The 115,343-nt window shown below is 39.8% G+C and carries 90 protein-coding genes, 2 tRNA genes, 1 rRNA gene and 3 pseudogenes; 52 read left to right on the top strand and 44 right to left on the bottom strand.

The window, feature by feature from the left end:
- Positions 1-188: 188 nt before the first annotated feature.
- Positions 189-2,192 carry a signal recognition particle-docking protein FtsY gene (gene ftsY, locus MXE38_RS00480; protein WP_246909897.1) on the top strand — a complete coding sequence of 668 codons (2,004 nt, stop codon included), beginning with the start codon at positions 189-191 and terminating at the stop codon, positions 2,190-2,192.
- Between the two features lie 453 nt (positions 2,193-2,645).
- Complete coding sequence (locus MXE38_RS00475; RefSeq protein WP_246909892.1) at positions 2,646-4,721, top strand: TonB-dependent receptor; 2,076 nt, start codon at positions 2,646-2,648, stop codon at positions 4,719-4,721.
- 59 nt (positions 4,722-4,780) lie between these two features.
- Here the strand turns inward: MXE38_RS00475 and MXE38_RS00470 are convergent, their stop codons facing one another.
- The 3 genes from MXE38_RS00470 to MXE38_RS00460 are packed head-to-tail and all read right to left on the bottom strand — an operon-like array spanning position 4,781 to position 6,659.
- On the bottom strand, positions 4,781-5,677 hold the full coding sequence (locus MXE38_RS00470) for an energy transducer TonB (protein ID WP_246909889.1): 897 nt from the start codon (positions 5,675-5,677) through the stop codon (positions 4,781-4,783).
- Positions 5,677-6,138 (bottom strand): biopolymer transporter ExbD, encoded by a 462-nt coding sequence (locus MXE38_RS00465; protein WP_246909885.1) that lies wholly within the window; start codon positions 6,136-6,138, stop codon positions 5,677-5,679. Before MXE38_RS00465 ends, MXE38_RS00470 begins: the two co-directional genes overlap by 1 nt.
- Positions 6,139-6,179: 41 nt before the next feature.
- A complete protein-coding gene (locus MXE38_RS00460) occupies positions 6,180-6,659 on the bottom strand; it encodes a MotA/TolQ/ExbB proton channel family protein (RefSeq protein ID WP_246909882.1) in 480 nt (159 codons plus the stop codon).
- Between the two features lie 788 nt (positions 6,660-7,447).
- On the opposite strand from MXE38_RS00460, the gene MXE38_RS00455 reads away from it, so the two are divergent.
- From MXE38_RS00455 to rpoH, 5 genes and pseudogenes are all read left to right on the top strand, one after another.
- Positions 7,448-9,238: a cytochrome ubiquinol oxidase subunit I gene (locus MXE38_RS00455; RefSeq protein ID WP_246909880.1), complete on the top strand. Its 1,791-nt coding sequence runs from the start codon at positions 7,448-7,450 to the stop codon at positions 9,236-9,238.
- Entirely contained in the window at positions 9,228-10,370 is a 1,143-nt protein-coding gene (gene cydB / locus MXE38_RS00450; RefSeq protein ID WP_246909878.1) for a cytochrome d ubiquinol oxidase subunit II, read from the top strand. Before MXE38_RS00455 ends, cydB begins: the two co-directional genes overlap by 11 nt.
- Positions 10,371-10,563: 193 nt before the next feature.
- Complete coding sequence (gene cydD, locus MXE38_RS00445) at positions 10,564-12,354, top strand: thiol reductant ABC exporter subunit CydD (RefSeq protein WP_348647345.1); 1,791 nt, start codon at positions 10,564-10,566, stop codon at positions 12,352-12,354.
- Complete coding sequence (locus MXE38_RS00440; RefSeq protein WP_246909874.1) at positions 12,354-14,162, top strand: ATP-binding cassette domain-containing protein; 1,809 nt, start codon at positions 12,354-12,356, stop codon at positions 14,160-14,162. Before cydD ends, MXE38_RS00440 begins: the two co-directional genes overlap by 1 nt.
- A 189-nt stretch (positions 14,163-14,351) precedes the next feature.
- Positions 14,352-15,944, top strand: a pseudogene (gene rpoH / locus MXE38_RS12500) (RNA polymerase sigma factor RpoH); the annotation flags it as partial.
- Positions 15,945-16,348: 404 nt separating this feature from the next.
- Here the strand turns inward: rpoH and MXE38_RS00430 are convergent.
- Together MXE38_RS00430 and MXE38_RS00425 are read right to left on the bottom strand one after the other, a co-directional pair.
- Positions 16,349-17,560, bottom strand: a complete 1,212-nt coding sequence (locus tag MXE38_RS00430; protein ID WP_246909872.1) for a hypothetical protein — start codon at positions 17,558-17,560, stop codon at positions 16,349-16,351.
- Positions 17,561-17,580: 20 nt separating this feature from the next.
- Complete coding sequence (locus tag MXE38_RS00425; protein ID WP_246909870.1) at positions 17,581-18,603, bottom strand: hypothetical protein; 1,023 nt, start codon at positions 18,601-18,603, stop codon at positions 17,581-17,583.
- 226 nt (positions 18,604-18,829) lie between these two features.
- Here MXE38_RS00425 and MXE38_RS00420 point away from each other — a divergent pair, with 226 nt between their 5' ends.
- From MXE38_RS00420 to MXE38_RS00405, 4 genes are all read left to right on the top strand, one after another.
- Positions 18,830-19,390: a PTS sugar transporter subunit IIA gene (locus MXE38_RS00420; protein WP_246909868.1), complete on the top strand. Its 561-nt coding sequence runs from the start codon at positions 18,830-18,832 to the stop codon at positions 19,388-19,390.
- 78 nt (positions 19,391-19,468) lie between these two features.
- On the top strand, positions 19,469-20,368 hold the full coding sequence (gene rapZ / locus MXE38_RS00415; RefSeq protein ID WP_246909864.1) for an RNase adapter RapZ: 900 nt from the start codon (positions 19,469-19,471) through the stop codon (positions 20,366-20,368).
- 120 nt (positions 20,369-20,488) lie between these two features.
- Positions 20,489-20,564 (top strand) — tRNA-Asn (locus MXE38_RS00410).
- Positions 20,565-20,594: 30 nt separating this feature from the next.
- A tRNA-Asn gene (locus MXE38_RS00405) sits at positions 20,595-20,670 on the top strand.
- Positions 20,671-21,127: 457 nt separating this feature from the next.
- Here the strand turns inward: MXE38_RS00405 and MXE38_RS00400 are convergent.
- The 9 genes from MXE38_RS00400 to MXE38_RS00360 all read right to left on the bottom strand — a co-directional run bounded on the left by MXE38_RS00400 (position 21,128) and on the right by MXE38_RS00360 (position 30,555).
- On the bottom strand, positions 21,128-22,330 hold the full coding sequence (locus MXE38_RS00400) for an MFS transporter (protein WP_246909861.1): 1,203 nt from the start codon (positions 22,328-22,330) through the stop codon (positions 21,128-21,130).
- 293 nt (positions 22,331-22,623) lie between these two features.
- A complete protein-coding gene (locus MXE38_RS00395; RefSeq protein WP_246909858.1) occupies positions 22,624-23,790 on the bottom strand; it encodes an MFS transporter in 1,167 nt (388 codons plus the stop codon).
- A gap of 482 nt (positions 23,791-24,272) precedes the next feature.
- The gene (gene raiA / locus MXE38_RS00390) at positions 24,273-24,554 is read right to left on the bottom strand and encodes a ribosome-associated translation inhibitor RaiA (RefSeq protein ID WP_246909855.1); all 282 of its coding nucleotides are present in this window, start codon (positions 24,552-24,554) and stop codon (positions 24,273-24,275) included.
- 531 nt (positions 24,555-25,085) lie between these two features.
- Positions 25,086-26,849, bottom strand: a complete 1,764-nt coding sequence (rpoN, locus tag MXE38_RS00385) for an RNA polymerase factor sigma-54 (RefSeq protein WP_348647346.1) — start codon at positions 26,847-26,849, stop codon at positions 25,086-25,088.
- Between the two features lie 19 nt (positions 26,850-26,868).
- Positions 26,869-27,594, bottom strand: a complete 726-nt coding sequence (gene lptB, locus MXE38_RS00380) for an LPS export ABC transporter ATP-binding protein (RefSeq protein ID WP_246909852.1) — start codon at positions 27,592-27,594, stop codon at positions 26,869-26,871.
- A gap of 30 nt (positions 27,595-27,624) precedes the next feature.
- Positions 27,625-28,149, bottom strand: a complete 525-nt coding sequence (lptA, locus tag MXE38_RS00375) for a lipopolysaccharide transport periplasmic protein LptA (RefSeq protein WP_246909850.1) — start codon at positions 28,147-28,149, stop codon at positions 27,625-27,627.
- A complete protein-coding gene (gene lptC, locus MXE38_RS00370) occupies positions 28,130-28,696 on the bottom strand; it encodes an LPS export ABC transporter periplasmic protein LptC (protein WP_246909846.1) in 567 nt (188 codons plus the stop codon). Before lptC ends, lptA begins: the two co-directional genes overlap by 20 nt.
- A gap of 279 nt (positions 28,697-28,975) precedes the next feature.
- Positions 28,976-29,575 (bottom strand): HAD hydrolase family protein, encoded by a 600-nt coding sequence (locus MXE38_RS00365; protein WP_246909844.1) that lies wholly within the window; start codon positions 29,573-29,575, stop codon positions 28,976-28,978.
- An 11-nt stretch (positions 29,576-29,586) separates the two neighbouring features.
- Positions 29,587-30,555 carry a KpsF/GutQ family sugar-phosphate isomerase gene (locus MXE38_RS00360; RefSeq protein ID WP_246909841.1) on the bottom strand — a complete coding sequence of 323 codons (969 nt, stop codon included), beginning with the start codon at positions 30,553-30,555 and terminating at the stop codon, positions 29,587-29,589.
- Between the two features lie 285 nt (positions 30,556-30,840).
- Between MXE38_RS00360 and MXE38_RS00355 the strand changes: the two genes are divergently transcribed.
- The 6 genes from MXE38_RS00355 (at position 30,841) to MXE38_RS00330 (ending at position 35,534) form a co-directional block, all read left to right on the top strand.
- On the top strand, positions 30,841-31,668 hold the full coding sequence (locus tag MXE38_RS00355; protein WP_246909839.1) for an ATP-binding cassette domain-containing protein: 828 nt from the start codon (positions 30,841-30,843) through the stop codon (positions 31,666-31,668).
- Positions 31,668-32,441, top strand: coding sequence for a lipid asymmetry maintenance ABC transporter permease subunit MlaE (mlaE, locus tag MXE38_RS00350; protein WP_246909837.1), 774 nt, complete (start codon positions 31,668-31,670; stop codon positions 32,439-32,441). The genes MXE38_RS00355 and mlaE overlap by 1 nt, the downstream gene beginning before the upstream one ends.
- 17 nt (positions 32,442-32,458) lie before the next feature.
- Positions 32,459-32,959 (top strand): outer membrane lipid asymmetry maintenance protein MlaD, encoded by a 501-nt coding sequence (gene mlaD / locus MXE38_RS00345; RefSeq protein WP_246909835.1) that lies wholly within the window; start codon positions 32,459-32,461, stop codon positions 32,957-32,959.
- 74 nt (positions 32,960-33,033) lie between these two features.
- The gene (locus tag MXE38_RS00340; RefSeq protein WP_246909833.1) at positions 33,034-33,675 is read left to right on the top strand and encodes an ABC transporter substrate-binding protein; all 642 of its coding nucleotides are present in this window, start codon (positions 33,034-33,036) and stop codon (positions 33,673-33,675) included.
- 371 nt (positions 33,676-34,046) lie between these two features.
- Positions 34,047-34,298 carry a hypothetical protein gene (locus MXE38_RS00335; RefSeq protein ID WP_246909831.1) on the top strand — a complete coding sequence of 84 codons (252 nt, stop codon included), beginning with the start codon at positions 34,047-34,049 and terminating at the stop codon, positions 34,296-34,298.
- 204 nt (positions 34,299-34,502) lie between these two features.
- Complete coding sequence (locus tag MXE38_RS00330; RefSeq protein WP_246909828.1) at positions 34,503-35,534, top strand: hypothetical protein; 1,032 nt, start codon at positions 34,503-34,505, stop codon at positions 35,532-35,534.
- A gap of 57 nt (positions 35,535-35,591) precedes the next feature.
- Here MXE38_RS00330 and MXE38_RS00325 read toward each other — a convergent pair whose 3' ends face one another.
- Both MXE38_RS00325 and uvrA read right to left on the bottom strand, forming a co-directional pair.
- The gene (locus tag MXE38_RS00325) at positions 35,592-36,077 is read right to left on the bottom strand and encodes a DUF2750 domain-containing protein (protein ID WP_246909827.1); all 486 of its coding nucleotides are present in this window, start codon (positions 36,075-36,077) and stop codon (positions 35,592-35,594) included.
- Between the two features lie 315 nt (positions 36,078-36,392).
- Positions 36,393-39,374, bottom strand: coding sequence for an excinuclease ABC subunit UvrA (gene uvrA / locus MXE38_RS00320; RefSeq protein ID WP_246909824.1), 2,982 nt, complete (start codon positions 39,372-39,374; stop codon positions 36,393-36,395).
- 664 nt (positions 39,375-40,038) lie between these two features.
- Here uvrA and MXE38_RS00315 point away from each other — a divergent pair.
- From MXE38_RS00315 to MXE38_RS00280, 8 genes are all read left to right on the top strand, one after another.
- Positions 40,039-40,908 (top strand): single-stranded DNA-binding protein, encoded by an 870-nt coding sequence (locus tag MXE38_RS00315; RefSeq protein WP_246909822.1) that lies wholly within the window; start codon positions 40,039-40,041, stop codon positions 40,906-40,908.
- 1,806 nt (positions 40,909-42,714) lie between these two features.
- The gene (locus MXE38_RS00310) at positions 42,715-43,764 is read left to right on the top strand and encodes a rod shape-determining protein (protein WP_246909820.1); all 1,050 of its coding nucleotides are present in this window, start codon (positions 42,715-42,717) and stop codon (positions 43,762-43,764) included.
- Positions 43,765-43,914: 150 nt separating this feature from the next.
- Complete coding sequence (gene mreC, locus MXE38_RS00305) at positions 43,915-44,934, top strand: rod shape-determining protein MreC (RefSeq protein WP_246909817.1); 1,020 nt, start codon at positions 43,915-43,917, stop codon at positions 44,932-44,934.
- Positions 44,927-45,460 (top strand): rod shape-determining protein MreD, encoded by a 534-nt coding sequence (gene mreD / locus MXE38_RS00300; protein WP_246909815.1) that lies wholly within the window; start codon positions 44,927-44,929, stop codon positions 45,458-45,460. The genes mreC and mreD overlap by 8 nt, the downstream gene beginning before the upstream one ends.
- A gap of 18 nt (positions 45,461-45,478) precedes the next feature.
- Positions 45,479-46,069, top strand: a complete 591-nt coding sequence (locus tag MXE38_RS00295) for a Maf family protein (protein ID WP_246909813.1) — start codon at positions 45,479-45,481, stop codon at positions 46,067-46,069.
- A gap of 118 nt (positions 46,070-46,187) precedes the next feature.
- Entirely contained in the window at positions 46,188-47,633 is a 1,446-nt protein-coding gene (tldD, locus tag MXE38_RS00290) for a metalloprotease TldD (protein ID WP_246909811.1), read from the top strand.
- Positions 47,634-47,690: 57 nt separating this feature from the next.
- The gene (gene yjgA / locus MXE38_RS00285; RefSeq protein WP_246909809.1) at positions 47,691-48,272 is read left to right on the top strand and encodes a ribosome biogenesis factor YjgA; all 582 of its coding nucleotides are present in this window, start codon (positions 47,691-47,693) and stop codon (positions 48,270-48,272) included.
- Positions 48,273-48,308: 36 nt separating this feature from the next.
- Positions 48,309-49,688, top strand: a complete 1,380-nt coding sequence (locus MXE38_RS00280) for a metallopeptidase TldD-related protein (RefSeq protein WP_246909972.1) — start codon at positions 48,309-48,311, stop codon at positions 49,686-49,688.
- 224 nt (positions 49,689-49,912) lie between these two features.
- Here MXE38_RS00280 and gpmM read toward each other — a convergent pair whose 3' ends face one another.
- On the bottom strand, positions 49,913-51,445 hold the full coding sequence (gene gpmM / locus MXE38_RS00275; RefSeq protein WP_246909807.1) for a 2,3-bisphosphoglycerate-independent phosphoglycerate mutase: 1,533 nt from the start codon (positions 51,443-51,445) through the stop codon (positions 49,913-49,915).
- 625 nt (positions 51,446-52,070) lie between these two features.
- Here gpmM and MXE38_RS00270 point away from each other — a divergent pair.
- The 3 genes from MXE38_RS00270 (at position 52,071) to MXE38_RS00260 (ending at position 53,935) form a co-directional block, all read left to right on the top strand.
- Positions 52,071-52,532, top strand: a complete 462-nt coding sequence (locus tag MXE38_RS00270) for a rhodanese-like domain-containing protein (RefSeq protein WP_246909805.1) — start codon at positions 52,071-52,073, stop codon at positions 52,530-52,532.
- 42 nt (positions 52,533-52,574) lie between these two features.
- The gene (gene secB / locus MXE38_RS00265; protein WP_246909803.1) at positions 52,575-53,072 is read left to right on the top strand and encodes a protein-export chaperone SecB; all 498 of its coding nucleotides are present in this window, start codon (positions 52,575-52,577) and stop codon (positions 53,070-53,072) included.
- A 206-nt stretch (positions 53,073-53,278) separates the two neighbouring features.
- Positions 53,279-53,935 (top strand): NifU family protein, encoded by a 657-nt coding sequence (locus tag MXE38_RS00260; protein ID WP_246909801.1) that lies wholly within the window; start codon positions 53,279-53,281, stop codon positions 53,933-53,935.
- A gap of 189 nt (positions 53,936-54,124) precedes the next feature.
- Here MXE38_RS00260 and MXE38_RS00255 read toward each other — a convergent pair whose 3' ends face one another.
- Positions 54,125-55,135 (bottom strand): NAD(P)H-dependent glycerol-3-phosphate dehydrogenase, encoded by a 1,011-nt coding sequence (locus MXE38_RS00255; protein WP_246909799.1) that lies wholly within the window; start codon positions 55,133-55,135, stop codon positions 54,125-54,127.
- Between the two features lie 596 nt (positions 55,136-55,731).
- On the opposite strand from MXE38_RS00255, the gene pckA reads away from it, so the two are divergent.
- Together pckA and greB are read left to right on the top strand one after the other, a co-directional pair.
- Entirely contained in the window at positions 55,732-57,330 is a 1,599-nt protein-coding gene (gene pckA, locus MXE38_RS00250) for a phosphoenolpyruvate carboxykinase (ATP) (RefSeq protein ID WP_246909797.1), read from the top strand.
- Between the two features lie 151 nt (positions 57,331-57,481).
- Positions 57,482-57,952, top strand: a pseudogene (gene greB / locus MXE38_RS00245) (transcription elongation factor GreB); the annotation flags it as partial.
- A 185-nt stretch (positions 57,953-58,137) separates the two neighbouring features.
- Here greB and MXE38_RS00240 read toward each other — a convergent pair.
- The 7 genes from MXE38_RS00240 to hslR all read right to left on the bottom strand — a co-directional run bounded on the left by MXE38_RS00240 (position 58,138) and on the right by hslR (position 64,669).
- Positions 58,138-58,773: a hypothetical protein gene (locus MXE38_RS00240; protein ID WP_246909792.1), complete on the bottom strand. Its 636-nt coding sequence runs from the start codon at positions 58,771-58,773 to the stop codon at positions 58,138-58,140.
- Between the two features lie 122 nt (positions 58,774-58,895).
- On the bottom strand, positions 58,896-59,942 hold the full coding sequence (locus MXE38_RS00235; RefSeq protein ID WP_246909790.1) for an alpha/beta fold hydrolase: 1,047 nt from the start codon (positions 59,940-59,942) through the stop codon (positions 58,896-58,898).
- 178 nt (positions 59,943-60,120) lie between these two features.
- Entirely contained in the window at positions 60,121-60,768 is a 648-nt protein-coding gene (ribB, locus tag MXE38_RS00230) for a 3,4-dihydroxy-2-butanone-4-phosphate synthase (protein WP_246909787.1), read from the bottom strand.
- Between the two features lie 370 nt (positions 60,769-61,138).
- Positions 61,139-61,888: a pyridoxine 5'-phosphate synthase gene (pdxJ, locus tag MXE38_RS00225; protein ID WP_246909784.1), complete on the bottom strand. Its 750-nt coding sequence runs from the start codon at positions 61,886-61,888 to the stop codon at positions 61,139-61,141.
- Positions 61,889-62,011: 123 nt separating this feature from the next.
- Positions 62,012-63,241 carry an MFS transporter gene (locus MXE38_RS00220; protein ID WP_246909782.1) on the bottom strand — a complete coding sequence of 410 codons (1,230 nt, stop codon included), beginning with the start codon at positions 63,239-63,241 and terminating at the stop codon, positions 62,012-62,014.
- 80 nt (positions 63,242-63,321) lie between these two features.
- Entirely contained in the window at positions 63,322-64,269 is a 948-nt protein-coding gene (locus MXE38_RS00215) for an Hsp33 family molecular chaperone HslO (protein WP_246909779.1), read from the bottom strand.
- A 19-nt stretch (positions 64,270-64,288) separates the two neighbouring features.
- Positions 64,289-64,669 carry a ribosome-associated heat shock protein Hsp15 gene (hslR, locus tag MXE38_RS00210; RefSeq protein ID WP_246909777.1) on the bottom strand — a complete coding sequence of 127 codons (381 nt, stop codon included), beginning with the start codon at positions 64,667-64,669 and terminating at the stop codon, positions 64,289-64,291.
- Between the two features lie 215 nt (positions 64,670-64,884).
- On the opposite strand from hslR, the gene nudE reads away from it, so the two are divergent.
- The 4 genes from nudE (at position 64,885) to argH (ending at position 69,491) form a co-directional block, all read left to right on the top strand.
- Positions 64,885-65,493: an ADP compounds hydrolase NudE gene (gene nudE, locus MXE38_RS00205; RefSeq protein ID WP_246909776.1), complete on the top strand. Its 609-nt coding sequence runs from the start codon at positions 64,885-64,887 to the stop codon at positions 65,491-65,493.
- 289 nt (positions 65,494-65,782) lie between these two features.
- A complete protein-coding gene (locus tag MXE38_RS00200; RefSeq protein WP_246909774.1) occupies positions 65,783-66,691 on the top strand; it encodes an ornithine carbamoyltransferase in 909 nt (302 codons plus the stop codon).
- Positions 66,692-66,703: 12 nt separating this feature from the next.
- A complete protein-coding gene (locus MXE38_RS00195) occupies positions 66,704-67,939 on the top strand; it encodes an argininosuccinate synthase (RefSeq protein WP_246909771.1) in 1,236 nt (411 codons plus the stop codon).
- A 175-nt stretch (positions 67,940-68,114) separates the two neighbouring features.
- On the top strand, positions 68,115-69,491 hold the full coding sequence (argH, locus tag MXE38_RS00190; protein ID WP_246909768.1) for an argininosuccinate lyase: 1,377 nt from the start codon (positions 68,115-68,117) through the stop codon (positions 69,489-69,491).
- Positions 69,492-69,603: 112 nt separating this feature from the next.
- On the opposite strand, the gene dut is transcribed toward argH, so the two are convergent.
- The 4 genes from dut to MXE38_RS00170 all read right to left on the bottom strand — a co-directional run bounded on the left by dut (position 69,604) and on the right by MXE38_RS00170 (position 73,373).
- Positions 69,604-70,074: a dUTP diphosphatase gene (dut, locus tag MXE38_RS00185; protein ID WP_246909766.1), complete on the bottom strand. Its 471-nt coding sequence runs from the start codon at positions 70,072-70,074 to the stop codon at positions 69,604-69,606.
- An 89-nt stretch (positions 70,075-70,163) separates the two neighbouring features.
- The gene (gene coaBC, locus MXE38_RS00180) at positions 70,164-71,504 is read right to left on the bottom strand and encodes a bifunctional phosphopantothenoylcysteine decarboxylase/phosphopantothenate--cysteine ligase CoaBC (RefSeq protein WP_246909764.1); all 1,341 of its coding nucleotides are present in this window, start codon (positions 71,502-71,504) and stop codon (positions 70,164-70,166) included.
- A gap of 415 nt (positions 71,505-71,919) precedes the next feature.
- On the bottom strand, positions 71,920-72,741 hold the full coding sequence (locus tag MXE38_RS00175; protein WP_246909762.1) for a CrcB family protein: 822 nt from the start codon (positions 72,739-72,741) through the stop codon (positions 71,920-71,922).
- Positions 72,742-72,752: 11 nt separating this feature from the next.
- Positions 72,753-73,373 carry a CrcB family protein gene (locus MXE38_RS00170; protein ID WP_246909759.1) on the bottom strand — a complete coding sequence of 207 codons (621 nt, stop codon included), beginning with the start codon at positions 73,371-73,373 and terminating at the stop codon, positions 72,753-72,755.
- Positions 73,374-74,333: 960 nt separating this feature from the next.
- On the opposite strand from MXE38_RS00170, the gene rpmB reads away from it, so the two are divergent.
- The 3 genes from rpmB (at position 74,334) to mutM (ending at position 75,788) form a co-directional block, all read left to right on the top strand.
- A complete protein-coding gene (gene rpmB, locus MXE38_RS00165) occupies positions 74,334-74,570 on the top strand; it encodes a 50S ribosomal protein L28 (RefSeq protein ID WP_027939686.1) in 237 nt (78 codons plus the stop codon).
- 11 nt (positions 74,571-74,581) lie between these two features.
- Positions 74,582-74,752: a 50S ribosomal protein L33 gene (gene rpmG, locus MXE38_RS00160; protein ID WP_027939687.1), complete on the top strand. Its 171-nt coding sequence runs from the start codon at positions 74,582-74,584 to the stop codon at positions 74,750-74,752.
- A 217-nt stretch (positions 74,753-74,969) separates the two neighbouring features.
- Positions 74,970-75,788, top strand: coding sequence for a bifunctional DNA-formamidopyrimidine glycosylase/DNA-(apurinic or apyrimidinic site) lyase (gene mutM / locus MXE38_RS00155; protein WP_246909756.1), 819 nt, complete (start codon positions 74,970-74,972; stop codon positions 75,786-75,788).
- 111 nt (positions 75,789-75,899) lie between these two features.
- Here mutM and coaD read toward each other — a convergent pair whose 3' ends face one another.
- Together coaD and MXE38_RS00145 are read right to left on the bottom strand one after the other, a co-directional pair.
- On the bottom strand, positions 75,900-76,385 hold the full coding sequence (gene coaD / locus MXE38_RS00150) for a pantetheine-phosphate adenylyltransferase (protein ID WP_246909969.1): 486 nt from the start codon (positions 76,383-76,385) through the stop codon (positions 75,900-75,902).
- A 192-nt stretch (positions 76,386-76,577) separates the two neighbouring features.
- A complete protein-coding gene (locus tag MXE38_RS00145) occupies positions 76,578-77,618 on the bottom strand; it encodes a glycosyltransferase family 9 protein (protein ID WP_246909754.1) in 1,041 nt (346 codons plus the stop codon).
- Between the two features lie 293 nt (positions 77,619-77,911).
- On the opposite strand from MXE38_RS00145, the gene MXE38_RS00140 reads away from it, so the two are divergent.
- The 4 genes from MXE38_RS00140 (at position 77,912) to MXE38_RS00125 (ending at position 83,652) form a co-directional block, all read left to right on the top strand.
- Positions 77,912-79,741: a sulfatase-like hydrolase/transferase gene (locus MXE38_RS00140; protein WP_246909752.1), complete on the top strand. Its 1,830-nt coding sequence runs from the start codon at positions 77,912-77,914 to the stop codon at positions 79,739-79,741.
- A 351-nt stretch (positions 79,742-80,092) separates the two neighbouring features.
- Entirely contained in the window at positions 80,093-81,871 is a 1,779-nt protein-coding gene (locus MXE38_RS00135) for a hypothetical protein (RefSeq protein ID WP_246909750.1), read from the top strand.
- Positions 81,872-81,881: 10 nt separating this feature from the next.
- Entirely contained in the window at positions 81,882-82,772 is an 891-nt protein-coding gene (locus tag MXE38_RS00130) for a 3-deoxy-D-manno-octulosonic acid kinase (RefSeq protein ID WP_246909748.1), read from the top strand.
- 328 nt (positions 82,773-83,100) lie between these two features.
- On the top strand, positions 83,101-83,652 hold the full coding sequence (locus tag MXE38_RS00125; RefSeq protein WP_246909746.1) for an NAD(P)H-dependent oxidoreductase: 552 nt from the start codon (positions 83,101-83,103) through the stop codon (positions 83,650-83,652).
- Positions 83,653-83,731: 79 nt separating this feature from the next.
- Here MXE38_RS00125 and MXE38_RS00120 read toward each other — a convergent pair whose 3' ends face one another.
- Together MXE38_RS00120 and waaF are read right to left on the bottom strand one after the other, a co-directional pair.
- Positions 83,732-85,021 (bottom strand): 3-deoxy-D-manno-octulosonic acid transferase, encoded by a 1,290-nt coding sequence (locus MXE38_RS00120; protein WP_246909744.1) that lies wholly within the window; start codon positions 85,019-85,021, stop codon positions 83,732-83,734.
- 16 nt (positions 85,022-85,037) lie between these two features.
- Entirely contained in the window at positions 85,038-86,078 is a 1,041-nt protein-coding gene (gene waaF / locus MXE38_RS00115; RefSeq protein ID WP_246909741.1) for a lipopolysaccharide heptosyltransferase II, read from the bottom strand.
- Positions 86,079-86,359: 281 nt separating this feature from the next.
- On the opposite strand from waaF, the gene rfaD reads away from it, so the two are divergent.
- Positions 86,360-87,325, top strand: coding sequence for an ADP-glyceromanno-heptose 6-epimerase (rfaD, locus tag MXE38_RS00110; RefSeq protein WP_246909738.1), 966 nt, complete (start codon positions 86,360-86,362; stop codon positions 87,323-87,325).
- Complete coding sequence (locus MXE38_RS00105) at positions 87,304-88,191, top strand: rhomboid family intramembrane serine protease (protein ID WP_246909736.1); 888 nt, start codon at positions 87,304-87,306, stop codon at positions 88,189-88,191. The genes rfaD and MXE38_RS00105 overlap by 22 nt, the downstream gene beginning before the upstream one ends.
- Before the next feature lie 59 nt (positions 88,192-88,250).
- On the opposite strand, the gene MXE38_RS00100 is transcribed toward MXE38_RS00105, so the two are convergent.
- Together MXE38_RS00100 and plsB are read right to left on the bottom strand one after the other, a co-directional pair.
- Positions 88,251-88,721 carry a flagellar basal body-associated FliL family protein gene (locus tag MXE38_RS00100; RefSeq protein WP_246909734.1) on the bottom strand — a complete coding sequence of 157 codons (471 nt, stop codon included), beginning with the start codon at positions 88,719-88,721 and terminating at the stop codon, positions 88,251-88,253.
- A gap of 349 nt (positions 88,722-89,070) precedes the next feature.
- Positions 89,071-91,785: a glycerol-3-phosphate 1-O-acyltransferase PlsB gene (gene plsB, locus MXE38_RS00095; RefSeq protein ID WP_246909732.1), complete on the bottom strand. Its 2,715-nt coding sequence runs from the start codon at positions 91,783-91,785 to the stop codon at positions 89,071-89,073.
- 338 nt (positions 91,786-92,123) lie between these two features.
- Between plsB and MXE38_RS00090 the strand changes: the two genes are divergently transcribed.
- Together MXE38_RS00090 and MXE38_RS00085 are read left to right on the top strand one after the other, a co-directional pair.
- On the top strand, positions 92,124-93,386 hold the full coding sequence (locus tag MXE38_RS00090; protein WP_246909730.1) for a cation diffusion facilitator family transporter: 1,263 nt from the start codon (positions 92,124-92,126) through the stop codon (positions 93,384-93,386).
- Between the two features lie 82 nt (positions 93,387-93,468).
- Positions 93,469-95,544 (top strand): fructose-specific PTS transporter subunit EIIC, encoded by a 2,076-nt coding sequence (locus MXE38_RS00085; RefSeq protein WP_246909728.1) that lies wholly within the window; start codon positions 93,469-93,471, stop codon positions 95,542-95,544.
- 45 nt (positions 95,545-95,589) lie between these two features.
- On the opposite strand, the gene MXE38_RS00080 is transcribed toward MXE38_RS00085, so the two are convergent.
- Together MXE38_RS00080 and MXE38_RS00075 are read right to left on the bottom strand one after the other, a co-directional pair.
- Positions 95,590-97,053, bottom strand: coding sequence for a flavodoxin (locus MXE38_RS00080; protein WP_246909727.1), 1,464 nt, complete (start codon positions 97,051-97,053; stop codon positions 95,590-95,592).
- Between the two features lie 384 nt (positions 97,054-97,437).
- The gene (locus MXE38_RS00075) at positions 97,438-98,613 is read right to left on the bottom strand and encodes a flavodoxin (RefSeq protein ID WP_246909724.1); all 1,176 of its coding nucleotides are present in this window, start codon (positions 98,611-98,613) and stop codon (positions 97,438-97,440) included.
- A 95-nt stretch (positions 98,614-98,708) separates the two neighbouring features.
- Between MXE38_RS00075 and MXE38_RS00070 the strand changes: the two genes are divergently transcribed.
- Positions 98,709-99,617, top strand: coding sequence for an AraC family transcriptional regulator (locus MXE38_RS00070; RefSeq protein WP_246909721.1), 909 nt, complete (start codon positions 98,709-98,711; stop codon positions 99,615-99,617).
- A 47-nt stretch (positions 99,618-99,664) separates the two neighbouring features.
- Here MXE38_RS00070 and MXE38_RS00065 read toward each other — a convergent pair whose 3' ends face one another.
- The 5 genes and pseudogenes from MXE38_RS00065 to argS all read right to left on the bottom strand — a co-directional run bounded on the left by MXE38_RS00065 (position 99,665) and on the right by argS (position 104,858).
- Positions 99,665-99,916, bottom strand: a complete 252-nt coding sequence (locus tag MXE38_RS00065; RefSeq protein WP_246909719.1) for a hypothetical protein — start codon at positions 99,914-99,916, stop codon at positions 99,665-99,667.
- A 150-nt stretch (positions 99,917-100,066) separates the two neighbouring features.
- Positions 100,067-101,398: an ATP-dependent protease ATPase subunit HslU gene (gene hslU, locus MXE38_RS00060; RefSeq protein WP_246909716.1), complete on the bottom strand. Its 1,332-nt coding sequence runs from the start codon at positions 101,396-101,398 to the stop codon at positions 100,067-100,069.
- An 87-nt stretch (positions 101,399-101,485) separates the two neighbouring features.
- Positions 101,486-102,019: pseudogene (hslV, locus tag MXE38_RS00055) on the bottom strand (ATP-dependent protease subunit HslV); the annotation flags it as partial.
- A 221-nt stretch (positions 102,020-102,240) separates the two neighbouring features.
- Entirely contained in the window at positions 102,241-102,948 is a 708-nt protein-coding gene (locus MXE38_RS12495; RefSeq protein ID WP_246909713.1) for an SPOR domain-containing protein, read from the bottom strand.
- A 173-nt stretch (positions 102,949-103,121) separates the two neighbouring features.
- Positions 103,122-104,858, bottom strand: a complete 1,737-nt coding sequence (gene argS, locus MXE38_RS00045) for an arginine--tRNA ligase (protein ID WP_246909711.1) — start codon at positions 104,856-104,858, stop codon at positions 103,122-103,124.
- A 253-nt stretch (positions 104,859-105,111) separates the two neighbouring features.
- Between argS and MXE38_RS00040 the strand changes: the two genes are divergently transcribed.
- Positions 105,112-106,218, top strand: a complete 1,107-nt coding sequence (locus tag MXE38_RS00040; RefSeq protein ID WP_246909709.1) for a hypothetical protein — start codon at positions 105,112-105,114, stop codon at positions 106,216-106,218.
- 13 nt (positions 106,219-106,231) lie between these two features.
- The gene (locus tag MXE38_RS00035; RefSeq protein WP_246909707.1) at positions 106,232-107,095 is read left to right on the top strand and encodes a glycosyltransferase family 2 protein; all 864 of its coding nucleotides are present in this window, start codon (positions 106,232-106,234) and stop codon (positions 107,093-107,095) included.
- Positions 107,096-107,136: 41 nt separating this feature from the next.
- Here the strand turns inward: MXE38_RS00035 and priA are convergent, their stop codons facing one another.
- Positions 107,137-109,824: a primosomal protein N' gene (gene priA / locus MXE38_RS00030; RefSeq protein WP_246909705.1), complete on the bottom strand. Its 2,688-nt coding sequence runs from the start codon at positions 109,822-109,824 to the stop codon at positions 107,137-107,139.
- A 368-nt stretch (positions 109,825-110,192) separates the two neighbouring features.
- Between priA and rpmE the strand changes: the two genes are divergently transcribed.
- Both rpmE and MXE38_RS00020 read left to right on the top strand, forming a co-directional pair.
- Positions 110,193-110,414: a 50S ribosomal protein L31 gene (gene rpmE, locus MXE38_RS00025; RefSeq protein ID WP_246909703.1), complete on the top strand. Its 222-nt coding sequence runs from the start codon at positions 110,193-110,195 to the stop codon at positions 110,412-110,414.
- Between the two features lie 631 nt (positions 110,415-111,045).
- On the top strand, positions 111,046-112,299 hold the full coding sequence (locus MXE38_RS00020; RefSeq protein WP_246909698.1) for a malic enzyme-like NAD(P)-binding protein: 1,254 nt from the start codon (positions 111,046-111,048) through the stop codon (positions 112,297-112,299).
- Between the two features lie 87 nt (positions 112,300-112,386).
- Here the strand turns inward: MXE38_RS00020 and trmA are convergent, their stop codons facing one another.
- Complete coding sequence (trmA, locus tag MXE38_RS00015; RefSeq protein ID WP_246909696.1) at positions 112,387-113,586, bottom strand: tRNA (uridine(54)-C5)-methyltransferase TrmA; 1,200 nt, start codon at positions 113,584-113,586, stop codon at positions 112,387-112,389.
- Positions 113,587-113,734: 148 nt separating this feature from the next.
- Here trmA and murI point away from each other — a divergent pair, with 148 nt between their 5' ends.
- Positions 113,735-114,787, top strand: a complete 1,053-nt coding sequence (gene murI / locus MXE38_RS00010; protein WP_246909693.1) for a glutamate racemase — start codon at positions 113,735-113,737, stop codon at positions 114,785-114,787.
- Between the two features lie 338 nt (positions 114,788-115,125).
- A 16S ribosomal RNA gene (locus MXE38_RS00005) occupies positions 115,126-115,343 on the top strand; the annotation flags it as partial.

Here is a 115,343-nt window from a genome sequence, read left to right as displayed (position 1 = left end):
TTTAAGGCTTTTTCTTTTTAGATTTTTCATTTTGCTATAATTGTTAGGTCGAGGCTAGTAGCTTTTATTAAAAGCTCACACTTAATAAGTCAGTATTTTTCTATACAGATTACACACTAAAAGGTTTTAAACCTTAGCAAAATCAATTAAATATTTTTTTATATTTTTAGATTGGGAAGTTAGTTAGCATGGGATTTTTTGCAAAACTCTTTGGCATAAATAAGAAAAAGGATGAGGCTAACAATGCTGAGTCTCAAGTAGACGAGAAAAATGTTGCTCAAGATTTGGACGATCAGCCTATAGCTGATGCTGTGGAATCCCAAGAACAACTTGCTCAAGACAAAGAAGGTAAAGATAGCGAGTCCATCTTTGCTAACGATGAAGCCAGTGAGTCTATTGCTGAGCAGGTAGAGGAAGCCGAAAAAAAAGAGCCATCTTGCGACAGCTCCAAGAACACCAAGACTGATGAGTCTTCCCATCAGCCTCACGCAGATCAAGACCCAACCCTAACTGAGTCCCCATCTGCCCCTGTCGCAAGCACCAAAGCAGAAGACACCACTTTAGCCGAGCAAGCTCAGCAAGCTCAGCTTGCTGTGCAAGCCGAGCAAGAGCGCTTAGAGGCAGAACGCCTTGAGGCTGAGCGTATCGCTGCTGAAAAAGCAGAGCAAGAGCGCTTAGAGGCCGAGCGCCGTGAAGCTGAACGCATTGCTGCTGAAAAGGCAGAGCAAGAGCGCTTAGAGGCCGAGCGCCGTGAAGCCGAGCGCATTGCTGCTGAAAAAGCAGAACAAGAGCGCTTAGAGGCAGAACGCCGTGAAGCTGAGCGCATTGCTGCTGAAAAGGCAGAACAAGAGCGCTTAGAGGCAGAACGCAGAGAGGCTGAGCGTATTGCCGCCGAAAAGGCAGAGCAAGAGCGCTTAGAGGCAGAACGCCGTGAGGCCGAGCGTCTTGCCGCAGAAAAGGCAGAGCAAGAGCGCTTAGAGGCAGAACGCCGTGAAGCTGAGCGCATTGCCGCAGAAAAGGCAGAGCAAGAGCGCTTAGAGGCAGAACGCCGTGAGGCCGAACGTCTTGAGGCTGAGCGTATTGCCGCAGAAAAGGCAGAACAAGAACGCTTAGAGGCAGAACGCCTTGAGGCTGAGCGTATCGCTGCTGAAAAGGCAGAGCAAGAGCGCTTAGAGGCAGAGGCTGCAGCAGCAGAGGCTGCTGAAGCTGCTGAGGCAGAAAAGGCAAATGAAGAGGCCCAGGCTCAAGAGAGTGCCAAAGAGGCCATGCAAGAAGAGCGTAAGTCTTTCTTCTCACGCTTAAAGAAAACTAGAGATAATCTGGCCTTTGGCGTTAGCTCTTTAATCTTCGGTCGTAAGATTGATGAGGACTTGTATGAGGATTTAGAGACTGCTTTATTAACCGCTGACTTAGGAGTGGAAACCACTCAAAAGGTTATTGAGCGCTTGCGTGATGAGTCTCGTGTCCGTGATTTACGTGATGCTGGTGCCTTACGTAATAACTTAAAGAAGATACTTTCAGAAATCTTATATCCATGTGAAAAGCCTTTGATTGTTTATGACCATACTCCATTTGTTATTTTAATGGTAGGTGTAAACGGCGCAGGTAAGACTACTACTATTGGTAAGCTGGCACGTAAGTATCAAGATATGGGCTTAAAGGTAATGCTAGCAGCTGGTGATACCTTTAGAGCTGCCGCTGTAGAACAGTTAAAAGAGTGGGGTGAAAGAGCTAATGTTCCTGTGATTGCACAGGCTACTGGTTCTGATAGTGCCTCTGTGCTTTATGATGCTGTTAGTGCCGCTAAAGCACGTGGTATTGATGTGCTCTTATGTGATACCGCAGGTCGCTTACAAAATAAAGATCACTTAATGGACGAGTTACGCAAGATTGTCCGTGTAATGCAGAAAATTGATCCAAAATTACCTCATGAGACTATGTTGGTATTGGATGCTGCTACAGGTCAAAATGCTGTATCTCAAACCAAGGTCTTTACTGAGGCGGTTAATGTAACTGGTCTTACTTTGACCAAGTTAGATGGCTCAGCTAAAGGTGGTGTGGTCTTTTCTTTAGCTAATCTCTACGAAATACCAATTCGTTATGTTGGTATTGGTGAAAAGGCTGAAGATCTACGTGAGTTTAAGATTGATCCATTTGTTGATGCTTTAGTAGAAGACGAAGAACATAAATAGCGTTTATCTATAAGATTAACTTATTAAAAAAGCAGCATTTTGCATAAGATCAAAGTGCTGCTTTTTTTTATTATGGATTGTTTCTAACGTGTCAAAAGTGTTCTAATTTTGAGCAAAGTTTTAACAAAATTGCGCTAATGATCGCTTTTCTAATAAGTATTAGAGCATTGTTGAGAAAAAATTATCAATAGATAAACATGTAATACAAATTAGTGTAATACTAGGCACTTTAAAAAAATAAAAGCTGACCAACGATCCAATAATTTTTTATAAATATGCTTTATAAATTATATTGACGTAAGGGCCAACATTAGGGTTATACCTAATTTGTCTTGTACTAAATTCTTTGTTAATAAAGTGCAGTTTGTTAGCAATAATTAAATAAGACCTAAATTAGGGTATTAATATTTCGCGCTTAGTTATGCTAAGCGATTGTTGTGAGTTTTCTTTCCCATGAGTTCTTCACAAAAGCTCAACAAGAGCCTTTTAGCTGCTGCTGTTTCCGTATTATTTACTCCTGTAGCTTTTGCTGCTGATAACCAGACTAGTGGTCTTGAGCGCATTAAGAGTGACACTGTGGTTATTACCGCCTCTCGTACTAGTCAAGAGTTATTAGACACCAATTCTTCTATTTCTGTAGTTGATACTAAAGAGCTCAAGAATTTTGCTAACGACTCTGTTCCTGAGTTATTACGCTCAGAAACTGGCGTGCGCTTAACATCTGATGGTACCCCTGGCACTAAGCGTGTAACTATTCGTGGTGAAAGTGCGCTACGTACTTTACTCATGGTTGATGGTCAGCGTATTGATGAGCAAAAGACTAAGTCTGGTGCTCCAATGTTAATTAACCCTTACTTTATTGATCGTATTGAAGTAGTAAAGGGTCCAGCCTCAGTATTGTATGGTTCTGATGCTATGGGTGGTATTGTTAACGTCATTACCAAGCAAGCAAGTGAGGAGCCATTCAAGTTTGAAGGTGGTGCCAACTTCCTAAGCTCTAATAATAGCTTTAGCGAGTATGTAAATTTAACTGGTACTTTAGACCGCTTTAAGTATGCTATCGGTGCCTTTAATACTAATGCAGGTGACATAGTACTTTCCGATCGCGAGCATTTAGACAACACCTCTTATGATGCTCATGGCTTCAATGGTGACTTTAGCTACGATATTTTAGACAATCTTACTTTAGGCTATCGTGGCGAGTATTATGACTCCAATGCTGAGACTTCTACTACTGTAGGTGGTACTTATGCTGCATTTAGAGGTGAAATTCCTAAGTGGGATCGCCAAAAGCATTCTTTATACTTAAAGGCAACAGATATTAATGATGTCATTGCTGCTTTTGATGCTAGTGTTTACTATCAAAAGACTACCAAAGACTTTATCTCAACCCCTATTCCAATCATTTTAGTAGATGTTGCTAATGAACAAGAGAGCGTAGGTGGTAACTTACAACTTGAGCTTAGCTTATCTGATACTTTCTATTTAGTCACTGGTTATGATGGCCGTTTAGAGAAGATGAGTAGCTACTCTGATACAGATCATCCTCATGGCTATACTATTACCGATGATCAGGGATATAAGCAAGAAAGTCATGCCCTTTATGCTATGCTATCTACTTATTTAACTGATGAGCTGACATTAAATACAGGTGTACGTTATAACTATATTGATAACAAAGCTGGTTCTTCATTAACCACAGATTATATTGTTATCCCAGGTAAACCAATAGTGGTAAGGCAAAATCCTGCATCTAATCATGCTGATGAGAGTCATAGTAAATTAGTTGGTAGTGTTGGTTTGGTTTATCGTCCATTTGACAATGGTGCTTTCCGTATTAATTGGTCACAAGGCTTTAGAGCTCCAACTCTTCAAGAGCTTTATTTAGTAACCAATACTGGTGAGCCTCAATATGGCAATCCTAATTTAAAGCCAGAGGAGTCTAACAATTTTGAAGTTGGCTTTAGATGGGATGATGGTCAGTTATTTGCTGATTACGCCATGTTCTATACCTTAACTGATAACTATATTGAGACTAAGAGAAAAACGAATGGAGGCATGGGAGGCCGCCCTACATATACTTATCAGAACATTGCAGAGGCTAAGAGCTATGGTGCTGAGCTGAGCTTATCTTACTTAATTGATAATACTTACGAGCCTTACCTTAACTTAACCCAAATGATTCGTGAGTATGAAATTGAGGGTAAGAGCACTAAGAATACTGGTACTCCACGCTTCTTTGGTAATGCTGGTTTACGCTTCCATGGCGATATGTTTGAGCTCGATGGCTACATTAACTTTGCTACTCAAACCAAGGATGATGACTTAAATGGTAGCAACTACTTCGGTGACGTGAATTATGATGGCTATGTAACAGCTAACTTATCCGTATCTACCAAGGTAGGCCCTGAGGATCAATTTACCCTCTATGGCAGCATCGAGAACATCTTTGATGAGCAATATCAAACCAATCAGCTCATTGAGGAGCCAGGCCGCTTTATCTCTATTGGCTTTAAGGCTGACATCTAAAAAATTTAGTTAAAGCTTTAGAAAAAAGGCAGAAATCTTATGATTTCTGCCTTTTTTTCTTAGAGCAATTCATACTTGATTGGAATCAGCACTCTATTGCTCATAGCATCTAAGCGAGTATTAAATTTGACCAGGCTCTTGGCAAGCTTGCTAGCAGCCTCATCGAGAATTTTATGGCCAGAGCTCTTTTCTATTTTGTAACTGGTGACTACACCATTTTGAATGACAAACTCTACCATAACCGTACCCTCTAACTTGCGTCTTACGGCATTGCGAGGATAGCGCAGTTTACTTCTAATCTCTTTTACCAATAAAGATGCCAGCTGAGCATTAAGCTTGCGAGCTGAGGCCTCTAATAAGCTCTTTTCTTGGGCAGCTGCCTGAGCAGCGGCCTGGGCCTGAGCAGCTGCTTGGGCTTGGGCTTTAGCCTGGGCAGCGGCCTTAGCTTTGGCAAGCTCTTGGGCTTTGTTTGGCTGCTGTGGCTGTGGCTTAGGCTGAGGCTTGGGCTCGCTTTTGGCCTGGGGCTTTACGGATGGCTTTTCCTTAATTTTTTCGGCCTTTTTAGGCTCTGGTGGCTTGATTGGGTTTGCAACTACCTTAGGCTCTTCTTTAAGAGGAGGTGGCTCATCTACCTTTACCACTTTTGTTGGGTTATCTTTGATAACAGGAGGTGGCTCAACTTTAGGCTGTTCTACTACAGGAGGCTCTTTTAGAGCTTCTTGCGGTTTTGTTATAGGTGTTTCCTCAATGGCTGGCTCATTAGTAGGCTCTGGAGTTTGTTTGTTTTCCTCTTGAGTACTAGGTTTGTTGGGAGCTACATTGATGCTAAGCAAAACTGATTCAAAGTTTTGCGAGGGAGTAACAATAAACTTGGGGGTATCTAATACTCCAACAAAAACTAGTGCTCCTAATACTCCTATAGAGCCACAAGTTCGGGCAATAAGATCAGGATGCATTAGTTTACCTTGTCTGATTCCTTGATGGTTTGTGCTGCGGCTGTAGGGTCAAAATTATTGTCTACTTTTTCTGACACTACAATGAGTCTACCTTGAGTATAGGCTCTAGCTAAGTCAGCAATATTGATGAGATATTGGGTTGGACTTTGGCTATCAATCACTAGCTCTAAAGTTAAATCCTCATGGTCTTGCTGGCAAGTTACCATACGTTCTTTAACCAAATCATTTAGCTCATCTAAGGTACGCTCTTGTTCATCAACAATGTAATTACCGTTAATATCAACGCTAATGCGCATAGTACGGCCTTGTTGCTCTGCTTGCGCTGTGCTCGATTGTGGTAAATCAAAGTCTATGACAGGCAGAGTAAAGCTCATAGTCATAATAAAGAAGATCACTAGCATGAAGATCACGTCGATTAAAGGCGTGAGGTCGACGTTTAAATCATCATCAAGATCAGACATGGATTACTCCTACCAAGCAAAACTACAATATGGGGGCTCAATTATTTTGGGATATGAATGTTACTAATAGCCAAGTTAATTTGATTGCGCAGACCTCTTAAGCTCATTAATAAGTAGTAGTGAACAATCAAGGCTGGAATGGCTAAAGTAAGGCCCATAACGGTGGTTAATAAAGCCTCCCAAATGCCACCTGCGAGCATACTTGGATCAGGCATAGAGCGCTCAGATAAGGTTGAGAACACATCTACCATACCTAAAACAGTACCTAATAATCCTAACAGCGGACCGACAGCGGCACACAATTTTAAAAAGTACATTGAAGAGTAAATACCCTTAAGTTGTACTTGCATAAGAGTATTAATGATTAACTCACGGCTAGGGCAGGTATCAGAACCTGGAGCATTTTGCTCTACCTTTTGCTCATTACTCTTTACTGTATTGATAATGTCTTGAGTAATGCTTTGTTCTGAACGGCTTTGTCTTTTTACTAAGATCACTAACACAGTGCCTCTAATAGCCATAAATAGGCCTATCATGCCTAAAAATAAAATGGCTAATCCACTGTAGCCGACTTGATAGAAGAAATTGATCATTGTCCTAACCGCAACAATATTCTGTAATAGGGCTGATTAATAAGACATGTTAAAAGACTATGTCCTTTAAGAAGTCTATCTTGATGCATAAAAATGTCAGATCGACAATTCTACTAGTAACTTAAAGCTTGTGCCATATTTTAACTTTGCTAATCTGACATAGGCCACTTTTCTTAAAGATAAGTTCTGTGATTGCAGCTATCTTTGTAGATAGCTATATAGATAGTTATGGAATGTCTGATTTTGGAGCAAAATTTTGCTTTTATGGTTAAAACTATAAAAAAGTACTTTTTGTAACTTATATAAAGTTAGTTTATTAATTTAATTAATAAATATAAAGCTAGTAAGTATTTAGCTTTGTAACAAGTTATGAAAATATTTTGGGAATTTTTGGAAAAGAATTACAAAATGAAGTGATATTTTTTTGCGATAATTGCCGTTCTTTAAAGAGAAAAATACCTCAAAAATGGCTTTAAATCGGCATGTTTAAAGGGTTTTGCTATTTTTGAGGGAAAGTTCATATAGATATGCTGAAGTTCTCATTGTTCGATGATAATCACAAAGATAGTGACCTGAATAGCATATAATGCGGCCTCAACTTAACAAGCGAGGTGCATCGGGGTACTATTTATACAATTGTGCTTATTGTTTTTTTTCATGTGAGAACAAACAGTAGGTTGTCAGTATTCTCGTGGGTACTTTCATAGGGGTCTTCCATGGTAAACGAACTAATGGTGGAATTATCACGTTGGCAATTTGCAGCCACGTCTTTATACCACTTTCTCTTCGTTCCGCTTACTCTTGGTATCTCATGGCTAGTCTTCATTATGGAGTTAGTCTATGTGGCCACAGGACGTGTCATCTACCGTGACATGGCAAAGTTCTGGGGTAAGCTTTTCGGTATTAACTTTGCGATCGGTGTAGCTACTGGTATTACTCTTGAGTTTGAGTTCGGTACTAACTGGTCTAATTACTCTCACTACGTTGGTGATATTTTTGGTGCTCCATTAGCCTTAGAAGGCTTAATGGCATTCTTCTTAGAGTCCACCTTCATCGGCTTGATGTTCACTGGTTGGAATCGTTTCAGCAAGAAGACTCACCTTCTTATTACCTTCTTAACCGCTTTGGGTTCAAACTTGTCCGCCATGTGGATTTTAATTGCCAATGGTTGGATGCAGTACCCAGAGTTCAGCCAGTTCTCTCCAGAGCGTATGCGTATGGAAATGACTGACTTCTGGGGCTTAATCTTCTCAGAAGTTGCTCAGGCTAAGTTCCTCCATACCGTAACTGCTGGTTATACCACTGCAGGTATCTTTGTAGTTGGTGTAAGTGCATACTTAATGCTCCAGAGAAAGTCATTCCAATTTGCCAAGCGCTCAATGACCATTGGTCTTTTATTCGCTCTTTGTGCAATGGGTGGCTCAGGCTTGTCTGGTGACATCAGTGCTTTATTAGTTACTAAGCACCAGCCAGCTAAGCTTGCTGCAATGGAAGCTGAGTTCCACACTCAAGAGCCTCCAGCAGCTTGGTCATTATTTGCTATTCCTAATGAGGATGAGATGGATAACTATGTTTCCATTAAGATTCCTGCTTTATTAGGTTTAATTGCAACTCACTCCATCGATACTCCAGTTAAGGGCTTGCGTGACATTGTTGCTGAGAATGAGCAACGTGTACGTAGCGGCTTAATTGCAAATCGTACCTTGACCGCTATGCGTAAAGGCGACGTTACCGATGAGAATATGGAGCTTTTCAAGGCTCACCAGAAGGATTTAGGTTACGGCTTACTCTTAGTTGAGCACGCTGCTGATCCATTAAATCCTACTGAGCAAGAAATTAAGACTGCTGCTCGTAACAGTGTTCCTTCTGTTACCCTAAATTACTTTGCATTTAGAGTAATGTTAGGCATTGTTTCAGTATTAGGCTTATTATGCGTTGCTGCTGGTTACTTCTTAATTTACAAGAATGACTTACAAGCACGTCCAAAGGTATTAAAGGTATTAGTATTATCTATTCCTCTACCTTTCATTTGCTGTGAAGCTGGTTGGATCTTAGCCGAGTTTGGTCGTCAGCCATGGGCTATTCAAGACGTATTACCAACCTACTTAGCAACTTCCAGCCTATCTCCTGTTGATGTGGGCATTTCCTTACTCTGCTTCATCGGTATTTACACCGTATTACTCATTATTGAGATGAAGTTGATGGTTAAGGCTATCAAGAAGGGCCCAGAAATCACTGAGCCAGAAGAGGATGGTAAGGGTTATCCACCACTTCCACCTCAAGGTCCTCAAGGCTGCGATGCCAAGGAGACTCAAGAGACTCAGGAGGCTGTTGCTGTAGCTGATGCATCTGTTCAGGCTGCTAGCGAAGCTGCACCTGCTCAAGAAAGCGAAGCTGCCCCAGCTGCCGAGGCTCAAGCCGTCTCTGCTCAAGCTGATGACAAAGAGAAGACTGAGGCTCAGGGTAAGGACGACTCTGCTAAGGGAGGTGCCTTAAATGCTGTTTGATTATGATACCCTACAAGTAATGTGGTGGATTTTAGTAGGCGTGCTATTAATTGGCTTTGCGCTTACTAACGGCATGGATATGGCCGTTTCTGCCTTGCTCTTTAAAGTTGCTAAAAACTCAAAAGAGCGTGGTGCCATTATCAGCACCATTTCCCCTCACTGGGATGGTAACCAAGTATGGTTAATTACTGCTGGTGGTGCTATTTTCGCTGCTTGGCCTGAGGTTTATGCTGCTTCATTCTCTGGTCTTTACTGGGGTATGCTCTTAGTCTTATTTGCTATTTGGTTACGTCCATTAGCATTTGACTATCGCAATCACAGCAACGACGAGACTTGGCTCAAGCGTTGGGACATTGCTTTAACTGTAGGTTCTTTAGTTCCTATGTTAATTTTCGGCGTAGCATTCGGTAACCTCTTACAGGGTTTACCTTTCTGGGCCGATGAGAATGTTCGCTGGCACTATGATGGCGTATTCTTAACTGCTTTAATTCCACTATTAGATCCATTCTCCTTACTCTGTGGTTTAGTAAGTGTTGCTATGCTTTTAACCCAGGGCTGCTTATGGATTCAATTACGCACTGTAGATGATATTTCTAACCGTGTACGTGGTTTAACCTTAAAGCTTGCTTTATTAACCTTAGTTCTTTATGCACTTGCTGGTTTATGGGCTTACACTTTCGACGGCTATCGCTTAGTTTCCTTAGCCCCAGAGGGTTCTTTCCATTCAATTACTGGCAAGACTGTAGAAGTTGTAGAGCACGGTTTATTTGAGAACTACAAGTCCGTATGGATTTTATGGTTAGTTCCAATTGCTGCCATGTTCTGCATCCTTAAGGCTGGTATCGCTGGTGGTAAGGGTGATGCTATTAAAGGCATTATCTATAACTCTCTAGCCATTGCCTTAGTGATTGGTACCGCAGCTATTGCCATGTTCCCATTCGTCATGCCATCTAGCTACGATCCAGCTTCTTCTTTGACCATTTGGGACGCTTCTTCTTCACACTTCACCTTACAAGTCATGTTATATGCTGTAATCGTGTTTGTGCCAATTTCTCTTTCCTATACCGTTTGGGCATACAAGAGAATGTGGAACCGTGTATCAGAAGAAGACGGCAACACTGGTCACTACTAATTAGACCAAAAGCATTACCCCTTTACCCATGACTTTAGGTAGTCATACCGCTTTAAAGCTAGGCCTAGGTTCAGCCTAGGCCTGTTTTAGAGTAAGTCAGGGGACAAGGTTAAAGGAGTAAAGATGATTTATCTTGCTTGGATTTTAGGATTATTAGGCGTATGCGGCTTAATCTTAGCTGTATGCTATTTATTTGATCTTTGGGATTGGTTCTAAAATCGCTACTTCAGTTCAATTAAAAGCCTCCTCAGCTCAGCTTAAGAGCTGGGGTCGCAAAGCCAAAGGCTTATTGCATCTGCTGATGTTACTAACCTTAGTGGATGCAATTTTTTTGTGTGCCTTTTACGCAGTCATTTGTTATGTGTTTGCTCCTTTTGCGCTGGAGCAGAACACTGCCTACCTACACTTAGCGCCTTATGCGCTTATTCCTATAGCTGGACGCTTTGTAATGCGTCTTATCATAGCTAAGGTTATTGCTAAGATTTCTTACACTGTAGAAGGTGCTGTCCGTGAAGAGTTGGTCAATAAGCTCTTACGTGTTGGTCCATTATCTTTTGCAGTCAAGTCATCATTAAGCACCTTATTCGTAGATGCTTTAGATGACATCATGCCTTATTTCAGCTCTTTCTTAGTGACCTTGCGTTATGCCATGGTAATTCCAGTGATCTGTGTGATTGCTGTTGCTTTAATGTCACCATGGTCAGCAGGCATTTTGATTGCTATGGCTCCTTTAATTCCTTTCTTTATGATTATTATTGGAAAGGGTGCTGAGCGCTTAAATCAGCGTCAGTGGAAACAAATTACCCGTCTTGCGGTTCGTTTCCAAGAGGCCTTAGATAAGCTGTCTTTAATTAAATTATTCAATATCGAAAGTAGTGAAATTGAAAAGATCGCCCGTTTAACAAAGCGTTGGCGTGTTGAGACTATGCAGGTATTAAGAATTGCTTTCTTATCTGCTTTAGTCTTAGAGTTCTTTGCTACTTGTGGTATTGCTCTTTGTGCTATTACTTTAGGCTTTGCCGTATATGAGCATGGTTTTGATTACACTAAAGCTCTTTTTGTCTTGTTATTAGCACCAGAGTTTTTCTTACCTTTACGTCAATTAGGCTTTACCTATCACTCTCGTATGAGAGCTTTAGGTGCTATGAGTGGTCTGATGGAATTGCTCTCAGAGAAAGATATTTTCCCTGAGATTAAGCATATTGATGGCCTCAAGCATCAAAAAGAAGGGGATAGCAACGTTACTACTTTAGATAGCACCTTAGATGATAGTTGGATGCAGGCTCCTTTTGCCATTGAGTTTGCCAATGTTAGTGCCACCTATCCTAATGGACGTGTAGGTTTATCTGATTTTTCATGTAAGTTTGAGCCTGGACACGTTAGTGCTTTAGTAGGCCCATCAGGTGCTGGTAAAAGTACTATTTTGCAGTCTATTGCTGGCTTTACTAATGTTAGCACTGGTCAGATTATTATTAATGGTCATGAGTGTTCACGTAATGATTTAATCAACCTTATGTCCAAGGTTTCATACATTCCTCAATTACCAAATCTTTTCTATGGCACCTTACGTGATAACTTAAAACTAGGTGCGCCTGAGGCTAGTGATGAACAGCTACTCAAGGCTTTAGATATGGTAGGAGCTAGTGAACTCATTACCCGCTTTGCAGACGGTCTTGATCATCACGTAGGAGATCAAAATCGCGGTATTTCAGGCGGTGAGACTCGTTTAATTGCTCTGGCACGTGCCATGTTACATGATAGTGCTATTTTATTATTAGATGAGCCAACAGCTTCTTTAGATAGAGACAGTGAAAATCGTTTCTTAGAGGCTTTAAAAACTTTGGGTAAGGATAAAACAGTAATTATTGTTGCTCATCGTAAGGAGCTCATTGATTATGCTACTTATGTAATTGAGGTTAATCCTAAGAAAAAGCTCAATGATCAAGCTAATGTAGCGGCTAGTGATTCTAAGGGAGCTCAATAATGGGACAATATTGGCACTTTTTAGGACTAGTAAGAAAAGAGCTTTATGGAGCTTTATTTGGTGTGTTTATGTCCTTTATTGCGACATTCTCATCCATTGCTCTTATGGGTACAGCTACCTGGTTTTTAACCGCCATGGCTGTTCATGGTGTGCTTGATATTGCTCTTAATATCTTTATCCCATCTGCTTTAATTAGACTTTTAGCGCTCTCAAGAACCTTACTGCGTTATGGTGAACGTTATTACACCCATGATGCTACTTTTAGACTAATTGCTTATTTGCGTGTGTTCTTATTTGAACGAGCTTTAGATTTAAAGATTGAAGATGCCTTAAAGCTTAAAAGCTCTGACTTACAGCGTCGTATGCAATCTGATTTAGAACGTTTAGAGATGATCTATGTTCGTCAGTTTGTACCTTTTGCCTGTGCCTTTTTATTAGGCCTAGTATTAGGTGGCGTGTTATTAGCTTTTTCACCTTTAATGGCCTTTACTGCCTTAAGTTTAATGGTAGTTTCTGGCGTGATCTTGCCTTATGTATTAACCAGATTTGCCCGCTTATACTCAGAACAACAAAGCTCTTTAGCTATTCATCTTAATGATGATATGTCTGACTTTATTCATGGCTTTTTTGATTTAGTACTTCTTGGCAAGCATTATGAGCGTGCGCAACGCTTTTTACAGACTGCTCAAACTCTTGCTAAAGCCAGAGCTAAGATTATTTACTATGATCAGCTCTCGCAAGTCTTTTTAATGACTTTTTCTGAGTTAACTTTATTCTTATTGTTAATTCAATGCGTGCCTTTAGTAGTAGCAGGTGAGATTTCATCTCCTCAAATGATGATGCTCTCTGTAGTGGCTATGGTCAGTTATGAGGTGTTAACCCCATTAAGTGCTGCTTTCTTGAATTTACCTTATGTAATTCACTCAGCTAATAGAGTAAGTTCATTGCTGCATATTACTAAGGACAATGCTGATTTAAATCCTAACTCTGAGGCCTTAGTTAAAAAAGAAGAGCACTTTGCTCGCTCTAGCTCTAGTGCCTCTATGGCAGCCTCTGGTGGCGTATTATCTCGTTTTAGCTCTCTTACTAACAACTCACACCAAGAGCAAGCTGTACAAAACACAGCGGCTAATAGTGTGGTCAATAAAATTGACATCAAAGATGTTTACTTTAGTTATGAGCTTAATGATGGCCAAACCCTAGAGGTTTTAGATAATTTCTCTTGTACTTTTAGTAGTGATCAAAACTATGTTATCAAGGCTCCATCAGGCCATGGTAAGAGTACTTTAGTTTTACTATTAACCTCTTTGCTTTATCCTAAGCAAGGTGAGTTGTATTTAAATGGTCATGCCTATTCTTCGCTTTCAGCAAAGCAAATTAGATCGACCTTTGCTGTAGCATTGCAGGATATTTCTTTATTCTCAGGCTCAATCTTAGAGACCTTTAAACAAATTCAACCTAAGGTTACCAAAGAGGAAGTGCTACAAGCTCTTTCTATAGTGGAGCTTACCGATCTTATTGATGAGCTACCTAATGGCCTTGATGAATGGCTAGGCAGTACTGGTCTTACTATTTCTGGCGGACAGGCTAGACGCTTATGTTTAGCACGTGCTTTAGTAGCGGTTGGTGCTGTGGGAGATAAGGGTGATAATGGCAAGTTCTTAGTTTTAGATGAGCCTGGTGAAGGTCTTGATGAGGCTCAAGAGTTGCGTATTATTGAGCGTATTCAAAAGATGCGTAAAGGTGTAATTATTATTACCCATAAGCAAGCAGGAATTGCCTTGGCCGATCACTTGCTCACTCTCTAATTCTCACCTTATTATGATGTGTTATTATATTTATTGATTTAATGACACCTGTGGTTTTATTAAATGCTATCTGCCTTAGTAAGGTAGGTAGCTTTTTATTTTTTTTGCTTCATTGCAAACATCAAACCACACTTCATTCCTCTTTAAACTCTCATATAGGCTAGGGTTTTGCTCTGGCAATAAGTAATCATGGACGATTCAAAACTTAGCAATTTTCAAGATCAACAAGCTCAAGCCATTAAGGTAAATGAAGAGCATAGTATTCACAGCAAAGTGCCTACTAAAGTTATTGATGCCCATGTGGTCGATGCTGACATTCTTGAAGATAGCAATGCCAATGATATCAATCCTAATATTTTTGAAAGCTCTCATGAGGCTAAACCTCACAAAGCAATAGAGTTAGATAATTATGGTCGCTCTATTGAGTTGGATGAAGCAGAAAGAATTAAGGATCGTCTTAATGAAAGCTTTACCGAGCAATTTGGTACTGCTTCTTACTCGCCTGAGCTTAAACAACACTATGCTCACCAAGCTGATGTTGCAAAGCAACAGCCGCTTGCTAAAGGTACCTCTTTAGTACCTGTAGCTAAGGTTCCTCAAGCTTCACATTCTGTACAGGCCTCTAATGATAGTGATTTAAGTGCTGAGGAGAGGCAGCAAAGAGATTTAGCCCATCAACATATTAAGCAATTATTTGATGGGGTAGATGTAGAAAATCTGGCTAAAGGCTTAGATGTTTTAAAGCAAGTTAAAGACATCAATGAACAAAGGCGTAATAGTGAGTCTCAAGAGCAAGATGAAATAGAGGATGACTATTTTTCAGATAATCTTGATGATGAAGATAGCTCTTTACAGGGTATGCACTTTGTTGCAGAAGATGAGCAAGATAATTTAGAGGATAATTTAGACTTTTCAGGCCCTCAGGTAGAGCATGGGGCTGGCTCGCCTTCAAGCTCCCGTGCTATAGCTCGTTCGGCAGGTAATATTGGTGCCTTTATTAGGGCTGCCAATATGGTTCCTATGCTCACAGAAGAGCAAGAGCGTGATTTAGCCAAAAGATTACGTGAGTTTGGTGATGTGGATGCTGCCCGTCAGCTAGTTACCTCTCATTTGCGTTTTGTAGTTAGTGTAGCCCGTAAGTTTACAGGCTATGGCCTGCCTTTGGCTGATTTGATTCAAGAGGGCAACATAGGCTTAATGAAGGCTGTTAAAAACTATGATCCTGACGTGGGCCATGGTTTAGCAGCATTTGCCTCTAGTTGGATTAAAGCTGAGATGTTCGACTACGTCATTCGTAATTGGCGTATGGTAAAAGTAGCTACTACTAAGGCGCAAAGAAAGTTATTTTTTAACTTACGTAAGAGTAAAAAGCGTCTAGGTTGGATGTCTGAAAGTGAGAGATCAGAACTGGCTAATGATTTAGGTGTTTCTGTTAGTGATGTTACCGAAATGGAGGCCCGTTTAGCAGGTTCTGATGTAGGATTTGATTTGGGTGAGGACGATAGCTCAGATAAATCAGTAGCTGTTACTGTTTCTCCTTCTTCTTATTTGGAAGATGAAAATTCTAATTTTGCGCTTAATTATGAAAACAGCAACTATTCTGCCTGGGAGATTAAAAAGCTACATGAAGCTTTATCTACTTTAGATAGTCGCTCTAATCATATTATTAAACGTCGTTGGTTAGATGAGCATAAGGCCACTTTACAAGAGCTCTCAAAAGAGTTGGGCGTTTCTATTGAGCGTGTTAGACAGCTTGAAAATAACGCTATGAACAAGGTTAAAGGGATCTTGTTAAATGATGGCTTTAATGACAATGAGCCAGTGTTGGCTTTAGAGCACCATGAAAGCGGGACAAATAAAGCTAAAAAGAGTGTCGCCTCTAGTAGAACTAAAGCTAGTGCTACCAAGAGAGCCTCTGGTAAAGGGGCACGAGAGCGCCTTAAGTCTTTGCCTTTAAAGACTAGCCACCAGCTAGCCTATAAAGAAAAGGATGAGGAAAAGAAAGGTCGCAAAGCTACAGCCAAAAAGACTAGTACTAAAAAAACTAGCAAGAGCAAAGATTTGGTAGAAAGCGCAACTCTTAATGGCGATAGCAATCAAACATTAAACCAAGAATAATGTAAAAAACAACCCTAAAGAATTGTTTCTTTAGGGTTGTTTGGTAATGAGGGGATCAATAATAACTCTTATGACTTGAATAAGTAGTTAATATTGAAGGCAACGCCTAAGCGTAAATCAAAATCATTAGTAAGTAAGAAATTACCATTGTAAAGATCTGGTCTAACTTCTTGGCAGAAGAATCTATCTTTAAAGACCTTAAAGCGCACAGCTAAGCAAGGTACATTAGCAGCTAGTTTATTAGCAAGCTCTAACATTTGCTCATAGCACTTAGGCTTCTCTACTTGCTCTAAAGCAGGGCGAGCGCCTTGGGAGTCATTGGCTAAACTGCAACCTAATAAGTTAAAGTCACGGTCATAAAGATTTAATGCACGGTTAGCACCAGAAACTAAGATAGTTGAGGCTTGGCCGTTGGTGCATAAGACATTGAACTCAAGGCTTGGCTCTTGATCTGCTTTGGTTAAAGCAAAACAGCCAATCACAAATTTAGCTTGAGCCTGGGCAGTTAAACGCTCAGAGAGATTGCTCTGACACTGCTTTTGTACATTCTCAAGTACAGTATGAACTTCACTAAGTTTGACCTTACGCTTATCGCTAACGCTAATAGTAGTAGCAGTTAGGCCATTAAATAAGAAGTAAAAAGCGTTTGGTAGCTTATCCCATTGCTCTTGAGTTAACTCAGATGCACTATCAAACAAAGCTACTGGAGTTGGGGCCTGCTCTTGAGAAAAACCATAGTTGTTTTGTAAGGTTGAGCTTAAAGTTCTTAAATCAAATAAAGGAGTGTGCTTGTCCCATAGATTTAAATGGAAAGCACGCAAGAAATAAAACTTTTCGGACAAAGTAGCAGGGGTAGCTGCTAAATCTAAGTCTTTGTTAGTAGTAGTCTTATAGCCACCTTCAAGTAATAAAGCTTTTTGGCTATTAGTAAGGTTGCCACCTTCATTTAATTTCACTAACAAGCCTTGCTCTAAATTATGAGCACGGTAGTCACCAGGACAGCCTTGGGCAATGTAGTGTAATAAAGGATTGATGTCCTTTAAATTATGATATTGGCTGTATTTGTTGCCATCAAAAAGCACGCTTGGCAAACGTTGCTCTTTATAGCCATAGTTAGCATAGTGATAGGCAGCATCAGGATTACCATCTTCATGGTATTCAATTTCTGGATATTGCTCTAAATACCACTGCTCATCAAAATAAGGGCTGGTTCTTACGATTTGGGCTAAAGCTTGAGCATCAAGACTATTGTTCTCAAGCATTGAAAGATTAAGATTCATAGTAAAAAAATAAATAATATTTAACAAAAGATAAGAGCAAGCTCATTTGGCCTATGGGAGTCAAACTGCACTACAGGCTTAAATTGAGGATTATGTTGAGCCATGCTCTTGATGAGAGTAACCATGCTTGTACAAGGTTTAAATAGCTCATCCACGCTAAAATTAGAAAGATTAAAGTGATCTGTAAAAGGTTCATTAATTAAGATCAAGAGCTCTTTAGTATGCTTTTTAATGGCCTTATGGGTTGTAGTTAACAACAGTTGTTGTGAGCTTAAATCGTTAAGGTTAAGCTTTAGTAACTCACATTTGTATTTGTTAATGGCATCGGCTAAGGTCAGAGTGCTATAGCCTGCATTGTGGCTTAGGTAGTGTGGTCTTTGGTTAACCAACCTGTTGCCTTGAGCATCATAGAAAATCTTGCAGTTAGATTTTAAAAAGAGCACACCTTTTTGCAGCTTAACTTGTTTAAAGCTGCGCTCTAGCTGCTTATAGCTTGATTGAGGTTGTTCTTTGCTAGGCTCGTCCACCAAAGCGATAAACTTGTTAATGGAGCATTTTTGTAACATGCTAAAACTAAGGGTATTAACCTCAAGATCTAAAGCGCTATGATAGCTTTTTTGAGAGAGGCAAATAGTGCCTGTAAGTTTTAAGGTAGCTAAAGCAATGATATTGTTAAGAACTTTGCTACTTTCAAAGCCATCTAACACCAGATCGTTTGGTGCGGTTAGATTAAGCTTATCTTTCCATGAACCAAGGAGCTCTTGAGCTGACACCTTAGCCAATAAAGCATCTGCCAAGACGGGGCCTACAATGTAGTATAGTATTCTCAAAGAGATAAAGTGCTGTAAGTTTTGTTGGCTCTTATCAGAGTCTAATGCTTCAAAACAACACACTAAGTCGTCACTACTACTACTATGCAGCTCTTGAGGCCATTGGGGATCATTAAGATAATTATCAATTAAATGATTAAGATCTTTAAGGCTAGTTAAGCTGCCTAGAACTTTGTCAGAACAATATTTTTCATAGAGCTTAGATAAAGACATATTTTTGCCAAACCCAAGGTAATAACTTGTGGTTTGCTCCTCTGATCTTGATATGAAACCTTGGCCAAAATATATTGCAGGTATTAAGAAGACCCCATCTTGCATTTTCCAGAGCTTATAATAAAGCTCTTAAGAGATCTTTAGGGTTTTTTATAGTATCAGAAAATAGCTTTTTTTACTGGAAAGCTTAAGATTAAAAGTAAATAGATATTTTAAGTAGTTCATTATGGCTCAGTTTAAGATTCTTCCTCAGACTTATCTATTATCTCCTTTAACATGTTTTAGCAAGAAAAGACTGTTTGAGGAAATTTGTACCTTGGTATCAGCTATTACTGATATCAAAGAGGAAGTATTACTACAAGCGCTTAATGAACGTGAGTCTATGGGCTCTACCGTTTGTGCTAAAGGTATTGGTATTCCTCATGCTTTAGTGCCAGGTCTTGAGCAGTCTTTAGCTGTTTTAACTATTATCAATAAGGAAGTGCCTTATAACACTGTAGATACTGACTATATGGGAGTTGATGTGGCTTTGGCCTTTTTCATTTCCCCTAAAGATGACTACGACTATGTGGAGCAAATGCTGCGTTTTGTTAGTAAAGAGTTAGACAATACTGAGCTGGCTAACTCTATACGTCGTGTGTGGCAGGATAATAGTAAGTTAATCTTAATTTTGCAAAAGCTTGATGCCTTATTAAGCCAAGAGTTTAAGAGCTCACCTGTTAAAAGTAGTGCCTCTCCTGCTACTAATAGCATTATGCAGTTCATTAACGATGCAATTAATAGTTAAAAGTCAATGCTTAATACAAACAGAGTAAGATTGTTTTATACTTAATATCCAACAGTTTTAGTAAAGGTAGCTTGTTCTATGGATAAGGCAACAGTTCAGTTGGTTATTATTTCTGGTCGCTCAGGCTCTGGTAAAACAGTTGCTTTAAGAGCTTTAGAGGACTTGGGCTATTATTGTATCGATAATTTGCCTGTGCTGTTCTTGCCTGAGCTTACTGATATTGCTCCTCAACGTTATCCTAAGTTGGCAGTATCAATCGATATTCGCAATATTCCTGAAGATGAAAGCTACATGGGTAATCTTATAGGTAATATTAAAGATAATCCTAAGATTCACTCAACTGTGATTTATTGCGATGCCGATGATCAAGTCTTAATTAAGCGCTACTCAGAAACAAGACGCTTGCATCCTCTTTCCAAGAACCACCTCTCCTTGTCCGAGGCCATTGTATTAGAGCGTACTAAACTTTCCAGCCTCTGTGGCTATGCTGACTTACGTATCGATACCTCAGACTTATCAGTACATGACTTATCTAATGAGGTTGTAACCTCAATTTTAGGCTCACCTCAAAAAAATCTAGTAATGGTCTTTGAGTCTTTTGGCTTTAAATATGGCATTGCCAAAGATGCTGATTTTGTTTTTGATGCCCGCTTCTTGCCTAATCCTTACTGGGAAAAAGAATTGCGCTCCTATACAGGTTTAGACGAGCCTGTAAAAGACTTCTTCAAGCGCTATCCATCAGTATTTACTTATATCAAGCAAATTGATGACATGATTATGTATTGGCTAAGAGATATTGAATCTAGCAATCGTAGTTATCTTACTGTCTCAATTGGCTGTACTGGTGGTTGCCACCGCTCAGTATTTATTGCTCAAAGCTTGGCTGATAAATTTAATGAGCGAGGTTTTAATGTCCAAGTACGTCATCGCTCCCTCAATATTAACAACAATTATTTGGCTAAGAGTCAGGCTAAATAACAACTTTTAACAAAAATTTAAAAAAAGTTTTGTTTTAGTGTTGACAGGTCATCTCTTGCCTTGTAAAATGTGCATCGCTTTCAAACGCTAGTGTGAAAGCAAAATTTTGTTTGATGAAGTTCCTCCTTAGTTCAGTCGGTAGAACGGCGGACTGTTAATCCGTATGTCGCTGGTTCAAGTCCAGTAGGAGGAGCCAAACAAACAAAAGCAAAATCTATTTTGGAGTTCCTCCTTAGTTCAGTCGGTAGAACGGCGGACTGTTAATCCGTATGTCGCTGGTTCAAGTCCAGTAGGAGGAGCCAAAATAAACCATCACAATCAGCCATCGTGCTGATTTTTTTGTTTTTGGGCCACCCAAAACCAAATCCCACCCTCGCAGCTCATTTACTGCACCAACACTCACCCCCATACCAGCACTCGCACTCGCTCCTGCTTGCTTCGCTGCGCTTTTGCGCCCGCACTAGCACTGCTGCGCTGCGCCTGCTTCGCTGCGTTCCGCATTCGCACTTGCTCCAGCGCCCGCACCGCTGCGCCTGCGCCAACTGAGCCAACTGAACTTGCTGCGCCTGCTGGGCTTAATGCTCTGCCCCTCCTTAATATTAGATTGCTTAAAAGTTAAGCAAGGCTATATGGTAGTTGTGGCAGTGGTGGGAATTGCTGTGGTATATCCATAGCTTGGCCCGCCTAGTTGTTTTCCTAGTAGTTAGGATGATGAGGAGCCAAGTATGGATGGGGTGCAGTTGAGACTATGGATAAGGTTTAGTTTGTGCTCTTGTGATGATTGGCTTGGTGTTGCTTATAGTAGAAATAGATGGTGGCTATCACGCCTATTAGACATAGATAACCTTGGAAGTAAAAGGCTGAGGTTAGGTCGCCATCATTGATTTGAATTAAGCGTCCTGCAATGATTGGCACTACAGTCATACCAAAAGCAAAGAGTGCTTGAAATAAGCCAATAGCTGAGGAGCGTCGATATTTTTCAATACCTACTATAGCCTCACTAGTAGCAATGGAGAAGACAAAGCCAAAGCTCCAGCCCAAGAAAATTTGAATCACTATGAGCAAGTAAATATTTCCTACCATTACAGATAAGAAGCAATATAAACCCAGTAAAGCTAGAGCCGAGCTTACTAAAAAGCCTTGGGAAATACGGTCAAAAGGAGGTTTACCTGAGTAGTAACTAGAGACTACATTCATTAAGATGAATACTACTGTCATAATACCCATCTCAAACGAGGTGCCTCCAATACGTAATGCCGCCTCATTAGAAAAGGACATAATGGTACTCATGGTAATACCTTGCTGGATACTGGCTAAGAAGGCAAAGAACCATATACGACCTTTTAAAGCCACTTTGAGAAGATCGATAAGCGCTGGTCGTTGATGGTTGCTCTCCTCTGGCATTAAATGAGCATATTGAGGGTCGTTTTCTTTTAAAGTTAAGGCAAGTAAAACCGCAGCTCCACCTGAGAAGGCTGAGCACAGACATAAAAAGTCCATGCCATAATATTGGAAAAACACAGCGGACATAATAAAAGCCAGCATAATGCCAAAGTTATTTGCTGCAAAGAGGTAGCCGATTTGCTTTTGCATGTGCTCAGGTCTTATATATTTGGTGTAGAGCAACATAAAGCTTACCCATAAAGAGGAGGCAACACCTGAGCAAATATTAGCTACTAAAAAGCCCATACCATTGCTTTCTAAGAGACGGATAATGGATGCTCCACCAGAAAAACAACAGCCGATAATAATAATAAGCTTATGTCGGCCTAAGAGATCGGCGCTAATACCTAAAGGAAAGCGCAAAGTCATTTGCACGCCGCCATATAGACCTACAATTAAACCTACAAAATCAGCAGTTACTTTTTGCGACAGTAAATATGGGGCTGTATTTGGCACATAAATGTATTGGGCAAACCAGAATAAAGCGATAATTACCAGCAACTTATTTGTTTGGTTCATCAATAAGTCCTCAACTACAAAAACAAGACTCCCTTATTCTAGAAAGATAATTGAGCAAAGCAAGTAAGCAAGGAAAAGTAGGGGGAGCGTTCTAAGGGCACTCTAGTGGCGCTCTAGTGGCGCTTTGCGCCAATAGTTATTGAGTTTGATTGGTGTGTTGTAGAGGGATAAAAAACATCATGCCTTGTTTTGGAGCGCAAGATAGCACTATGCCTAAATCTAGTGCATGAATAAGCTAAGAGCTCAATTAAGAGCTCTTAGTTAGTTTTGCTTATTTAGCTTTAGCGATGCGCCTATTTGGCAGTGCGCTTGTGATGGCGACGGCGAGCATAATAAATTGCCGTAGCTAATGCGCCTGCGATGGCTAGTAGTGCTTGGAAAAAGAAGGCACTATTAAGAGATGAGGTTTGGGCAAATAAATAACCTGCAACAATAGGTACTGCCGTCATGCCAATGGCAAACATAGATTGGAATATGCCTAAGGCTGTAGAGCGGCGGTAGCTTTCTATTTGACTTAATGCCTCAGCAGAACACCATGAGAACACAAAGCCGCCTGTAGTTCCTAATAGTATTTGAATAGGAATCAGGGCGTAAACACTATCTACTGTTACCATCAGTACGCAATACAGAGCCATACAAATTTGCGATAAGGTCATTAAAATACCTGGGCCAATTTTGATGGCAGTATGAGTTGAGGATAACAAGTTAGAGGCTGTATATGAGGCTGTCATAGTCATGGTCATAATACCTATTTGCCAGGCTGACGCTCCAAGACTATGCGCTACCTCATTAGAAAATGACATGGCTGTACCCATCAAGATACCTTGTTGGATCATGCCAATGACAGAAAAGAACCATAAGCGCTTGTTATAGGCAACATGCAACAATTCACTTACTTTAGGTGGATTGATATTATTATTAGGTGGTTCTTTGAGGCTTAATGAAATAATGGTAGAAATAGTGCCTCCTGATACCGATAAAAGACACATTAAGAACATACCAAAATGTTCATATAAGGTAGCAGAGGCAAAGAAGCCTAAAAGAATGCCTCCATTACAAGCTGCTAATACATAGCCCATACCCTTTTGTAAATTTTCTTTAGTTAAAGTCTTGGTATGGAACAGAATAAAGCACATCCACATGGATGAGGAAAAGCCAGAAATAATATTGGCAATTAAAAATCCCATGCCTGTAGGTAGGTAAAGACGTATTATTGAGGCTACAGCTGCTGAGGCGCACCCTACAATAATCATAGGCTTGTAATAGCCAATTTTATCGGAAAAGATGCCGACAAAAAGGCGAGTAAAAAAAGGAATAGCTCCATAAAATCCCACAACTAAGCCAACAAAATCAGCACTGACTTTTTGAGCTAGTAAAAAAGGAGTGGTATAAGGAACATAAACGTATTGGGTAAACCAAAATAGTCCAATTACTAACAATAAACGAGCTGTTTGACTCATAGTGCCTCTACCGCAGAGAACTTAATATTTGGGTGCTAAGACTATCAGCAAAATCATTATTTAGCTAGGGAAAAATGTCTTATTTATCAAAAACATTAGCTAATGAAACGAAAAAACCCGCCAGTGGCGGGTTCTTTCCTCGTAATGTCAGGAGGCTTGCGCCTCCTGGAATAAGGATGACTTTTTGGTTGTGTTAAGCGTATGCTACGCTTATTGGGCTTCCTAAAAGGAAAATCTGCAGTCTATCTCAGCACCAAGCAAACAGCTAGCAACGGGAGTATTTGAGATAAACGAATGTTAAGGTCTTACGGGACCTTGGTTAGTAATTCTTGTTCTTGTTCCTTAAGTTTGGTTTGTATGCTAAGGCATACTGGGGTGGACTTAAGGAGATTACTAAAAGCTTAGTCTAATAAGTGGTAGTGCGTTGCGTTTTCCTAAAATCACAACTCTTACTACGTAATCTTGAAAAGACTAAAGCTAACTTATTCGTGCTTTTCCTTATACTTAACAAGTTGACGATCAACTTTGTCAATTAAGGCATCGATGGCTGCATACATGCTTTCATCTTCTGCTTCGGCGTGAAGTGAGCCGCCAGCAAGACTAATATCAGCTTTAGCAATTTGCTGAAGCTTCTCTACGGTTAAGGTAACAGCAATTGAAGTAATTGCATCGCCCTTACGCTCAAGTTTATTAAACTTGTCGGTAACGTAGTCATGAAGAGCGTCTGTGACCTTGAGTCCTACACCTTGGATGTTAATCTGCATATATTTGATCCTTAATCCAAACTTGTTGGATACCGAATGTTTGGCTGACGTCCACCATTGTTATTGTGCCTCATGCACTAAATAGTCTTAAAACAATTAAAGTCAGGTGCAGTAAAAAAAAGACTATTTTTAACAAAGGTTCCTACTGCGAGAAACTATCACTCAAGCAAAAGCTTTTGTATAGTTGGTTCATGAGCATCTTGCCGTAAGCGCAAAACTGTTGTGTAAAAATATAGTCAGCGACGGTGATGCATCAAGCAAACGGGGTTCGTCTTACCCTATGGTGTATTGCAACCTTTGTTTCCATATTAACCAAAATAATGGTTTTGTGCACATTAAATTTAATAACTTTTGATGTATGTCAAGAAACGCAAGCAAGGAGAATAAACTGGTATGTCAGTTTATGGGCAAGGAATGGGCGATGTATATGCCTTTTTGTTGGCTGATATACTAGTTTTTTAGAAAAAATAAAATTTTGCCAAATAAAAGTAAGGCTCTGGTAAAAAATTCTACTCAGAGCCTTAAGAAGGTTTAAACGAGACGCTTTCTTTGGGAGGATGAACCAATACCCAAAGCCTCTCGATACTTGGCAATAGTACGACGGGCAACACAGAAGCCTTTTTCTTTTAATAAATTAGCAATTTGATTATCAGAATAAGGTCTACGTGGGTTTTCATTGGCCACTAAAGTCTTAATCTCAGCTCTAATAGCTGTAGAAGAGGCAGTACCGCCACTTTCGGTGCTGACATGGCTAGAGAAGAAGTATTTGAGCTCAAAGGTTCCTCTCATAGTGTAAATATACTTTTCGGTAGTCACACGAGAAATAGTAGACTCATGCATCTCAATTTCTTGTGCAATATCGTTAAGTACTAATGGCTCCATGCGGTGTTCGCCATAATCGAGGAAGGCTTTTTGATGCTCAACAATACATTTAGCTACTTTGAGTAAAGTATCGTTACGCTTGGCAATACTTTGAATAAACCAATTAGCCTCTTGTAAGTTTGACTTAAAAAATTCCTTTTCACGTTCATTACGGGCATAGCAAACTAAAGACTTATATTGCTCATTAAGCTTTACCCTAGGTAAGGCATCAGGGTTGAGCACTACATCATAATTGCCATCATCATCTTTAATCACTAAGACATCAGGCACAATGTAGTCAGCCTTTTCTTTAATAGCAGTACGTCCAGGACGTGGCGTTAAAGATAAAATTACATCATTGATCTTCTTAAGCGTATCTTCTTTAACCCCTAATTTAGAGCATAAAGAGCGATAGTCGTGATTGGATAAGAGATCAATATATTTGCTTACCACCTCATAGGCCATTCGCACTTCTTCTCTTTGATCAGTGCTAAGCAGCTCTTTTAGTTGAATGAGCAAGCATTCTTGAACATTACGTGAACCTACGCCTAGAGGGTCATAATTTTGGATAAGCTTTAAAATGATATTGAGATCTTCAATAGTAGCATCAGGATATTTACTTACTACCAAAGTTAGCAAGTCGCTAAGCTCTTCTGACAAATATCCTGAGTCATCAATAGCATCAATAATCACCTCAGCAATATAGCGATCACGTCCTTTTAAAGGAGAGCAGTCTAATTGCCACATGAGGTGATCATGTAAATCAATCTGGGTTTCACCCTCAAAAGCACCTTCGTCATCCAGTACAGCGCCTTTTGCACGTGATTTGGCACTGTAATTATCTTCACGACTGATATTGTCTAAGTTTTCTTGGGTGGAGCTACTGCCAGGATCAATTTGCGCAGATGTTATTTTATCTGGCCTGTCAGATAGATTAGGCTCGCCCTCAAAAGAGCCCTCAAAAGAGCCCTCAAAAGAGCTTTCAAATGAGGAGCCCATGCTATCGCTTGAATGATCATAATCAAAGTGCTCATCTAATTCATGAGCACTAGTGTTTTGATACTCAATAGAGCTAGAGCCTCTAATGGTGCTATCTTTACCCATAAGTTCATTGATGGAGGCTATTTCTCCATCTTTTGAATGCCCTAACAGGTCAATGTCTGCTCCTTGATATGAGGCATCATCACTAAAGGGATCAAATACTTCATTATCATGCTCTTGGCGCTCTTTTTCTGCTATAGCATCTAAAGACTCAAGATTAGAGTTAGCAATGGTCTCATCAATCTCTAAAAGAGGATTGCTCTCTACTGTTTGTTGAATTTCTTGGCGCAGATCTAGAGTAGACAATTGCAACAGACGAATAGCTTGTTGCAATTGCGGAGTCATAGTTAATGTCTGGGTCTGGATTGCTCTGATTTGCAGCGAGTTTCTCAAACCGGCCATGATAAAAATCCTATAGTGAGAAGTTCTTACCCAAGTAGACTTCTTGTACTTTTTTATTGTTTAGTACTTCTTGTGCCGTACCCTGGGCAATGATCTCACCAGCGTTTACTATATAAGCTTGGGCACAAACGTCTAAAGTTTCACGCACATTGTGATCAGTGATGAGCACTCCTATGTCGCGATCTCTTAGGTGTTTGATAATATCTTTAATATCAGAAATGGAAATTGGATCCACTCCTGCAAAAGGTTCATCTAATAAAACAAATTTAGGATTAGCAGCTAAAGCTCTGGCAATTTCAACTCTACGTCTTTCACCGCCAGAAAGTGCCATGCCTGCACTATCTCTAATATGTTCAATATGAAATTCTTCTAAAAGCTCATCAACTCTATTTTTCTTTTCTATAGAGCTGAGGTTTTTCTGGAGCTCTACTACACTCATTAAATTTTCTGCTACGGTTAACTTCCTAAAGATTGAGTTTTCTTGAGGAAGATAACCTAAACCAGCTTGAGCTCTTTTATGCATTGGCATGTGAGTAATATCAGTATTGTCGATAGTCACATTACCATTTTCTGTAGAAATAATACCTACAATAATATAAAAGGAGGTGGTTTTACCTGCTCCATTGGGGCCTAGTAAACCTACTACGCTGCCGCTTTCAATGCTTAAACTTACATCGTTGACAACTACACGTCCTTTGTAGGTTTTCTTGAGGTGATTAGCTTGTAACAGACTCATAACTGTCCTTGAAAGTAGCTTATTGTAAATTTACTGCTTGTTTTTGTCTTTAGAGAAGTCGGCTGGTACAAAAGTACTAGAGACACGACCTCCTTGGCTATTGTTGTTATAAGCACGCATCTTTTGAGTAGAAATATTGTACTCAATGCGCTCACCAGACATCTTAGATTCGCCTTGCCAAATAGAAGCTCTTCCTTGTAACACAATTTTAGTCTCTTCTGGCAAATAGCTTAAGGTACTAGCACGTGCCTTAATATAGCGACCATTGTCTTGCTGTTGCTCAAAAGTTACAGGATTACCATAGGCAATAATTGATTTTAATGAGCCATTATTAGCTCTAGTAACCTCAATTTTATCTGCATTGAGCTTAATAGATCCTTGGGTAGCTACCACATCGCCTGAAAAGAGCAACTTATTTGCCTGCAGATCTGCGCTTTGCTCAGCCGACTCAACATTAATTGGTTGGCTTTGATCGCTTTTTAAAGCAAAAGCTTGAGAGGTCAACATGGAGCATGCTAAAAAAATAGCAGCGCTTTTAAGGGAAATAAGTTGCATGAGGCTTGTCCTTAATAACAAATGTTTTGTTATTGAGATCAACTAGATAGTTTGATCCCTCATTAACAAATTGAGCTCCTTTAATGGTTATCTTTGAAGGAGAGCTGATTTCATTGGTTTGCATATTAAAGTACAGATCAGGAGTAGTGATCTCTTTAATCTCAGCTGTTGCGTAGTTAGGGCTAACAACAATGTTACCTTGCAGTTGAGCTGCTTTATTAAAAATCAGTTCACCTTTATCAGCAGTAATTTGCCAGCCATATGTGGTGTTGTCTTGTTTTTGGTTATAAAAAAAACCAATTAGTCCAGAAGTTTGGATTAAATCTTTCTTTTTATAAAAAGCTACTTCACGGGCAAAGATACTATGAGTAATTTTGCCTTGCTCGTTATAGACTTCGGCTGTGAAATTTTCAGCTTCAAAAGTTGGATAACGTACTTCAATCTCATCTGAGCTAAGCTGGCCACTGATACCTGAAAATTGATACATCAAACCAGCAACAATGGTTAGTAAAGCTGCAATGATAATTGATCTAAGAGTAACACTCATGACAAGCTCCAAGAGCACTAAATAGTCTGGTTGGTACTGTAAACATTGGCACAAACTACAACAACCAAGGCGCTAAGCTTGCAAGCCATAAACAATATATTTTAGCTAATTTTTTATAAATTTGGCCCAAAAGTTGCCTTAATTTAATGAAATTAAAAATTGATCACAGAATAATGGCCTGTTTTTCTACTTTTTGTCTTAAATCATTAAGACAAAGCCTAGGCTTATTGCTAGGCCCAGGCTTATTTAAAAGTTAGCTTAAAGCACACAATTTAAATGTTATTGACCTGCATTGGCAAAGGATAACTTTTGCTCAAATAGGAAAGATGGATAGCCATCAGTTCTTACTTTACCTTGTGCCATTAAGATGAGATCACAAAACTCACGAGCAGCCCCATGACCGCCATTATTGCTAAGTACAATGCTGGCTATGGTTTTCATATAGTGATAGCCATCATTAGGACAGGCGCTGACACTGGCATGTTTGAATAAAGGAAGGTCATTAACATCATCACCCATCACAGCCAAATTCTCTTGACTCATGTTGAGCTCTGTGAGCAGTTCTAATAATGCTTCTTCTTTATCCATTTTGCCTTGAATGACATATTGAATGCCCAGCTCTTTAGCTCTACGAGTGGTAAGTGGTGAGTTACGACCTGTAAGTAACGCTACTTTGATATTGGCTTTTATGAGTAAGGAAATTCCCATACCATCCTTACAATTAAATTTCTTGAGCTCATTTTCAGTACGATCAAGAAAAATACCGCCATCGCTCAAAGTACCATCAACATCAAAGACCACTAGATTAATATGATTAAGCTTTTCAACTAAAGGGCTGGATAAGGTCTGATAGTAGGTTACTAAAGGTTGCTCACTCACAATAAACACTCCTAAATTAAGCCAGCTCGTAACATATCATGCATATTAAAAGCGCCAATAACCTGATTGTCCTCATTGACTACAATCATGGCAGAAATTTTCTTTTGTTGCATAACACTAAGAGCATCTGCTGCTAAGCAGTCTGCTTGAACACTAACACCACCTTTGGTCATTACTTTAGATAATTGATCGTGCACTGATAATTCACGCTCTAAAGTACGTCTTAAATCACCATCGGTATAGACACCTATAAAGTGCATATCTTGATCGACTACAGCCACAATACCCAAGGTTTTAGCTGTCATTTCAATTAAGGCATCTTTAATAGAAACATCTTGCTGACATAAAGGTATTTCATCCTTAGTATGCATAATATCTTTGCAGCGTACTAGTAATTTACGACCTAAAGCACCGCCTGGGTGGGACATAGCAAAATCACGCTCAGTAAAGCCACGAGCCTCTAACAGTGCAATAGCAAGAGCATCACCAATAGCAAGCTCAGCTGTGGAGCTTGAGGTAGGGGCTAAATTTAAAGGGCAAGCTTCTTTTGAAACATGGGCGCTTAAGGCAACATCAGCAGCTTTAGCTAAAGAGGATTCCATATTGCCCACAATAGCTATAAGAGGAATATTACGACGGCATAAGAGAGGAATCATAAGCTTAAGCTCAGAACCTTCTCCAGAGTTAGAAATGGCTATAACAACATCATGGTCGCCAATCATGCCTAGATCGCCATGAGCAGCCTCTCCAGCTTGCACAAAGAACGCCTGAGTGCCTGTAGATGCTAGAGTAGAGGCTATTTTGGTGGCAATATGGCCAGACTTGCCTACACCAGTTAAAATAACCTTGCCTTGACACTTTAATAGTAAATCGCAAGCTTTAACAAAGTTATCATCAATTGAAGGTATTAATTCTAAGATAGCCTCAGCCTCTTCTTTTAATACTCTTTGTCCTGCTTGGATACAGGTTTCTTTAAACATTGCTGTTATTCCTATAGTTGCAATTGCTAATGTAAGGTCGTTAAGAATAAATTTTTACAGCCTAATTTTAAGCAATAGCTTTTATGATAAGCTTTGCTTGACTATTTAGTCTAAAAAAAATCTCATTACATTCACATTAATAATACGCTTAATATACATCTTAAGTTATCCATATTTAAGAGAGCTAACTAGGCTCTTATATTATGTCAGTGTGAATAGTTTATGTTTTGTCAGCTCTTAAAAGCACTAGAGAGCTTTTAAGGGGCTCCTTGAGTGGAAAGCACAATGCTGGAGATAAAATGCGACAGCCTTAATGGCCAAAATCAAGATGCCTTAGTCAAGGTGAAGGATGTTTTCTTCTCTTATGGCGGACGAAAAATTTATAAAGGAATGTCACTTGATATTCCACGTAATAAGATCACTGCTATTTTAGGCCCATCAGGAACAGGTAAAACCACTTTATTAAGATTAATTGGCGGTCAGCTCAAACCCGACTCTGGTGAGATCTTCTTTGATGGCATTAATGTTCATGCTCTTCAAAGAACAGAGCTCTATGAGTTACGTAAGCGTATGAGCATGCTATTCCAAAGTGGAGCTTTATTTACTGATCTTAATGTATTTGAAAATGTTGCTTTTCCTTTACGTGAACATACCAAGTTGCCTGAGGTGCTAATTCACGATTTAGTGATGATGAAGCTTGAGGCTGTAGGTCTGCGAGGAGCGGCATACTTTTCTCCTAATGAGTTATCTGGCGGTATGGCTCGCAGAGCTGCTTTGGCTCGCTCTATTGCTTTGGATCCTGATTTGATTATGTATGACGAGCCTTTTGTAGGACAAGATCCTATTACTATGGCCGTATTAGTCAAATTGATTAAGGATCTAAATGAGTCATTAGGTATTACCTCTATTATCGTAACCCACGATGTGCAAGAGGTCTTATCCATTGCTCACCAGGTATATATTGTTGCTGATGGTAAGGTAATAGGCTCTGGTACTCCTGATGAGGTACGCAATAGCTCTGATCCTAAAGTCTTGCAATTTATCAATGGCGATTTTGACGGCCCTTATGCTTTCAATCTCAAGGCAGATAAGGACTATTTAGAGGATCTTTAATGTTTAGTTTCGTAGGTCAATTAGGCCGCTATGCGATCTCAAAAGTAACCTCTTTAGGTCGCTCTACCATTATGATGTACCACTCTTTAGTGGGCAGACCAAACTTTGCTAAGCACTTTCCTTTGCTCATCAAACAAATTTATTTTGTGGGAGTGCAGTCCATTGTCATTATCCTAGTCTCAGGATTGTTCATTGGCATGGTATTAGGCTTACAAGGTTTTAATATCTTAAAAGACTTTATGGCCACTAGTTCGCTCGGCCCTTTAGTAGCTTTAGCTATTATTAGAGAGCTTGGCCCTGTAGTAACAGCCCTATTGTTTGCAGGTCGAGCAGGTTCTGCTCTTACTGCTGAAATTGGTCAGTTAAAAGCATCAGAACAGCTCTCCTCCATGGAAATGATGGCGGTTGACCCATTAAGACGTATTATTTCCACTCGTTTTTGGGCGGGCGTAATCTCTATGCCTATCCTATCTATTTTATTCTGCTTAGTAGGTATTTATGGCGGTAAATTAGTAGGTGTAGATTGGTTAGGTCTAGATGATGGTACCTATTGGTCAGGCATGCAAAGCTCAGTTGATTTGGTAGATGATATTGGCTGTATGATGATTAAAGCCATTATTTTCTCTATTGCCTGTGTTTGGATTGCTCTATTTAACGGCTATGATTCCAAGCCTACATCTGAGGGTATTTCTAGTGCTACTACAGCCACTGTAGTGCAGTCATCTTTAGCTGTATTAGGTCTTGATTTTGTGCTAACTGCATTAATGTTTTAGCTCTTGAGGAATTTTTCATGAAGTATAGCAAGATTGAATTTGGTGTAGGCCTTTTTATGGTGCTAGGCATTGTTGCGGCTGTAATTATGTCTTTAAAAGTAGCAGGCTTAGTCTTAGATAGCTCTTCTGATACTTATACCGTACATGCTAAGTTTGACAACATAGGATCATTAAAGCTCAGAGCGCCAGTACGTATTGGTGGTGTGGTGATTGGCCGTGTTGATGGTATTTCTTTAGATAAAGAAGACTTAGTACCTGTAGTTAGTCTTTCTATCCAATCTAAATACAATGAATTGTCATCAGAGTCTAAGGCTTCTATTTTGACCTCTGGCATTATTGGTGAGCAATATATTTCTATTACTCCTGGTTTTTATGATGAAGAATTAGGATCAACCTATCTTAAAGATGGTGACTTTATCAGTGACACAGGCTCTGCAATTGTGCTTGAGGACTTAATTTCTAAGTTCTTATACAACAGTGGTGTGGCTGATAGTGCCAAAGCTGAAGATGAGCAATAGTATTGCTTAATTTTTACCTAAGTTTTGTTTGCTAAGCTTTGTTTTAGCTACATAATCTATCAAAGGGTGTTTATATGAAAAAGTTAGTTAGTGCAGCAATCTTTATGCTTGCTACCATTTTTGGTGTTAACAGCGTTCAAGCACAAGATGTGGATATGAAAGATCCATATAAGATGGTAACTGTAGTTGCTAAGAATGCTTTTGAAAAGTTACAAGCTAATAAGGATAAGATTAGTGATGTTACCTTCCGTAAGGATTTAGTACGTACTGATTTATTACCTTATGTTGATACTCGTTATGCTGGCTTTAAGGTTATGGGTACTAACCTTAAAAAGGCTAGCGCTCAAGAGCGTGATGCTTTTTGTGATGCCTTTGCTGAGTATATCGTAGCTTCTTTTGCTGATGCTTTAGCTATGTATAACAACCAAGAGTTGGTCTTACCTGATTATAAGCAAGTATCTGCTGATGCCTCTCAAGTTAATGTTAAGTTCTTAATCCGTGAAGCTGGTAAGAAAGACTTAGAGTTGGTATTCAAGTTACGTAAAAACTCTAAGAGTGGTGAGTGGCGTGCTTACGACTTAGTGTCCGAGGGTATTTCCATGTTAACTGCTAAGGAAAATGAGCTCTCCCCTCTCATCCGTGAGCGTGGCATTAAGGCTGTTACTGACTTAATCAATAAGCACAATCAAACTGGCAGCACCGAAGTAATCAAATAATTTAATGGCTAGTTTAAGCTAATTATTTGAAGGGCTAGTGTATTTATGAACAATCAACTAGCCCTTTTTATTTTCTATGATCTCTACCCCACTCACCAAGCCTAGCCAAGCCAAGCCTCGCTTAGCTTAGCTTGGCAGAGGCTAGCTAAGCTGGTAATAGCCTTCGTGGGCGTTGCCTATGTGGGGCCTTATGACCTTGTCCAGGCCCTTGCTGGCCATGCCCTTGTTGGGGCTTTGCTTTAGGGCATATAGGGGGCATACAAGATCATAGGTGCTGCTTAGCTAACAGACCAATATTGTTTAACGAAACTGACAAGGAAAGCGACTTCTTCTCTGGCTAATAAACAGAGGTTAGAGCGCTAAAAAACATTATGTCTACTGATTTTAAGATTATGACCCATGTTGAAGTTGCTCAAATGTGGGAAAGTAGAGCAAAGATCTTTGAAAAGAACGAAGTTGATCTTAGTGATAATGTAGAAATTGACTCCTCTGGTGTGGCTTTTTTAGTACAGTGGGCTAAAAATAACCACAATCAACTTACTATCTACAATGCCTCTAACAATCTCAAGTCATTAATTAAAACTTTCCGTCTTGAGCCTTTATTTGTGCTTAAAGACAAATAATGCACTAAAGTTGGTTTAGATGCTCAAAATGGCTGCTGTTCCTCTTGCTGTAAGTTTTGAGGACAAGCGGCCTTTATTGTCTGTAAGGCTCATGCTTTCTAGGTTTTGGCAAATAATGTTCCTGCTTCTTTCATGTTTTTTTCTCATGAGAGATAAAAGCTTTTGCGCTATCATAAGCACAACTTCGTTGTTGCAGGAATTATCATGTCTAGTCAGCCCTCATTACATAATGCAGAAGAGACTTTAACAGAGCCTACTTTTGGCCAAAAGCTATTGCGCTTAATTAAACTTAATATCTTGTTTATTGCTATTAGCTTTGGTGTGAGCACTTACTTTATTTTTCACTACGTAACCTGGTTAGCACCTATTAAGTATCCTTTAAAGAATTTTATGGACTCAGTGGTGCCTTGTTTAATCTTTACCTTGCTCTTTTTAGCCTTTAGCAAAGTAGAACTTAAAAAGATGAAACCACGTCGTTGGCATATAGTATTAATTTGGTTTCAGATAGGCATTCCTTTTTTAGTAGCCCTTTATATGTATTACTACCCAAGTGAAAACTATCGTTTGGAGCTTGAGGGTATTATTGTGTGCGTGATTACGCCCACAGCAGCTGCCGCTGCGGTAATTACGGGTAAGTTAGGTGGCGATGAGTCCTCTTTGACTACTTACACCTTACTTAGTAATTTAGGTGCCGCTATTGGTATTCCTTTATTTTTCCCTTTAATTTCTAGCAATGCTCAGGGCGGCTTCCTTAATGAATTTGTCATTATCATGAAGCAGGTTTTCCCTTTAATTGTGATGCCTTTAATCTTGGCCCAAGCGATACGCTATTTATATAAGCCCTTAAATCAATTTATTTGTACCAAACTAAGAGAGTTTAACTTTTACTTATGGGCTTTTACCTTAAGTACAATTTCAGCTACCGCCTGCTCTAATATGATGAACTCTCCTGAGAGCGCTAGTACTATGATTAATCTAGCCTTGGTAGGTTTGGTATTTACTGCTATTCAATTTGGCTTTGGTAAGTTTGTTGGCCACTTAGAGGGACAAAGAATCACCGCAGGTCAGGCTTTAGGTCAAAAGAATATGGTGATTGGTATTTGGATCACTTTAGCTTATTTAACTCCTGCGGCCTCTATTGCTCCTGGCTGTTATATCTTGTGGCAAAACATAGTTAACTCATGGCAGCTTTACTATAGGGAAACTCGTAAAGTTAAGCATTTTGATAAGTTTTAATTAAAAAAGGATGCCCTTAAATTAAGAGCATCCTTTTTTAATTGTGATTAAGCTTTTTTATTTGTGCTCAAAATCGTCAGCACTAACCTTGTCCAAGGCGGCTGCAGCCTCAGCAGCTGCACTAGCAGCATCTTGATGGTTAAAGATATCGGCTGGACAGAAATTAAAGTTCTTATCTTGCTCTAAAGGCAATAAAGCTAAAGCAATCATATTGTCCTTTAATGATGGAGCCCATTTTTCTTTAAATACTGAAAGCTTAAGCTCAACCATCTCAAAGTTTTCATTGGTATCGTCGTCAGCATTATTTAAATAATACTCAACAAAACGTGGGTGACACCAAATAGGTAAGAACATATGATAAGTGGAGCTATCATCACCCTCTTCTGGGGCATCTTCAAATAATAAAGGTGTGCCCTCAGCTCCCTTTTCTTTGAGCAAGTAAATAGTCTCTTGCTCTTGGCAGTGTTTGAGGCAGAAAAACTGGCGATAATCATCATCTAAATTTAAGACGGCGTTATACATTTGCTCGGTAAGTTCTAGCATTTTAATTTCTCACTTAATACCCAAGATTTGCGCAGCCAGTCAAGCTTATGGTTAATGCCATAAATAAGACTCAGCCCCTAAAGAAAAGTAAGCATTCCCCGTATCCAAGCACTCTATCCCTGGTTAAAGGAAACCTTAAACATAAAATTATACTAAAAAAATCTCGTCCCCATATTTTTGCCTATAGCATCAGGCCTTTAACCTCTAACCTATGGCCATAAGCCATAGGTCAGAGGGTTGAGGCCTAAGGCCTTGCGCTCAAGCTTAATTAGCCTTATTAGCTTGAGCGCCTGGCTTTAAAGCTTAGCTTTAGCGCTAGTCTTTAGATTTGCTTTTGGTGGAGCTGCTGGTCTTTTTAGCGCTAGCACTTTTCTTGGTACCTTTCCTGGTAGCCTTTTTAGCCTCCTGAGGCTGAGAAGCCTCAGCAGGCTGAGCAGCCGTAGGCTGTGCTGCTGCCGCATCGCTTGGCTGAGGCTCTGTAGGAGGTAGGAGGCGACCTGCCTTTTGTAAAATTGGCTTTAAGAATTGGCCAGTAAAGGAGTTTGGATTTTGGGCTACTTGTTCTGGAGTGCCTGTGGCTATGATTTGACCACCACCGCTGCCACCTTCTGGGCCTAAGTCAATTAGATAGTCAGCACACTTAATGACATCCAAATTATGCTCAATGATAATTACAGTGTTGCCATCATCCCTAAGACGCATCAGCATGTCTAACAGTTGTTTTACATCGTGGAAATGTAAACCTGTAGTTGGCTCATCAAGAATGTATAAGGTATTTTTAGTCGATACCTTAGATAACTCTTTAGCAAGCTTAATACGCTGAGCCTCACCGCCAGAGAAGGTTAGGGCTGATTGGCCTAATGTAATATAGGATAAGCCTACATCAATTAAGGCTTTGAGCTTGCGCTTAATCTTAGGAATAGCCTCAAAGAAGCTATAAGCCTCTTCTACAGTCATATTAAGTACATCAGCAATGCTCTTGCCTTTGTAGTGAACCTCTAGAGTTTCGCGATTATATCTTTTGCCTTGGCATTGCTCGCATTGTACGTAGACATCAGGTAAGAAGTGCATTTCTACCTTAATAGTGCCATCGCCTTGGCAAGCTTCACAGCGTCCGCCTTTAACATTAAAGGAAAAACGTCCTGCACTATAGCCACGAGCACGAGACATAGGAGTTTGGGCAAACAACTCTCTAATAGCAGTAAATAAATCAATGTAGGTAGCAGGGTTGGATCTTGGAGTACGGCCAATAGGGCTTTGGTCAATGCAAATTAACTTATCAAAATACTCCAATCCCTCAATGCTCTTACAATCAAACGCTCTATCTAAGTCAAAGTCGGCAGCATTTTTCATATGCTTGGACACTATAGGGACTAAAGTGTCATTAACTAAGGTAGATTTACCTGAGCCTGATACGCCTGTAACTACATTAAAACAACCTACAGCAAAAGATGCGCTGATGTTTTTTAAATTATTGCCCTGGCAACCATGTAAGGTTAAAAAGCCCTTAGGCTCAACACGCTTATCAGGTATAGCAATGCTCTTACGGCCTGTTAAATAGTCAGCAGTAAGGGAATTTTCACATTGCATAATGTGCTCAAGTGATCCTGCGGTAACTACCTGACCACCATGGACACCAGCTCTTGGGCCAATATCAATAATATAGTCTGCTTGTCTAATAGCATCCTCGTCGTGCTCAACTACAATCACACTATTACCAAGGTTTCTAAGGTGCATGAGTGCATCGAGTAGTCTTTGGTTATCACGTTGATGGAGGCCAATGCTTGGTTCATCAAGCACGTACATAACGCCTACTAAGCCTGCACCAATTTGACTGGCAAGACGGATACGCTGAGCTTCGCCTCCTGAGAGAGTATCTGCCGAGCGTGCTAGATTTAAGTAGCCTAAACCTACGTTTTTTAAGAACATCAGGCGCTCACGAACTTCTTTTAAAATACGCTCAGCAATTTGGCTATCTTGAGTACCTAACTTAATAGAGTTAAAGAACTCAAAACAGTCGCTAATAGACATTTCATTAATTTGAGGCAGAGTTTTATCAGCAACAAAAACATTGCAATACTCTTTCTTTAGACGAGCTCCATGACACTCAGGACAAATCTTAGTGGTCATAAGGCCATGTAAGAGGTTTTGATAACTCTCAGATTCGCTCTCTTTAGCCTGACGCTCAAAATAATGAATAACACCTAAGAAGTAATGGTCATCCTCAGGCTTTTTATTAGGGGTGCCATAGAGAACTAGTTCTTGTTGCTCACGAGTTAGCTCTTTAAATGGCTTGTAAATATCAATACCATAGGCATCGCAAATAGGAACCAAGAGGCGGTAAAAGCTCCAAGAGCGCTTATCCCAAAGAGCAATAGCACCCTCTTCAATAGACTTATTAGTATCAGGTACTACTTTGCTCTCAGCAAAAACCATTTGCTTGCCCAAGCCATCGCAGCTAGGACATGCTCCATGAGGGCTATTAAAAGAGAAATTACGAGGTTCTAATTCACTGATGGAATAACCGCAAATAGGACAGGAATATTGGTCTGATAAGATAATTTCATCTTGTTCTTGATGGTCATCCATAGGAACTATCATAGCCAAGCCATTGGCTACTTTTAGTGCTGTTTCAAAAGATTCAGCTAGTCGCTGCTTGATATCTTCTCTTACCTTAAAGCGATCAATAACTACTTCGATATTGTGCTTAATATGAAGTTTGAGCTCTGGAGGATCACTTAAGTCACAAATATCACCATCAATACGGGCTCTAACAAAGCCTTGTTGGGCTAATTGTGCTAGCAGCTGACGGTGTTCACCTTTGCGGCCTCTTACGACAGGGGCCATAATCATAAGTTTAGTGCCTTCTTCGTAAGCTAAGGTCTGATCAACCATTTGGGATATGGTTTGCGCTTTTAAAATAGTTCCATGCTCAGGACAACGAGCTTGACCAATACGAGCAAAGAGCAATCTTAAATAGTCATGAATTTCTGTGATTGTTCCTACGGTGGAGCGTGGATTGTGTGAAGTAGCCTTTTGCTCAATGGAAATAGCTGGTGATAAACCGTCAATCGAGTCAACATCAGGTTTATCCATTAGTTGTAAGAATTGGCGAGCGTATGAGGAGAGGGACTCAACATAGCGTCTTTGTCCTTCTGCATATAAGGTATCAAAGGCTAATGAAGATTTGCCTGATCCTGATAATCCTGTTACTACACATAGTTGGTTACGGGGAATAGTAATAGTGATGTTTTTAAGATTGTGAGTGCGTGCGCCGCGTACAACAATATTTTCCATAAATGAAATTTAATCAGCCCAGATAAAACACGAAAAGGTAAGCAAACTTGTAAAAATATATTGTAATACCAAAAGTAAACCCAGGTAATAAACGATAAATCATTCTTTAAAAACTAATAAACACGCATTAAAATCCTGCACCCCAACGCCAATATTAGACCAGGTCTGGCCTGGCCATGGCTAAGCTAAGGCTTAGCCTTTGGCTAGGCAAAGGCCCTAGCTCTGGCCTTGGCCAGAACAAAGCCTAAGCCAGGGCTAGAGCTGGGCAACAGAATAAGCGTGATGATTTTCTCTGATAGAGCGCTAATTACTTTGCTAAAGTTAGTGGTAGCATTCGTTTAAAATATGTATAAGGCTGGATAACTTTTTGATTAAACATAGCTTGCTAATATGAAATGCCTAGCTAGCTATCCTGATATTTAAGGCGAAATAAAGTCAAATAATTTATTTTTTTGATATTAATCAATTGCATTTTATAAGTTAGGTGTAATCTAAAGAGCGTTAAGTTTAGCCGTCTGACAGACTTGAACTTTAGTAATAATAAGGCTATTAATTTTTATAAAAATGCGTTAATATTTAAGAACAGTTTTGAGCTTTTAGACTGTTATAGGTTTATTTTAAAAGGCTGTTGGATTTTATTAATTGGATTTAGGGTGTTTTTCATATGTCAAGAAGCTTAAATAAGGTAATGTTGATTGGCTACACTGCCGATGAGCCGCAAATTCGTAACTTTCCAAATAGTAAAGTTGCTAATATAACTGTTGTTACTAACGAGTCCCAGAAAAACAACGAAACTGGTGTTTATGAATCAGTTCCTGAGTGGCATCGTGTTTCATTATGGTATCGTAATGCTGACGTTGTGGAGCAATACGTACATAAAGGTACTCAAGTTTATATTGAGGGCAAGATTAGAACCCGCTCTTATACTGACAAGACTGGTGTTAAGCGCTATTCAACAGAAATTGTTGGCGATCAGATTATTTTATTAAGCTCTCGTCGTGAATATCCAACCCCTACTGGGGGCCCAGCTACTCAAGGAGGCCCTGGTTCTTTTACTCCAGAAATTATGTCTGGTCCTGGTCCTTTTCCTCCAGTAAATCAGCCTGGTTCATTTGGTCCACATTACTCTGGTACTAACATTGGCATTACAGGCACGCAGGGGCCATTCTCGACAACACCTAATGTGAATAATGTCGGCATGAATGATGGTATGACTGGTGGTGTGTCTGAATCATATGTATCTCATGTGGCTAAAGATCCTTATGGTAATGGCTCCAATAACGCTCTAGACCCAAACAAAAGTCCTTGGAATCAGCAAGCTGACCAGTTTAATGGTAACAGCATGAATAATGCTAATTCATTTGCAGGATCAAGTAGCACTAGCGCCATGCCTGAGATGGCATCTGGTGGCTTTGATCAAGGTGCAGTCCCTGTATCTGCATCTGTACCTGCACCTGCTCCTGAGCCTGCACCTATTCCTGCGCAAACTCCTACTTTCGAGCAGGGCGGCGGCGACGAAGATATTCCGTTCTAATACAACGTTGAAAACAGCAAAGTTATTAAAACCCCTGAAACTTGTTTTTAGGGGTTTTTTTATGGGAAAGTAAAAATTTTTGGCAAATACTTAATTCAAAGCTCATAAATAAGCCAAAAAATATTGAGCCTTGCACCGCATTTCTATTGTCAAAAACGTTGTGTTAATGCTAAGATCTAATATATTGGTAATATAGGGCAAAAGTGCCTTTTGGCCCATTTTGGGGAACTAAAAAGCAGTGCTTTAGTCTGTATTACTATTAGCTACCGTGTAGCTAGAGATAAAACTACCTTTATCTTATGCTGTGATATACTTTAACGTTAATTTTTAGCTGATATAGATACGTGGTTATAGCTTTAAAAGTAAGATGGGCCTCATAGTTTTCACTATAGAGGGTGAGTCTACTTAATAGGTAGGTTGAGTTTTTGCTAGTTGGGATCAACAGTTTTTACTGATTGAGTGACAGCAAATTCAAGCGCCTCTTTTATGGTGGTGAGTACTAAATTTAGTATGTGCACCGTAAAAAACAAAAGTTATGACTTAGTTAGTCTTAATTAAGCTAGGAGATTAAATGTTGCTAGTGTATTAAAGTTTAGTGCATGTAGTAGCGTTTAGGGGTGGAGCAATCCCTGTAATTAATAGCCTTGGTGCTATTAAAAGCAAACATCTGTAATGGGTGATGTTCTTTAATTAACACCGAAATTAGGTAAAACATGTTAATCAATATGTTCTTAAGCTAAGCTGGCACTTTTACAAGCAGTGAGCTTTAACTGATGTCAGATAATGAGGCTTATCAGATAAAACCTAATGGTTGGGTTTATGAATTTAGACTTAGAGTAAAAGACAGCTAACTTGTTTAGCCTATTATGCGAAGGGGCATAATTAGTCTTGGTAAGGTCTAACGTCATGGTAACTTTGGTAAGTAATACTTCCATTTAAGAGCTAGTGAGCTTATTGGTATGCCGCAAAGCGGTAGTGATGAGTGGGTAGCCTTAAAGAGTGAATAATAACTTATGTTTAGTATGCGTGATGAACTGATATTACTAGGGCAGATAGTGCTTCATTTGGGACTTAGATAAACTAAAGTTACAGCTATTATTACCATAGTCTGTTTTCAATAAGCTAAATCACATGGTTCTTCTTTTAAGGTACTTTATCAGCAGAGCTTAAAACTTATGCTCTACAAAGTGCAGCTTGGTTATTAAAACTACTTGGTTAGTATGGGTATTTAGTTGAGGTGAGGAACGGTCATTTTTATGATGATGCCCTTTAAAATCAGTCCGTTAGCAACTTGCGGACACTAATGGTTTTTATCAGAGGTTCAAGTGATTATTTTAGTTGCGGTATTTTTAAATACTGGACATTAGTTGAACCAAAGATGAAGGCAAATTGAGGTATTTGATATCAGAGTAGATGCTTGCTAGCTCCTTTTAGCAGAGCCTAGTGGCAAAATAGTTTTATTTCATTATCACCAGCTAAGTAAAGCAACAATTTGAACTGACTGAGCGTTTTTAAAAATTTGATTTAAAGGCGTTAAGTCTTTTGTGGCCTAAAAAAATCAAAAATTGTAGGCCTAAGCACAAGTGCTCTTGAAAAAAATATCAAGATTGGCGCTCGTACTTTTGCGCACTTAAAAAAGTGAATACTAATAAAACTCTCTATAACAATGCATCAAGCTAAAATCATGTTTTCCAAGATTTTGGCAGTTGGTTTCACACAGTGAGGTATTTACCTCCAAGCAAGTATTTAATTTGCATTACGGCTTAGCAAAATAATTTTCGATCTCCTGGCTCAAGGTTTACGCAAATGTTTAAAAAACTTCGCGCCATGTTCTCCAATGATTTGTCAATTGATTTGGGAACAGCTAATACATTGGTATACGTTAAAAACAAAGGCATTATTTTAAATGAGCCTTCTGTTGTTGCCGTCAAACTTGACAAAAATAGTGGTGCTCAACGCAGTATTAGTGCCGTTGGTAAAAGTGCCAAGGTGATGTTGGGTAAAAACCCTGATGATATCGAAGTTATTCGTCCAATGAAGGACGGTGTGATTGCCGATTTCCAATATACCGAGAAGATGCTTCAACACTTCATTGATAAGGTATTATCTGGCTCACACTTCTTCCCATTTAAGCCATCCCCTCGTGTATTAGTTTGTGTTCCTTGTGGTGCTACTCAAGTTGAGCGTAGAGCTATTCGTGAGTCTGTAGAAGGTGCAGGTGCATCTGAAGTATTCTTAATTACTGAGCCTATGGCAGCTGCCATTGGTGCTGGCTTGCCTGTATCTGAGGCTGCTGGCTCCATGATTGTTGATATCGGTGGTGGTACTACCGAGGTAGCCATTATCTCTTTAAATGGTGTGGTTTACTCCAGCTCAGTACGTGTAGGTGGCGATCGTTTTGATCAGTCCATCATTACTTATGTACGTAATACCAAGCGCTATGAGATTGGTGAGGCTACAGCCGAGCAGGTTAAGATTGAAATTGGTTCTGCTTATGCTCAGCCTGAGGTACAAGAAAAGGAAGTTCGTGGTCGTTCTGTAGTTGAGGGTGTACCTCGTTCCTTTACTTTAAACTCTAATGAAATCTTAGAGGCTTTAAGCGATCCTATTAAGGAAATCGTTGCTGCTGTGCGTGCTGCTTTACAAAGCTCTCCACCAGAGTTAGCTGCTGATATTGCAGAGCGTGGCATGATGCTCTCAGGTGGCGGTGCTCTGTTAAAGAACTTAGACAAGTTATTACGCGAAGAAACTGGTATTCCTGTAATCGTGGCAGAAGATCCACTTACCTGTGTAGCTCGTGGTGGTGGTCGTGCTCTTGAGATGTATGATTCTCAAGAGAAAGAGATTTTTGATTAATTTAAGGCAATCTAAAATCTTGTTTTGCCTTAATGCTAAAAGGCCCGACCTAATTTATTTAGGTTGGGCTGTTTTGTTTGAGCCTTATCTCTAGGTACCAAGGTTTAGGACTATATTGATTAGTTTTGTGTACCTTCTGTGGTGATAGTTGTGAGCAGATCAGATTCTTCGACTTTATTTATTAACCTGCGCTTTTTCTTAGTGCTAGTTTTATCTGTAATTTTGATCTTCTTTGATGTGCGCAAGAAAGTTTTTAATGACTTTCGCTACTATATTGAAACTGCTCTCTATCCTGTATTAATTTTTGCAGATTCACCACAATCCGTATCTCAAGCTGTTTCTAACCAGTTTAAGACTAGAAGTGAGCTCATTGATGAAAATGAGCGTCTCTCTACAGAAAACTATTTGCAACGTGTAGATATCATGCGCTTGCAAACTCTAGAGCAGGAAAATGCTGCTTTAAGAAAGCTACTTAACTCCCCTTTACAATCAAGCTCACGACGTATGTTCGCTGAGGTTATCAGTGTTGACAGCGATCCTTATTTACAGCGTATTGTAGTTAATCGTGGTTCTAGTTCTGGTGTCTATGACGGTATGCCAGTAATCACTGATGAGGGTTTGGTAGGTCAAGTAGTAAGTGTATCTTATGCCAGCTCAAGAGTGCTGTTGTTTTCTGACCCTTCTAGTGCCATTCCTGTGATTAACATTCGTAATCAGGTAAGAGCAATTTTATCTGGTACAGGCATGCACGATGAGCTAGTAATAGAAAATGTGCCACGTTCTACTGATATTAAAGAAGGTGACTTACTGACCACATCAGGTTTAGGTGGTGTGTTTCCTGAGGGCTATCCTGTTGCTATTGTTAGTTCAGTGGGCTTTTCTGAGGATCAGCCTTTTGCTGAGGTTAAGGCTAAACCTTTAGTTGATACTGATAAGATTCGTTATGTATTAATGTTTTGGTATCAGTCTAATACTAATGCTGATAGCCAAGGGGTAAAACCTAAAGAGCAAACTGATAATAAACGCATTTTACGTCAAGAGAGAATTAAGCGTTTGATTGATTCGCTAACCGATGACTATAGAGCAGATGGTACTCGTTTAGAGAAAACTAAAACCTCTGGATCAACAGGGGAACAGGCACAAGTAAGAGCGGAGACTGGCGGTGAGTAATCCTAAAAATGAAATTAGGCGCAGCCCCTATTTGATTTTCTATCCTTTAGTTTTCTTTGTGCTGATTTTGGAGATTATACGTCTGCCAGCTATGGTGGCTCCTTATCGTCCTGACTTTACAGGACTATTATTAATTTTCTTTGCTATTACTGATGGCAAGAGAGTCAATGTGGGAGTAGCCTGGCTTACTGGTTTGGTGCTGGACTTGTTAACTGGTGCTACCTTAGGTATTAATGCTTTAGTGTTAGCCTTTGAGGTATACATAATCATTTCGCAATTTAAGCACTTTGTAAACTTTAAAACATGGCAGCAAATGATTGTGATTGGCTTGGTTAGCTTTATCAGTCATGTGGGTGTTTATTGGTTTGGTCATTTAATTGGTCAGCCTAGCTATAGTACTAATTTTGCGTGGCAAACCTTAGTTACCATGTTCACTTGGCCTATTATCAAAATGATATGTGCTGTTTTATGGACAGTGTTTAATATCCCTATTGATAATGGAAAGAGCCAAAATAATCATGAGTAATATTATTTAAGGGTATTTATGTCTTCTTCATATGATTTAATCTTGGCCTCAAGTTCTCCTCGTCGTAAGGACTTTATTACTAAGTTAGGTTTGAACTTTCAAATAGTTAAGCCAGACGCTGACGAGACTGTTTTAGTAGGTGAGAGCGCTAGTGATTATGTAAAGCGTATGGCTAATGAAAAAGCTAATATTGTTGCTGCTTTACACTCTAATGATATAGTTTTAGCTGCTGACACTATTGTAGTTTGTGACAATAGAATTTTAGGCAAGCCAGTCAATCGTGAGGATGCTAAAAACATCTTACGTCTCCTATCAGGTCGTACCCATGAGGTTATGACTGCAGTATGCATTATTAAAGGAGATGAGGAGATTGAGATTTTTGAAGTTACTAAGGTAACTTTTGCACCTTTAACTGAGGAATTAATCGATACCTATGTGGCCTCAGGTGAGTGTGATGATAAATCTGGTGCTTATGCGGTACAAGGTATAGGTGCTATGCTTATCCAAAAGGTTGAAGGTTCAGTTAGCAGCGTAGTTGGTCTTCCTATTTGCCAAGTACGTTGTGCTTTAGAAAAGCTGGGTTTAAAAGCTCGAACTGTGATGGCTTAACATCATTAAACATAGCTTTCACTAAAAATTTCTATCTAATTACACCAAAAGGCTCCCGTCATAATCTTTCAGATTAGGCAGGATGTAGTGCACCAACTACACTAGGGATGACATTGTTATGGATAATTTAGCTTATGTAAAAGATTATTTGCTAAAAAAGGCAGGTATTGATGATGCTTTTTTAGCGCAATGCATGGCTTTATTACAAGAGCGCAAGCTTGATTTTGGCGATCTCTTCTTTGAGCATTCAGTAAGTGAGTCTTTTTATTTAGAAGAAGGCATTATCAAAGAAGGTGCTTATCGTATTTCTTCTGGTGCTGGTGTCAGAGGTTTAGTCGGTGAAAAAACTGGATTTGCCTATACCGATGTTATTGATAAGAATGCCATTTTAGACGCTTGTAAGGCTGCTAGAACTATTAGTGCAGGCCATAGCATGAGTGCACAGGGGATAAATCTGACTAATAATCGCTTAGCCCCTTTATATGTACAAGATAACCCTCTTGAGTCTTTAACTCGTGAGCAAAAAATTGCTCTTATGAATAAGGCCAATGAGGTAGCTCGTAGCGCTGATAGCCGTGTTGACCAAGTGGATGTTTCTTTAGGTCAAGTACATCGCTTAATGTTAGTAGTTAATACTGATGGCGTGATTAGCGCCGATGTTAAGCCTATTGTGCAGTTTAATGTCTCTGTGGTTATGAAAAATGGTGATCGCCATGAGTCTGGTCACTCCTCTATGGGCGGCTCTTATTTGCTTGATGAGCTCTTAAAAGACAATGCTTATGAAAAAGTAGCACTAGATGCGGTTCGTATGGCTAGTGTTAACTTAGAGTCTATTCTGGCTCCAGCTGGTAGTATGCCTGTAGTTTTAGGTGCTGGTTGGCCAGCCGTGCTTATTCACGAGGCTGTTGGCCATGGTCTTGAGGGTGATGGTAACTATCATAAGACCTCAGCCTTCTGGGATAAGATTGGACAAAAGGTAGCCTCAGATGAGTGCACTATTGTTGATGATGGCACCTTACCTAATCGCCGTGGCTCTCAAAGCTGTGATGATGAGGGTACCCCTAGTGCACATAATGTACTTATAGAAAATGGTATTTTAAAGTCTTTCATGCATGATAGACGTTCAGCTATGTTAATGGGAGCAAAGCCTACAGGTAATGGCCGCCGCCAAAGCTATAACTGTATTACCATTCCTAGAATGACTAATACCTATATGATGCCAGGCAAATACGATAAAAATGAGTTAATTGAATCATTAGATCGTGGCATTTATGCAGTTAACTTCAGTGGTGGTCAAGTCGATACCACCTCAGGTCGCTTTGTGTTCTCCGCCTCTGAGGCCTATTTGGTAGAGAAAGGTAAAATTGTCGCTCCAATTAAAGGTGCTACTTTAATTGGAACAGGCGATGAGACCATGAAGAAAATTTGTATGGTCGGTAATGACTTAGAGTTTGATCATGGTATTGGCTGGTGTGGTAAGCAAGGCCAGAGTGTCCGTGTAGGCATTGGTCAACCAACTGTAAAGATTAGTGAAATTACTGTAGGTGGCTCTAACGCTAACTAAGTTAACAAATTTTTCAGAGTTGGTTTTTCTTAAAATTATTAAGGGCTAAAAAGAATTATGGCAGTTCAAGAGCATTTTGAGGGCTTTGATACCGCTCCAGATGAAATGAGTCGCTCTGCGCAAAAGCGTGAGGCTCAAGGTATTAGAAAGTTAGCAGACAAGATCTCACAATTGGGTGATCAGGCTTTTTCACGTTTGCAATTTCCCGATCCTGAGGTTAAGGAAGCTTTTGTTAAGGCAAGATCCCTGCGTCGTAATAGCGATGAGCGTCGTCGTCAGTTACAGTTTGCCGCTAAATTATTAAGATCTTTTGGCCATGAAGAGTTAGAAGCTCAAATCGAGGCTATGAACAATACCTCTAAAGAGGATCCTAGAGCCATGCGTCTTGAGATGCTACGTGAGTTTTTAATTCATGGGGGCATTAAAGGCGTTAATGCTTTAGTTGAGCTTATTCCTTCTATTGATAGAAATAAGCTTAGAACTTTAGTTAAGCGTGCTCATGATGAACTGTCTTCTACTTTGCCAGATCGTCCAGCAGCTCGTGCTCTTTATCAATATATTAAAGCCGAAACTAAGCGTGCTGATGTAGAGATCCCTGATCATATGCTCCGTCCTAAGGAAAAGAGCGTACAAGGCTAAAAACTGATGCTTTAGTCATCTTAATCTTTGTCGGTAGTGAGAATTGTTATGTCATATTTTGCTCAATTACAAGATCGTAAGCAGCAATACGAAGACCTAGCTTGTCAGGCGGTACAAATTGCTAGCTCTAAAGGTGCTAATGAGGTTCGTATTAAGATTTCTGCGGGCAAGGGTTTAGATATTTCCTCTCGCCATAGTGAAGTTGAGAATATCGAATTTAACCAAATGCAGGGTATGAGTGTCACTGTTTATAAGAATAAACAAAGTGGACATGCCTCTACTAGCGACTTTTCTTTAGACAGCATTAATGCCACTATCGACTCAGCTTTAAGTCTTTGCGAGTATACCTCTCCTGATGAATGCGCTGGTTTGTGTGAAAAAGAAGATCTTTATCATGGCAATTTAGACTTAGCTCAGCTTTATGAGTTAGATGAAGATCCAGAGGTAATTGCTCAAAAGGCTGTATCTTTGGATAAGTTAGCCGAACAAAATATCAGCAAGTACCAAGAGCAAGGCTTAAAAGAGTCTGATGGTAGCTCTTATAGCATGTTCTATAGCGTTAGAACCTTAGCTACTAGCCATGGCTTTTGTAATACCTCTTTAGAGTCTGAGTTTGCTAAATATTTAAGCTTGTTAGGTCAAAAAGATGGAGTAATGCAGCGTTCAGGTGGCTATTACTCTGGTATTGATCCTAGTAAGGAATGGTCTGACCAAAGAGTATTAGATGAGGCTGTAGAAAAGACTTTATCTAAGTTAGGAGCCAAAAAGGTTGCTACTGGCAAGTACCCTATTATTTTGACTCGCAATGCTGCCCGAGAGTTTATCAGCACTTTATTCAGTGGCATTCAAGGAATGAGAGTTTACCAAAACTCAACTTTCTTAAAAGATGCCTTAAATACTAAGATTTTCCCTGAATTTATCAATATTAAGGAAGATCCATGGGTTGTAGGTGGCTTGGGCTCTGTAGCTTTTGATAGCGAGGGTGTGGCTACTAGACCGCTTGAGGTGGTACAAAACGGTGTATTAAAAGAGTTCTTTATTGACTCTTACTCAGCACGCAAGCTTAATATGCCTTGCAATGGTCACAATGACTCAGTCTACAATATTTTTATCAGTGCTGATGATGCCCATACTTGCGATCTGCAAACTATGATGAATGAGGTTGGCTCAGGATTGGTTATTAACTCATTAATGGGCCAAGGCACTAATATTATCAATGGCAATTATAGTAGGGGCGCTAGTGGCTTTTACTTTGAAAATGGTAATCGTGTCCATGCCGTTGATGAGATCACTATTGCTGGTAATTTAAAGGATATGTTCCTCTCCATTGCTAAGCTGGGCAATGATTTAGATGAGCGTAGTAGAGTTCAAGTAGGCTCAATTTTACTACCAGAAATTACCGTCTCAGGCAGCTAACCAAACAGCAAAAGCAAATAGGACAGCCCTTTGGGCCAAGCCTAATGGGGCTTATCCCCATGGGCTGATGCCCATAGGCTGTAGCCTATGAGGCTTGCAGGCTCTGAGTGCTGTAGGCAGTCAGAGCTGGCCTGCCAAAGGCGTGGCTATGGCAGTTTGCTTGATAAAAAAAGGGGATAGTAAACTAAATTACTATCCCCCTTTTTTTTAGGTCTTAAGAGATCTTAAGCTAAAGTGATAATGGACTTGCCAGTCATTTCAGCTGGGATTTCCATACCCATTAAGTAAAGCATGGTAGGAGCGATATCGCTTAAGCGACCGCCTTCACGCATAGTAGCCTTGCGACCAACATAAATAAATGGTACAGGTAAGTTGGTGTGAGCAGTAAATGGCTGACCAGTAGTTAAGTCCTTCATGCGCTCGCAGTTACCGTGATCAGCAGTGATTAAGCACTCGCCGCCAACCTTCTCTAAGGACTCTACAACACGGCCAATGCAGTGATCAACGGCCTCAACAGCCTTGATAGCAGCCTCGTAAACACCAGTGTGACCAACCATGTCGCCATTTGGATAGTTACAAATAACTACATCATACTTGCCAGACTCGATAGCTGCACAAAGCTTATCGGTTAACTCCTTAGAGCTCATTTCTGGCTGTAAGTCGTAGGTAGCAACCTTAGGACTTTGAACTAAGATGCGATCCTCACCTGGGAATACAGTCTCAACACCACCATTGAAGAAGAAGGTTACGTGAGCATACTTCTCGGTCTCAGAAATACGTAACTGAGTCTTGTTGTGAGAAGATAACCACTCACCTAAGGTGTTGGTGAGATCCTCTGGAGGATATGCACAAGCAGTCTTAATGTCAGCAGCGTACTGAGTTAACATGACAAAGTTGGAGAGCTTTGGAGTAGCCTTGCGAGCAAAGCCGTCAAAGTCTGGGTTAACAAAAGCACGGGTAATTTGACGAGCACGGTCAGCACGGAAGTTCATGAAAATCATGGCATCGCCATCTTCCATAACAACCTTCTCACCAATGATAGATGCCTTTACGAACTCATCATTCTCATCACGAGCATAGGCAGCCTCAATAGCATCCTTAATGGATGGGTAGGCAGGGAACTCACTAGCGCCTAAAGTCATAAGATCGTAAGCTTGCTCTACACGATCCCAACGGTTGTCACGATCCATGGCGAAGTAACGGCCAATTACGCTGGCAAAACGACCAACGCCTAACTCTTTGAATAAGTCTTCAAACTTGCCAATGAACTCTAAAGCAGAGCGAGGGGCTACGTCACGACCATCTAAGAATGGGTGGAAGTAGATCTTCTTAGCACCGCGCTGAGCAGCAAGCTTAATCATTCCTAGAATATGATCTTCGTGAGAGTGAACGCCACCTGGGGACATTAAGCCCATGATGTGTACAGCCTTGTCTGCGCTAACGGCCTTATCTACAGCGTCGCATAATACTTGGTTCTTAAAGAAGTCGCCATCTTCAATAGCCTTAGTAATACGAGTAAGTTCTTGGTAAACAATACGACCAGCGCCAATATTGGTGTGACCTACCTCGGAGTTACCCATTTGACCATCAGGTAAACCTACATCAACACCAGAGGCGGAGATGTCAGTGTGAGCATACTTAGCACAAAGGCCATCAAGAACAGGGGTGTTGGCATTAGTTACGGCGTTAAATTCTTTAACTGGGTTATCACCCCAACCATCCATGATAATAAGAGCAAGAGTTTTCTTTTGTGCCATTTTAATACGTCTCAAATAACTTAATTGTCAGCCTGAATATTTAACGTCATAATCATAAAATTAATGATTACAATCGTTTGAGATTAGACTTAGATTGAGAAAAAAGTATTCACACTATGTTTAGTGTAATCTAGTGCATAATTTTATCACGTATCGCAGACTACTGGCCATTATTTGCCTTTTAGGACAAGAAAATTAATTTTTGATGCTTTAAAGTGCTTTATTTGCTAGCTTTGTCAGCTCTAGAGCTAGCACTGTTGTCAGATACAACTTATAAGACAAGTTGCAATGATGGTATATATAATTCAGGCTATTAATAGTAGGTAAAATTCTTGAGTGTTATCACAAATTTGCTTAAACATTGGAGCAAATTAACTTTGCAAGATGAAAAACTGCTTAAATTATGGTATCTAAAACAAGATTTAATAAAGTCAGCATACTCCACTATCAAAATATAGTGCTTGTTTAATGCTCAAGCTGTTGTGATTTTATAAGTGAAGCTATATCTTTTTTTAGTTTTGCGATGCTAAGCACTCAAAATTTCATCAACAATAATGCTTTATGCTAAAATATGCCACTATTTGTAAGACCGGAGCGAAATCCGGCTGTTTTGGGGTAGAAAATCGTGGATTTCAATTTTTCCGAGTTTATTAACGAGTTTCCTGACTTTTTCATGCGTCACTATTTTATGGTTGGCGCTTGGTTTGTAGTATTAGTAATGCTGATTATCGTGCAGTTTAAGTTATTAACTGCACGTTTGCCAAAGGCTACTTCTGGTCAAGCCGTTACTTTAGTTAATCGTAACGATGGTGTGTTTGTAGACATTCGTAGTTCCGAAGGTTTTGCACAAGGCCATATTGCTAATTCTTTAAATATTTCAGCTTCCGACATTAAGAGTGGCAAAATTAATCGCATCGATAATTGTCGCGATAAACCTGTCATCTTAGTAGGAAAAGATAAGTTTGATAGTGAGTGCTTCAATAGTGGTCGTTTCCTAAAGAAGCAAGGCTTTACTAAAGTTTATATCTTGGAGGGTGGTATCTTAGATTGGTCTTCCTCCAATATGCCTCTATCAAAGAAGAAATAGACTTAACCATCTGAAATACCAAAATTTTTAAGGACACTAGATATGTCAGAGAATGCAAACGAGCAGGCACAAGCAGCTGCAGACCGTCCTCTATTTGACCTAATCCGTGTATATGCTAAGGATTCATCTTTAGAGACTCCACATAGCCCACACGTATTCCAAACTCAATGGAAGCCAGAGCTTCAAGTTAAGTTTGATACTAAGACTGCTAAGATCAATGAGGATCAGTACGAAGTTGCCTTACGTATCACCGTAACTTGCAACAATGAGGGCAAGACTGCTTTCATTTGTGAAGTAACTCAGGCTGGCGTATTCTTATTACGTAATATTCCTGGTGAGGCTGGCGAGTTCTTATTAGGCGGCACTGCTCCTAATATCTTATTCCCATATGCTCGTGAGTTCATTGCTAGCTTGGTTTCTCGCGCCACCTTCCCTCAGTTAAACTTAGCCCCAATTAACTTTGAGGCTCTCTTCCGTGCTCGCAAGGCTCAGCAAGAGAATCAACCTGAGGAGAACAAGGACGCTCCAGAGGCAAAGTAATTAATTGATGCTTTTCCTTTAAGCAGCTTGTTTTAAAAACGACGCTTAGTCTCATTGAGTTAGACTAAGCGTCGTTTTGCTTTTATCTTTGCTTATTTTTGTCGTATAAGTTTTTTTGCTAATCGTTTTATTGTTTATTAGCTTATACTTATCTAGCTTAATAATCATAATGGGCACGTGCCCAACAAGACCTTTGGTGAGAGCTTTTGGACAAAAACTTAGTAACTAAAGGCAAAGCAAGTTCTGATTTTAATTTAATTTGGAACAATAAGATGAGTAAGATCACTGTTAGTTCAGAAGCCCAAGCTTATTTACGTGGCATTATTGCAAACCAAAAGATGGAAGGTTTAGCTATCCGTCTAAGCGTTACTAACCCTGGAACTCCTGGTGTAGAAAGCGGCATTTTATACTGCCCTAAAGAGTACATCACTACTAATGATTTACATTTCAAAATGGATGGTTTTGAAATTGTAATTGACAATGATGTAGCTGATTTCCTTGACGAGAGCGTTATTGAGTTATCAAAAGATGACAATGGTGAAGATTTATTAACCTTCCACGCTCCAAACCTTAAGCGTAAGTTATTAGGTGATGATGCCTCTATTAAGGATCAAGTTGCTTATTATATTGAGCGCTATGTAAGCCCAACTTTAGCAGGTCACGGTGGTGCAGTACGTTTAGTTGAGTTTACTGATGACGGTATTGCTCGCGTTGAGTTCTCTGGTGGCTGCAACGGCTGTTCTTTAGCTGGCGCTACTTTACACGAGGGTATTGAAAAGCAGTTATTAAATGCTTTCCCTAACGATGTTAAAGGTGTTGAGGATGCTACTACTCACACTGTAACTGAAGACAGCTATGCTTAATTTCAGCTTATAGCTAAAAAAATGGGCTTACTAGAGTGCTAGTAAGCCCTTTTTTATGCCCCCCAGCCCAGGCTCCAGCCTATGGCTTGAGCCAGGGCTATGACCTAGGCCATAGGCTAAGGCCCACGCCTTAGCCTGGCAAAGGCCATTGGCCAGTGGCAACTGGCCTGGAGCCTTGTATCTTTGATGCTATTCTGAGGTGATTTGGCGGTTGAGTAGGTCGTAGGCGGCCTTAACTCCTGGCTTGTGGTTGACTAATACTTCATAGAGCTCAAAACAAATAGGCATTTCAACTTGGCAGCGCTTGGCTAAATCATAAATGACCTTAACCATATGATAGCCTTCAACTACTTGGCCAATTTCTTCTAAAGCCTCATTGATATTTTTACCCTGTCCTAGCATAAAACCTAAACGGCGGTTACGGGATTGATTATCAGTACAAGTAAGCATTAAATCGCCTAATCCTGATAAGCCCATAAAGCCACGCTCTGATGCCCCTAGAGCTTGTCCTAAGCGAATCATTTCAGCCAAACCTCTTGAGATTAAGGCAGTACGAGCATTAGCTCCAAAGCCCAAACCATCAGACATACCAGCACCAATAGCAATAACATTTTTTACCGCACCACCTAATTGCAGCGCAGTTAAGTCGTGACTTTTGTAGATTCTAAAAGTATTGGTGTGCATTAAATTACACAGATCATCAACAAAATAGTCATCATTACCTGCACAAGCAATTGCTGTAGGCATGCCATTGGCTAGCTCCTTGGCAAAGGTAGGGCCTGATAGGGCAGCCATAGGCAAGATAGGGTAATCAGGAGAGGTCATTTTCTCTCTAACTACTTTAGATAAGAGCTGACCTGAGCTATCAAGGCCTTTGGTAGCCCATGCTAATCTTTGTTTAGGTTGCCAATAAGGTTTAATAGCCTCTAAAGTGGCGACAAAGGCACTTGATGGTACTACTAGCAAAATATCACGGCTAAATGCTAAAGCCTCCTTAAGATCAGCTGTTACATGTAAGCTATTAGGAAAGGCTATTTTAGGTAAGTAGTGAGCATTATGACGGGTTTGCTCCATGATATAAGCCTTGTTTTCATCACGGGCATGAAGCAAAACAGGATAACCTTTAGAGGCTACAGCAATAGCTAAAGCTGTACCATATGATCCTGCTCCAATGACGGTTAAGGCTTGTGATAAATGCATGTAAAACCTCATGTGAAATTAGTGTTTGCTAGTGAGAGTTTTTGAAAGTTCATTTACTGTAGGCAGGTATAGTTGTTAACGACCTTTCGGAAACTTTCACTAGGTGCCATAAACTCAGCATCTAAAATGAAGTGACAATAGTGAGAGGGCCTAAACTTCAAAACGCTACCTAAAAGTTCAGGTCAATTTATCATTTTAGCGCCATATGTATGTTTTGTATGTGATAAAAGGCTTTGATTTGTAAGAAAAAAGCGAGCAATTTAGCTCAATTAGACTTATTTAGGTGCAAGTGTGATCTTATGCACAATAAATAGGCAATGGTGGGGCACTTGTATGATCACTTAGTAAGACAGGATACTTTATTTGATCGGCGGGGCTTTGTTTTTATTAAGATTATAAAGGGCTATAGATAAAGCAATTATCAAGAAAATAGGCTATTTAAAAGCAAATTATGCAAAGCTTATTAAAGCCCTTAAAAGGGATTTTTTTAAATAACTGATTAGATTCTATCATTTATTGAAAAAATTAAGCTAAAATAGACTAGGTTTAAAAAGAATTGTTAGATATTCATCTAACACTCATTCGTGGAGAAAAAAATGAGCTTAAATGAAAGTTTAGCCAAGTATGGTATCACTGGCGTTACTAATATTGTTCGCAATCCATCCTACGACGAGCTTTTTGCTGCTGAGACTCAGGCTTCTTTACAGGGCTTTGAGAAGGGTGTTGTAACCGAGATGGGTGCAGTCAACGTAATGACTGGTATCTACACTGGCCGTTCTCCAAAGGATAAGTTCATTGTTAAGAACGAGGCTTCCAAGGAAATTTGGTGGACCTCTGACGAGTTCAAGAATGACAACAAGCCTGTTACCGAGGAAGCTTGGGCACACTTAAAGGATTTAGCTGCCAAGGAGCTTTCTGGCAAGCCTTTATATGTTGTTGATCTCTTCTGCGGTGCTAACGAGAACACCCGTCTTAAGATCCGTTTCGTAGTAGAAGTAGCTTGGCAGGCTCACTTTGTTACCAACATGTTCATCCGTCCAACCGCTGAAGAGTTAGAGAACTTCGAGCCAGACTTCGTAGTACTTAACGCTTCTAAGGCTAAGGTTGAGAACTACAAGGAGTTAGGCCTCAATTCTGAGACTGCTGTTGTATTCAACCTCAAAGAGAAGATGCAGATCATCTTAAACACCTGGTACGGTGGTGAGATGAAGAAGGGCATGTTCTCCATGATGAACTTCTACTTACCATTAAAGGGCATTGCTGCAATGCACTGCTCTGCTAACACCGACTTAAACGGTCAGAACACCGCTATCTTCTTCGGTTTATCAGGCACTGGTAAGACCACCCTTTCAACCGATCCTAAGCGCTTATTAATCGGCGACGACGAGCACGGTTGGGATGATGATGGCGTATTCAACTTCGAAGGTGGCTGCTACGCTAAGGTTATCAACCTCTCTAAGGAAAACGAGCCAGACATCTGGAACGCAATTAAGCGTGACGCTTTATTAGAGAACGTAACTGTTTCTGCTGATGGCAAGGTTGACTTTGCTGACAAGTCTGTAACTGAGAACACTCGTGTTTCTTACCCAATCTACCACATCAAGAACATCGTTAAGCCAGTTTCTAAGGCTCCAGCTGCTAAGCGTGTAATCTTCTTATCCGCTGACGCTTTCGGTGTATTACCTCCAGTATCCATCCTCTCCCCAGAGCAGACCCAGTACTACTTCCTCTCTGGCTTCACCGCTAAGTTAGCTGGTACTGAGCGTGGTATTACTGAGCCTACCCCAACCTTCTCTTCTTGCTTCGGTGCTGCTTTCTTAACCTTACCACCAACCAAGTACGCTGAAGTTCTCGTAAAGAGAATGGAGCAGTCTGGTGCTAAGGCTTACTTAGTAAACACTGGCTGGAATGGTACTGGCAAGCGTATCTCCATTAAGGATACCCGTGGTATTATCGATGCAATCTTAGACGGTTCTATCGATTCTGCTAAGACCCAGAACATCCCTTACTTCAACTTCACCGTACCAGCTGAGTTAAACGGCGTTGACACCAACATCTTAGACCCACGCAACACCTACTCTGATGCCTCTGAGTGGGAAGTAAAGGCTAAGGACTTAGCTGCTCGCTTCCAGAACAACTTCAAGAAGTTCGAGCACTTAGGTGGTGACTTAGTAAAGGCTGGTCCACAGTTATAATAACTGATGCTGGGATATCCCAGTAGAAGAGATCACCTCTTATTAAGAGTTTATTTAGCTTAGGCTAGTTAATACTCTTAAAATTAAAAAAGGCCTGAGATATTTTTATCTCGGGCTTTTTTTATTTAAACCAGGATAGGATGGATAAACTATGGCTAAAAAGCCTTATATTACTGCTCAAGGATATGAGCTTTTAAAAAAGGAATTGGATTATTTATGGCTAGAGAAGAGACCTGATGTAACAGCTAAGGTCTCATGGGCAGCAAGTTTAGGTGATCGTTCAGAAAATGCTGACTATCAATACAATAAGCGCCTGCTAGCACAAATTGACCGTCGTATTCGCTATTTGCGTAAAGTGCTAAATGATCTGCAAGTAGTGGAATTTAACAGCCAACAAGAGGGCCGAGTATTTTTTGGAGCCTATGTTGAGATTGAGGCTGACGATGATGAGTCCATTATGCAAATACGCATTGTCGGCGGTGAAGAAATTTTCGGGCGTGATAATTATATTTCTGTTGATGCCCCTATGGCCAAGGCCTTGCTGGGCAAAAGTGAGGGCGATGATGCTGTGGTACATACTCCTAAAGGAGATCGTCTCTGGTATATCAATAAAATTGCCTATAAGAACCCTCAGTGGTTTACTGAGTTAGAGCCTAAAATTAATGATCATGACAATATGAATGACGAGGATGATAGCTCAGAGTATGAAGAGCTAAGCGCCGATGATCTTAAAAAGCTAGAACAAAGTTATATGAGCACTTTGGTTAAATAAGAAAAAGGCTAGCAATATGATTGCTAGCCTTTGTTCTAAGCATTCTTTTCTACAACTTGTCCTAAACGACTATGAGGAATAATGCTGCCATATTTACGACAAAGAGCAAAGTTGATTAAACCTACAGCGGTATTTTTATCACTAAACTTTTCTAAGAAGTGAACATTTTGTTCTCTAAAGCGCAATAAAATAGCTCGAGCTGGGTTTCTTCTTGTTGCTGGAATTTGATAGTAACCAGTTATAGGATCGTAGCCATACTTAATATTGGAATCAAAGTTATCCTCGGTTAAACCATCAGTACTTTGTGGATATTCATGGCCATCAAAAGCATATTCGTCGTGTGGTGTGTCTCCATCACTGTGGCCCTGATCCTGATCCTCTGCGTTTTGCTCGCCCTTCTTTTTATGTCGTTGACGTCGTTTACGTCCATTTGCGTCTATGACAATATCGTCCTCAGCATCCATAATGCCATGTTGCTGGGCGCTTAGTAATGAGTTTTCACCATCAGTATTGCCTCTACGATCTCCAATATGAGACTGAGCCTTAGAGTTGTGGGACTCATTAAGCTGAGGAATACTAACTTTGTTTTGCGTATCTCTACGTGCTTCATCTACCTCCTTTTGATAAGGAGGTGGTGCAACGCTGACTGCGAAGGTTGAGGCTACATCCATACAAACTCCTAAAAAGGCAGATATTAGGCCCTATCAACAAATTGTTTCCTACTACTAGGAACAACACCAACTGTAATCTTTAATCATACATGCAAAAAGCATGTGCAAAAATGTACAAACAATTAAATGTGATCTAAAGCATTATAAAAGTTTGTTAATACTTGATAAAAGAGTTTTGGCTCACTAAACATAGGGCTGTGAGATGAATGCTCAAAAATAAAGCTTTTATGACCTGTATATTGTTCAAAATAGTTAGCTAAAGAGCACGGTACTAATAGATCATGACGGCCAAAAAGATGGAGTGATGGTAGCTTTAAATACTCCAAAGATGGTCGCTCATCGATATAAGTTACCATTCTAATGCCTGCCATTAAGACTTCATAAGGGATATGAGGTCGATGTTGTAAAAATGCCCGACACTGCTCTTGGCCATCTTGAGTAGGATTGTGATCGGTTTTTACTATCATACGGTAAAAGATATCTAAGATTCTCTTTAACCTCTTAGGGGTAAGCAAGGTATTGCATTTTAATATTTTAATCGCACTTAAGCCTTGCCAATTAGGATCGCTAGGAAACCTTGGTGAGCCACAAATAGTAACGAGACTTCTAATTAAGTCTTTTTGATTGGCACAGACGCTAGAGCTATCGGCCAAGCCCAGCTCAAGGCCCTGGCCTTGAGCTTGGGCCTGAGCGTAGCTTGGGCTCTGGCTCTGGGCCTTGGATTGATCGGAGAGGGCTTGCTCTAAAACACTAATAAAAGGCGAGTACTCTTTAGCCTTGGTGGAAAATCTATAACCTAAATGTTGCTCTAGTAATCTAATATTGGGATTGCTTTGAATAGCTTGAGTAAATGAATGTAAGTTAATACAAGGGTTAGATAAAGTGCTAATTGCTCTTAGGGCATAAATAGAACCAAAGGACCAGGACATAAGATCACAGCCTTTTGGTAGAGTATTTAACAATAAATAATTAGTGGCAGAAAAGTCATCACATAAAGATGATAAGTGGCTGCTTCTACCATAGCCTGGCAAATCGATAAGATAGACATCTTTATCTTTAAACATATTGGCAATAGGGCGCATAGAGCTGCTATCACAGCCCCAGCCATGAATAATGGCTAGTTTTGATCCTTGTTTGTTTCCTATGCGGGTATATCCTAATTGCAGCATGTATGATTCTCTGAGCCTAAAAAAGAGAGCTTAGCTTAAGTCAGTAATCATTATATAAAAAAAGCAGAGCTGTTGAGACTCTGCTTTTTTCAATTTCAAGCTTAGATCATGGCCAGGCCCTGGCCTTGCCCTAGCCATGGCTCAGGCCTTGGCCCTGGCCAGGGGCCATTGGTTTGGCTTAGCAATTCTTGGCCTTACGATACTCGATAATATCCTCAATGGAAACTACGGTAAGATCGTGGAGCTGAGCAAAAGCACATACACGTGGTAAGCGAGCCATATCACCATCTGGGGCACATAACTCACATAATACGCCACACTTACTAAAGCCAGCTAAACGAGCTAAATCAATAGAAGCCTCAGTATGACCATCACGCTCTAATACGCCATTATCACGAGCTACTAATGGGAACATATGGCCAGGAGCAGCTAAATCCTTACGGCTAGCGTCCTTACGTAAGATGGTCTTAATGGCCTGGATACGATCTGATGCTGATACACCAGTAGTTACACCCTCAGCAGCATCAACAGAAATAGTAAAAGCAGTACCGTAGGTAGAGGTGTTGTCTGCTACCATCATTGGAAGCTCAAGTTCCTTAGCACGCTCTTTGGTAATACATACACAAACAATACCAGAACACTCACGAACCATAAAGGCCATTTGCTCTACAGTCATAGTGTCAGCAGCAAAGATTAAATCACCCTCATTTTCACGATCTGCATTGTCAACTACCAATACACCGCGACCTTTACGCATTGCGTTAAGAGCTGCCTCAACACGCTCAATAGAGTTGCTGCCAAAGCTTTGAAGTAAATTAATAGACATTGTATTTTTCTTGTTACTTGCTAAAAAAAGAGCTTAGGTAAACCTAAGCATAGCCTAAACATGTGCACTTTAGTTCGTTGTGCGCTTAAGCTAGATTGCAAAAGTATGATCACTGACTTTACTTTTGCAATCTAGCATTTGATGGTAATTATAGGAGCTCTTTTAAACTTGCGCAAATTAAGCTTTTCATAATTAAAAAAGATATTCAGTGTGCCAAGTGTGCCAAAGCACGATCTAAAAAGTTTGAGCTTATAAAACCAAATTGAAAGTGTGCCTTAGTTAGTAGCTTTGTGCAATGTAATTGTCTGTTTAGTGCGAAAGTAATCGCATTTTGGAGATAAAAAAAGGCGCTGTTAACAGCGCCTTAATCTTATTGATATTGAGCAGGGAAGCGACGTGCTTCTTGCATGATTTTCTTCATTTCTTGAACTGCTTGTGGCAGGCCCACAAAAATAGCTCGGGCAATAATGCTGTGTCCAATATTGAGCTCTTCCATTTGTTCAATAGCAGCAATAGGGGCAACATTATCATAGGTTAGGCCATGACCAGAGTTAACGTGTAAGCCTAAATCACTGGCATATTGAGCCATACGAGCAATTTGCTCTAAGCATTCATGTCTTTCTTTTTTGCTCTTAGCATTAGCATAGGCACCAGTGTGAAATTCAATATAAGGTGCACCAACTTTATGAGCCGCATCAACTTGCTCTTTAACAGGGTCAATAAATAAAGAAACCTCAGTACCAACCTTAGCAAGGCGCTCTACGGCATTGCCAACCTTAATCATGTCTTTAGCTACTTGTAAACCGCCCTCGGTTGTTACCTCTTCACGTCTTTCTGGAACTAAACAGGCAGCTTGAGGAGCTAAAGCAACAGCAATAGCCATAACATCATCAGAAATAGCCATTTCTAAGTTGAGCTTAGTCTGGACTGTTTCTCTGATAATACGGACATCACGATCAGTAATATGGCGACGATCTTCACGTAAGTGAGTAGTAATGCTATCAGCACCGCCGAGCTCAGCTAAAGCACAGGCAGTAACAGGATCTGGATAGCTAACACCGCGGGCATTACGCACGGTTGCTACGTGGTCAATATTGACACCTAAATAAATGTTGCGCATAAATATTCTCGATTCAATAGAAGATCTTCTTTGTTAACAAATATTGTACCGCTTTATTTCATAAAACTTTGCTTTTGTACAAGAGACCTTTTTTAGTGCGTTAGCTGTACTTATTAGGGTGCACTAATTAGTTTTATTTTTAGTATCTGCTGGTTCTTTTAAAGGCAACAATAAGAAAAATGCTGCTGCCATAGCCACACAAGCGGTATAGAGCATAGCCTTATCAAGACCAATAATATCGCCTAAATAGCCTGTGAGCACGGACTCAATATAGCCTGCGCCAAAGGTAAAGCCTAACATCATGGATGCAGCAAAAGCTGAGCTGTTAGGTAATAAGCGTTGAGCCCAAACAATGGCATTTGGAGTGGAGCCATAGGCTCCTGCACCACATAAGAACAAGGCTAATAAAGAAATAAAGGAAGTATCGCAATAGTTTAGGAAAGTAATACTACCAATTAATGACACCACAAAAGAACCTAAAGTTACTTTTTTGGGGCCAAATTTGTCAGTAAGAGCTCCGCCTACTAAACCACCTGCTACACAGCCTAAGAGCATTACTACTAAGCAGCTGGCACCACTAATAGAGTCGTATCCTTTAGCATTAAAGAGCATAGGCAAGAATACTACAAAGGAGCAATAAGTCCAGGAGCGTAAAGCGATGGCGCTGTTGAGCACTAAAAATTGTTTGGAGGTAATAAGAGTACTAAATTTAGGGCCATCTTTAGGAGTAGCCGCTACTGTCTGAGCATTTTGTAATCTTTGCTTGTAAATGAGAACAGTAGTAATAATGGCTGGAATAGCCATGGCTAGTAAGTAGTTTTCACCAAAACTTTCAATAAAGCTGGCTACACATAATGGAGCAATAGCAAAGCCAATATTGCCACCTGCGATATAAATACTAGTACCTAGACCTTTATTATTTTCAGGAATGACCTTAGTAAGCACAGCTGCGCTTACAGGATGAAAACCTGATGAGCAAATGCCACAGAGCAATACAATTAAGATAATGCCCCATAAGTTTGGACTTAGTGTGGCTGCTGAGGCAAATAAAGCTCCAGTTAAAATAGAGAGCGGTAATAAGTAATTAAGGTTTTTGCGATCGGCTAAGATACCAATAGGTGGTTGAGCAAAGTTCATAGCCACAGTAAAAATCATATAAATAGTGGCACTTTGGGTATAAGAGATATCATAGCGGGCAGCTAGAATTGGTAAGAGCACAGGTAAAAACGCAGTATAGAAGTCGCTCATAAAGTGGCTAACACTCATTAAGCTGACGTTAAACCATGAGCGTACAGGCTCTTTAATACTTGGGTTGACTACATTAATTTCGGACACTTTTGATTTCTCAAGCATAAAAAAGCCAAAAAAGCTTTCTAATGTTGTTAGAAAGCTTAATTGGCGTGTGCAAAATAATTGATTGGAAAAATTTTAGGTTAGTCGCGAGCTTCTGCTCTTTCTAAGGCTTTTTCTTTTTCGCTCTTATTTAACAGCTCTTGAACTTCTTCTTGGGTGACATGATAGATCTTGCCACAGCTATTACAGGTCATATTTACCCCCTTAGGGTCATTAGCAATCTCTACTAAATCATCATGAGGTAGACCGCTAATAGCATTTAAGATGCGCTCTTGAGAGCAAATGCACTTGAAAGCAACTGTATTAGGTTCAAAAACACGCATCTTATCGTTCCAATAGAGACGACGTAAGCTTTCATTAAGGCTTAAATCAAAGAGCTCATCGCTAGTTAAAGTAGCGCATAAGGTAGATAAGTGCTCTAAAGACTCATGGTTGTTTTCAATTTCTGGAATGATCTGTAATAAGATACCTCCAGACTTACAAGCACCAACATCATGATAGAGCTTTAAGGTAGTATCGAGCTGCTCTGAATCTTTAAAATAGCTTTCAATAGCCTCAGAAAGATTGGCCTTATCTAAGTTAACAATACCTTGATAGCGAGTACCGCCCTCTGGGAAAGCACTGATAACTAAAATGCCACCTTCTCCTACTAAATCTTTAAAACTAGCATCATCACATTGAGCTTGTTGATCCCAAGAAACATTGCCGTAAAAGTTAAGGTTTTTATCAATATTAATAAAGGCAAAGTTCATAGCCTTTGGACCTTTACCACATTGAATTTGTACGGTTACTGTGCCATTAGCCTTTAAGGTGGCAGCTAGTAGTACCGCAGCTGAAGAGAGCTCAAGCATCAGAGCCTTAACACAATCAGGGTAGTGGTTAATATTCTCTAAAAGCTTCTTAACAGGATCGTGCATGTGCACTATTTCGCCACGTACGCCATGCTCTTCAAATAAAAAACGAACCACACTGTTTTCTTGAAGATTTTCTTCAACTACAACGCCCATAATTTGCTTGTTATCGTCCATAACTAAACCTTTAGTGTAATTATTCTTTGCCCATCAATTGCTTCAAATTGCCCAGCTCACGGCGCTCTTTTTTGTTAGGTTTGGTGTCTGGGTGAGGATTAATTAAAGCCGCTAGTTTATTCAAACGAGCTTCCTCTTGGCGACGCTCAATACTTTCGGCTGTTTCCTCATATAAAGTTATTGCCACACTAGCAGGCCCTCTGACATCAGAAATAGCCTTAACAATTACTTCTTTACGGGAAAAACCTTGTAGCAATTTAATTTTCGCACCCACCTCAACGTTACGAGATGGCTTAGCTTTGGCTCCATTGTATTCGACCTTGCCGCCTTCAATCATTTGGCGGGCTAAAGAGCGAGTTTTATAAAAACGAGCAGCCCATAACCATTTATCAATTCGCACTGAATTGAGGTTATCTTTGATTTTTTGCTTATCTTCTATAGTCACTTTAGTCGCAATAATTGGTTTCAAACTGATGGTCAATTATAGCATTATGAAACCTAAGAGCTTTATACAAAAAAAGAGATCACTTTGGTGCATTAATAAATTATGCAAGTTTAGAAAGGGTGATTTTTTGCAAGATAAAAATACTTGTCGTATTATGGCTTGATGATCTCATGATTTTATCTTGTCATAGCTTTATCTTCGGTGTGAATATGGATTTAAGCGCCCTCAATAAGACCCTCCCTAAGGTTGCCAATCGCAAAGTACATCAAGCCTCCCGTATTTTTAGAGTCGAGAGTATGGATCTTACTTTCTCCAATGGCGTACAAGCTAATTACGAGCGCATTATGGGCGGGCGTGGAGCAGTAATGGCTGTTCCTTATGATGGCCAACATTTTTATTTAACAGTAGAGTATGCTGGTGGTGTGATGGCTTATTTACTAGGCTTGGTCAAAGGAAAAATCGACGAGGGTGAAAGTAAAGAGCATGCTGTAGTACGTGAGCTAGAAGAGGAAATAGGCCTAGGTGCTCGCAAGCTAACTTTATTAAAACATGAAATGACAGTAGCTCCTGGCATGCTTGATCTAAGAATGTATTCTTATTTATGTGAGGATTTATATCCATGCTCTTGTTGTGGTGATGAACCAGAGCCTATAGATATAGTAAAGCTTACTCCCAATGAGGTCAAAGAGCTGATATTTAATGAAAATTCAGTCCTTACAGAAGGTAGAACTATTGCTGCTCTAACCTTAGCTTTGCATAAAATTGGTGCACTAAGTTAATCGCCGCTCTTTATTTGTGCACATGTAATAATGTTCTTAAATAGTAAGATAATAAATCTAAGCGATATTGGTAGTGACTTTAGCCTGTTTTGCCTAAATTCTAAGGCTCTTTATAGCTAAGATTTACTATCGAGTATTGATTAGTTCTTTAATTAAAATTCACATAGCGCCCTACTGCTTATTGAAAGTAATTAAGCATTGGTAGATGCGCTTTTTGTGTTTTAAGGGCTAACAAAAGGCTATCCCCATAGCTATACTGGGCATTATTTTGAACAATGAAGGAGTTCCAATGCAGCATCTTTTAACTGGTTTTGAATTAGACCAAGACGGATACCATCAACTTATCGACCTTGCTCAAAGCATGAAGGCAGATCCAAAAGCCTATCGACGAAAGTTAGATGGAATGAGTGCTGCCTTAATGTTCGAAAAGCCTTCGCTACGCACTCGTACCACCTTTGAATTGGCTATGTTTAATTTAGGCGGTCATGGTGTTTACCTAGATCTTGGTAAAGGTGATTTAGGCGTACGTGAAACTGTTCCTGACTATGCTCGTAACCTCTCTCGTTGGGTAGATTGTTTAGTAGGTCGTGTCTTCAAGCAAACTACTTTAGAGGAGTTAGCAGCTACTGGCTCTGTTCCTGTAATCAATGCTTTATCTGACTTATATCATCCAGCTCAGGCAATGGCTGACTACATGACAGTAAAAGAGCACTTAGGTAAAGTCCAAGGGGTGAAATTAGCCTATTTAGGTGATGGTAACAATGTTGCCAATTCCTTATTAGTAGCAGGCGCTATTTTAGGTGCTAATGTTACATGTTTCTGCCCTAAAAATTGTGGCCCTGATGTACAGGTATTTAAGCTTGCTCAAGAGCAGGCTCAAAAATATGGTGCCACTTTAGATGTAACTGACGATCTATCCTTACTTAAGGACTATGACGTCTTATATACCGATACCTGGGTTTCAATGGGCGATGACACTCCACTTGAAGCCGTTAAAAAAGTCTTTATGCCTTACCAAATCAATGAACAATTAGTTGCAAGTTCTAATGCTAAATTGGTAATGCATTGTTTACCAGCTCATCGTGGCTATGAAATTACTGATGAAGTAATGGATGGTGAAAAATCCGTAGTCTTTGATGAAGCTGAAAATCGTCTCCATATTCACATGGCACTTTTAGCCACTTTGCTCAATCCTTAGAGGAACACTCAGATGCAAAAGCAAGAGAAAAAGCAGTACAAGAAGGTATTATTAGCTTATTCAGGCGGTCTTGATACTTCAACCATCGTACCTTGGTTAAAGGAAAACTATGGTTGTGAAGTAGTTTGTTTTGTAGCAGATGTAGGTCAAGAGCGAGAGGACTTAGAGGGCATTGAGGAAAAGGCTAAGAACTCAGGTGCTACTAAGTGCATTGTAAAAGATTTACGTGAAGAGTTCGTTCGTGATTATGTTTTTGAGACCTTTAAGACTGGCGCTCTTTACGAAGAGTCTTACTTATTAGGTACTGCTATTGCTCGTCCAGTAATTGGTAAGGCCATGGTAGAGGCTGCCTTAGCCGAGGGCTGTGATGCTATTTCTCACGGCGCTACTGGTAAGGGTAACGACCAGGTTCGTTTTGAAAGTGCCGTTGCTGCTTTAGCCCCTCATTTAGACGTTATTGTTCCATGGCGTGAGTGGGATTTACGTTCCCGTGAAGATTGCTTAGCTTATTTACAGGCTCGCAACATTCCATGTAAGGCTACTTTAAAGAAGATTTATAGCCGTGATGCTAATGCTTTACACATCTCCACTGAAGGTGGCGAGTTAGAGCACACCTGGAATGCAGCCTCTGAGAACGTTTGGACTTGGACTGTTGATCCTCTCAAGGCTCCAGATACTCCAGAGACCTTTGAGCTTACCATTGAGCAGGGCGTAGTAACTGAGATTGATGGCAAGAAGGTTAGCGCTTTTGAGTGCTTAGATGAGCTTAATACTCGTGGTGCCCGTAACGGCGTAGGTCGTATCGATATTACTGAGAACCGTTTAGTTGGTATGAAGTCCCGTGGCTGCTATGAGACCCCAGGCGGTACCATTATTCACCACGCTTTACGTGCAATTGAGCAATTAGTTTTAGATAAGACCACCAGAATTTATCGTGATCACTTAGCTATTGAGTTTGCTCAATTAGTTTATGATGGCCGTTGGTTTACTCGTTTACGTGAGATCCTCCAGGCTGGTGCTGATGAGCTTGCTAAGGACGTAAATGGCAAGGTAGTAGTTCGTCTTTACAAGGGCAACTGCGACATTATCCAGAAGGATAGCCCAAATAGCTTATTCAACTTTGACTTCGTAACCTTTGGCGCTGACAATGTTTACGATCAGGCTGATGGTAAGGGCTTCATTCAGCTTTACTCCTTACCAGCACGTATTCGTGCTTTAAATGCAGAGCACAGAAAGCAAGCTAAGTAATCCTTAGTTTACTTTTTGGCAAAAAAGCTTGGTTTGGTGCTACTGAACCAAGCTTTTCAACTCTTAAAGGCAAAACCAAGCCTTGCTTAAAATATTTAGCAGCACTGCTTGGTTTTGTCTTTATTTTAACTACGCCCTTGTTAGGGCCGTTCATACTTTTTTAGAGGAAAGCATTATGGCTTTATGGGGTGGAAGATTTACCCAAGATAGTGATGCACGTTTTAAGCATTTCAATGATTCTTTAGTTTTTGACTATCGTTTATTCCATGAGGATGTTGAAGGCTCTCGTGCCTGGGCTCAAGCTTTAGTTACCGTAGGCGTATTAAGTGAGCAAGAGTGCAGTGATCTTACTAAAGCTTTAAATGAGCTTGAGCAAGAAATGACTGGCCGTGAAAATGAAATTGCTGTTGCTGGCGATGAGGATATTCACTCTTATGTAGAGCGCCGCTTAATTGAAAAGGTCGGTTCTTTAGGTAAGAAGCTCCATACTGGTCGCTCCCGTAATGACCAAGTAGCTTTAGACTTAAAGCTCTTTTGCCGTGGTGCTTGCGACACTATCTTACAGTCTATTCGTTCTTTACAAAGAGCCTTACTTAAGGTGGCTGATGAAAACCAGGGCGTAATTTTCCCAGGCTATACCCACCTCCAAAGAGCTCAACCAGTTACCTTCTCACATTTTTGCTTAGCTTACTTACAAATGTTAGATCGTGACTATGTGCGTTTGTATAATGCCCGTGATCTCTTAAATGTATGTCCTTTAGGAAGTGCTGCTTTAGCTGGTACTGCCTATCCTATTGATCGTGAGGCTTTAGCTCAAAGCTTGAATTTTAAGGCTGCTACTCACAATAGCTTAGATGCTGTATCTGATCGTGACCATGTGATGGAGTTACTCTCTTGTGCCTCTATTAGCTTGGTACACTTATCACGTTTAGCTGAGGATTTAATTATTTATAACTCAGGTGAAGCTAATTTCATTGAGTTATCCGATAAGGTAACCTCTGGCTCTTCTTTAATGCCTCAAAAGAAAAATCCTGATGCCTTAGAGTTAATTCGTGGTAAGGCTGGCCGTGTCGTGGGCGCTTTAATGGGTATTTTAACTACAGTTAAGGCACTGCCTTTAGCTTACGATAAGGACTTACAAGAGGATAAGGAAGGTCTTTTTGATGCCTTAGATACTTGGCATGAGTGCTTAGATATGATGTCCTTAGTATTTGAGGATATTAAGCTCAATAAGGACAAGATCTTAGCTGCTGCTAAGGGCGGTTATTCTAATGCTACTGAGTTGGCTGACTACTTAGTATCCAAGGGTGTGCCATTTAGAGAGGCTCATGACATTGTAGGTCAAGTAGTACTTTATGCTATTGATCAGAAAAAGGCTTTAGAAGATCTCTCAATTGAAGAGTATCAAAAGTTTAGCAAGGTCATTGAGAGCGATGTTTACCCAATCTTACAGTTTGAGAGTATTCTTGCTAAGCGTAATGTTTTAGGTGGCGTGGCTTTAGAGCAAACTCAAAAAGAAATTGCTCAGCTCAAGCAATTACTTGCCAAGTAATTACTGGCCAAGCAATTGCTTGCCAAGTAATTACTCGTAAAAAATCATAAAAAAGGCTGTTCTTTAGGCAAATTAAAGAGCAGCCTTTTTTGCTTTTTTGCTTTATCGGCTTTTATTTGTGCCCAGTAGAGCCAAAGCCTAGAGTGCCGCGATTAGTGAGTTCAAATTCCTCAACTTGTTTAAAGGTAGCACGCACAATAGGTAAAAACATCATTTGGGCAATGCGATCGCCTACATGAATAGTAAAAGGCTCGTCAGAGCGATTCCATAAAGGCACCATTAATTGTCCCTGGTAGTCAGCATCAATGAGGCCAGTAAGATTTCCTAGCACTATGCCATGCTTAAAACCAAGGCCAGAGCGTGGTAAAACAGTGGCGCATAAATATGGGTTTTTAATATAAATTGCAATACCTGTAGGTACTAAAATAGTACTATTAGGAGCTACTATAGTGTCTTGTTCAAACATAGCTCTTAAATCAACAGCAGCGGCCATGTCACTTTCATATTGAGGTAAAGGAAAAAGGCCTTGTTTAAAGCGCTCATCTAAAACTTTTAATTCAATTTCAACGTCGCATTGACTCATAAAGGGTGTAGCTCTTATAAGGGTTTAATAAAAAAAGCCTGACTATTAAGCCAGGCTCCCAATTAGTAATGATTGATTACTAGTGATAATTAGTTCTTCTTATGGCTGAGCTTTTCTTTAAATTGAGAAATGATCAGTTCCATTAAGAGATCAGCTAGTTTAATTTTGCTCATTTTACCAAAGGTGCAAACTTCTCCCTCAGGGCTGTAGACAGTAGCAGCATTATCATTAGAACCAAATCCAATTTCACTGCCACTTACATCATTGCAGACAATTAAATCGAGCTTCTTACGAACGATTTTTTCTTTGGCATTTTCTTCAAAATTATTGGTCTCAGCAGCAAAGCCTACAGTATAAGGACGGTCTTCGTCCAAGTGGCCTACATAAGAGACAATATCTTCATTGCGTACTAACTCTAAGGTTAAAAACTCACCATGGTCTTCTTTCTTGAGTTTAGTACTCATAGGCTCAATGAGTCTATAGTCAGCAACGGCGGCACAGCCAATAAAGATATGAGCTTGACCTACTTGAGACTTTACCGCATCAAGCATTTGGCTTGCGGTAGAAACATCAATACGTTTAACGTTATTAGGGGTAGCCAAGCTGGTAGGGCCTGAAATTAAGGTGACATCAGCACCCATAGTAGCAGCCATTTGAGCTAGGGCATAACCCATTTTTCCTGAACTACGATTGGTAATGACTCGTGCAGGATCAATAATTTCTTCAGTAGGGCCAGCAGTAATAACAATCTTTAAGCCTGCGCCATGAGACTTAGGTAAGAGCTTAGTCTGGGTTAAAGCGGTTGGCTCTTGTGGCTTTGGTAGACAAGTAGTGCTATTGATATCGTAAGGAATAGCTACATTCTCATTTAATAAAGAGCAAATATAGGCAAAAATATCATCAACATTACGCATGCGACCCATGCCAGTGTCACCACAAGCAAGCTCACCCTCCTCAGGTGCAATAATATAAAAACCACGATCTTGTAAGGTTTTTAAATTATTTTTAGTAGCTGGATTTAAGAGCATGCGAGTATTCATCGCAGGAGCGATAACTACAGGACAAGCAGAGGCTAATACTGAGGTGGTAACGGCATTGTCAGCCATGCCCATGGCAAATTTAGCAATAGTATTGGCTGTTGCAGGGGCGATTACGTATAAGTCTGCGTCTTTAGTAATAGCAATGTGATCAATACCTTCTGCATCGTCAAAAACTCCAGTCATGACCTCATGATGAGTAAGAGCAGCAAAGGTAGCTGGGGTAACAAATTTGGTGGCAGCTTCTGTCATTACTACAGCGACTTGAGCGCCGTTTTTAACTAGCATACGGCATAATTCACAACTTTTATAAGCTGCAATGCCACCTGTAATGCCTAGTACTATCTTACGATTTTGAAGCAGTAATTGGCTCATGGAGTTCTCCTTAAACATGATCTCATCATCCTTAAAAAAATTTAGCTACCAAGAACCTATACTCTATTGATGCACTAATTAAGCATTGATGTGAGTTAAGTTAATTGGTGTCAGATTAGTTGTAACTTTGAACCAATCATATTTGAGCTTAATGGGGGAGGATGATTAAGATCTTCACTAATTAATATATGGAGCCGCACTCCCAAAATTCAAGCTCATATCTAATTTTAATTTAGTAATGATAAAACTAAAGCGAAAAATACTACTCTTTTTTAAGATCGTGAGACAACCAGTGCTTTTGCCACCCTCACGACCCTAAAATTTAGCTGCAGCTCAAGGAGCTGGCCTCAGGCCCAGGCCTTAGGGCCAGGGCCTGTGTGCTTGGGGGATAAAAAAAGACTCCTATGAGAAACCATAGGAGTCTTTTTGGGGATTATTTTTTCTTGTTTTTGCTCTTATTCTTGGCGTTTTGCTTGGCTAGGTGCGAGGCTACTGTGCCTTGCATTTCGTCCATCATGCCATTGACGTATTGGAGCTGATCCTTAATGGAGGTAAAAGGCTCTAAAGGATCGCCTAATTCTCCTTTTTTATGGGCATCTTGAAGCATTTGCTCAAAGCCATAAGAGGCGCACTTATCATCAATTACACTTTGGTTATAGCGCTCAGTTAAGGCCAGCATTAAGCGTAAATGAATCATGGCCTTTTGCTTGAGCTCATCCCTTTTTCCTACTAATGGGCCTAAAGCAGAGTCGATATGCAAGGGCACATTAAGAGCTTTTAATTCTTCAAAACCTGCTTTTACCTTATCAAATTCTGCTAGCAGCATTTTATATTGGAACAGATAGCGGGAGCGGGCTAGCATACTCATTTGTCTCTTACGTTTAAGGACAAACTTTAAGAAGTAATTACATGCTAAATAGCCAGCAAAACATAGCACTATGTAAGCTAATAAAATACCTAATAAATAAGCAGTAGCGATAAAGAGATTATCTTGAGCGCTGGCAATAGAAAACATAGCTAAAGGAGTGAAAGTTGATAATCCTCCTAAGAAGCCAATATTAACAAAGCAATGGAAAAACTTGTTATCTGACCAAATACGATAGTTGTATAAAGCGTAAGAAATGCCTAACAATAAGCAGGCAGCAATATTACTAATAGTAAAAGCATGCAGATCAGTGCCATCAATTAAGAAGCGAGTAATACAACCAAAGCCACCGCCAAAGAAGACAAGCATATAGAACATAAGTTTATTCACGACACTACTCCTTATTGCTTCTCATTAGATAAATCATTAATGCTTTCAAGAGCATTATGCTCAGGCTCTGAGTAGGCAGGTTCTGAGTGGGCAGGCTCGGAGCCTGGATTAGAAGCTTTCTCGTCAGCTTGCTCGGTTGGGGAGACTTCATGAAGGTGATCGTGCATATAGGCATCATGTTTTAAAGATTCTTGAAGAGCTCGGCTTTGCTCTAAAAATAAAGCAGCATCGCTATTTTCTGTATAAGAATCTTTTACAAAGTTACCTAAAGTAGAACCCAAAGCTGCAAAGAGTACACCAGTGATGGTGGTAAGCATGACATAGCTTGCAATCACCAAGAACATCTTTTTACGATGTCTTTTATCAAAGTAATGATTAAGTACGTCGCCTGCAAAAGCAGATAGGGTACCCATACCGCCAATTAATCCAACTGATAGGGCAATACTAATTTGCTCAGGCAAAGTAATGCTTAAAATAAAACCGCCTAGCAATGCAGCTAGCATATTGATAATTAAGGTAGGGAGTGGAAAAACGAATACAGCGGGCATAGCTAAGATAAAAATTACCGAAGCACGAACAATAGCTCCTAAACCGCCAAAGGTAAATACAGTTACAAGTAATTGCCAAGACATAATTTTGCGCTCCTTAACAACAATAAGCCTTAAGTTTGGTCAAGGCCTATTATTAGCTTGCTCATTATATAGCAGACCTCATATTCAGTCAGTGCTTGTTTGATTGGTGGGCAGTAAAATTACGTTCTCATTATGGCTTTTAATAAGAGCTAGAGGCCCTATTGTAGGTACATTGTTAAGTGTGTTTGTTAAAATTAACAGAAATATCAAGATTTTTTTTGCTTTTCTTTTGATCTTTGTGATGCAATCGTCTATAATCTCAAAGCTATTTTTCGGTATATGGAACACAGCTCTTTAAGTGTCATTACTTAAATGAGTTTTTTTGTTTTTTAAGCCTATCGTTAATCCATGATTAACTTTTTTCTATTAAGTAGCGCTCTTGCCTGTAACTTATAACGGGCTTTTGCTTGATAGCAGAGATAACGCCATCAAAGGGCTGATGAGCAATCTTTGGAACTAAGCTTAATTTTAGCGCCCTAGCATATTAAGCTAGCTCAGGCTTTTTTACCCATATAGTTTATGATTTAGAGCTCAAGACTATTTTGCTGGTAAAGAACAGTAATTTTTACTGTAGAAAAGAACAAAGTGTTTCCCATACTAAGCTACCTTGCATAATAAGGTTGGCATCGCTTGATACCAGAGGTGTATAACGTAAGCTTGGGAAAGCGTGCGTAATGGCTAATTGCACTACTGCAGGCCACTACTAAGCGTTAACTAATGCGCTTTAGCGTCTGCCCTCAGTTCTAACAGCCGCCACATCCAAATGACAGGGAAGCTATTTTTTATTAATAATTTCATGAAGGTACACGTTGCCTCTACCTAGCTTATAAAAATCGCACTTATGCGATCATAATGCTTTTTATATGGTAGAATAGCGCCCGTTTTGTTGTACCTTTAACATGGTTACAGCTCTAGTTAGGTGCTGTGACCCGTATAAGTATATTTGGAGTGTGACTAGACATGTCCAGAGTTTGCCAAGTTACGGGCAAGCGCCCGGCAGTGGGCAACCATCGTTCCCACGCTAAGAATGCTGCTAAGCGCCGCTTTCTTCCAAACTTAAAGTATCACCGTTTCTGGGTTGAGAGTGAGAGCCGCTTTGTAAGATTGCGTGTTACCACTAAGGGTATGCGTACTATTGACAAGTTGGGTATTGATGCCGTTCTTGCTGATATGCGCGCTAACGGCGTTAAGATCTAAGGGAGTGTATCATGGCTAAGAAAGGTGGTCGCGAGAAGATCCGTTTAAATTCTTCAGCAGGTACCGGTCATTTCTATACTACTACTAAGAACCGTCGTACTACTCCAGGTAAGATGGAGATCATGAAGTACGATCCTGTAGTACGTAAGCATGTTCTTTACAAGGAAGGCAAGATTAAGTAATTAATCTTGAGTTCTTTAAGGACCAAAAAGAGGGGCAATCCTTTAGGATTGTCCCTTTTTTTATGCTCAGCATGGCAATTTTTCTTAAGTTTTAGAGATTGGGCAAGTAATTTGCGTATCATGTATGAGCTTTGTACTTATTACTAAAAATAGCGTAACTTGCTAAATCTTATATCAGAAATCGTGTGATCCAATTATTAGTAAAGGAGAAGGAACTATGCCTGAATTGCCAGAGGTTGAGGTTACCAAGAGAGGCGTTGAAAAGGTCTTGGTTAACCATAAGATTGAAGATGTCTTTATTGGCAAGTTAAGTTTGCGTGTTCCTATGAGTGATGATTTAAAAAAGTTAATAGGAGCAACAGTAATCAAGTTAGAGCGCCGTAGTAAGTATATTATCGTCTTTACCACTCAAGGATCGATTATTATTCATTTGGGTATGACAGGTCATTTGAGTATTGTCGATAGCGACAGTGAGCGCATTTTACATGATCACTTTGAACTCAAATTAGACTCTCATACTTCTGTTCGTTATAACGATGCCCGCCGCTTTGGATTAGTAGCTTATGTGGCTCCTAATGAAGATCCTTATGAGTACAAACCGCTCAAAGAGTTAGGCCCTGAGCCGTTATTAGATAGTTTTACTGCTGAGGTTTTGCTCAATAATTTAAAACGCCGTAAGCTTTCTATTAAGCAAGCCTTATTAAACTCAGCTGTAGTAGTAGGCGTAGGTAATATTTACGCTAGTGAAGTCTTATTTGCCTGCAAGATTAATCCATGTCGTTTGGCCAATACTATTAGCAAAGAGGAAGCTGAACTCTTAGTCACAGAGATTAAGCGCATTTTAACTGAGTCTATTGCTCAAGGTGGTACTACTATTAGAGACTTTGAGGGAGCTGATGGTAAGCTTGGTTACTTTGTGCAGAACTTACAGGTTTATGGCCACTGTGATGAGCCTTGTAAAGTTTGTGGTACTAAGATCAAGCGTATTGTGCAGGGCAATCGCTCTACTTTCTTCTGCCCAAATTGCCAGAAATAGGAAATTATCCACCTCAAGCTCTCAAGTTAAAGGCGGATTTTTTGTGTGGGGGCTGATTATTGCCCAAGATCAAGGCTTTATCCTCAGATGCAAAGCCTTGATCGAGTAGGATTATTGGTTGTAGATTTTCTCACGAATAGCATTGTTAACATTATGTGGCACAAAGTGAGAAATATCGCCACGATGAACAATGATGTCACGTACTAAAGATGAGCTAATAAAAGCTAAATTGCCATTAGTTGGTAACATAACAATCTCTAGACGTGGTAGAGCAATACGATACATGCCAGTAAGCTGCATTTCGTAGTCGTAATCAGCAACAGTACGAATACCACGAATTAAGACATTGGCTTTATTCGCAGTAATAAAGTCAGTAAGCATGCCCTCAAAACCCATTACCTCAACATTAGATAATTGCTTGGTGCAGCCTTTCATTAATTCCACACGCTCTTGGAGGGTAAATAAAGGCTTTTTAATTGGGCTTTCGGCTACTGCTACAATTAAACGATCAAACAACTTGCTAGAGCGTTGAATAATATCAAAGTGGCCTAAGGTAGCAGGATCAAAGGTTCCTGGAAAAACAGCAATATTCATGATTAATATCAGCTTTAAATGCTTGGTAGTGCCAGCATTAAATGCTGCCTCTTTTAGTTCTTAATTAAAACAAAATACAGTCTAATTGGAACCATTAATGCCTACGAGAAGATAAGTCAGGCACATTTAATTGCACCAAAAGGAGCCATTAAAATGATCAGGTCCACTCTATATCATAGCAATATTTTCATCAATTTAGACTACTTTTGTAGCTAAGGCATGGTTAAACATTTCTTTGACCATGTTAATAGAAATATTATCCATAGCCTGATCTTGTTTAACTCGATAGCGCCATGGAATAGTTTGACCATTAAGCTCCTGTTTGGCCAACTGTTCATATACTGAAACATTGAGATCCATAAAGTTCCAAGGGCCTACTCTTTTATCATCATGACGAGCAAATAAACCAATGACAGGAGTATTAAGGGCTGAGGCTAAATGCATGCTGCCAGAGTCAGGGGATAACACTAAGCTGCTAAGTGATAAGAGGGCAGCAAGCTCTCGTAAATTAGTTTTGCCACAAAGATTAAGGCAATGAGGGCATTGCTCAGCAATAATATTACAAGTTTGCATTTCTATCTGACTTGGGCCACCTATGAGTACTACTTTAAAACCTTGCTCGTAGGCATAATTGGCCATAGCTATATTGCCTTGTATATTCCAGTTTTTGCTCTGTACCGCAGAGCAAGGGCTTAGGGCCATAAATTTGTCTGAGCCAATAATAGTTTGCATTTTCTCAATGAGCTCAGGGGCTAGTTTAAAGTCCCAATAAGGCTTATCTACTGGCAAATTACAGCTTTGAGCAAAGGCCAAAAAGCCGCTTAGCACATGTTTGTTTTCAGGAGATGGTACTTGATGATTAATAAAGAAGCGTTGTCCTTCACGGGAGCGTTCACTATCGTAGCCATATTTATCTTGAGCCTTAATAGCTAAAGAGCATAAAGAGGCCTTAATTGAGGTCTGCATATTAAGCAAAATATCAAAGCGCTCAGAGGATAATTCTTTTTTAAGAGCTAAAACAGTTTTTAAGCCCTGGTTCTTAAAATCAACAGTATGCAAAGGTACGAGATCTTGACCTTGTTCATCCTTAAACAGAGGAGCAAAACGTTTATCAATTACCCAAGAAAGCTTGAGATCAGGATATTGCTTGTTTAAAGCACCAATCACACCAAAGGCATTGATACAATCACCTAAAGCAGAAAGTCGTAATACACATAAAGATTTAGGCTGTGACATTATTAAAATCTCCCTTAGGTTGGAATCTTAAGAACTATATTATGCACATAATAGTACTGCTGTTCATAATAATAGAAAGTACTTACTTAGCTTATGATAAGATTGAGCCCACAATTATATAAGGCTACCTTATTTTGCAACTAAAAGAATAATGTCTGGTCAAAGATAATAGGTGGCTTTAGCTCGTGCTAGGATTGGTGTTTTGTGGCATATGGGTCAAAACTGGTTCTGAGTTTATTGGTTTTTTCATTGATTAAAAGGGCAATAGCATCTTCATGCTTTGATTGTGGCTTATGTTTAAGAAAAATTTATGCATAGTATTATGGCTTGGTATTTTAAATCTTCCTTTAGCCTTATATTCTGCTAAGTCTTATGCTCCTAATATGGATACTAGCCCTTGGTTTGTTAGTGCTACCTATGGTGCAGCTTCATTTGGTCATTATTTTCTTTACTTTGCCCTAGTTTCTTTATTGTTAATTTTTCCTGTTTTTGCTTTTAAGCAACACATTGGAAAATGGCGCTTTATTTATGCCACAGTAATTATTACTTTATGCCACATAGTATTAGCTACTGATGCTAAAGTATTTGAGCTTTATAGATTCCATATCAGTTATGCCATGATTGATTTGTTTTTCAATGCTGGCGGTGAGGTGATAGAACTATCTACTGATACTTGGATTTCTATTGTTTTTCAAATAGCCTTTTGTGCTTTTTATAGCGCTATTATGCTTACTTTGGCTATGTTTTGCGCTTATCGTGGCATTAAGGCTCGTATCTTTGTTATTTTGGCACTCATCTGTTATCTCATTGCCAATTTAATTCATGCTTATTCCTCTGCCAAGCAAGTTTTTCCTATTGTCGAGCTCCAAAATCGCATTCCTGTTTATTATCCTTTAACCATGAACAGCAAATTGGTGCGTTGGGGTATAGTAGATCCAAGCAAAAACAAAGAAACAAGAATTGAAATTGCAGCTCAAGGAATTTTTGATTATCCCAAAGAGCCTTTGTATTACTTTGATAATGCTCGTGAGCCTTTTAACGTTCTGTTGTTAGTGGTAGACACCTTACGCTATGACATGATTACTGAGCAAATTATGCCTAATACCTGGGCTTTTGCTCAGGATGCATGGGTTTATAAGAATCACTACTCTGCATCTAACTCAACTAGAGGTGGCATTTTTGGCTTATTCTATGGTATTCCAGCTTCCTACTGGTCTTTAGCTTACTCAACTGGCACTCCAGCATCTATTAGCGCAGCAGTAAAAGATCGCTCTTATGCCTATGGTATTTTCTCCTCGGCTAATCTTTACATGCCTGAGTTTAATTCCACTGTTTTTTCTAATGTGCCTGATTTGCGTATTAACTCTAAAGGTAATGATGCTATTGAAAGAGATTTAGATGCTATTAAAGACTTTAAGAGCTTTATTAGTAATTTATCAGAAGATCAAAAGTTCTTTTCTTTTATCTTTTTAGATAATGTGCATAGTTATGCCTATCCAAATGATTTTAAGCTCCGCTTTGAGCCTAGCCGAGCCATTAATCATTTAGAGCTTAATAAAGACACTGATAGAACACCGTTGTTTAATCATTACAAGAACTCTGTAGCCTATGCCGATACTAACATTAAAAGTATCTTAGATATTTTGACCGAATATGGCTATGACCAAAATACTATCGTGATTATTACTGCTGATCACGGTGAGGAGTTCAATGATACTAAAGATAACTACTGGGGACACAATAGCAACTTTACTGATTATCAAGTAAAGATTCCATTTATTATGAAATGGCCTGGTAAGGGAGCTAATGTGGTTGAAACTCTCTCTTGTGCTTATGATGTTAGTGCCACTATTTTGCCTCGTGTGTTAGGCGTGCGTAATCCAACTAAGGACTTCTCTATAGGATCTGATCTTTTTGATCTGCCAGAGCGTAAATATGTGATTTCTGGCTCTTACCTTGATAATGCTGTGATTGAATCAGAGCGCATTGTGATTTTAAACCGCTTTGGTTTGTTAGAATTTAAAGATAAGAACTATAGAGATTCTCAAGATACCTCTCGTAATGGCAATATTTTTGATGCTATCAAGATTATGTCTTATTACTTACAAAAAGAGGATCAATAATAATTTTGCCTTTGCAACCTGCCCTCAAGGCAAGACCTCAGCTCACCTTTGAGCTCATCTTGGTTCTTGTTTTTAGCAAGCGCCCTAGAGGAACTGTGGTGCTTGCTTAACCTCAATGAGGACTAGTGAAAGCTTCGATAGTTCGTTTACTGTATACATCAACATCATTAAAGATAATGCCTGCTCCAAGGCAGGTATAGTTGTTAACGAGCTTTGGGAAACTTTCACTAGTGGTGGGGCAAAGGCGTTAGCAGTGGTGGTTAAGGAAAGTTATTTTCCTTTCAATAAACCAAGAGGCTCACCTCAGATTAATTTCCTGGTGTTTTAATACCAACAAGAAAAGTGCTTGCTATGAATAAAGAGTCATTAAACCTCAAAGACTATCTATTATTATTGATAATACTAATTATCTTCGTAGCTATGTCTTTGGTCTACGAGTTCAATCAGAACTTTAGCTATGATCAAATCCAAATGTTATTAAAGGGCTTCCATGCTTCCTTTAATAATGAGTACTTGCCTTTTGGTAATGAGGCAAGCTCTATGGGCAATGTCCCTGGCATGCTCTCTTCATGGTTGGTAGGCTTTCCTTTAGAGCTTTATATAGGATTAGAGTCCATTATTGCTTTCCAGCTATTCTTTAGAGTGTTGGCTATTTTGATTTTTGCTAACGCTTTAAGCTTACTTTTCTCTCGCTCGGTAGTGATGTTAGGAACCTTCTTATTTGCCTTAGGCCCTTGGTATTTATATCACACCATGATCTATAACCCTGCCTTTATTCATTTTGGCTCGGCTATTACGCTTAACTGCTTAATTCGTTTGCGTTATGACAAAAACCATAAGGGCTTTTCTTTAGGAAGGGTATTTTCATCTATTTTCTTAGTGTTATCTGTAGGTTTTATTTTACAGCTACACTACTCTTGGACAGTGATGGCAGCAGTGTGCGGCATTATGTGGCTGCGTCGTGATATTAAGATTAGCTATTTAGGAGTCCTTATTGGCCTTGCTATCTTTGCCTTGTCTATGGTGCCTTATGTCCAAGAGGTAATGGTTAACAAGAGCTTGTTGACCAATCCTGAGGCTTACGCTCAAGATCGCTATATTGGTTATGGTCTGACTCATGTTTACCCTATTTTTAAAGGTATTTTATACTGGTTACGCTTTGGATCTTTATTAATTACTAATAAGGCTATTTTCCCAAGCCCTTATGGTGAAGAGTTAAGCACCATGTGGACTGCTCTATCTTATCTTTGGGTAGGTGTAGCTTATCTTATTGGTATTGCTACTGTACTCTTCTCTGCCTATAGTAATTATTTTGCTATTTATAGGTTTAGATTGGGTAATAGCTCTGAGAAGTTCCAATTTATTAGAGGTCTTACTATAAGCTCTATTTTAGCTGTGGTGTTAGCCTCTGCTGCCAGCCCAGTTACCTTAAACTTCTGGCAAATCTCAGTAGTACTGCCGCTAGCTTTGATGCCTGTATTGGCTTTAATTTCAGTGCGCCAGCAGTTTAGTAAGCTTTACTTTGTAGTGGCTTTATTCTTCTTTGTGGTAGCCAATCCTATTGCGGCCATGAGTTCAGATAAGTTCTATTACAAAAATGACTTACATGCAGGCCTTTATCAAACATGCTTAATGGGCTTTAATAAAGATCAATGTACTCCTTATGCTAAGTCTTTGACCGAAGAAAAAAGACAGGCCATTGAAAGCCAATATCCACAACCAGTACAAAGTATGATTGATCGTGTGATTAAGGGCTTGATTCCAACTTATGAGGAAAATGCCAAGCAACAATCAGTAATTAATACTCAAATCAATTCCATTAGTGCTGATCCTAATGCTAAAAGCACTAAAGCCCAAGCTCAGGACGGGGCCGCTTCGGCAGGAGCCGCTCAGGCTGCCCCAGAGCTTGCTGTGCCAGAGCGGGCGCAGCCTGCTATGGCGGCACCTGCCATAGCTGCTCCAGCGCCTGCACCTACAGTAGATGTGCCTAAGGCCAATGCTCCTATTAGTGGAGCTATTGGGGGTAGTGGCAATGAAGGGGGCGCACCTGTAAATGCAATACAAGGAGAAATTATTATTGATAATAAGGGTGGCGGTAATGGCAGCAGCGGTGAGCTGATTATCCAATAAGGAGTGCTCTATGAGTAATTATGGTGTGGATAGTGAAAACTCCAAGATCAAACAATTAAGCTTTGAGCGTCCTAATGAGGGCGAGATTAACTTTATCGTTAGTGCTCATAGTGGTTTTAACCATAGCACTGGTTTTGAGACCTTAAATCGATATTTTAATCATGAGTTTTTAAATAATAATGCGCTAGATCTTAAAAGTAAGGGCGGGCGAGGTGAGGCTTTGCTAGGCTCTTTGCCTTATAAGACTATGGCTTTATTGTATGGCCCTATTAAAGATCTTGAGCTTAATGAGGATGACAGGGGCGGTGGTGGTGGCTCCTACGGCTGGTGTTTGCGTCATTATTTTAGAGGCGGTTTGATTAGTAAATTTATCAAGGATGGCTTTTGGCGCTTTGATAAATGGGCTTGTCGTGCTCGTTTAGAATTTGAGTTATTGACTGAGCTTTACTCTTTAGGACTACCTGTACCAAGACCTTTGATTGCTCGTGAACAAGTAGGCACTTTTTTAGTTACTAATGATATCTTGGTTGAGCGTATTGATAACACTAATAATCTTGCTGAGCTCTTAGAGCAAAAGGCAAGTATGGACGACGCTTTAATCGATGAAATAGCCAATACTATAGCTAAGTTTGCCTTTCATAAGGTAGTTCATACTGACTTAAACATTCGTAATCTCTTAATTAATGATAAGGGACAATGTTTTGTTATCGATTTTGATAAGTGTTTTATTAAAGATAGTTTTACTAAAGATGATCTGATTACAATGCTCAATCGTCTTGAGCGCTCTTTTAATAAAGAAAAAGAGCTTTGTCATTATGATGATCTTGACACGCAAGTTTTGTGTGAACGCCTTAAAAATCAAGCTCTCTTATCATTTGAACGTTTGGGTTCGGCTAAATAAAAGCGCACTAGTTAGGGGCATAATAGTTATTATTTGCAAGAAATAGTTAGATACTATCTTCGTTTTCTTTGCGGGAGTCGTAAAAAAACGATAAAATCACATTAATATTAATAATAGCAAGTTAAGCTCCTTAGACGGGAGGAGTTTTCGGTTTAAGTATTGCTCTTATTTATTATGATGTTAAAGCATCAGATGGCATCTAAGTGACATCTATCTCTCCTGTCAGACAACTTACGCTTCTTGAAAAAGAAGAACTTTTTTAACAGAATTCAGCAAGGAGGGCGTTTCCTCCCCTGTTTCAAGACAGAGGTTTGTGCGCCGAATCTTTATGAAAACATTAGTTATTGTGGATCACCCATTTTATGATCAATCAGTGGCCAATCGTCGCTGGCTTGATGAAGTGCGTAAGTATCCTGAAGAGTTCGTGGTACATAATCTACAAAGCTCTTATCCAAGAAGTTCCATTGATCCTGCATTAGAGCATTCTCTAATTGACAATAATGGCTCGATTGTATTGCAATTCCCAATGTTCTGGATGAATACTCCTCCAATGTTAAAGTCTTGGGTTGATTGCGTATTAACCGCTGGTTGGGCTTTTGCAGGTGGCAAACATCTTGAGGGCCGCAAAGTTGCTTTTGCTGTAACTTGTGGTAGCCCTGAGGAAACCTATGGCAAGGATGGCGAGCTAGGTTTTTCTGTAGAGGACTTCTTAAACTCTTATATTGCTGCTTTTAAGCGTTGCAATGCTGAATATGCAGGTCTTTACACTTTCTATAATGCTAAACCAGTTAAAGGTGATGTTGATACCGTAGCTTTATCTGAAAGTGCTCGTGGCTATGTTGAGTTCTTACGCTCTGTAAGTGTGAGCAAGAATTCATAATTAGTCTTGATTTTAGCCCGTCATTAATTAAAGATGCCATCAAAAAGGCCAAACCTTAAATTAGGTTTGGCCTTTTTGTTTAGCTGTTAACTCTAAGACATGACTCCATAATATTGAGTGTTTTTTTAGTAGCGCCACGTCCACTTTGCTGAATATCAAAAGCTCGCATGCCTGTGGCTATCATAAGCTCCCTATCATCTAAAAACATCTTTATTACGCTAAATAATCTTCTATGATCATTGGCAACAAAGGCAGCTCCATTTTCAATGAGAGTATCAAATTGCTCTTCAAAATTATAATAATATGGACCTGTAATGATAGGAATGGAGAAATAAGCAGGCTCTAAAGGATTGTGGCCGCCAATATCAATAAAGCTACCACCCATAATGACAATGTCACTAAGGCCTAAATAGAGTTCAATTTCGCCCATAGTATTGCCAAGCATTACATCTTGGGTAAAGTCATGTAAATCAGGAGATAAATTGGTTTTAAGGGCGTAAGAGCCTTGAATATCTTGCAGAAAGATCTCAGCTTTGGCAACGCCTGTTTGATGACGTGGGACGAGGACGAGGCGTAAATTAGGGAAGCTTTCTTTTAAAGAGAAGAAAGTTTCAATAATTAAAGTTTCCTCGCCATCATGAGTTGAAATAGCGCCAATGACAAAAGCTTCTTGATGAGGCATACGTAAAGCACGAGCTTGACGGTATAAAGGCTCATTAGGGGATAGATCGTATTTTAGTGAGCCGCTAACAAAGAGCTTTTCTTTAGCTACGCCAATACGGGCAAAACGATCTGCATCATGCTGAGTCTGACAAATAACACAGTCAAGATTATTAGCAATTAAATCTCTAGTTAAGGTGCCTTTAGCTTCATACTTGTGACAAGTCTTTTCTGGCATACGGGCATTAATTACACAAATTTTGGTGCCATGAGCGTGAGTAACATTTAACAATGAGGGCCACAACTCAGTTTCCATAATAAACAGCGCACTAGGGTTAAAGTTCTTTAAAAAAGACTTTACCGCCAAAGGAGAATCTAGAGGCGCAAAGATATGGGTAATGCCTTCAATTTTTAAGATTTCACGAGCTCCTGTAGTGGTAGTAGTGGTTACTACTACAGATAATTTAGGATGTCGTCTGACAAAGGCATTAATGAGGGGACGAGCAGCTACAGCCTCACCTACAGAAACAGTATGAAACCAAATACAATTTCTAAAGCCAATATGGTAATGGCCTAATAATTCACAAGCTCTTTTGCCATAAGGAGGATCACGTCGTTTTTTATACATTAAAAACAACATGCCTAAAGGGGCAATAATGGTGGTGATAATTCCATAAAGCCACCAAAATAAACGTGATTTTAAAGACATAATGAAATTTAAAACCTTAAAGTACGCTATTTAAAGCGTTAATCACTTTTTCTACTGTCAGTTCTTTTAAACAAGCATAAGTGTTGTATTGACAGGTACGCTTAAAACAAGGGTGGCAAGGTTGAGTAGACTCAACGCACACGGCCTTGTCAGAAAGCGGAGGGGTATATTTAGTTGAGGTGGAGCCGAAAATACAGGCTTGAGGCACATTAGCCGCAGCTAAGGTATGCATGAGACCTGAATCATTGCACACACCAGCAGAGCATGCTCCTACTAAATCTAGAGCCTCGGTTAAAGAGGTTTGACCTGCAATATCGTAAAAGTACTCTAAAGCATCAGCAGACTGAGCTTTAATGTGCTCTTTAATGGCATTTACTGTTTCTTTATCTTTAGCCGAACCTAAAGCTAAGATAGACCAGTTTTGATTAATAAAATGTAAGGATAATTGAGCAAAGTACTCTGGTGGCCATAATTTAGCAGGGCCATAGTTAGCGCCACAACCTAAGACTAATAAAGGTCTATCAAGAGAAATCTTAAGCCTTGCTAAAAGTTCATCGCTAGGCTTATGAGTAATCAGACTAGGATAGTCAAAACTAGGTAAAGTGCTGTCATCTTTAACGCAAGGATCATCGACATAAGCTAAGGCTACATAGCGATTGACCATACGAGCAAAAGAGTTCTTATCTTTACGCATTTTATTAAGCAAAAGATAGCGGGACTCACCTTTAAGACCAATGCGCTCTTTAATATTAGCAAACCAAGGAATTAAAGCTGATTTAAAGGAATTAGGCAGCACATAAGCTTTATCAAAGTTTAGTGCTTTAAGTTTCTTGCCCTCTTGAATGCGTCCTGATAGATCAAATTGCCCATGAGCAAAAGGATTTTCTAAAATCTCATCTACCTCACTCATGCGATCGATAATACAGTGGGCATAGCTTGGAGCATACATAGTGATCACGCAAGAGGGATCTTGGTGTTTTAAGGTTTTAAGTAAGCTTTGGCACATAATAATATCGCCAAGCCAAGCAGGAGAGACAACTAAGATGCGGGAAGCCATGGGTAAATTGGTCACTATATAGATAAGAAAAACAACACTGATAGTGTTGGCCACAATAGCTAGTTTAACAGGAAACTAGACTATCATCTTAATTAAATGAATTGCTTTTTCAAGGCCAAAAATTACTGTCAATTAAAACAACTTGCATCAATAGGTGTTAATAGCGAAAATGAAAGTTAAGAATAATCTGTAAGATGCTTGCCTTGGCCCATCTTGTGTGATTTTTACTAATAGCTATAAGCTTGGCCTTTATTGGGATAAGCTTGTAAGGAGCTTAATTTATGATTATTGTAACTGGTGGTGCAGGATTTATTGGTAGCAACATTGTTAAGCTATTAAATGATCGTGGTCAGCGTGATATTTTAGTGGTTGATAATCTCAAGGATGGCCATAAATTTGTCAATCTTGTTGATTTAGATATTGCTGATTATATGGATAAAGAGGATTTTCTTGCTTTAATCCATGATGAGGTAGCCTTTAATAACAAGTATGGCTGTGCCAATATTGAAGCTATTTTCCATGAAGGTGCTTGCTCTGCTACTACTGAGTGGGATGGTAAGTATGTAATGAAGAATAATTACCAGTACACAGTAGATCTCTTTGAGTTTGCTACCAGCCATCGTATTCCTTTCTTGTATGCTTCCTCTGCTGCCACTTATGGTGGTAATACTGTCTTTGTTGAGGATCGTGTCAACGAGGGCCCACTTAACGTTTATGGCTATTCTAAGTTCCTTTTTGATGAGTATGTTCGTGCTCGATTACCTAAATTACAATCTCAAGTAGTAGGTTTTAGATATTTCAATGTTTATGGTCCTCGTGAGGGTCATAAGGGCTCCATGGCCTCTGTAGCTTTCCACCTTAATAATCAAATGTTACGTGGTGAAAATCCTAAGCTCTTTAAGGGCATTGATGGCTATGCAGATGGCGGTCAAACTCGTGACTTTGTCTATGTTCAGGACGTTGCTAAGGTAAATCTATGGTTCTTAGATCATAATGGACCATCAGGTATTTATAACTGTGGTACTGGTCGTGCTGAGCCTTTCTTAAATATTGCTCTGGCTGTAATTAAGCATCATGGCCACGGTGAAGTAGAATTTATTCCATTCCCAGAACATCTCAAGGGTCACTATCAAAGCTTTACACAGGCTGATTTAACTAAATTACGTAATGCTGGCTGTGATGTAGAGTTTAAGACTGTGGCTCAAGGCGTAGCTGAGTATATGCAATGGCTCAATTCAAAGAAATAGACGATATTAATTTCCCTTATGAAATAGGCGCTCTTAAGGAGCGCTCTTTGGCTTTAACCTTTGCCGACTACTTAAACTCAATAGGTATTAAGGCTACAGCTAAACCTGGCTTTGGTGCTAGTTACTCTATTTATGTAGCTAACGAGGCTGATATTTCTAAAGCTAAGTTAGAGTTATTAAGATATGGCAATAATCCTTTTGCTAAAGCTTATAACCAAGCTGCATGGAGTAGAGGACGTTCTGTTAAGAAAGAAAAGACCATGGGTGGCGGCTTTTTAAGCTTCTCTATGGGCACCTACCAATGGACATTATTTAGTCTCACCTCTGTAATTGAAGTGATTTGTTTGGCACTTTATCTAGTGATGCTAGTGCCAGATTTTAATGATCTGATGATTAGAGCGTTAGGGTGGCTAGGTATGGGCCAGGTAACCGAGGGCTTTGAGCTTTATCGTGTTATCACTCCTATCTTTTTGCACTTTGGAATTTTCCATATTGCCTTTAACTTAGTAATGTTTGAGGCCTTTGGTAGGCCTATTGAGCGTCACTTTGGTGCTTTTAAATTAGGCTATATTGTCATTAGTATTGCTATTGTTTCTAATATCTTACAAATGATCTTTACCCCACATGGTGCCGTTTTTGGTGGTATGTCGGGTGTGGTTTATGGCTTAATTGGCTATATGGGCATATTATCATTCCGTCAGGATTTACCTGAGGATTTAAGATTACCTCAAGGTTTACTCTTAGTGAGCATTATCTTTATTGGTATTGGCTTCTTCTTTAGTGGTATTGCCAACTTATGCCATGTAGGTGGTATGGTCTTAGGTATAGCTTTAGGATTTCTTGACTATAAGCGTAAGCTTAGATAATACAAAAAAAGCGTAACTTTTTAGTTACGCTTTTTTTTGCTTTGACCAAAATCTAAGATTTATTGGTAAATATAGTTAGTAAAGAGCAAATCTTGGATTACAGGGCCATTTTTCTTTTGAGTTAATAACTCTGCTACACGAGCACGGCACTCTGCACGTAAGGCCTCACGACCAGCAGCTGTGGCAATAGCGTTATATTCTTTGGAACCAATAATAGTCACAATTGCATCACGGATTAATGCATCGTGAGTGGTTAATAAAGGTAAATCACGGCTGTCTTTAACCATGATATTTACGTGAACACGTAAATAATGTAAACGACCTGTGCCAGAGCTGGCTAAGTTGGTAGTAAAGTCAGGGGTCATATCATAATAACCAATCTCTGGAGTCATAGCATCAGCTAAGGCCTGAGCAGGATCTTGGGAATCTTGAGAAATATCAATTGGCTCGTGAGGAGCTGCTGCATAGACAGGGCTCATAGAACCTAAGAGCAACGCAGTGGCGGCTGTTAATAAAATCTTCTGGTACATGATGGATATTACTTCCTGAATTACAACAAAGCTTGTTAAACATCAAAGCTAAGCTAAGCTCAGATGTTTCTTGTCTACTATGAGCTTTAGATTTAGCTATTAGGACTATTTAGCGTACAAGGAAGTTGTCAAAAAACATTCCTCAAGCTTACTCTTGCAAAAATCATTCTAATTTTAGCATTTTGTGCCACATTTTAGCTGTTCTTATGATCTTTGCACTATAGGCTCAAGCTTTAAGCGCTTAAAACCTAATAGCTCACCTCAATTTTGGCCTCATATAATCTTGATAATAGGCTCCCTGCCATCAAATGCACTACTAAGCAAACTTGGTGAGCTTAAAGGCCAACTCTTAGCTCTTGCTCTCCTTGGCCTCAGCATCAGCATCAGCCCCAGCGCCCGCACTATCACCATTGGCTGCGCCTGCGCTTACACTGGCGCTATTGCTTGCTGCGCTAGCAGTAGCACCAGCATCAGCACCTGCGCTAGTGCTAGTGCCAGCATCAGGGCTTGCACTGGTGCTGGTGGCTGTAGCTGCGGCAGCAGCTGCTTGGGCAGCTGCCGCAGCGGCGGCTAGAGCCTTGTTATGGGCCTTATCAAGTAGGGCTTCTTTTAAGCTGGCAATCTTAATTTGGGCAATTTCTCGTTTGAGATGCTTAACTAATTTGGCAGCTAATAAAGGCTGAGCGGCACGTGATAGTTTATTGACCTTGGTGCGATGAGGTTTAATGGTGTCATCATCAAGATAGATAAAGTAATTATGGCGGACAAAAGTATCACACATGATGTCAAACATAATAGGGTCAGCAAACTCTGGAGAGTTGTTGGTAACGTCTGATGGCACTTGCTTACATAAATCAACGCAATATTGAATAAATTCCTTTTTGTTAATGGCACCATCATTCATTTGCTTAAGAATCGTTACCGCAATGAGATAACGCACTAGGTTAAGTCGAATAGAGCTAGAAAGAATTAATAACTCTTCAAAGCCATCACCAGATAAGGTAAGCATCTTATTATCAAGCTCAACTATGTAGCCGCCCTGAACAAAGACATCAATGTACTTGATAATAAGGGCATCAAGCTCGTCCTCCTCAACAGGGACAAAAAGCTCATGCTTTAAGAAATAGAATAAAGACCTAGTATTCGCAATAACATCTTCTCTAAAAATATGGCCATTGCGAATTAAGATATTGGCAATTAATGCAGGCAGAGCAATCAGGTGCAGAATATTATTTTGGAAGTAAGTAAGCTGTAAGGTCTGGCCACGGCTTGGGCGTACGAACTTCATATCATCGCCCACATCATAGACCTTGAACTTATTAAGCTCTAAAGCCTGATTGATTAAAGTATCAACCCCAGAGCTTGGCAGAAGATTTTTGCGCTTCTCATCGCAGCTTAAGACCAGTAAGTACAATTTCAAGCAGCGCTTTAACATATTGATGCTAAGAGTATGGTCAGCATCACCAATAATGGCCAAAGCACATAAATTAATACCATTTACCGAGGCTGAATCATTAAGCTTGATAATAATTTCGTGGCTTAGTTGATTTACCGTGTCGTAAAGCCATTCTGGGCGGGCGTTACCAGAGGGATCAATGTCCTTATGCCAATCAGGCACATGTTCATTTAAAAAGCGTGGCACACTAATAGGCTCACCAAAAGTAACGTAGCCACGGCCATAGTAGCGCATACGTTTAAAGATGCCGAGCAAGCCTTTGATGCTTTCCTTTTGCTTTTTAGCACCCTCAAGCTCATGCATATAAGAGCCAACTTCCATTACATGCTCATAGCCTAAGTAAGTAGGAATAAAAGCAATAGGACGCTCTATACCACGCAATTGAGCTTGAACAGTCATGGACACCATGCCTGTACGTGGCGGTAGAGTACGACCAGTGCGAGAGCGGCCACCTTCAATAAAGAACTCAGTAGCATAGCCACGTTCAAAGAGTACAGAAAGATACTCTCTAAACAAGGCGGTATAGAAAGTGTCACCCTTCATCTTGCGGCGGATAAAGTAAGAGCCACAACGACGAATAATTTGGCCTACAGGGAAGAAATTGAGATTATCACCTGAGGCTACTTGAGGAATAGGTAAGCCCTCATGGAAAATAGCAAAGAGTAATAAGATATAGTCCATATGAGAGCGATGGCATGGGATGTAAATAATCTCATAGCCATTTTGCACTAACTCGCGAACCTTATTAGCACCAACAATGCTTTGACCATGATAAATGCGCTTCCAAATTAAGGAAATAATAGTATTAAAGAAGCGTAAGAGCGGATAGCGAGTATCAGCAATCATGATGTCAAAGATTTCATGAGCCTTTTTCTCCAAGGCCTCCTTACTCTCTCCCGTGCGCTCCATAGCCTCCTTAATGGCTGTTTGGGTACCTGTACGCTCCACCAATTCACCTAAGAGTTTTTGGCGATTAGGGAATGGACGACCAACAATAGAGCGGGCCTTACGTAAGAAGTGCAAGGAAATAAGACGAGATAAAGTTTTTGCACGTAACTTACTGTCCTCAATTGCCATGAGGCGCTCTTTGAGCACTGAGGCTAAGCAAGGATCAGAAATTATGGTGCAATTATCACGACCTGCAAAGGTTAAAGTTAAGAACTTACGCCATCCTGGAGTTGATAAATCGATGCCTCTAATAGCGCTACCTTCAATACTTGGATCTCGTGACCATAAAACGCTAATAGGGATGATTTGTAAATCTTCATTAGTTTGCTCACAAGCATCAAACCAATCAAAGATAATCTCACTAATATCACGAATATGAGCATTAGAGCTAAAAAAGGAAGGGCTTCTTAAATAGGCAGTACGAGGCAAAGTCTTATTGCCTATAGTTATTTTTTCAAAAGGGCTAGGCCAATTTAATTGTTTAGTGAGGCGCTCTACGGTAAGCATATTACCAACAGAAGAAGAGACCATAATATAAACAATCTTTTTATTAGGGTCGATCTTAATATACTTAAGAGGCTCAAAAGGAATAGGTTCACAAGTAGCAGTAATTCGAATAGGCCAGTAGAATAACGCACGTAAAAAATGATTGACCATCATATAAAACCAGCTCCTTTTTGGTGAACTAGAGACCTTGCTAAAGCACTAACTTATTTAGCGATTGATACCTAAAGATTGAAATCAAAAGTCCTTAGATACAAATTTACACTTAATTAACGCAAAATCTACTTTATTAAATAATTAATAATAAGCTCTTTTTTTGCTTTTTGTTGTAACTCACAATTTTGGAATTTGGGCAATGTTGTTAGTAAAAGCCTCTGCCCTGATCTTGTGCCTGATTTTTTAATTATTTTTGCATGACTAACTTAGCTCTAACTTGGTAAAATTAGGCATAACTATTGAAACGAACCAAATTTTTGGGATTGATAGGTAACCAAGTGGACAAGATAAATCAAGATCTTGAAGCTCCAGCTTTAAGTGATGACAAGAGCGACAAAATCAAAGTCATCAAGAATACTTCTTGTGGCTTTAATTGCCATCAAGATCCTCTAGCTAAGCAAGAGGATATTCATGATTGTCAATGTGCTCCAGCTGATATGAAAGATTGTACTGGCTGCAAAGCACAAGTTAATCATGGCCAAGATTGCGCTGAGCATAAAACTGAAGGTTGTAGCGGCGCGCATACCCATAATGAGCCCCAAGCCCTACCAAGTCGTTACAAAAAATTAGTATTGCTCGCAGGCACAGCCTCAGTAGTAACTGCAATTTTATTAATTTTAATGAAATTTATTGTCTGGTTATTCTCTGGTTCTGCGACTATTTTAGCGTCCTTGACTGATTCTTTAATTGACTTAGGCGCATCTTTTATCAACTTATTAGCTTTGCGTTATGCGCTACAGCCAGCTGATAAGCAACACCGTTTTGGTCACTATAAAGCAGAAGCTTTAGCATCTTTATCTCAAGCTGCTTTTATTTGCGGCTCTGCCTTATTGTTAATCTTTAATGGTTACGAGCGCTTGATTAAGCCTGTAATGATTGGCTATATCGATATTGCTATTTATGTTTCTATTGCCTCTATTGCGCTTACTTTAGTGCTAACTGTTTTCCAAGGTTATGTATGTAAGCTTACTCAAAGTGAGGCTGTAGCTGCCGATCGCTTCCATTATTTATCTGATGTGGGATTAAACTTAAGCGTTATTGTTTCGTTAATCTTAACTAAGATGGGCTATGAATGGTCTGATGGTTTAGTCACTATTTTATTAGGCCTATATATTATGAAAAGCTCTTGGCATATTGGTCAGATAGCTGTAGGTACTTTGTTAGACAAATCAATGTCAGTTAGTGACAATAATAAGATTATTCGCTCCATATTAGCTGTTGACGGCATTGAGTCTTTCCATGATTTAAGAACCCGTAAAGCTGGTCCTCAACATTACATTCAATGCCATTTGGTTTTAGACAATAAAATGTCTTTAGCCCACGCTCATGATATTGCCACTGAGGCTGAGAACAATATTCGTCGCTTCTTCCCTGATGCCGATATTATGCTGCATATGGAGCCAGAGGGTGTAGATGCCTATAAAGACATTACCTTTGTTGATAATCAATTCTGCCAAGTACCAAAAAACTTTTATGAGTCTAAAGAGAGTGATTTAGATAATATCAAAGTTACCAAATCAGGCTCAGATACTGAATCTTAATCTTTGGCCTAGAGCTTATGGCTCTAGGCCAAATCACATAAAGTTTCAGCTTAGTTTAGTTAGATTAATTTAGGGTAGGCATATGCGTATTCGCGATTTGCTGGAAAAACGTTCTGTATGTCTTAATGCAGATCCTGTTAGTAAAGAAGATGCAATCTCTCGATTGGTAGAGGCTATAGCATCAACAGGCTGTATTAACGATATTAATAGATTTCGTGAAGCTGTTTTTGACCGTGAGCGTAAAAGTTCTACTGGACTTGGTGAGGGCATTGCTATTCCTCATGCTAAAAGTGAGGGTGTAAGCCATCCAGGTCTTGCCGCCATGGTTGTGCCTAATGGTGTTGATTTTGACTCTATTGATGGTGAGAGTGTCCATCTTATCTTTATGATTGCCTCTCCTCATCAAGCATCAGACGCTCACCTTGATGTGCTAGCTAGACTATCTACTTTACTTATTGATGAGCATTTTCGTAGCTCTTTATTAAGTGCCAAAAATGTTGATGAGTTTTTAGACGTTATTGATAAGGCAGAGTCGATTGAGGACGAAAAAGAGGCCCAAGAACACGCTCAACAAGAGCATGAGGCCGCTCATCCTGAGGAGAAAAAAGGCTATGACATTGTAGCTGTTACTGCCTGTCCTGCTGGATTGTCTCATACTTATATGGCAGCTGAGGCTTTAGAGCTTAAAGCTAAAGAGCTGGGTATTACTATTAAAGTTGAGGCCGATGGTGCAGCTGGTAATAGAAATAGCCTCATGCCAGAGGATATTGCCTCAGCTAAAGCTGTTATTGTGGCAGCTGATAGAGCGGTTGATATTGATCGCTTTGCTGGTAAGCCTATGGTGCGTACTGGTGTAGTTGATGGTGTGCACCGTCCAGAGGAGCTTATTAAAAAGGCTTTAGATCCTAACTGTCCTGTCTATAAGATTGGTAGTATCTCAAAAGAGTCTTCTAATCTTCCAATGAAGCTCTACCGCCATTTAATGAGCGGTTTAACTTATTTGCTACCTCTAGCTGCTACTGCTGGTATTTTATCTGCTGTAGCTCGTTTAGACTTTATAAAAACAACTAGTTTAGGCCTATTCTTAGATTCCATTGGTTATAGTATCGGTAGCTTATTATTTCCAGTTTTAAGTGCCTTTATTGCCTTTTCTATGGCTGGCCGTATGGCTTTAGTAGCTGGCTTTACGGGCGGTGTCATGGCCGATATGGCATCAGCTGGTGTGATAGGTGCTCTGCTCAATGGTTTTGTTGGTGGTGGCGTAGCCTTTGTGGTCGCAAGAGTTGCTCAGAGGTTTTTAAAAGGGCATGATGCCATGTTTGCCCTGTTGGTTTATCCTCTGGCAGGTGCGGTTATTACTACGCTTATTGCGCAATACATAACTAATTTACCCGCAGCTTTAATTGATAATTTCATTAATGACTTCATTACTGATGCCAACACTATCACCTTAGTATCTATAGGTGCTGTTTTAGCAGGTATGATGTCAGCTGATATGGGCGGCCCATTTAATAAGCTTGCCTATGCCTCTGGAGTTTTATTATTAGCTGATTGTTTGCCAGAAAACGGCCCTGGTTCTATTGTAATGGCCTCAGTTATGTTAGGTGGTATGGTGCCTCCTATTGCCGCAGGTGTAGCCTCACGTATTTTGGCTCCAAGTCACTTTAGCGCTCATGAGTGCTCCTTAGGCTTTGCTGCTATGTTTAAGGGCTTATTGTTTATCACTGAGGCAGTATTACCTTATTTAGCTCGCAAGCGCCTCCGTATAGCATGTATCTTAGGCTCAGCTACAGCTGGTGCATTAAGTATGTTATTTAACTGTGGTGTTTGTGCTCCTCATGGTGGTATCTTTATTATTCCACTCTCTACTAATCCTTTGTTCTACTTACTGTCTTTATTGGGTGGTGTCGGTGTAGGAGCCATACTATTTGCATTGTTAAGCTCTCCAGTGGCCAAAGAAGAGGTAGCTACAGAGACTAACGCCCCTCAGGAGCCACAAGCTGCAACTAGATCTAACCTTCCTGGCCAGTCTGGCCAGCATGACCAGTCTGAACAGCCTGATCACTCTTACCAATCAGGAGAGCAAGAGCAGTCAGAATCGATGGGCCAGATGGATCAGCCTCAAGGTAGCGCTGATAAGATAGAGGCTAGCAAGTAAGAAAAGAAAAAACCTAGTTAACTTATTAACTAGGTTTTTTTGTGCTTAGTTAAAATCGACAGCTAAATTACTTAAGAAAGAACGAATCTTATTATTTATATAATTGCTGTTAAGTGATTCTTTGGTTGAGAAAGCCAGGCCATTTTTATAAATAATAGCGTGAGGTTCGTAAGTAGTTATAGTGCTGATAGTATTAGCAAACTCATCTCCTGAATGTAGGCATACAGGGATAATGGTTTTATCTGATAAGTCGTATTTAATTAAAAAGCTATAGATAGCCGCTGGCATATCGTCCCACCAGATTGGATAGCATAAGTAAATAGTGTCATAGCGTTCTAAATGTAAAGGAACATCATCAGTAAGCTCTGGATAGTTCTTATCTGTAAGCTCACTAAGAGCAAATTGATATAGCTTTTTTTGCTTCTTAGGATATTGAGTGGTAGGTGTTATGTAGTATAAATCCGCTCCACTTTCTTGATTTAGCCTGTTAGCAATAAAGGACATAGCCCCATCAACTTTGTTGTCATATTTAATAACAGTAGCTCCCGTAGTAGCGTCAATACCATGGTCTTGGTCATCTGATAAATCGGCATTTGCTACAGGTACACTAAAGGTAACCACTAAAGCTCGAGAGCTAATCATAGGTGGTAGATACATTTTGCTATTTTGAGCAATGCTAGCAATAGCTGCATCAACCATTTCCTGACGCTCCTCAATAGAGCGCTGATATTGAGCTTTTTGCTCTTTAGTTTGAGCTTCGGTAATGGCTTTAACTTTTTGTGCCAAAGTCATAGGCTTTACAGCTTCTTTAAGCTCATCTTTAGAGCTTATAACTTGCTCTTGTAACTGGCTAGGCTCCACACTAGAGGTTAATACCTTACTATCTTTATTAACAGCATTAGCATCAGACTCTTTTATTTGTTTCCTTGTATCAGCCAACTTTTGAGATAAGCTCTCTTGAGGTCTTTTGGCATCCTGACCCAGACCTTGGCCCTGATCATGGCTCTGGCCATGACCCAGGCCCAGGCTAAGTCCTTGGCTCTTAGTCTGTTCTTGTCCTTTGTCCCTAGCCTGCTCAGAGCCCTGAGCAAGGGACTGTTCCTTAATTTGTCTAGAGCCTTGTTGCTTTACTGGCTCTAAGCTAGAGCTTGCAGCATCTTGTGCAGAGCTCTGGCCTTTAGCTTGGTCAGAGCCCTGGGCTTGGCCTGGAGCTGGGGCTGCTGAGGCCTGAGCTGGAGCCGTGCTTTGCGATTGCGCCTCGCTTGGAGATTGAGCCTTAGCTGGTGATGGGGTAGTGCTTGCTTTGTGTGAGTCTTTTGAGTTTTCTAAAGAGCTAAGCTCTATTGTGCCTGTAGTTTTTGAGTTTTGAGTATCGACAATAGGAGCATCAATAGCAGCATCAATAGGCTCATGGTTTAACGCATTAGACTGTTGTTTATTGGTGGTAACAACAGACTGGGTGCTGTTAAATAGCCAAAAAGGAGTGCTAACTGCTACTAAAGCCAGCATAAAAGCGCAAAATTTAAAAAACTTGCTCTTAAAAAAAGGTGTCATAAAGCAGAAAAAAGGAAAAGGTTGACTACAAGGCATTACGAGAAGGCAAATAACTATATCTGTATCTTTGGTAAAGATTAAGCTTTAGTCTTCCCTGGTTGACTAATTTTTAAGTTGTTTAAGCTAAATATGTGCCATGTATAGATATCACTACAAAAGGCAGATAATGCAATGGTGTTGCCCTGATTATTATTTTGCCTAAGTGTCCTCTTAGTCGTAGTAATGACATAGAGCATAGCCTGTGGAGGCTATAGCTCTAGGGGGAGTAGTTTGAGCCTGGACCTAGGTCTGAGGCAGGGCCCAGAGGTGTGGCTCTAAGGCAGAGCCTGGGCCTAGCCCCTAAGGCTGGGCCTGATCCTTAGCGCCAGCAGGCGCACCAGCAGGGGCAGTCGCAGAAGCACCTGCTGGGGCTGGTGCAGGTGATAGTACTGTTTGGAGGTGGCTATATTTAGGCATAATGACATTGGTGTTGATTTTGTTGAGCCACTTTTGCACTATGTCCTCACCTTTTAGTGGCACCTTATAGCGATTTACTACTAAACCATTGGTTACTACCACTTGAGCATTAGGCTCGTGGTGGGCGATAAGCGCAAAAGTCTTATAAGGGCGGTTGCCTCCGTGAGTGCAAAATGGAATGATGGTTTTGCCCGACAAATCCCAGTCATTAAAGAAGGAATATAAAGGCATTGGCAGATCGTGCCACCAAATAGGGTAACCAATAAAAATAAGGTCAAAATCACTAGGATTAAATTCTGGGCTTAAGCTAATCTGTGGGCGAGCTTTAGTATCTTTTTCTTTAGCAGTCTGGCTAATTAATGCTTGATGCACTCTAGGATAGTCATTAACATTTTTGAGCTCAAAAAGTTGACCTTGCATGTGTTCATTAATAAGTTTAGCCAAGTACTCAACTGTACCTTGCTCTTTTTGATCTTTAGTTAAAATTTTGGATGCGCCGCTTAAAACATCAACATCTTGATTTTCGGTTTGCTCAGGAACACTAAAATAAACTACAGCTACCTTAAGCTTAGCTACCTGGTTGTTTGATTGGGTGGAGGTAGCTTTATGGTCATCAGCACTTAAAGAGCTTTTCTTATGGCCAAGAGAACTGGTAGGTTTAATATTATCCTCAGTGATTACATGCTCTTGATCATTGTTAGCAGACTTGTTGTCACCTTTCTTAAGGGGTGAGGCGATCACATTACCAAAAGGATCACGATAGACCTTGGCCTTTTCCTTAATTTGAGTCTCTTTAGGGGTATCACTATCAGAGGCTGCTACTTTAGCACTAGGATCAGATGAAATATCTTTAGCCTCTATGTTAATAGAGCTAGTGCTAGTGCTGGCACTAACGCTAGTGTTGGCGCTTGAGCTGGCGCTATCGCTATCGCTAGCGTTGGCGCTTGGTAAAGGCATAGTGATATTAGCCCAGGCACTAGGAGTAAGAGAGCTTAATAATAGAGCGAACAATACTTTTTTAGTATTATGAGCTAGATTTAAGTTAATAATAAAAGACATGGGACACCCTAGAAAACGTACAAATACCGCTGCCACTAACTTATTTTAGCGTAAAAAGTTAATTTTAAGGAATGGCTATAATATTGAGGCTGTGTATGAGCACTAAAGAGCAATTGCTATCTAGAATAATAGACAAGATAAGTAAGGTACTACCGCAAGAAGGCTCTACTAATCTCATTGATGGAATAACTTGTATTAAGATTACCAGCAGTGAATCTATATCCTGTCCTACTATTTATAACCCAGCAGTGATTTATCTTATCAATGGTCAAAAGGAGTGTTCTATTGGAGACAAGACCATTGCTTATAGCAGCGGTGAAGTGTTTGTTAATACTTTAAACATGCCTGCTAACTTCAAGATTGTGGATGCTAGTGAGCAAAATCCTCATATCGCTTTGAAGGTTAATATCGATACTAATCTGTTAGCCAAGGTCATGACTTCCAATAATTACAAAGTTGATCCTAACTATTATAAGGATCAATTGCCTCCTATGGCTTTTACTAAAATGGAGTCAGGCTATTATGACTTAAGCGTATTAGATCGTATGTTAGATTTGCGTTTGGGCAATTTTACTGATGTCTATCCTTATTTGCTGCAAAAAAGAGAGCTTTATTACCATTGGTTAAAGAATGAACGCTTGGCACCTATGATTGCTCATTTTGTAGTAAGGAAGACCATTGTCATTGTAAAGGCTATTGATTACATCAATCGTAACTATACTAAGAGTATTGCTGTAGATGATTTAGCTAAGCTCTGTGCTATGTCCAGCTCTAATTTCTTTAAGCATTTTAAAGAGGTTACTGCCATGTCGCCTTTGCAATATATTAGACGCAAGCGCTTATTAGAAGCTCGTAGGATGCTGACCTCTTTTAAGTATAAAGCTGTTGAAGTAAGTAATATGGTAGGTTATAACAGCGATCAGCAGTTTTCTCGTGACTATTCCAAATTCTTTGGCGTTACCCCAAAGCAAGATTCGCTTAACCATATTGAGCAGGCTCTTTAGCTAGCCTGTAACTGAAAAAATTAAGGCCCATAATGGGCCTAATAACTTTAATTGGCTTGAAGGGTCTCAAGCACTTTATCCATACGCGAACGCCAACTTTGGATAATTTCAAAGAGGCGAGCATTTTCTCTTTTACATGATTCAAGCTCACGCTTTAAAGCTGCAATTTCTAAATCTTTACGATCTAGGGTGCGAAACTTTTCATCAATACTACGGCTTAAATCATCTGTTTTGGCAGCGATCTCATTGAGCTCTTGAATCAGCTCAAGTTCGCGTAGACTTAATTGTTCTCGGCTCATAATTAAAAAACTGTTTAGTAATAAACAACATGTAATAATATTAGCATTTTTCTTTAAGGCTTTGCTTAGAAAAAAATAATTTACAAAAAATAAGCCCAGAGAGCTTAGATCTAAGTTCTCTGGGCTATTTTTTGGGAAAATTCTTTAAAACTAAAGAATATAGCGTGATAAGTCTTCGTCCTCAACAATATCACTTAAGTGCTTATTGACGTAGTCAGCATCAATTTCAATGCAAGTACCTGGATTATCAGGAGCATCAAAAGAAATACTGTCTAAGAGTTTTTCCATTAAAGTATGGAGACGACGAGCACCAATATTTTCGGTCTTCTCATTAACAGTGAAGGCATCTTCGGCAATACGCTTAATAGCCTCATCAGTAAAGGAAATCTTTACATTTTCAGTAGCTAATAAGTACTCATATTGCTTAGTTAAAGAAGCGTGTGGCTCTTTTAAAATTCGTACAAAGTCATCAGCGGTTAATGGCTTTAACTCTACACGAATTGGTAAACGGCCTTGTAACTCTGGAATGAGATCAGATGGTTTGGCAATTTGGAAAGCACCTGAGGTAATAAAGAGAATGTGATCAGTGCGAACAATGCCATACTTGGTGTTGATTTGGCAGCCTTCAATTAAAGGTAGCAAATCACGTTGTACGCCCTGACGTGAAACTTCACCTCGAGAGCCAGTGTTGGTGTCGCCACCGCAAATCTTATCGATCTCATCAATAAAGACAATACCTTGGTTTTCACAAAGCTTAATGGCTTCACTCTTAAGATCATCTACTGAAACTTGCTTTTCAGCTTCCTCTTGGCAAACTTCTTTAAAGGCCTCTTTAACAGTCATCTTACGTACTACAGTACGATTTTGAGATAAGGAGTCAAATAAAGACTGTAATTGGTTGCCCACATCATCCATAGGAGAGCTGCCGCCACCAATAATGCTAAAGCCTGTTTGCTTGTCTTGAGTACGGATCTCGATTACACGGTCATCAAGCTCACCTTCACGTAATTTCTTACGGAAAACTTGGCGAGTATGATTGTTAAGCTTCTCCTCCTCGCTAGCTGATGGTGCTGGCAGGAGAGCATCTAAGATACGCTCTTCGGCAGCCTCTTCGGCCTTAACCTTATTGCGCTTGAGAGCCTCTTCTTTAACCAGCTTCATGGATACTTCCATGAGCTCACGAATAATGGAGTCTACCTCTTTACCAACGTAGCCTACCTCAGTGTATTTAGTGGCTTCTACCTTGATAAATGGAGCTTTAGCTAAAGTAGCTAAACGGCGGGCAATTTCAGTTTTACCAACACCAGTAGGGCCGATCATTAAGATGTTTTTAGGATAAATTTCCTGTCTAATCTTAGGATCTAACTGCATGCGACGCCATCTATTACGCATAGCAATAGCAACAGCACGCTTGGCTTCACCTTGACCAATAATAAAGCGATCTAATTCGCTAACAATCTCACGTGGGGTTAACTCTGACATAGTGATCCTTAATTAATCTGCGCTCCAGGCTGTGCCCTGGTTGTTGTCTTGAGTCTTGATGGCATCTTGTTCTTGAGATTTAGCTTGCTCTTCATTATTGCTAATGGTTTCAATAATGTGGCTTTGGTTAGTAAAGACACAAATTTCACCAGCAATTTGTAAAGATTGCTTAACAATTTCCTCAGCACTAAGCTCAGTATTTCTTGCCAAAGCACGAGCTGCTGACAGAGCATAATTGCCGCCAGAACCAGTAGCTAGAATATCGTCATCCATATGGACTACATCACCAGATCCAGAAATTAAGAAGGAGCTGTCCTTATCGGCAACGATTAAAATAGCCTCAAGCTTGCGTAGCATTTTATCAGTACGCCAGTCTTTGACTAAGGCCACGCAAGCACGCTCTAAAATGCCTTGGTGAGCCTCTAACTTCTTTTCAAAGAGATCTAATAAGGTAAAAGCATCTGCAGTTGAGCCAGCAAAGCCTGCAATCACGCGACCTTTAAATAAGCGTCGTACTTTACGAGCATTGTCTTTTAACACAGTGCTCTGGCCCATAGTGACTTGACCATCACCACCTACAGCTACGACACCATTTCTACGAACGGAAACAATAGTAGTCATAAAAAATCCAAAAGTATTAACTAAACTTTAAAGTCTGTAATAAATAACAAGAACTATTATTTTCTACTTCACTTATGACAGACTTTGAAGCTTAATAAGCAAACGTATTTTTTTTAAATGGGGTCAAGGTAGTAAAAAATCAAGGTAGGTGAGCAAAATTAATTATGCTCATGTAAATATGAAAAAAGCCTCAAGAAAACTTGAGGCTTTGTAGTTAAAACTTATTGCTTAATTAAAGCACAGCGTTGAAGCAGACCTTTATTAGCTAGTTCATTAAAAGTATCTCGAGCTAATTGAGCATCCTTAAATGGGCCAAGCTTTAATCCATAAGTGCCATCTTTATTGGTGATGACGCTGGCGCTAATACCTTGGAAGGCTAACACTGCTTTTTGGCTTTCAGCCCCAGCTGAGGTTGAGTAGCTATCACAATATAAAGAAGTTTGGCTTGAAGCTGGTGCTTGCGGTGCTTGTGGAGCAATCAGCTCTTGAGGGGCATCATCTTGATTATCGTAGTCATCCTCAGTTGGGATTGGAGCTGGTCCTAAAGCTTGTTCATCTTCATGAGTGGTGCCTTGGCCATTCATGTTAGCAAAAGGATCGTTGTTAACCCCAATATTGTTATTGGTGCTTGGAGCATCATTTAACAAACTCTCAAGGCCGCCACCTACTACTTGTCCTGAGCTTTCAAAGTCATAGCGCTGGGAGCTAGGCAGCTGTAGGCTACCTGAGGCACCATTGTTGGTCTGGGCATTTTGCTCGATAGCATTATTATTGTTAGCTTGATTAGCTTTATCATCACCCTCGGATAATGACAATAAGAAACTAATAAAGAGCAAAACAATAAAAGCAACACCACCTATAGCTAAGACACGCTTTTTTTGAGGTGGCAACTCTTTGCCTTTAAAGAGAGAATCAATGCTAATCTTCACTAAGATTATCCTCACTAATGCCTTAGCCTATAGGACAAGGCTTTATTAAAATTAAAGCTAATAGGGCTCATATTAATAATGAGCCCAGTAAGCATGGAGTAAATAAATTAAGCTGCTTTAAGCTCCACCTTAAAAGGAGCTAACCTAATTTTAGGTGGAGTAGTTAACAGCTGTTACATCTTTTCCATTACTTCAATACCTAAGAGGTTGAGACCTTGCTTAAGTACACGAGCACTAAGAGCACATAAAGCTAAACGTGAACTGCAGGTTTGCTCATCAACACCATCTTTAAGCACTGGGCAGGCCTCGTAAAAACGCATAAAGGTGCCAGAAAGCTCAAATAAGTAAGTGCATAATAAATGAGGCATAGCCTTATTAGATACGGATTGTACTACCTCACCAAAAGCTAAAAGCTTAGTAGCTAAAGCCTCTTCAGCCTCATGAGTAATGGTGATATTGCCAGGCTGTTTATCAGTCTTACGGAAAATAGATTGAATACGGCTATAGGCATATTGTAAATATGGGGCAGTATTACCCTCAAAGGCTAACATTTGCTCCCAATCAAAAATATAGTCTGTTAAGCGATTCTTAGATAAATCAGCATATTTAACAGCGCCAATAGCAATCTTGTGGACAATCTCTGCTCTTTCTTGAGGCTCATATTGAGTACCACGCTCGGTAAGCATAGCATCAACACGCTTTTCAGCCTCATCTAATAAGTCCTTAAGCTTAACAGTGCCACCAGTACGGGTCTTAAATGGCTTACCATCTTTACCTAACATCATGCCAAAGGCATCATGCTCAATAGTCACATCCTCAGGTAAGTAGCCAGCAATACGGGCAATCTTCCAGGCAGCCTCTAAGTGCTGATGCTGGCGGGAGTCAATAAAGTACATTAAGCGATTAGCATGGAAGTGCTCTACACGGTATTTTACGCAGGCAATATCAGTGGTGGTGTATAAATAGCCGCCATCACTCTTACGAATAATAATACCTAGCTTTTCGCCCTCTTTATTCTTGAACTCATCAAGGTAAACTACAATGGCACCTTGATCCTCAACAGCAATGCCACGGCTCATTAAGTCTTCAACTACTTGAGGTAGCATATTGTTATAAAGGCTCTCACCCATGACATCTTTTTGTGATAAGGTTACATTAAGACGATCATAGATAGCTTGGTTTTGATCCATGGTCATTTTTACAAGCTTTTGCCACATGTCGTAGCAATAGCTATCGCCGCCTTGGAGGCGTACTACGTAAGAACGAGCCTTGGTAGCAAAGCTTTCATCTTCGTCAAAGCAACGCTTAGCCTCACGGTAGAAAGCTTCAAAGTCGCTAAGATCCATGCCTTGGCCACTTTCATTTTCGCATTTCTCTAAGTAAGCGATGAGCATACCAAATTGGGTACCCCAGTCACCTACGTGGTTAGCACGAGTAACCTTATGGCCTAAGAACTCTAATACACGTACTACAGCATCACCAATAACAGTGGAGCGAATGTGGTGAACGGCCATTTCTTTAGCAACATTAGGTGCTGAATAGTCAACCACTACATTTTGTGCTGTGGCTGCAAGTGGTACTCCCAAGCGCTCATCTTGGAGCATATTTTGTAGTTGAGAGGCCTGATGGTCAGAGTTAACAAAGAAGTTAATAAAGCCAGGACCTGCAATTTCAGTTTTAGCAACACGCTCATCTTGAGGCAGTGCAGCTACAATTAACTCGGCTAATTGACGAGGGTTCTTACCTAAAGGCTTAGCTAATAACATAGCAATGTTGGTAGCAAAATCGCCGTGACTTTTGTCCTTGGTACGATCGATACGGATCTTGCTTTCAATATCACTTGGAATATCAAAATCTGCTTTTAACTTGTTAAGACTTGCAAGTACTAAAGATGCAACGATATTTTTCATAAGCTATCAACAAAACCAAGACTCAAATTTAAGTACTACGTAGCGTTTGAGCCCAGAGGTCTCCTCAAGTGGCACAAAAAATAGGATAAAAACTAAGAAAGATGATCTTCTTAGTATTAGAAAAAAATTTTTAGTATAACATAGCAGTATTTACTGTTTAGCCAAAACATAGGCTTTTTTCTTGGCTATCAAAGCTAATTTTTAGCAATTGTATGGGCTATTAGGCTAAAGCTCATCCTAAAGGGGGATGATTATGAGTGCTATTAAAACTATTATTATTTCGCGCACGGATAAGATAGGCGATTTTGTTGTTTCTATTCCATCCTTTGCGACAGCTAAGGCTATGTACCCAGAAGCCAAAGTGATTGCTCTAGTGAGTAAGAACAATTGGATGATTGCTAAAAACCTCAATTGTGTTGATGAGTGTATTTGCATTGATCACTTTAAAGAGGGGCAAGATATTGCAGATTATTTAGCTCAATATCATCCTGATGTCTTTATTGCCTTAGTTTCTGATAACCGCATTTCAAAATTGGCTAAAGATTGTGGGGCTAGCATTCGTATTGGCCCTTTATCCAAGATTATGTCTTTCTTTCACTACAATAAGGGCGTAAGACAACGTCGCTCTTTATGCCAAAAGAGTGAAGCTGAGTATAATCTTGATTTGGTTCGTTCTTTAGATAGACATCTTTTTGATGAGGTGGGGGTGCGCTTTGATCGCATTATCTACACTCAAAGGGAAAAAGCCTCTATTGTGAGCTATTTCCACCAAGAAGGTATGATGGGAGAGGACTTTATTTTAGTTAATCCCTTTACTGGTGGCTCAGGATCTAACTTATCCATTACAGGTTATGCCCAGATTATCGAGGGCTTATTAAATGAGGATAATATTAGACGTTATGGCTTGTCTGGCAATCAAGCTAGCTTGCCTGGCAGTACTGATAGCTTGGCGGTAGTACCACCTAAAATTATTATCATGGGTATAGAGCCTAATCGTGAAGCTTGCAAGCAAATTTTAAGTTTGATCCCCGAGCATTATCATCAGTATATTCATACCTTTATTAATGTTGACTCATTATTAGTAGCTGCGGCTATGGTTGATAGTTGTAAGGTGTTTATTGGCCCAAGTACTGGCATTACTCAAATTGCTGGTAACTATCATAAGAGCGCTATTTGCTTCTACTCAACTAGAAAGTCTAACTCGCATACTCGTTGGGCCTTATATGGCGATCCTAATGAGCATCCAGTTACTTTAGATTTAGATATGCTGGATCCTAATACTAAAGAGCTTAAAGTTTTAAGCCCTGAGATTAAAGAACAAGTTCTATTACCTGCATTACAAGATTTTTATCAAAAATAAGGTGAGCAATTTTATGTCTGAGCCTAACTTTGTAACTACTCTAGCTGCTAATAATAAGCTTAGTTTGACCGTGGCTATTATTGCTCATAATGAAGAGGATAGATTGCCTGCTACTTTGGCTAAGGTAGCTGATATTGCCTCAGAGATTGTAGTAATTAACTCTGTTTCTACTGATAAAACTATTGAGGTGGCTAAAGCTTTTGGAGCCAAGGTTTTTACTGAGGAGTTTAAAGGCTATGTTGAGCAGAAAAACTCCTTAATCCCTAAGTGCACTTGCGATTGGATTTTGTTTTTAGATGCCGATGAAGTGCTCAATGATGAGCTTAAAGCTGATATTGTTCGTGTCATTAGAGCTAATGAACAAGCTAGTTTTGAGATGAATAGACTAACTTTCTATTTAGGTAAGTTATTAAAGCATGCTTGGCAACCAAACTATCGCTTACGCTTAGTAAGAAGAGATGCCAACCCAAGATGGGAAGGCGAAATCGTCCATGAGTCATTAAATAGCGATTTGCCAGTAAAAAGACTTAAAGGCTATATCATTCATTACTCTTATCGTGATGTTAATGATCACTTTAACCGCACTATCAAATATGCTTACATGTCAGCCCAAAGCTACATTGTTAAAGGCAAAAAACCATCACTAATGAAGATTATCTTCAGCCCTATTTTTAGCTTTGTTAAGCTCTATTTTATAAAACTAGGCTTTTTAGATGGTAAGGCTGGCTATGTGGCGGCTCAAAGTGCCTTTATTTACACTTTCTTAAAATATGTTTATTTATGGGAAGCTAGTTTGAACTTACCTAAGAACCCACAAAACGAACATTTAAATGAGACTAATACGCCTAAAGAGGTTTTAGAGCGTTTTAATAAATAATGATTAAAGGGCATTACAGATAATCTGTAATGCCCTTTAATTTAGTAAGCAGTCATAGGATCTACATCAATAGCAAAGCGCAAATCTTTAAGATTTTTGAGCTTGCTATAGATGGTGGTAATTTCATCTAGCACTCTATCTAAAGACTCTTTAGTGTCGGCATTGATAGTACAGTGGAAGTGATAGCGATTAAAGCGCTTTTCAGTGCGGTCAGATAATATGATGGTAGGTCTGACTCCAAACAAAATATTATCAGCTCTATTTTCAAAGTTAGCCATAATGTCACGTAAAGTGTAGAAGGCTAAATTTCTATTGGTAGAGTTAACCATAACACAAGCTTGATAACTATAAGGAGGTTGTTGCTTGTCCTTACGAATGGCTAATAGCTGATCGGCTAATTTGATGTAGTTAAAATTAGGATCTACTAAAGTTTGCAACAGTATATGTTCTGGGTGTCGGGTTTGAATATAAACATCACCCTCTTTGTCAGCACGACCTGCACGACCTGCTACCTGAGTAATTAGTTGGGCTGTATATTCAAAGCCTCTAAAGTCATCACAGTAAAGACCACCATCAACATCCAAAATACCAACTACGGTGACATCAGGAAAATCGTGTCCTTTAGCCAGCATCTGGGTACCAACTAAAATTTCACTGTCATGATTCAAAACACGTTTTAAGCTGTTATCAAGCTCTTCTCTTGAGGTAATAACATCTCGGTCAATACGCTCAATACCAACATCCATAAAGCGCTCAGATAAGTACTGGGCTACTTGCTCTGTACCCACTCCAATTTCAATGAGGGGATACTTATGTTGGTTGGCATGAAAGCAGTAAGGACAATAGTCCACTAGCTGAAACTTAGCATCACAGACATGGCATTTTAGTTGATGCTGCTCTTTATGTACGGTTAAAGCCACGTCGCATTTAGGGCACATGAGCACATAACCACAATGAGGGCAGATCATGGCATGAGAAAAGCCACGTCTATTTAAAAATAGTAAAGCCTGCTGATGCTTAGCTGTAGAGATGCCTACAGCTTTTTCAACCACTTCACCAATGCCTGCTAATACATTGTCTTTAAGCTCGTCTTTACGCAAATCAATTAAATGCATACGAGGCAGCTTAGCCTTTTGAGCTCGCTTTAACAGGTCGAGGCGCTTAAAAAAGTTTAAATTACAACAATGAATAGACTCCAAGGATGGGGTAGCAGAGCCTAGGATTAACTTACAGTTATTAAGTTGAGCACGCTTAACAGCTAAGGTGCGGGCGTGATAACGTAAGGTGTCACTTTGTTTAAAGGAACTATCATGTTCCTCATCAATAACAATGAGGCCTAAATCATTGATCGGGGTAAAGATGGCTGATCTGGTGCCGATCAAAATGGCGGCTCTATTGGTAGCCATATCCAAAAAGGCATCTAAACGCTCACGATCGCTCAAACGAGAGTGCAAAGTCGCAATAGGTACTTTAAATCTCTGATAAAAGCGTCTAAAGGTTTGTGGAGTTAAGGCAATTTCAGGCACTAAGACCAAAGCCCTTTTTCCTTGTTTAAGGGTGTGCTCAATGGCTTGCAGATAGACCTCAGTTTTACCTGAACCTGTCACACCATTGAGTAAAAATACTCCATAGCCTTGATGAGTGTTGATGCTCTCAAGAACATGCTGTTGCTCTGAATTAAGAGTAAAAGGATTATTGGCTATGAGATCATTTTTTTGCGCATGGGCCAACAAGTCATAAGGTGGTATATCTTTAGCGCAGTCAACGCTTTTAGCTAGGCCTTTTTTAATTAAGGCATTTATCTGAGCGCTATTAAATCCTTGCTCCTTTAACTCAGTACGCTTAAATGGGCCTAATTGTAGTAATTTAAGTAATTCTCTTTGCGCCTCAGAGCGCATTTTTTTAAGAGCTAAAGTAAGGTGTAATTCATCACTGATGGTGCTTGCTACACCTGGCACTTCTTTATAGCGAGCTTTATCGCCTTCTCTAAGTAATTTAGGCAGAGCAATAGGTAGAGTTTGTCCTAAAGGATAGTGGTAGTAAGCAGAGGCAAAACGTAAGGTTTGCATAATGTCATCATTGATAATAGGGCTATCATCAAGTAACTGTGCTTCCTTAAATATTTTATAGGACAAAGGAGCTTGGGCTCCAATACCAACAACAATACCAATTTCCTTGGTTTTATCGCTAAAGCCACCAAAGTGTACTAGTACTCTTGAGCCTATAATTTCCTCACCTACACAACCTTTAAGTTTGTAGTCATAGCTAGAATAAACAGCTCTATTAATAGCAACTTGAATAATGGTAAAGCCATCAGAGCGTGCCTGTTCATTAAGCTTAGCAATCAATTCTTGATCGCTAATAAGTTCATCCTCACTATCACCAAACATCTGGTTGCTTTGCTTATCACTGGCCTCTTTTGTTGCTTTTTTGCCCTTTCTAGCCCCAGTAGTGCAAGCACTAGCACCAGCTGCTAAGCTGGAACTAGCACTAGCACTGACGCTAGCGCCAGCTCTGCTGGTGCGTTGGGCCAAAATGGTGGCAGGATCTACGCTAAAGCTAGTGATGGGAGTGGCGCTCTTGGTGCCATAAGAGTCATAATCGATACTTGCTCCAAAGCTAGAGCTTGGATCATTGCTGTTGTCACTATGGTAAGAGTCAGCAAAGTTAGCTAATAATCCCAAGGAACCAATCTCATGGGAGTTTTTGTTATTTTTATTGGTATTCATAACAATAATTGGGCATCCTAAAACTAAGATTAGCCTTGATGCGTTCTCCTTGGGTAAAAAAACACTAGCAAAAAGTTGTAATTAAATAGTCTTATTATTATGAGCTAAAAGCTCTATCATTGCTCATATTGTTGTCTTTTATCCTGATTAAAGCCTTATTTATCAGTGTTTGCAGAGTTTTACTTAAGATTTAAGGCCAAAGATTGTCTAAAAGTTATCCAGCCTTAAACATAATTAAACAATTTTTTGAAATAAGGTTGTATTTGTGTTTCAGATCAATTATCATAAGGCGCTTTTTTTCATAACCGCATGTGGTGTTCGGCGCGTATATAGTTTGTGGCTGAATGGCGACATGCACTGAGGTCCAAATGCAAAAGAATATTCACCCACAGTACGAGTTAGTAAACGTACGTTGCTCTTGCGGTAACAAGTTCCAAGTTCGTTCTACCGCTGGTCACGATATCGATATCGAAGTTTGCTCTTTATGCCACCCATTCTTCACTGGCAAGCAAAAGATCGTTGACACTGGTGGTCGTGTAGAAGCCTTCAAGAAGCGCTTCGGTATGCTCGGCGCTCAGAAGCAGCAGTAAGATTCTTTTGAGAAGCACACTGCAATTTGTTAAAAGTTGCAGCTGTGTCATCAAAATAAAAACGCCCAGTTCCTTTTTTAGGACTGGGCGTTTTTGTTTTTAGGCTCTGTGATAGAGCAATGCTAATGGTTCTTTGTATTGTTGTGGGGAATAAGAATTTTTATTAATTTAATTTTTTAATCAAGTTACTCAAATTTTTTTGAGTAAAAGTAGAGATTGATAATTGTGAAAAATTCGATATTTATCAATGTGAAAGCAGCAAATGATTAAAATAATATGTTCTTAATCTAGGCTTAAAACATTGATGAACAGTAGCTTGTAGACTATTTACCTAGTTGCAAGCTAGTATTATATTAATTACTACCAAGAGTTAGTATATTTGCGAGTTTGATCAATGTTTAGCAAAATACCCTCAACAATTTTGTAAAAAGTACGACTAGATTCTCAAATTTTTTGGTGCTGAAATTCTTTTTTGTCTTAAACTGTTGTGTGTTGTTTTATTACGTTGCAAACGTTATGAATTTTTAAAGACCATTGCTAACAATATTTCGCAACCAAATGCTCTTGGTAGTTGTTAGCTCGATGGCTGAAATTTTTAAAACTAGGCTTTTCAATATTTAAGGGGGATGCCTTGGATCATAAGTCTTTACATGATGCCGCTTTAGAGTATCACGAGAAACCAGTACCAGGTAAGTTCAAGATTGTTATCACCAAGCCAGCTGAGACTGCAGGTGATTTAACTTTAGCTTATAGCCCAGGTGTTGCTGAGCCAGTTCTTGAGATTGCTAAGAACCCAAATGATGCTTATCGCTATACTGGTAAGGGTAACTCTGTTGCTATTATCTCTAACGGTACTGCTATTTTAGGTTTAGGCAATTTAGGTCCATTAGCTTCTAAGCCAGTAATGGAAGGTAAGGCTCTCTTATTCAACCGCTTTGCTCACATCAATGCTATTGATATTGAAGTCAAGAATAAGACTGTAGATGAGTTTATTACTACTGTTGAGTGCATTGCTGATACTTTCGGTGGTATTAACCTTGAGGATATTAAGGCTCCTGAGTGCTTTGAGATTGAGCGTGAGTTAATTAAGCGCTGCAATGTACCAGTATTCCACGACGACCAACACGGTACCGCTATTGTAAGCTGCGCTGGTATTTTAAATGCTGTACAACTTCAAGGTAAGAAGCTTGAGGATTGTAAGGTTGTTTGCGTAGGCGCTGGTGCTGCTGGTGTTGCTTGTTCTGACCTCTTAATTGCAGCTGGTGCTGATAAGAGCAAATTCTTCATGGTTGACCGCCACGGCGTAATTCGTTCTGATCGTGCTCAGTACAACAATGGTGAGAAGCCACGCTTTGTTAACGATGCTGGTCCTAAGACCTTATCAGAGGCTTGTGCTGGTGCTGACATCTTATTAGGTGTATCTGGTCCTGGCTTAATTACTGAAGCTGACTTAATGAGCTTAGCTCCAAAGGCTGTAGTATTTGCTTGCTCTAACCCAGATCCTGAGGTTGAGCCAGAGTTAGTAGCTCGTGTTCGTCCAGATATTATTATGGGTACTGGCCGTTCTGACTACCCTAACCAAATTAACAACGTATTGTGCTTCCCATTCTTATTCCGTGGCACTTTAGACGTTCGTGCAACTTGCATTAACCAAGAGATGAAGTTAGCTGCTATGAATGCTATTCGTCTCTTAGCTCAAGAGCCTGTACCAGAGGAAGTTGTTAAGGCTGCACAGGTAGATTACAAGCTTGAGTTTGGTCCTAAGTATGTAATTCCAAAGCCAATGGATCCACGCTTATTACCACAAGTTTCACGTGCTGTAGCTCAGGCTGCTGTTGATTCTGGCGTAGCTCAGATTCCAATGCCAGAGAACTACATGGCATAACAACTACTAAATAAGATTTAGTTAAATTAGTACAAAAGGCAAGCTTATGATTAAGCTTGCCTTTTTTGATGGGTAAGGAGGTGAAAATTAACGTCTTACTAGTAATACGCCACTTTCTAAGTGGTTGGTATATGGGAATTGATCAAAGAAAGCCAGACGTTCAATTTTATGAGTCTTACTTAAATACTTAAGATCAGAGGCTAAAGACTCTGGACCACAAGAAATATAAATTACACGATCATATTGAGCAGTGAATTTTAAGGCTGCCTCATCTTGCAAACCAGCACGAGGCGGATCAATTAATAGAGTGCCAAAGTTGTAGTCATCTAAGTTAATCTCTTTTTCTTCTAAACGTCTAAAAGATCTAACATGATTTAAGGCTTCGGTTACCTCTAAAGCACTAAGGCGAGCTAGCTTAATATTATTGATATTATTGAGCTCCATATTGAAAAATGCAGTATTAGTAGGAACTCGGGCTACCTCAGTGGCAAAGACCTTATTAAATAAAGGTGCTAGAGCTACAGTAAAAGTACCTGAACCGCAGTAAAGCTCAATTAAGTCCTTTTGATGATCAAGGGATTGTGCTTTAGCTTTATCAAGACCTTCTTGAGCACAAGCAATAGCAAAGTTAAGCATGGCTGAACATGCAGTAGCATTAGGTTGAGAAAAGGTACCTTCTACTTGCTTTAATTTAATGTCACCACGGGTAGTTGGAATGGTCTCAATGACATAATCATTGCCTACTACTAAAACTTGCTTTTTAGCATGAGCTACTAAAGAGCAGTTAAGGCCGCAGTTGGTTAAATCGTTACGTAACTGCTGAGCCTCGCTCTCCCATTCTTCGGTTAGCTTTTTGTGATAGTTTAAAGAAATAACCACATCGCCTTGGGTGTTACTTAAAAAGTCAGCACCAAAGAGTTTGCGCTTAATAACTTGGTATTTAGGTAAATGCTCACGAAGTGCAGCCATAGCTTGATTGATAGCTACAGTACAGCCTGGAAAGTCTTTAAGTAAGATAACTTTACGTGGCTTGGAGTTAGGTTCGTACATAGCATAATCAAAAGAATCTTGATTATGGTGAAAGACTGAAAACTCAGCTCTCATACGATAGTGCTCTGGAATTGAGGCATGTACTTGAGGCTCAATAGCTAAAAGATCTTGATAGCCTAAAGGGCTATCTGAGTCTTTTAGTGTTTCTTTTAACATGTTAAAGACTCTAGTAATCTTTTCATCAAGGTAAGCTTGGTAATTATCCTTATCTGTAGTAGTTAGTAAAACAGGTAACATGTTAACAGTCCTATCAATACCTAAAAAAACGCTCGGCTCATATTAGCAAAAATGCCCTTTTCATGCTAATGAGTGTTAGTAGCTAAGATTTATGGCCAGCACTAGGCGCTATAATGACTAATAAGTTAGGGCACCAAGGAGAGCTTATATGAGCAGTTATCAAGCACCTAAAATTTTAATGTTCGACTCAGGCGTGGGCGGTTTATCTGTCATGCAAGAGGTTTATAAAGCTAATAAGCAAGCTCTTTTTTACTATCTTTTTGACCATGAGTGTTTTCCTTATGGCAATAAAAGTGAAGTGTTTTTAAAAAAGAGAGTAAGTAACTTACTACAAAGCTTATGCTCAAAACTTCAGCCTGATTTGATAGTGATTGCTTGTAATACTGCTAGTACTATTGTGTTACCTACCTTGCGTGAAATTTTTACTATTCCTATTGTTGGAGTAGTACCAGCTATTAAGCCAGCAGCCAAAATTTCTAAAAAACATAATATTTGCCTGTTAGCTACGCAAGGAACAGTGCATCGTAGCTATACCGATTTTTTAATCAATGAGTTTGCTAGTGATTGCAAGGTTTTAAAAATTGGCTCTCAGGATCTGGTGCGCTTAGCCGAAGAGCAGCTCATTAAAAATAGCCAAGGCTCAGTTCCAACTAATGGCAACACCAGTGCCAATGCCGCCAGTGGCAACGCCAACGGCGTTGCTACTGGATGCACCAACAGCAGCTCCGATGGATGTGCCGTTGGCACAGCCAACAGCTGTGCTAGCTTGGATGACTATGAAAGGGACAAGCTTGAGCGCCTTAAGAAAATTTTAGAGCCTATATTGCAATTAGATGAGGCTAATAAACCTGATGTAGTGGTATTAGGTTGCACCCATTTTCCTTTAGTAAAAGATGATATTGCTAAAGTTTTAGGCCCTAATATGAAATTCATTGATTCAGGTGAAGCCGTAGCTCGACGAGTAAAGTCTCTTTTAGCAGATAAGATAGGCAGCAAAAATGAAAGCTGTGAGCCTACCTCAGTGGAGAGCCCGATAGAGGGCTCTCCACTGAGCTTATCAGATGGTTCTTTACTAGGCCCTGTAGAGGCTTTTTATACAGGACATTGTGAGGGAATTGAGAAAAAGCAGTTAGAGGCAACTTTTAAGCATTTTGGTTTTCAGAAGATTTCGGCTTTTTTACCTAATAATTTGCAGCTTTGATCATTTTTGGTGCTTAATTTTGGCTTTAATTTGAAATTATCCTAGTTTTTAAAGTTGAAAAAACACAGTTGATAAAGCTGATAAATATCGGAAATTTTTACAGAATAGCAAAAAAACTTTAAAAATTTTTTAAAAAAGTGTTGACGTGGGGTTAAAAATCATTAAAATACGTTTCCGCTGTCACGCATTAAAGCGAACAGCTGCAAAAACCAAGCGTTTTGAAGTTCTTTGAAAATTGATAAGTACAGACAATCTGTGTGGGTTCTTTAAGTTAAGAACTTTGAGTTTTAAGCCAACATACTGGCAACTAGTTATAGTTGCACTTCAAACGAATCATTAAAGTGAAGAGTTTGATCATGGCTCAGATTGAACGCTGGCGGCAGGCCTAATACATGCAAGTCGAACGGTAACAGGAAAGAAGCTTGCTTCTTTTGCTGACGAGTGGCGGACGGGTGAGTAATACCTGGGAATCTGCCTGATAGTGGGGGACAACAGTTGGAAACGACTGCTAATACCGCATGCTCCCTTCGGGGGAAAGACGAAAGTTGCTATCAGA

The organism is Anaerobiospirillum sp. NML120448 (assembly GCF_023050945.1).
Classification (GTDB): Bacteria; Pseudomonadota; Gammaproteobacteria; order Enterobacterales; family Succinivibrionaceae; genus Anaerobiospirillum.
Note: the sequence above shows the minus strand (reverse complement) of the source record. Positions and strands in the feature narration are given on the sequence as shown.

What these genes read in the sequence shown, in the direction of transcription:
- ftsY (WP_246909897.1), top strand. Translation starts at nt 189, where the DNA reads ATGGGATTTTTTGCAAAACTCTTTGGCATAAATAAGAAAAAGGATGAG.
- MXE38_RS00475 (WP_246909892.1), top strand. Translation starts at nt 2,646, where the DNA reads ATGAGTTCTTCACAAAAGCTCAACAAGAGCCTTTTAGCTGCTGCTGTT.
- MXE38_RS00470 (WP_246909889.1), bottom strand. Translation starts at nt 5,677, where the DNA reads ATGCATCCTGATCTTATTGCCCGAACTTGTGGCTCTATAGGAGTATTA.
- MXE38_RS00465 (WP_246909885.1), bottom strand. Translation starts at nt 6,138, where the DNA reads ATGTCTGATCTTGATGATGATTTAAACGTCGACCTCACGCCTTTAATC.
- MXE38_RS00460 (WP_246909882.1), bottom strand. Translation starts at nt 6,659, where the DNA reads ATGGCTATTAGAGGCACTGTGTTAGTGATCTTAGTAAAAAGACAAAGC.
- MXE38_RS00455 (WP_246909880.1), top strand. Translation starts at nt 7,448, where the DNA reads ATGGTAAACGAACTAATGGTGGAATTATCACGTTGGCAATTTGCAGCC.
- cydB (WP_246909878.1), top strand. Translation starts at nt 9,228, where the DNA reads ATGCTGTTTGATTATGATACCCTACAAGTAATGTGGTGGATTTTAGTA.
- MXE38_RS00440 (WP_246909874.1), top strand. Translation starts at nt 12,354, where the DNA reads ATGGGACAATATTGGCACTTTTTAGGACTAGTAAGAAAAGAGCTTTAT.
- MXE38_RS00430 (WP_246909872.1), bottom strand. Translation starts at nt 17,560, where the DNA reads ATGAATCTTAATCTTTCAATGCTTGAGAACAATAGTCTTGATGCTCAA.
- MXE38_RS00425 (WP_246909870.1), bottom strand. Translation starts at nt 18,603, where the DNA reads ATGTCTTTATCTAAGCTCTATGAAAAATATTGTTCTGACAAAGTTCTA.
- MXE38_RS00420 (WP_246909868.1), top strand. Translation starts at nt 18,830, where the DNA reads ATGGCTCAGTTTAAGATTCTTCCTCAGACTTATCTATTATCTCCTTTA.
- rapZ (WP_246909864.1), top strand. Translation starts at nt 19,469, where the DNA reads ATGGATAAGGCAACAGTTCAGTTGGTTATTATTTCTGGTCGCTCAGGC.
- MXE38_RS00400 (WP_246909861.1), bottom strand. Translation starts at nt 22,330, where the DNA reads ATGAACCAAACAAATAAGTTGCTGGTAATTATCGCTTTATTCTGGTTT.
- MXE38_RS00395 (WP_246909858.1), bottom strand. Translation starts at nt 23,790, where the DNA reads ATGAGTCAAACAGCTCGTTTATTGTTAGTAATTGGACTATTTTGGTTT.
- raiA (WP_246909855.1), bottom strand. Translation starts at nt 24,554, where the DNA reads ATGCAGATTAACATCCAAGGTGTAGGACTCAAGGTCACAGACGCTCTT.
- lptB (WP_246909852.1), bottom strand. Translation starts at nt 27,594, where the DNA reads ATGAGTCTGTTACAAGCTAATCACCTCAAGAAAACCTACAAAGGACGT.
- lptA (WP_246909850.1), bottom strand. Translation starts at nt 28,149, where the DNA reads ATGCAACTTATTTCCCTTAAAAGCGCTGCTATTTTTTTAGCATGCTCC.
- lptC (WP_246909846.1), bottom strand. Translation starts at nt 28,696, where the DNA reads ATGAGTGTTACTCTTAGATCAATTATCATTGCAGCTTTACTAACCATT.
- MXE38_RS00360 (WP_246909841.1), bottom strand. Translation starts at nt 30,555, where the DNA reads ATGTTTAAAGAAACCTGTATCCAAGCAGGACAAAGAGTATTAAAAGAA.
- MXE38_RS00355 (WP_246909839.1), top strand. Translation starts at nt 30,841, where the DNA reads ATGCTGGAGATAAAATGCGACAGCCTTAATGGCCAAAATCAAGATGCC.
- mlaE (WP_246909837.1), top strand. Translation starts at nt 31,668, where the DNA reads ATGTTTAGTTTCGTAGGTCAATTAGGCCGCTATGCGATCTCAAAAGTA.
- mlaD (WP_246909835.1), top strand. Translation starts at nt 32,459, where the DNA reads ATGAAGTATAGCAAGATTGAATTTGGTGTAGGCCTTTTTATGGTGCTA.
- MXE38_RS00340 (WP_246909833.1), top strand. Translation starts at nt 33,034, where the DNA reads ATGAAAAAGTTAGTTAGTGCAGCAATCTTTATGCTTGCTACCATTTTT.
- MXE38_RS00335 (WP_246909831.1), top strand. Translation starts at nt 34,047, where the DNA reads ATGTCTACTGATTTTAAGATTATGACCCATGTTGAAGTTGCTCAAATG.
- MXE38_RS00330 (WP_246909828.1), top strand. Translation starts at nt 34,503, where the DNA reads ATGTCTAGTCAGCCCTCATTACATAATGCAGAAGAGACTTTAACAGAG.
- MXE38_RS00325 (WP_246909827.1), bottom strand. Translation starts at nt 36,077, where the DNA reads ATGCTAGAACTTACCGAGCAAATGTATAACGCCGTCTTAAATTTAGAT.
- uvrA (WP_246909824.1), bottom strand. Translation starts at nt 39,374, where the DNA reads ATGGAAAATATTGTTGTACGCGGCGCACGCACTCACAATCTTAAAAAC.
- MXE38_RS00315 (WP_246909822.1), top strand. Translation starts at nt 40,039, where the DNA reads ATGTCAAGAAGCTTAAATAAGGTAATGTTGATTGGCTACACTGCCGAT.
- MXE38_RS00310 (WP_246909820.1), top strand. Translation starts at nt 42,715, where the DNA reads ATGTTTAAAAAACTTCGCGCCATGTTCTCCAATGATTTGTCAATTGAT.
- MXE38_RS00295 (WP_246909813.1), top strand. Translation starts at nt 45,479, where the DNA reads ATGTCTTCTTCATATGATTTAATCTTGGCCTCAAGTTCTCCTCGTCGT.
- tldD (WP_246909811.1), top strand. Translation starts at nt 46,188, where the DNA reads ATGGATAATTTAGCTTATGTAAAAGATTATTTGCTAAAAAAGGCAGGT.
- yjgA (WP_246909809.1), top strand. Translation starts at nt 47,691, where the DNA reads ATGGCAGTTCAAGAGCATTTTGAGGGCTTTGATACCGCTCCAGATGAA.
- gpmM (WP_246909807.1), bottom strand. Translation starts at nt 51,445, where the DNA reads ATGGCACAAAAGAAAACTCTTGCTCTTATTATCATGGATGGTTGGGGT.
- secB (WP_246909803.1), top strand. Translation starts at nt 52,575, where the DNA reads ATGTCAGAGAATGCAAACGAGCAGGCACAAGCAGCTGCAGACCGTCCT.
- MXE38_RS00255 (WP_246909799.1), bottom strand. Translation starts at nt 55,135, where the DNA reads ATGCATTTATCACAAGCCTTAACCGTCATTGGAGCAGGATCATATGGT.
- pckA (WP_246909797.1), top strand. Translation starts at nt 55,732, where the DNA reads ATGAGCTTAAATGAAAGTTTAGCCAAGTATGGTATCACTGGCGTTACT.
- MXE38_RS00240 (WP_246909792.1), bottom strand. Translation starts at nt 58,773, where the DNA reads ATGGATGTAGCCTCAACCTTCGCAGTCAGCGTTGCACCACCTCCTTAT.
- MXE38_RS00235 (WP_246909790.1), bottom strand. Translation starts at nt 59,942, where the DNA reads ATGCTGCAATTAGGATATACCCGCATAGGAAACAAACAAGGATCAAAA.
- ribB (WP_246909787.1), bottom strand. Translation starts at nt 60,768, where the DNA reads ATGTCTATTAATTTACTTCAAAGCTTTGGCAGCAACTCTATTGAGCGT.
- pdxJ (WP_246909784.1), bottom strand. Translation starts at nt 61,888, where the DNA reads ATGCGCAACATTTATTTAGGTGTCAATATTGACCACGTAGCAACCGTG.
- MXE38_RS00220 (WP_246909782.1), bottom strand. Translation starts at nt 63,241, where the DNA reads ATGCTTGAGAAATCAAAAGTGTCCGAAATTAATGTAGTCAACCCAAGT.
- MXE38_RS00215 (WP_246909779.1), bottom strand. Translation starts at nt 64,269, where the DNA reads ATGGACGATAACAAGCAAATTATGGGCGTTGTAGTTGAAGAAAATCTT.
- nudE (WP_246909776.1), top strand. Translation starts at nt 64,885, where the DNA reads ATGATTTTATCTTGTCATAGCTTTATCTTCGGTGTGAATATGGATTTA.
- MXE38_RS00200 (WP_246909774.1), top strand. Translation starts at nt 65,783, where the DNA reads ATGCAGCATCTTTTAACTGGTTTTGAATTAGACCAAGACGGATACCAT.
- MXE38_RS00195 (WP_246909771.1), top strand. Translation starts at nt 66,704, where the DNA reads ATGCAAAAGCAAGAGAAAAAGCAGTACAAGAAGGTATTATTAGCTTAT.
- argH (WP_246909768.1), top strand. Translation starts at nt 68,115, where the DNA reads ATGGCTTTATGGGGTGGAAGATTTACCCAAGATAGTGATGCACGTTTT.
- dut (WP_246909766.1), bottom strand. Translation starts at nt 70,074, where the DNA reads ATGAGTCAATGCGACGTTGAAATTGAATTAAAAGTTTTAGATGAGCGC.
- coaBC (WP_246909764.1), bottom strand. Translation starts at nt 71,504, where the DNA reads ATGTTTAAGGAGAACTCCATGAGCCAATTACTGCTTCAAAATCGTAAG.
- MXE38_RS00170 (WP_246909759.1), bottom strand. Translation starts at nt 73,373, where the DNA reads ATGTCTTGGCAATTACTTGTAACTGTATTTACCTTTGGCGGTTTAGGA.
- rpmB (WP_027939686.1), top strand. Translation starts at nt 74,334, where the DNA reads ATGTCCAGAGTTTGCCAAGTTACGGGCAAGCGCCCGGCAGTGGGCAAC.
- rpmG (WP_027939687.1), top strand. Translation starts at nt 74,582, where the DNA reads ATGGCTAAGAAAGGTGGTCGCGAGAAGATCCGTTTAAATTCTTCAGCA.
- mutM (WP_246909756.1), top strand. Translation starts at nt 74,970, where the DNA reads ATGCCTGAATTGCCAGAGGTTGAGGTTACCAAGAGAGGCGTTGAAAAG.
- MXE38_RS00145 (WP_246909754.1), bottom strand. Translation starts at nt 77,618, where the DNA reads ATGTCACAGCCTAAATCTTTATGTGTATTACGACTTTCTGCTTTAGGT.
- MXE38_RS00140 (WP_246909752.1), top strand. Translation starts at nt 77,912, where the DNA reads ATGTTTAAGAAAAATTTATGCATAGTATTATGGCTTGGTATTTTAAAT.
- MXE38_RS00135 (WP_246909750.1), top strand. Translation starts at nt 80,093, where the DNA reads ATGAATAAAGAGTCATTAAACCTCAAAGACTATCTATTATTATTGATA.
- MXE38_RS00130 (WP_246909748.1), top strand. Translation starts at nt 81,882, where the DNA reads ATGAGTAATTATGGTGTGGATAGTGAAAACTCCAAGATCAAACAATTA.
- MXE38_RS00125 (WP_246909746.1), top strand. Translation starts at nt 83,101, where the DNA reads ATGAAAACATTAGTTATTGTGGATCACCCATTTTATGATCAATCAGTG.
- MXE38_RS00120 (WP_246909744.1), bottom strand. Translation starts at nt 85,021, where the DNA reads ATGTCTTTAAAATCACGTTTATTTTGGTGGCTTTATGGAATTATCACC.
- waaF (WP_246909741.1), bottom strand. Translation starts at nt 86,078, where the DNA reads ATGGCTTCCCGCATCTTAGTTGTCTCTCCTGCTTGGCTTGGCGATATT.
- rfaD (WP_246909738.1), top strand. Translation starts at nt 86,360, where the DNA reads ATGATTATTGTAACTGGTGGTGCAGGATTTATTGGTAGCAACATTGTT.
- MXE38_RS00105 (WP_246909736.1), top strand. Translation starts at nt 87,304, where the DNA reads ATGGCTCAATTCAAAGAAATAGACGATATTAATTTCCCTTATGAAATA.
- MXE38_RS00100 (WP_246909734.1), bottom strand. Translation starts at nt 88,721, where the DNA reads ATGTACCAGAAGATTTTATTAACAGCCGCCACTGCGTTGCTCTTAGGT.
- plsB (WP_246909732.1), bottom strand. Translation starts at nt 91,785, where the DNA reads ATGATGGTCAATCATTTTTTACGTGCGTTATTCTACTGGCCTATTCGA.
- MXE38_RS00085 (WP_246909728.1), top strand. Translation starts at nt 93,469, where the DNA reads ATGCGTATTCGCGATTTGCTGGAAAAACGTTCTGTATGTCTTAATGCA.
- MXE38_RS00080 (WP_246909727.1), bottom strand. Translation starts at nt 97,053, where the DNA reads ATGCTGGCTTTAGTAGCAGTTAGCACTCCTTTTTGGCTATTTAACAGC.
- MXE38_RS00075 (WP_246909724.1), bottom strand. Translation starts at nt 98,613, where the DNA reads ATGTCTTTTATTATTAACTTAAATCTAGCTCATAATACTAAAAAAGTA.
- MXE38_RS00070 (WP_246909721.1), top strand. Translation starts at nt 98,709, where the DNA reads ATGAGCACTAAAGAGCAATTGCTATCTAGAATAATAGACAAGATAAGT.
- MXE38_RS00065 (WP_246909719.1), bottom strand. Translation starts at nt 99,916, where the DNA reads ATGAGCCGAGAACAATTAAGTCTACGCGAACTTGAGCTGATTCAAGAG.
- hslU (WP_246909716.1), bottom strand. Translation starts at nt 101,398, where the DNA reads ATGTCAGAGTTAACCCCACGTGAGATTGTTAGCGAATTAGATCGCTTT.
- argS (WP_246909711.1), bottom strand. Translation starts at nt 104,858, where the DNA reads ATGAAAAATATCGTTGCATCTTTAGTACTTGCAAGTCTTAACAAGTTA.
- MXE38_RS00040 (WP_246909709.1), top strand. Translation starts at nt 105,112, where the DNA reads ATGAGTGCTATTAAAACTATTATTATTTCGCGCACGGATAAGATAGGC.
- MXE38_RS00035 (WP_246909707.1), top strand. Translation starts at nt 106,232, where the DNA reads ATGTCTGAGCCTAACTTTGTAACTACTCTAGCTGCTAATAATAAGCTT.
- priA (WP_246909705.1), bottom strand. Translation starts at nt 109,824, where the DNA reads ATGAATACCAATAAAAATAACAAAAACTCCCATGAGATTGGTTCCTTG.
- rpmE (WP_246909703.1), top strand. Translation starts at nt 110,193, where the DNA reads ATGCAAAAGAATATTCACCCACAGTACGAGTTAGTAAACGTACGTTGC.
- trmA (WP_246909696.1), bottom strand. Translation starts at nt 113,586, where the DNA reads ATGTTACCTGTTTTACTAACTACTACAGATAAGGATAATTACCAAGCT.
- murI (WP_246909693.1), top strand. Translation starts at nt 113,735, where the DNA reads ATGAGCAGTTATCAAGCACCTAAAATTTTAATGTTCGACTCAGGCGTG.